The organism is Pseudochrobactrum sp. XF203 (assembly GCF_020341615.1).
GTDB classification, from domain to species: domain Bacteria; phylum Pseudomonadota; class Alphaproteobacteria; order Rhizobiales; family Rhizobiaceae; genus Pseudochrobactrum; species Pseudochrobactrum saccharolyticum.
The window spans coordinates 2,532,672-2,648,014 of the sequence record NZ_CP084392.1; the positions used below are offsets into that span (position 1 = coordinate 2,532,672).

The window sequence follows — 115,343 nt, forward strand, 5'->3', positions numbered from 1 at the left end:
CCGTGACAGTGCCACCGGCTGGGGGCAGACCAATGAAAGTCTGAAAGTTCTCCGTGACGGCATGTTGCCTGAAGACCGTGAGTTTATGAAAGACCGCGGCGGCGTTTTCGACAATGGCGATCTGCACCATCCGCATCTTTCCTTTACCGACGGCACCTATGACGGCCGCTATCTCTATGCCAATGACAAGGCCAATACCCGCGTCTGCCGTATCCGTCTTGATGTGATGAAATGCGACAAGATCATTCAGCTGCCGAACCAGCACACGGTTCATGGCCTGCGCGTGCAGAAATATCCGAAGACCGGCTATGTCTTCTGTAATGGTGAAGACCGCGTGCCGATCCCGAATGACGGTAAAAATCTGACAGATACCAAAAACTATCATGCGATTTTCACCGCAGTAGACGGCGAAAGCATGAAGGTAGCATGGCAGGTCATGGTCAGCGGCAATCTCGATAATGTGGACTGTGACTATCAGGGCAAATATGCTTTTGCCACTTGCTACAATTCCGAAGAGGGCGTGACACTGGCCGAAATGATGGGCAGTGAGCAGGACTGGATTGTTATCTTCAACCTGAAACGCATTGAAGAAGCGGTTGCCAAAGGCGAGTTCAAGGAAATCAACGGCGTGCCGGTGATTGACGGACGCAAAGGCTCTAAATTCACCCGCTATATTCCGGTACCGAACAGCCCGCATGGTATGAATACCGCGCCGGATGGCATCCATATTGTGGCCAATGGTAAATTGTCGCCGACCGTCACCGTTTTCGATGTGCGCAAATTTGACGACCTGTTTGATGACAAAATCAATCCGCGTGATGCCGTTGTGGCAGAGCCGGAACTCGGTCTCGGGCCTTTGCACACGGCCTATGACGGCAAGGGCAATGCCTATACGACACTGTTTATCGACAGTCAGGTCTGCAAGTGGAACATTGAGGATGCCAAACGTGCCTTTAAGGGCGAAAAGGTTGATCCGATCCGCCAGAAACTTGATGTGCATTATCAGCCGGGCCACAACCACACCTCGATGGGACAGACCAAAGAGGCTGACGGTAAATGGCTGATCTCCCTCAATAAATTCTCCAAAGACCGCTATCTCAATGTGGGTCCTCTCAAACCGGAAAATGACCAGCTCATTGATATTTCCGGAGATAAAATGGTGATTGTCCATGACGGACCAAGCTTTGCCGAACCGCATGACGCAACAATCGTACATCGCTCCAAGATCAATCCGGTCAATGCCTGGAATCGTGAAGATCCGTTCTTTGCCGATGCTGTTGCACAGGCAAAGGCCGATGGCGTCGATCTGATGGAGGCTGCTGAGGTCATCCGCGACGGTAATAAAGTCCGCGTCTATATGACCTCTGCCGCACCGGCCTTCAGCCTTGAGGAATTCACCGTCAAACAGGGCGATGAAGTCACTGTCTATGTAACCAATATTGATGAAATCGAAGACCTAACCCATGGTTTCTCGATCATCAATTACGGGATCAATATGGAAGTGGCACCGCAGGCCACCGCCTCGGTCACCTTCATCGCCAATAAGCCGGGCGTGTGGTGGTACTACTGCTCGTGGTTCTGCCATGCCATGCATATGGAAATGAAAGGCCGTATGCTTGTTGAGCCGAAAGGCGCTTAAGCATCATGCAGCATCAGCGCCATAAGGAAAAACGCAATTCCGCAGCTTTACCGGAGCACAGAGCGCCCGCAATGAAGCACTATGCTTTGGCCACGGCTTTGTGTTTTTCCGGCCTGCTGCCCGCACTGATTTCTCCGGCACTGGCCGGAGAGATCACCGTATCTGCCGGACAAAATCTGCAATCCGTCCTTGATCAGGCACCGGCGGGGGAAACGATCCGCCTGCTCAAAGGGCGGCATGACGGGTCAGTCGTCATTGACAAGACAGTCATGCTGGAGGGGGAAGCCGGAGCCGTGCTTTACGGCTCCGGTACCGGCAATACGATTACCGTCAATGCACCGGAAACCATCATTCGCGGGTTGGAAATCCGTGGTTCCGGCGACAATCTCTTTGATCTCAATTCCGGTATTTTCATCGCCAAAACCGCCACCGGCGCACGCGCAGAGAATAACCGGCTGATTGATAATCTCTATGGTATCTATCTGCATGGCGCCAAGGATTCCGTGGCCGAAGGCAATGAGATTATTGGCAAGCGCGGTGTGCGTATGGCGCAAACCGGCAGCGGTGTTTCCATCTGGAATGCACCGGGTGCCAAAGTGCTGAATAATATCATCCGCTATGGCCGTGACGGCATTTATACCAATGCCAGCCGCAAGAATATCTTCCGTGGCAATCTCATGGAAAATGTGCGCTTTGCTGTCCATTATATGTACACCAATGACAGCGAAGTCAGCGATAATATCTCGCGCAATAATTCTGTCGGCTTTGCCATTATGTATACCAGCCGGCTCAAAATTACCGGCAATCTTTCGGAGGGTGACCGCGATCACGGGTTGCTGCTAAACTATGCCAACAGTTCCGTCATCACCGGCAATCGGGTGATCGGCAAAATGCAATCGGCTGACCGCTGGATGGATGCCGGTGTACAAAGCGCCGAGCACGGCATGCCAGCACCGGAAACTGACCCGTCTGCAGAGACTGGCAACCTGCGGCTGGGGCCTGAGAAATGCGTTTTCATCTACAACGCCAATAAGAACAAATTCACCGGCAATCAGTTTGAAAATTGCAGCATCGGCATTCATTTTACTGCCGGTTCCGAAGGCAATGTGATGAGCGGCAATGCCTTCATCAACAGCCGCAATCAGGTCAAATATGTCGGCACCCGTAATCTCGACTGGTCGGCCAAAGGCCGCGGCAATTTCTGGAGCGACAATCCCGCCTTTGACCTCAATGGCGACGGCATTGCTGACAGCCCCTACCGGCCGAATGATCTGATCGACAAAGTGCTGTGGACAGCTCCGCAGGCCAAAATTCTTATCAACAGTCCGGCGATCCAGACAATCCGCTGGGCGCAGACGCAATTTCCCGCATTGATGCCCGGTGGTGTCATTGACAGCTATCCGCTGATGAAACCGCCTGCGATGCCGGTCAAATCCGGAGGCGAAAATAAATCATGACTGAAACTGTAAAGCTTGCCGGTGTTACCAAAACCTATGGCACATTCAATGCCATCAGCGATGCGTCCTATGTGCTGAATGCCGGTGAAAATATTGCCTTGGTCGGCCATAATGGTGCAGGCAAAACCACAATGATCAAGCTGATGTTGGGACTGATCCGCCCGACACATGGCAAAGTGCTGGTGCTGGGTGAAGATCCCGCAGCCGGACAATTTGCGGCACGGCGCAAGCTTGGCTATCTGCCCGAGCATGTCTCTTTCAATATGGCGCTGACCGGACGGGAAACTCTGTCCTTTTACGCCAAGCTCAAATCCGTTCCCGTGAAGGAAACCGCAGCACTGCTCGATCATGTCGGCCTGTCCCATGCGGCAGACCGCCGTGTCGGCACCTATTCCAAAGGCATGCGCCAGCGGCTTGGTCTGGCGCAGGCTTTGCTCGGCAAACCCGCTGTGCTGCTGCTGGATGAACCGACAACCGGCCTTGATCCGGCCTTGCGTAAAAACTTTTACGATCTGCTGGAGGTTATGCGTGCGGAAGGTACCACTATTCTGATGTCCTCTCATGCGCTCACTGAACTGGAAAATCGTGTCGGACGGGTGATTATCGCCAATCGCGGCAAGGTCATCGCAGACGGTTCACTGGATGATCTGCGCCATATTGCGCGTCTGCCGGTGCGTATCCGTGTCAGCTTAGCCGAAGGTGAAACCGCACCGCACAGCGCCGGACAATCCCTGCGGATTGGCTGGCGGAAAACCGGCTTTGCAAGTTTTGAGGCGGATGTTTCCGCAGAAGATAAAATGCAGGTTCTGAACTCCGTTATCGCTCAGAACCATAACATCACGGATATTGATGTCATGGCACCTACTCTGGATGAGCTTTACGCCCATTTCCTCACAGTTAAAGAGGCCGCGGAATGAAAAATCTCATTCATATTGCCGGTAAGGAAATTCAGGAAGGGTTGCGCAACCGCTGGGTGCTGGCAACCACGCTGCTGCTGGCTGCGCTGGCGCTCAGCATGAGCTTCCTCGGCAATGCACCGACCGGCAGCACCATCGGCTCCAACCGGCTGGATGTGGTGATTGTCAGTCTCTCCAGCCTCACCATTTTTCTGATCCCGCTGATTGCACTGCTGATCTCTCATGATGCTGTTGTCGGCGAGATGGAACGCGGCACCATGCTGTTACTGCTGAGTTACCCGATCGGGCGCAAACAGGTCATTCTTGGCAAGTTTCTCGGACAGCTCACTATTCTCGCTTTCGCGACCCTGTTCGGCTATGGCAGCACCGCCATAGTGCTTGCACTGACAGGCGGCGGCATTGATGCGGCAAGCTGGCTGGCTTTACTGTCACTGATCGGCAGTTCCATCTTGCTCGGCGCGGTATTCATCGCCATCGGTTTTTTCGCCAGCACAATCGTGCGTGAGCGCAGCACTGCTGCGGGTATTGCCATCGGTATCTGGCTGCTCTTTGTGCTGATCTATGACATGGCGCTGCTTGGCCTGCTGGTTTTTGATCAGGGGCAGATGATCGGCACTGCTTTGCTCAATATTTTGCTGCTTATCAACCCGACAGATGCCTATCGCCTGCTCAATTTCGGCACAGGCGGTGCCGGTGCCCTCACCGGCATGGGCGGCGTTGCTGGCACCACAACTCTGAGCGCAGGTGTCCTCACTCTGGCGCTGGGATTATGGACTGCCATTCCGCTCGGCCTTTCCATACTCATCTTTTCAAGGAAAGAACTATGAGACTGATCTCCCTTTTCATCCCTGTCATTGCCGCTCTTACCCTGTCCGCCTGTTCGCCTGAAAAACAGGCTGAGACACCGGCACCTTTCGCGCTGACGGAAGCTGCCATGGGGCGCTATTGCGGCATGAATGTTCTGGAACATAGCGGCCCGAAAGGTCAGATCATTCTGCATCCGGCAAGTGAAGCCATCTGGTTCTCCTCTGCCCGTGACACGCTGGCTTTTACCATGTTGCCGGAAGAGCCGAAAAATATCGCGGCAATCTATGTCTCCGATATGGCCAAAGCCCCAAGCTGGGAGCAACCGGGCGCACAAAACTGGGTTGATGCGAAAAAGGCTTTTTTCGTCATCAACAGCAATGCTACCGGCGGCATGGGGGCTAAAGAAACCGTGCCCTTCTCTACCCGTGAAGCGGCAGAGCAATTTGCCAAAGATAAAGGCGGCGACATCGTTACCTTTGCCGACATTCCGCAGGACTATGTTCTCGGCACCTCAGACGCGCCAACTGAAGCACCAATGAGCACACATCACTAATCTCATGAATATTTGCACGGAGGCTGCCATGACAAACCGTATCAATCGCAGACGTTTTATCGGTATCAGCTGTGCTGCTGCGGGTCTGAGCCTCCTGCCGTTTCATGCCGGTGCATCTGCACATAATAATGCTGTGACCTGGCAGGGCTTTGCCCTTGGCGCACCGGCAAAAATCATTCTGCATCATCCCGACAAGAGGGCCGCAGAAGCCCTCCTCCGGCAGGTTCGTGCGGAAATCGCACGTCTGGAAGGTATTTTCAGCCTTTACCGGCCAGACTCTGAACTTGCCTCGCTCAACCGCTCCGGTGCTCTGGCGATACCATCGCCGGAGCTGGTTGAGTTGCTGGAAAAATGCCGTGGTTTTTGGGAGAAAAGCGGCGGTCTGTTTGACCCGACCATTCAGCCGCTTTGGGCATGTCTTGCGCGGCATTTCTCCGCAGAACATGCCGCTGCCTCCGGCCCCTCCGCACAGGAATTGCAGCAGGCGCAGTCTTTAACCGGCTTTGATGCCGTGCGCTTCAGTAAAGACCGGATTGTTTTTGACCGCCCGCATATGGCCATGACCCTCAATGGTGTGGCACAAGGCTATATCACTGATCTGATTACGCAATTACTGGCAGACCACGGCGTGACCAATACGCTGATAAATCTGGGTGAATATCGTAGTCTGGATAATCAGCCCGATGGTACGCCCTGGCAGATCGGTATTGCCGATCTTGAAACCGATCCGCAGCCCGATGCGATGCTGCAACTCTCCGGCAATGCACTGGCCACATCCGGCGGTGCCGGTTTCCGGTTTGATCCGGACGGGCATTTCAACCATCTGCTCAATCCGAAAGCTGTGAACAGTCATGAACTGTCTTCGTCCCATTATCAGCGACTGACAGTTATCGCGCCTGACGCCACTTCTGCCGATGCATGGGCGACAGCCTTCAGCCTGATGGAGCAGGCAGAAATCCGTGCAATCCTGCAAAATATGTCCGCAACTTCTGTCTATATAAAAACTGAAAAAGATGGTTTTCAGCGGTTAAAAGTCTGAAAATGATAGCAATATATTGAATTGCGCCACGCTTCACAAAGCTTTACTACTCATCCCACATTGATGAACACAGGGTCGGTCACGGCGACGGCTCTATAGCGTATCATGACTGCAAAGGGATGAGTATGATTGACCGGACGCTTGTCAGCGCATTGCCGATCTTTGCAGGCATGGAAGAAAGCGCTCTGGACAAACTGCTCTCCAATGCGGCTCAGCGCCCTGTTGCCAAAGGCGCTAAAGTCTTCGAGCAAGGTCAAAAAGCAACCTCATTCTATCTGCTTCTGCAAGGCCGGTTGAAAGTCATGCAGGTTACCGCCGGTGGTCAGCAGCTGATTGTGCGCGTCGTCCATCCCGGTGATTTATTCGGATTTGCTCTGGCAATCGGGCGCACAGAATATCCGGGCACACCGATTGCTGTCGCCGACAGTATTGTACTCGCATGGCCGATGAACATGATGAACAGCTTTCTGGAGCGCAATCCCACGCTGGCAATTAACGCCATGCAGATGATCGGCCAGCGGCTGGATCAGGCGCATAACCGTATCCGTGAAATGTCCACGCAGGAAGTGGAGCGCCGCATCGCGCATACGGTTATCCGGTTAGCACAGGAAGCGGGCATTCATGAAGGTGCTGATATCCGCATTGATTTTCCGATTTCGCGGCAGGATATTGCCGAAATGACCGGCACCACATTGCATACGGTTTCACGCATACTCAGCAACTGGGAAACCAGAGGACTGGTCAAAGGCGGACGGCAATTGCTTCTGGTTTCCAATCTGTCCGGCCTTAAAAGACTGGCCGAGCACGAAGACTAAAATACTCCACCATTTTTGTCCGGTTTTTCAGCCTCTTTGCGCCCCGACAAAGAGGTATGTTTCAATCTGTCCTAAGAAACGGGCAGCCGCTGAAGCGGTTACCTTTTTTCGGAGACTGACATGAAACTTACCGCAACAAAACTGGCTCTGACAGCAGGCGTTTTCGCCCTCTTCACCCTGCCGTCTCTGGCTGCCGATATTGAAGTACACATGCTTAATAAAGGCGCAGAAGGCGCAATGGTCTTTGAGCCCGCCTATATCAAAGCCAATCCCGGCGACAACATCATTTTCATCCCGACGGATAAAGGTCACAATGTCGAGTCGGTCAAAGATATGATCCCTGAAGGCGTTGAAAAGTTCAAAAGCAAAATCAATGAGAACTACACGCTGACTGTCCAGCAGGACGGTGCTTATCTGGTTAAATGCACACCGCATTATTCCATGGGCATGGTCGCTCTGATCGTTGTCGGTGACAATCCGGCTAATCTCGATGCCATTGTGGCCGCGAAAAAGCCAAAGCCGGTGCAGCAGCGCCTCGAAAAAGCAATTGCCAGCGCACAAAAATAACAGCCCTGCCTGATGCAGGTTTGCATACCGGCCCGCATGTTGAGATGAGGACACCGCTGTGAACGCCCCTGATACCGCTGACCATCTGAAAAACGAAAACACCAAAACCAGAAAACCGGTGCCGCGCGGGTTAAAAATGACCGGCCCTGTGCTTTTCAGCTATGGTTTCAGGCCGTTTTTCCTCGGTGCCGGTATCTGGGCTGTGCTTGCCATGCTGTTGTGGATTTTATCCCTCACACTCGGCATGCCGCTGGGCGGTTCTTATGATGCACTCAACTGGCATGCCCATGAAATGCTGTTCGGTTTCGGTTCTGCGGTTCTGGCAGGGTTTCTGCTGACCGCTGTACCGAACTGGACCGGCAGCCTGCCGGTCTCCGGCACACCGCTGATCATTCTTGCCGGTTTCTGGCTGGCGGGACGTCTGGCCTTTCTCTATCCCGATCTCATCCATTTCTATGCGGCAATCGCATTGGAAAGCCTGTTTCTGCCATTGTTGCTGGTCATTTGCGCAAGAGAAATCATTGCCGGCAAACAATGGAAAAATCTGAAAGTGCTGATCGGTGTCACACTTCTCACCATCGCCAATCTGATCTTCCATTATACTGTGATAACCGATGGTGATATTGCTTTTGCCAGCCGTATCGCTGTCAGTGCCTATGTGCTGCTGATTATGATTATCGGCGGCCGTATCGTGCCGAGCTTCACCCGCAACTGGCTCAACCGCAATCAGAAAAAACGTTTTCCTGTACCGTTTAACCGCTATGATGCGCTTTGCATCATCACAGGCGCATTAACGCTTCTAAGCTGGATAGTTGCGCCGGAAACGCCGGTCACACTCGTGCTCGCCAGTCTGGCTGCGATCTTGCATATTGCGAGACTGGTACGCTGGCGCGGCTGGGAAACCGCACCGGAAAAACTCCTGCTCATCCTGCATATTGCCTATGCTTTCATTCCCGCAGGTTTTATAGCGATCGCTTTGTCTGCCGCTGATATACTCAATGCCTATTCAACATTGCATATTCTGACAGTCGGCGCTGTCGCGACCATGATGCTGGCAGTGATGGGACGTGCCACACGCGGACACACCGGCAATATGCTCAGCGCATCTCCGCTCACCATTCTGTCTTATGTCTGTCTGATTGCCTCAGCACTCCTCAGACCATTTGCGGAAATTATTCTGAATTATTTCCATACAATTCTGGCAGTGTCGGCGCTGTTATGGATTGCGGCTTTCGCCCTTTATGTCATCGAATATGCACCGATGCTGCTGCAGGATCGCCGCCAGCGGGCAGAATAAGAACAAATCAATGAGCGCCGGAGCGTATCATCATCCGGTATGCTTCGCCGCTGGCATCAAAATTTCCGACCCATTGATGACCTGCATTTTCCAGCTCCGGCAGCAAGAAATGCGGTTCAGCTGAGAACAGTGCGAAGATCACAGCGCCTTCTTCAATTCTGCCAAGCAGGCGCAGGATTTCTTCCGTAACAGTCTTCTGATCCGGCAATGAATAATCCAGATAATGCATCGGATCCGGCCAGATTTCCGGCACTACGGTTCGGGCAGACAGGCTGACAGGCTTTATCTCTTCTGCGGATTCTTCTGAAATTGCCGGAGAGAAAATGACCTCCCAGTCACCACCGGTAATTTCACGGGCAGCACAGGAAAAACCTTTCCGCTCCATGACCTGAAACAACGGCACCGGACGGAAAGTTGCAAGCAATCTGAGGGATTGCCCTTCCTGCAAGCCGGAAACAGTCTGCATAATCAGCGGAAACGGCTCACCGCCCTCACGCAGCACCGGCCGTACATCCAGCTCAACTATTTGCATGTAAATCCCCCGTCATAGACAGAATCTTGATTCCGGTGCGTTTTCAGGAGGTCAGTTTAAACCGGAAGTCTTCAGAGAATAAACAAACCATGCGTGAATTATAATCATGGTTTGAGGACAGGATTTTGTTCTGTCGCAAATTGCTCGAAATAAGAATTAGCTTTTAAAAATTACGCTAAAATACAAACCGGCAGAAGCACGGGCATATCGGCGACCGCGCGTAAAAGCGTGTGGTTTACACTCATTAAGAGCGTAAACCACAAAAGTGATTAACCGGCGGCCATCACTGAATGCGCCTGTCCGGTTTTGTTCAAATCCGGAATAACGACGATATCACTGCCGTCACGCACATTATCATACAGATGCATCACATCCTGATTGACCATGCGGATACAGCCGGAAGAAACGGATTTACCAATGGTCCAATATTCAGGTGAGCCGTGAATACGGTAAATCGTGTCACGTCCGTCTTTATGAATATAATGGGCACGAGAACCAAGAGGATTTTGCAAGCCCGGCCCCATGCCGCCATTGGCGATGCTGTAAGGTTCAAGCGCCGGATTACGGGCTACCATTTCATCCGGTGGTGTCCAGCGCGGCCACTTACGCTTATAGGCAATTTTCGCACGGCCGGACCATGCATAACCGTCTTTACCGACGCCGATACCGTAGCGGGTTGCACGGCCACCGGATTTAATGTGGTAGAGATATTTATTCGGGGTATCGACGATAACCGTGCCCGGCTTTTCATCCGTGATATAATCAACTTCCGTACGCCAGAATTTCTCCGGAATTTTCGACACATCGACTTCAGGAACCTGATAGCCTTCATCCCACACTGCATAATACATTGGCGGAGTGACAGGCTTGATTTTGTTGGCTGCAAGATCAGCCGAAGGGCGCTTGGTTTCACCGGTGGAAACGCAACCCGTCAAAGCAAGAGCACTGGCTCCAAGCAAGAAATGACGACGGGAGAATGCAAATTCAGACATTTATAGCTCAATCTTCATTGGAATTGACCCCGAACTATCATGTCTGTCCTTAAGTCAGGCTTAAGAACAGTCACGGGATCTTTCACTTCATTCATTTATCTTTTCTGATTTACTGAACGCGGGAGGCTGCGTTTTTCATTCAGCAAGTCTGAAACCTGAGAAACCACATCTATGACAACAACATGGTAAAAACAGAATTAACGTATGAAATAATAAGTTTTCTGGATGACCTGTGGCATTTATAACAAAGCCCTCTGCGTTTCAGGCAAAGGGCTTTGTTCATTTCGTACTTATGTCAAAGTTCAGTTCTTGCCGTAGCCGCCACCGGTCGGGGTAATGATGGTGAAAGCCTCACCGGCTTTCAGAACCACCTGATCGCAGCCTTTCAGCACTTCGACAGCACCGTCCTGACGGCGGACTTCATTGCGTCCCAGCTGGCCGTCCTCACCGCCTTCAAGGCCAAACGGCCGTACGCGGCGATGGCCGGAGAGAATCGCAAACTCCAGTTCTTCCAGAGCGCGGATTGTACGATGCGTACCATTACCCGCTGTCCACTTGCCGCGGCCGCCGGAATTTTCACGGATATGGAAATCTTCCAACATCACAGGGAATCGGGTTTCCAGAATTTCCGGATCGGTCAGACGCGAGTTCGTCATATGGGTATGAACCGCATCGGCACCGTTGAAACCAGGGCCTGCCGGCGCACCGGAGCAGATGGTTTCATAATACTGATATTCGTTATTACCGAAGGTCAGATTGTTCATCGTACCCTGTGCCGCAGCCATGGCCTTGGTCGCACCAAACAGACAGTTGGTCACAGCCTGACTGACTTCCACATTGCCCGCCACAACAGCAGCCGGATAATGCGGTGACAGCATCGAGCCTTCCGGCACGATGATTTTGATCGGGCGCAAACAACCGGCATTCATCGGAATATCACCGTCGACAAGTACGCGGAAAACATAAAGCACGGCGGCACGGGTAACCGGCTGCGGCGCATTGAAATTATCAGGACGCTGTTCAGACGTACCGGTGAAATCAACCGTCGCTTCACGCTTCACACGGTCAATCGTTACCTTCACTTCAATCTTGCTGCCCTGATCCAATTCATAGGTGAACTGACCATCCGGCAATTGATCCAGCACACGGCGCACGCTTTCGGCAGCATTATCCTGCACATGCCCCATATAGGCTTTCACAACATCCTCACCGAAATGCACAATCATCTTGCGCAATTCAGCCACGCCTTTTTCATTGGCAGCAATCTGAGCTTTCAGATCATTGACGTTCTGGGTGAGATTACGCACCGGATATTTGGCACCATTGAGCAGATCACCCAGTGCTTCTTCGCGGAACTGCCCCTGATCGACCAGTTTGAAATTGTCGATATAGACACCTTCCTGCTCAATATTCACCGCCAGCGGCGACATCGAACCCGGTGCAATACCGCCGATATCGGCATGGTGACCACGGCTGGCAACCCAGAAACGGATTTCTGTCTGCTCATCATCGAAGACCGGCGTACACACGGTCAGATCGGGCAAATGCGTGCCGCCATTATAAGGCGCGTTAATCAGGAAAACATCGCCCGGTTTAATCACCGGATTCTCACGGATAGCTGTGGCAACAGACGCATCCATCGAGCCCAGATGCACAGGCATATGCGGCGCATTGGCAACCAGATTGCCTGTCGCATCAAAGACCGCGCAGGAGAAATCGAGGCGCTCTTTAATATTCACCGAATAGGCAGTGTTCTGCAGAGTCACGCCCATCTGCTCAGCAATCGACATGAACAGATTGTTGAAAATCTCCAGCATGACCGGATCAGCTTCGGTACCGATGGCAACGCGTTTCGACAGCGCCTTAATGCGGGTCAGCACCACATGATCATGCTCGGTCAGGCGTGCCTGCCAGCCATCTTCAATGATAATAGTCTGGTTTTTCTCAATAATGATTGCAGGACCGGTAACAGTCTGGCCGCGCTGCATATTCTCACGCACCACAACAGCTGCATCATGGAACGCACCTTGTGAATAGAAGCGTGTCTGACGGTCAGCCTGCGCTTCAGTTGCCTCACCAATATTGCCTGCTGCCTCGCCCTCACCGGCACCACCGCCGACAGTTTCGAGTTCAACAGCATCAATGACCAGCGCTTTATTTTCCGCAATGAAACCAAAACGACGCTTATGCGCTGCTTCAAATTCAGCCCGCAGGCGCGAAGCCGCATCAACTGCCGGATAAGTTGCCTCAACGGAAAGCACGGTATCTGTGCCCGCATAACGAATATGGGCACGCAGATGCTTGGTAATAACCTGCTCTTCCACGCCCTGTGCAGTAAGTTCAGCCACACACTCAGTGGCCAGTTCGGCACCAAGGCGCTGCAATTCGGCAGGCGCATCCGCATTAAGATCAACACCCAGTGCTTTTTGACGGGTGGCACGGATATCAGCCAAGCCCATACCATAGGCCGACAGCAGACCGGACATCGGATGCAGCAGAATATTCTTCATGCCCAGAGCATCGGCTACCAGACAGGCGTGCTGACCACCGGCACCACCAAAGCAGCTCAAGGCGTAGCGGGTCACATCATAACCGCGCTGTACGGAAATCTTCTTGATCGCTTCAACCATGTTCGCAACGGCAATACGGATGAAACCGTCTGCCACGCTTTCTGGTGAGCGATCATCGCCGATTTCATCAGCCATCTGCGTGAATAATGCGCGAACACGCTCAACATCCAGCGGTTTGTCTTGATCAGGACCAAAGATCGACGGGAAATAATCCGGAATCAATTTACCGAGCATCACATTGGCATCGGTTACAGCCAGCGGACCGCCATTGCGGTAGCAGGCTGGTCCCGGATTTGCGCCGGCAGAATCAGGGCCAACGCGGAAACGACCGGCATCAAAATGCAGGATAGAGCCACCACCAGCAGCAACCGTGTGGATCAGCATCATCGGTGCGCGCACGCGCACACCGGCCACTTCGGTTTCAAAAGCGCGTTCATATTCGCCGTCAAAATGCGCCACATCCGTTGATGTACCACCCATATCAAAGCCGATAACCTGACCAAAACCGGCGGTTTCACCGGTACGGGCAAGTCCGACCACCCCGCCGGCAGGGCCGGAGAGAATCGCGTCTTTACCCTGAAACATATCCGCAGCCGTCAGACCACCGGAGGACATCATGAACATCACGCGCGCACCGGTGCGTTCTACGTCGAGTTCGCGGGAAACCTGTGCCACATAACGGCGCAAAACCGGCGACAAATAAGCATCAACAACAGTCGTATCACCACGGCCGACCAGCTTAATCAGCGGCGACACTTCATGGCTGACAGAAACCTGTTCAATGCCAATATCGCGGGCGATTTTAGCAACAGCAGCTTCATGGGCAGGGAATTTATAGGCATGCATGAAGACGATTGCGACGGCATTATAGCCTTCAGCTTTCAGGGCACGCAGCGCAGCTTCTGCCTGAGCCAGATCAAGCGGCAATTCAGTGCTGCCATCGGCCAGCACGCGCTCATCAATCTCGACAACGCGGTCGTAAAGTGCTTCCGGCTTGATGATTTCCGTTGCGAAAATATTCTTGCGTTCCTGATAGCCAATGCGCAGCGCATCACGGAAACCTTTGGTGGTCACCAGCGCCAGCTTTTCGCCCTTGCGCTCCAGCAGTGCATTAGTGGCAACGGTTGTGCCCATGCGTACTTCACCGATTGCACCGGTCGGTACCGGCTCACCGGCTTTCAGCCCCAGATGCAGACGGATACCCTGAACAGCCGCATCCTTATAGGCAGAAGGATTCTCTGACAGCACTTTGCGGGCGTGGAGCACACCCTGCGGGTCACGACCGATAACATCCGTAAATGTGCCGCCACGATCAATCCAGAAGTCCCAAGCCCCTGAAATCTCTTGTGTCGCTGCGCTCATTATCGGCTCCCTCACAAAATTATGCCGTTACGCTGAATGTTTATTGGAAAACATAGTTTCATTTTATTGACAAAATGTCGATAAGATGGTGACATAAAATACACAGGATTGGGAGACTGGCAATATGAGCAGGAAAAAATCGCCGCCACCGGCGGATCATAATGACGAGTCATTTATGGCCGAGGTCAGCCTGCCTAAGCATTTGCGCCCTGTCCCTTCCATCGGCCCTATTGTCTCTTCCGCCCATCTGGCAGAAGGCGGTTCCACCGCTTTATCCGAAGTGGAATATGGTTTGATTCTCGCGTCCCATGCATTCTCCCGCTGGATGGTACGCTGCATGGCTGCTGCAGGTTTGCCGGGCCTCTCCCCGATCGAAATTCTGATTCTACACTCGATCCGTCATCGCGGACGTGAAAAGAAACTTGCCGATATCTGTCTGGTTCTGGATATTGAAGACACGCATATTGCGACCTATGCCCTGCGCAAGCTGGAAAATGCCGGCTTGCTGACCACCGGCAAGGCCGCAAAAGAAAAGACCGTCCGTATTACCGATAAAGGCGCTGAAGCCTGTGCGCGTTATGCGCAAATCCGCGAGCGCCTGCTCGTCGATTCCACGGCCAATGCCCGCCCTTCGGAAGAAACCCTGTCGGAAGTTGCAGCTCTGCTGCGCTTTATGTCGGGTGCATTTAATCAGGCAGCCCGTTCTGCCATTACACTATAAGGATGACCGGAGTGAACGACGCACAGCTTCGCCAAACAGCTGAAACCCAGCCTTTGCTGGAAGTCAAAGATCTCTCGGTAGAGTTCGGCACCGCCCGCGTGGTGGACGGATTGAGCTTTTCCGTTCGTTCCGGCCGCACGACAGCGATTGTCGGCGAGTCCGGCTCCGGTAAATCCATAACATCCCTGTCGGTGATGCGTCTGGCAGATATGCTGGGTGCAAAATTCCCTGAGGGCAAAATCCTGTTCACCGGCTCACAGGGACAGATGAACCTGCTCGAAGCCGAACAGAAGACGATGCGCGGTATTCGCGGCAAAGAAATTGCCATGATCTTTCAGGAGCCGATGACCTCGCTCAATCCGGTTTTCACTATTGGTGACCAGATTGCCGAAGTGCTGATGCTTCATGAAAAAATGAGCAAGAAAGCCGCCCTGAAAGAAGGCCAGCGTCTGCTGGAAATGGTACGCCTGCCGGATGCGCAGGGCATGCTCAGCCGTTTCCCGCACCAACTTTCCGGTGGTATGCGCCAGCGCGTGATGATTGCGATGGCACTGGCCTGCCGTCCGAAACTGCTGATTGCCGATGAGCCTACCACCGCCCTCGACGTGACCATTCAGGCGCAGATTCTGCACATCATCCGCGATCTCCAGAAAGAGCTGGAAATGGCTGTGATCTTCATCACCCATGATATGGGCGTTGTCGCGGAAATGGCCGATGATGTGGTGGTGATGTGGAAGGGTAAAAAGGTTGAGGAAGGCGCGGTCAGCAATATTTTCGCCAATCCGCAGCATCCTTATACCAAAGTGCTGCTGTCAGCCGTGCCGAAACTCGGCAGCATGGCCGGCGAAGATTTCCCGAAACGCATGCCGGTCACAATTCTGGAAGATAACAAACCGGTTCTGGTCGGTGAAACCCGCATTCAGGACACTGCCCGTCTTGATGAAGCGCCGCTCTTGTCGGTGCGCGATCTGTCTGTGCGCTTTAATATCAAGAAGAACCTGTTCGGCCGCACAACCCATGTGTGCAATGCAGTATCGCAGGTCAGTTTTGATATTCATCCGGGCGAAACACTGGCTCTGGTTGGTGAATCCGGTTCCGGCAAGTCCACCATCGGCCGCACAATCCAGCAATTGCAGAACCCGCTTTCCGGCGATATGCGTTTTAACGGCAAAGCCTTCTCAGAAATGAGTTCGGCAGAGCGCTTCCGCATGCGTCAGGAAGTGCAGTATATTTTTCAGGATCCGTTTGCCTCGCTCGATCCGCGCAAAACTATCCGCTTCTCGATTGCCGAGCCGATCCGCACACACGGTCTCATCCTTGATGAAGCTGCAATCACCAAGCGTGTTGACGAATTGCTGGAACGGGTAGGCCTGAGTTCAGCCGTTGCCGGACGTTATCCGCACGAATTTTCCGGCGGTCAGCGCCAGCGTGTTTGTATCGCCCGCGCGCTTGCTTCCAATCCGAAGCTGATTATCGCCGATGAAGCCCTGTCCGCGCTCGACGTTTCTATTCAGGCGCAGATCATCAATCTGTTTATGGATCTGCAGAAAGAGCACGGTCTCGCTTATCTCTTCATCAGCCATGACATGGCTGTGGTGGAGAAGATGAGCCACCGCGTGGCCGTGCTTTATCTCGGTCAGATCATGGAACTCGGCTCACGCCGTCAGGTGTTTGAAACACCGTCCCATGATTATACCCGCCGTCTGCTCTCTGCCGTTCCTGTCGCCGATCCGCTGGCGCGCACCAACCGCGCAATGCTGGAAGGCGAAATTCCGAGCACAACACGCCGGATAGAGGACAAACCGCAGATCTGGCAGCATGAGGAAATCGCTAAAGGGCATTTCATTGCCCGCAGTGCATAAAATCTAACATCTGTTTCATTGTTTACAAAAGGGGAGTCGAGATTATGAAGCTTAAAGCATTACTCACAGCGCTGACTGTCGGCACAGCATTGTCTGCTGTTGCCCTGTCATCCGCACCGGCATTCGCTGCCGGTAAAATGACCGTATCCTCACCGCAGGATCCGGGCAGCTGGGATCCGATTGACACATTTCTGGTCAACTGGGCATCTGTTGCCACCAATATTTATGACGGTCTGGTCTATCGCGGCCCTGATCTGAAAATCGTACCGGCCCTCGCCACATCTTGGGAAGAGCTGGACGAAGGCAAGCGTATCCGTTTCAACCTGCGTGAGAATGTAAAATTCCACAATGGCGAGCCTTTCAATGCAGAAGCTGTCAAATTCACCTTTGAGCGTCTGCTCGGTGATGAAGGTGCCAAAGGCCCGCAGCGCTCTAACTATGTTGCGATTGAAAAAATCGAAGTCATCGACGACAAGACTGTCGATTTTCACCTGAAAGCGACCGATCCGGTTCTGATGACCAAGCTCGCCGGTTACGGCGCGATGATCGTGCCGCCAAAATATATTCAGGAAAAAGGCGATGATTTCTTCAACGCCAATCCTGTCGGCACCGGCCCGTTCAAAGTCACCAGCTACAAGCCAAAAGTCGGCATTCAGATGGAAGCTTTTGCTGACCATTGGGGCGGCGCACCAAAGCTCTCGGAACTTGAATACCGCTTCATCACCGAACCATCAACAGCCGTTGCCGAATTGCAGGCAGGCCGCGTTGATCTGGTGATCCCGCCGACAATTCCTATCGGCATGATCCCGACCATTGAAGCTGATCCTAATCTGGCGATTGTCACCACTGCCGGTCCAACCGTTTATTCGCTGCGTTATAATACCCGCGACGGTATTACCGCTGATGAACGTGTGCGTAAGGCGCTGATCCTCGGTGTTGATCGCGACACCATCATCAAGTCCATTCTCGGTGGTCAGGCTGAACCGATTGCCAGCCTTCAGGGGGCGCTTTCCTTCGGTTATGACGCGGATATGAAGCCGCTGCCATATGATCCGGAAGGCGCGAAGAAGCTTCTGGCAGAAGCCGGTGTTAAGCCGGGTGCAGCCGTGCAGATCGACATTCGCGGTAATGATGCGACATTCAACGAAGTTGTGCAGGCTGTTTCCAGCTATCTGCAGATCATCGGTATCAATGCGACCATCAAGCCATATGAAACCAACGTATTGCTGAATGACATCATCCCGCAGGGTAAAACCGGCGCGATGTTCCAGCAGTCATGGGGCGGCTGGACATTCGATTACGATAACACCGCTTATTCCATGTATCACGCCGGTGAAAAATGGAACCCGTATGACAATGATGCGAAAATGAATGAGCTGCTGGAATCCCAGCGCGCAATTACCGATCGTGCCAAGCGTGAAGAAATCCTCAAGGAAATCGCGAAATACGCCGCCGACCGCGCATTGGAAATGCCGCTTTACAATCTCAAAGCGATTTACGGCATCAACAAGCGCGTGAAAGATTTCGTACCGGCACCGGACAGCCGTCTGCGCCTCACCGAAGTCAGCGTTGACTAATAAACAGACTAAACCGCGCCGGTCTTTTTGCCGGCGCGGTATTTCCTTGATCTTATAAAGGATAAGAATTTTGGCCGGGTTTCTGATCAAACGAATTTTACAGGCGATCTTTGTCGTCATTGTCGTGACTTTGACTGTCGCTTTCGCAATCCGTATGACCGGTGATCCGGCGCTGATGCTCACTCAAGGTGCGGGCAGCGTAACCGAAGCCGATCTGGAGCGCATCCGTGAAGGTCTGGGGCTGAACCAGCCCTTCATCGTACAATATATGAATTTCATCAAAGGCTTGTTCACTCTGGATTTCGGGCGCAGCTTCCTTGGCGGCACACCGGTTTCCCTGCTGATTAAAGATGCCCTGCCTGCCACTTTGCTGCTGGCTTTTGCATCCATGGCCGTTTCGATCATTATTTCGATCCCGCTCGGCATTAAAGCAGCGGTATCGCGCGGCAAATGGGCAGATCAGCTGATCCGTATCCTGTCGCTCGTCGGCCTGTCTTTCCCGAACTTCTGGCTCGCAACCATGCTGGTGCTGCTGTTTGCTGTCGGTCTGCAATGGCTGCCGCCAAGTGGCATGGATGGTTTTGCTAGCTTCATTATGCCTGCGGTGACAATGGGGATTATCCTCACTGCTACCAATGTGCGTCTGGTGCGCACCTCCATGTTAGAGACCCTGCAGTCCCAGTATATTATGGTGGCACGCGCCAAGGGCCTGAGCGAAAACAAGGTGCTGTACAAACATGCACTGCGCAATTGCGCCATTCCGCTGATTACCTATTTCGGCCTGCAATTCGGCGGGTTGCTCGGCGGTATTGTGGTGGTTGAGCGCGTGTTCAACTGGCCCGGCATGGGCACACTGGCTTTCGATGCGGTTTCCGGTCGTGACTATCCGGTTCTGCAGGCAAGCATCACCGTGCTGTCGCTTATGATTATCGGTGTCAATCTTCTGGTCGATATTGCCTATGGTCTTGTCGATCCGCGTATCCGGACGGAGTAGAAAATGGCCGCGAAAACTTCCTCTTCCCTGCTGTTCTCCCGCCTGTTCAGCCTCGAATTCATTCTCGGTGTCGGCCTGACAGCTATTATCTGTCTTGCCGTGCTGTTCTCCGGCCTGTTGTTTCCCGGCGGTGCGGACAAGATCGATCTGATGGCGCGTCTTACGCCGCCATTCACCAATATGTCCCATATTTTCGGCACCGATCCGCTCGGCCGCGATGTGCTGGCACGCGTTGTTACCGGCGGTAAAATCTCGCTGCTGGTCGGCTTTGTCTCAGTTGCCGGTGCCGTGGTTGTCGGCGTTATCATGGGTCTGATTGCCGGTTACTATCGCGGTTTCTGGGATATGGTGGTGATGCGCTTTGCCGATGTGCAGCTCGCATTGCCATTCATCCTGCTGGCCATTACCTTTATCGCCATTGTCGGTGGCGGCCTGATGAACACCATCATCCTGCTGATCGTTTCCCAATGGGTACAATATGCCCGTCTGGTGCGCGGTTCGGTACTGGCGCTGCGTGAGCGTGAATTCATCCTCTCCGCCCGTGCAATCGGTGTCAAAGACTGGCGCATTATTTTCCAGCATCTGCTGCCGAACCTGCTTGGTCCGGTGATCGTGCTGATGACACTGAATGTTGCCAATAATATTCTGCTGGAATCCAGCCTGACGTTCTTGGGGCTTGGTGTTGATCCGACCATTCCGAGCTGGGGCGGTATGTTGGCCGATGGCCGTACTTACCTGCAAACCGCATGGTGGGTCAGTGTTTTCCCAGGTTTGGCAATTTTGCTGACAGTGCTTGGTCTTAATCTTCTGGGCGACTGGCTGCGTGACAGCCTTGATCCGACAGGGAGAACATCACGATGAGCATGATCTTTGAAAAAAGCTTTGAGCGCAGCCTCGACAAGCTGGTTGCCCGCTTTTCCGATCCGTCGATGAAAGGCGCAACGGTTGAGGCTTGGCTGTTCGATGATTGCCCAAGCCGCAAAACTGCAGAAGCAAAGTTGCAGGCACTTGGTGTTAAAGCCAAGCTGCATAGTGCCTATAAGCCACTGGTGCATTGCTTTCTTGAAGATGTGGATTGCAGCAATCTCAAGCAGATCAGCATTGCCTATCCTGCCCATGATGCCTGTGCGCCAAACCGCTTTTTGCTGGAAACCTATCCGCTGAGCAAACTGACCGGCGATGCAGAGGTGGATTTCAAACCCTCCGGCAAACAGGATTTCATCTATCAGGTGACCCTGACAGACGAAAACGGCACCGTCACGCAACACGCGGTTTTCGCACCAAACCGCATCCATCAGGATGCGGTTGGCGAAACCTTATTGTCGCCTACCGGCTGGCTGAAAATCACCCATCAGGACACGACCACATCCGAGCGTTTTGAGACAGATTTTGAACAACTGTTTCACGCCGGTATTGCAGCAATAGCTAATCATACATGGGGCGATACAGAGCCTTATTTTGAAGAGCTGAATATTGCTGTCTCGCTACCAATCACAGATCAGAAGCTAACTCACGCGGAAGAAGCAATCAGCCTGACAGAAGCACTGCACGAAGATTTTTACTTTGCACTATTAGAAGTGTTTCAGAAAAAATCCGGCCGCCCGCTCGGTGACCGTGGTTTGCAGCCGGGACAGATCGTGCCGGAAATTACTTACGCAGATGCAGCGCCTTCTATCCGCATCGCTGCCCGCGCTTTGTCCACGCAGGACTGCACCGGCGAAAGCCAGACGCTTGCCACAGCACAGGCACCGCTATTTGCAGCACAGATCGCACAGGAGCTGGAACTTATTGGTGGTGAGGCATTCAGCGCCCAATCCCGTTCCGGCCGCAGCGTTCTTGGCCGCTATATCAAAGGCACAGATGAGCCGATGATTATCAGCGGCGGTCAGCATGCCAATGAAACCACCGGTGTGGTCGGTGCATTGCGGGCAGCCCATGAGCTGAAATCCCGTAAAGGGGCGCATTTCACCATCTCCCCGCAGGAAAATCCTGACGGCTATGAGCTGCATCGTCGTCTCTGCGCTGATAATCCGAAACATATGCACCATGCGGCACGTTACACCGCAATGGGCGATGATCTGGAATATCGCACCAAGGACAAGAATGGCGAAAAGCTCTGGGAAAAAGCCATCCGCACGCAGGCTGAAGCGCTGACCGGTGCCAAGCTTCACGTGAATCTGCACGGCTATCCGTCTCATGAATGGACACGCCCGCTCTCCGGCTATATTCCGCGCGGTTTTGGCATGTGGACACTGCCGAAAGGCTTTTTCCTCATCGTCCGCCATCACTCTGACTGGGCACAGCAGTCCGAAGAGCTGGTTGATCATGTCACCCGTCATCTCTCGGCCATTGATGGTCTGGTGGAATACAATAATGCGCAGATCGCCTTGTTTGAAAAACACGCAGGCGAAACCGGCTTCCGCATCATCAACGGCTTCCCTTGCCTGATCGGTGTTGATGACCGTCATACGGTACCGCTGACGCTGATCACCGAATATCCGGACGAAACCATTTACGGCGAAGATTTCATTCGCGGCCATACGGCGCAAATGGAAACAGTGCTCTCAGCCTATGAGGCACTGCAAACATTATCCGCCAAATGGTACATTGCATGAATAAAAATCCCGCCGCCTCAACAAAAGCGGCGGGATTTTTTTTAATTTATTATACCAACAGGTAAAAATGCCTCATGGCACCCCGCTTTACTTCACCCTGCTGACAAAATAGGCTTTCCTTGCTTCTGATATTTCAGCATCGGCCATCAAACCAATATCTGAATAAAACCAGAGACATATAAAAAATAATCCGGCCTTTTGCTTTCCTTATCAGATGCACAAGACAATCGCAGTTCCGGCTCAAAACAGTCCGGAAATGGTGTGTGTAAAGAGGAAAGACCATGCCTGAGACTCTGATTTCCGTTGATCTTTCACAGTCCGCTTATGACAATGAGAACCTGCATAATCGCTGGCATCCGGATATTCCGATCAATGTCTGGGTTGATCCCGGCGATGACTTCCTCGTCGAGACTGTCGACTGGACCGGCGGTGCGATCAAGAACAATGATTCCGCTGAAGATATCCGCGATGTCGATCTGACAACGGTGCATTTTCTCTCCGGCCCTATCGGTATCAAAGGTGCCAAACCCGGCGATCTTCTCGTGGTCGATATTCTTGATGCCGGAACACTCAAAGGCCATGAATGGGGTTTTAACGGCTTCTTCTCCAAGACCAATGGCGGTGGTTTCCTGACCGACCATTTCCCGAGCGCCCAGAAATCCATCTGGCATTATGAGGGCATGTTTACCCGCTCCCGTCACGTTCCGGGTGTCAGCTTTGCCGGTATGATCCATCCGGGTCTGATCGGCACACTGCCTGACCGCAAAATGCTGGAAATGTGGAACACCCGTGAACTTGGCCTGATTGCAACAGAACCAAATCGTGTGCCACCACTGGCCAATCCACCGCATGCCCGCACTGCCCATCTAGGTTCGATCAAGAAGGGTGAAACCTTCGACAAGATCGCAGCGGAAGGCGCACGCACTGTTCCGCCACGCGAACATGGCGGCAATTGCGATATTAAAGACCTGTCGCGCGGTTCAAAAATCTATTTCCCTGTCTATGTTGACGGTGCCGGTCTCTCTATGGGTGACCTACACTTCAGTCAGGGCGACGGCGAAATCACCTTCTGCGGTGCCATCGAAATGGCCGGCGGCTGGCTGCATATCAAAGTCGATCTGATCAAAGACGGTATGGCAAAATACGGCATTCGCAATCCGGTCTTCAAACCATCGCCGATGGTGCCGAATTATAAAGACTATCTGATCTTTCAGGGTATCTCCGTGGATGAACAGGGTCATCAGCATTATCTTGATGCCAATGTCGCCTATCGTCAGGCCTGCCTCAATGCCATCGAATATCTGAAGAAATTCGGTTATTCCGGTGCGCAGGCCTACTCGATCCTCGGTTCTGCTCCGGTGCAGGGACATTTCTCCGGCGTGGTGGATATTCCGAACTCCTGCGCAACTTTGTGGTTGCCGACCGAAATCTTCGATTTCGATATCAGCCCGTCGGCGGCAGGACCGAAGAAGTTCCTCGACGGCTCCGTTGATATGCCGATTGCCTATGATCTTTGAGGTGAAACATGCCGGTTTATGAATATGCCTGCGAAGAATGCGGGCCATTCACAGCTCTGCGCCCGATGTCGGAATATGATCAGCCCTGCGCTTGTCCGGACTGTGAGACGTCCGCCAAACGCGTCATGCTGACAGCGCCTAATCTTGCATCCATGAATGCAAATAAGCGTAATGCCATTGCGGTGAATGAACGCAGTTCCCATGAACCGATCAGCTCAAAGTCATTAGGACACGGGCCGAATTGCGGTTGCTGCGGATCAAAATCCAAGAAATCCAAAGCAAAAATCTCGGCAAACGGCGCGAAGAGTTTTCCTTCCGCCCGCCCGTGGATGATCAGTCATTAAATCTGCAAACAAAAAAGGCGGGTCTTCCCGCCTTTTTTACAAATTAACACCGCGATTGAATTTTGTTTCCATCACAATATTCGATGTAGTGCGGACAATACCCATCATTTCATTGATCTTGTTGATCTCGGCATTGAGCTTTTCCAGCGTATCCGTGCAGATATGAATAATCAGATCCCAGTCACCGGAGATCGAATGTACAGCCTGCACCGCTGTCAGAGTTTTCAGCTGTTTGATAACATCAGGAAAATTCTTGTTGTTCAGTGCCGCAAAGGTAAAGCACTGGATCGGTGAGCGGTTCACATTCGAACCGAGACGCACCGAATAACCGTCAATAATCCCGTTGGTTTCCAGCCGCTGGATACGCTCCTGCAAAGCCGTGCGGGATACGCCAAGCTGGCGCGCCAGAGACGCCACAGATTCACGGGCGTTTTTCTGCATCAATGCCAGTAACTGCTTATCCTTATCGGTCATTTGCATAGTCGTCATTCCGTGTCTTAACGATGCGCGCCCTTATAGCGACCTTCCTGAAAGTAATCCATCAGGCGCAGATAATAGTAGACGCTTTCAGCGGCCAGCGGGCCGAAAATACCACCATTCCATGTCAGACCATAAGGTTTGAACAGACGGATACGGTCGCTTTCGCCACTCACAGCTTCAGCCACAACACGTCCGCCGATAGCAGTCGTATTCATACCGTGACCGCCGAAAGAGCTGCATGCCCATACACCGTCTTCAACTTTAGCAATGTGAGGCATTTTATGGCGCGAATAGCCCATCAGACCAGACCATGCCTTTTCGATTTTCACATCTTTCAGACCGGCAAACACATCGCACATATCCTTGCGCAGAATTGCAGCGAGACGTGTCTCATCCTGCTCATTCTTGGTGGTAATGCGCCCGCCCCAGAGAATGCGGTCACCTTCCACCACACGATAATAATCGGATGAGCGACGGTCATCACCAACCGCATCAGTGGTGCGGATGAAATCCTGTAAACGGCTGCCCAGCTTTTCAGTCAGTACAACATAAGTGGCGATCGGCAGGAATGAACGGCGCAACTTGCCGAACTGGGAACCCCCATAACCACCACAGCACAACACCACATCATCGCATTGCACAGAACCCTGTGCGGTTTTCACCGTATAACGTCCTGTGGCACCGGCCTGTGGGTTACGCGTGAAAGACTGCATAGCGCTGTCTTCAAAAATCCGGCCGCCTTTGGCGCGGATCAGATCAGCCAGACCCAATGCATAATTCAGCGGATGAAAATGGAAGCCGGTACTGTCACGCAGTGCCTGCTTATAGATCGGCGTATTCAGCTTCTGACGAACGGCAGCAGTGTCCAGATATTCATATTCATAATTGAAATGCTGCGCCATGCGATCACGGTAGCGCTGCATCTGGTCCGCAGCCTCATAGCGCACAACGCTGAGCTTGCCTTTGACAATATTGCAATCGGGCAGATTATTCTGCTCAATATTTTCACGAACAATTTCCACGCCTTCAACCGACATGGCAAACAGCTTTTTTGCATCCTCAAAGCCGCTGCGTTTTTCAATCGCGCCCAAGCCTTCAGCCCAGCCGTTCAGACAGAAGCCGCCATTGCGCCCCGACGCACCCCAGCTCACTTTATTCGCTTCAATCACGATCACGGATTTATTGCGTTTCAGCAATTCCCATGCGGTTGTCAGACCGGCAAGTCCGCCGCCGACAATACAAACATCGGCCTGCAAATTTTGCTGCAAGCTTTCATAGGCAGAAGATGAAGCAACGCGTGTGGCGCTGTAATAGGTAGCCGGATATGAACTCATAATGATACTGCTTCTTACAGAAAATGCGTTTCAGTTTGTAAAAGACAATACCGGTTTCTGACTACGGGGGAAGTCCAGAAACCGGCATGCATAAACAGACTGATTATTTAAGCTTGGTATAATCCACGCCGTACCATTTTACGGACAAATCAGACATTGTGCCGTCTGTTTTCAGCTGTTCAAAGATCTCTTTAACCTTAGCTGAAAATTCAGGATCACCCTTGTCAACGGCAACAGCCAGCGGCTCGTAGAATGCCGGCTCATCTGCCAGTGCGCGGATCGGATAACCGCGCTTCACCGCATTTTCCACGGTTGGCATAGCGGAGACTGTTGCATCAAGACGGGTGCCGTCACCAAGACGCAGATCATCCAGCGGACCTACGCTGTCGCCATAGGTTTTAATATCGCCCGGTTTCACGTCATATTTGAATTCCGGCACACCAACGGCATCAATCTTCAGGCTGCCATTGATATAATCTTCGGTGGTTGTGCCGCCTTCAACACCAATAGTCTTGCCGTTCAGGTCCGCACGCTTTTCAGCCTTGGAATCTTTGTGCACGGTGAAAACATAAGGCGTGTAATAATAAACAATCGGGAAATCGAGCACGCGGGCGCGGCCTGATGTCGGGGTCATGGAACCTACAGAAATATCCCAGCGGCCATTCCAGTGACCGGCAGTGATGATGCCCCATTCCGGTGTCACAAAACGGGCAGTCGCACCCAGACGTTTGGCAACTTCGGTTGCAACATCAATGTCAAAACCCACCAGCTTGTCGTCTTTCATGAAAGACTGCGGCGGCCAGTTCGCGGCAGTTGCCACAACCAGTTCTTTTTTGCTGGTCACGCGATCCAGCGTTTCACCGGCAAAAGCAGGCAGGCTGACAGTCAGTGCCAGTGCTGCAACGGCAGCAGATAAAATTGCATTCTTCATATGGTTTCCTCCCCAGAGCATAGCGCTAATCAAATGACCTCACCGGAATAAACGCTATGCGAACAACAATAGATAGTTGTGGTCAGAACGGCTGACCGTCCGTATTCATCAGCGCTCCTGACGCTTCATGCGATTTTCCAGCACGGCCTGACAGCGTTCGAGAATGATCGACAAAATCCAGTACAGCAGTGCAGCAGTGATCAGCATTTCCAGATGGCGGAATTCTTCACGACCCTGCGTACGGGCAAGGAACATCAGCTCCCAGACACCAATCACCGAGACAAGTGATGAGTCTTTCAGCATCGCAATGAACTGGTTTCCTGTCGGCGGGATGATCAGTTTCATCGCCTGCGGCATGATTACTTTGCGCAGAGTGGTGAACGGACGCAGACCAAGGGCACGGGCAGCTTCCCACTGACCACGCGGAATGGACATGATCCCGCCGCGAAAAATTTCGGTCATATAAGCGCCGTAGCAGAGCGACAGGGCAAGCACACCGGCAGGAACCGCATCAATCACATAGCCAAGCTGCGGAATACCCAGATAAATCAGATAGATCTGGATCAGCAGCGGCACGCCGCGGAAAAATGACGTGTAAAATGAGGCGATAGCAACCGCAAAACCGTTCTGTGAAAGTTTGGCAACCGCACCAACAATCGCCAATACAAAAGCAATCGCAATGGAAATCGCCGAGATATAAACGGTCGTGAATACGCCCTGCGTAATCAGGAATGGCAGCTTCGACAGGATAAAAGTGTAAGACAGATCAAAGCTGTAGAAGAAATACAGAGAAGCAGAGAGCAATGCCAGCCAGACAACAATCGTCTGTATCTGCATCGGCAACTTACCGACAAGATTGATAATCAGCGTCAGAACCAGCGAAGTGACGGCTGCAACCGCAATTATGCCACCCGATGTCTGCAATAATCCGGCCAAACCCGTAGCGGCAGCATCGGCTGCGCCTGTCAGATGCCAGTTCTTCCAGACCATAAAAATGAAGGTAACAAGGGCGAATGCGCCCAAAAACCACGGTTTTTGCGTGATTTTATTTTTTTGTACTTTATCGTAATACATGCTGCTCTGCTCCCTGCCTCTATGTCTCCGCCAAAAAAGCGCAGGCTTCCACCCGAACATTTGCCGGAAATGACACAAAAGGCAGTCAAAATCACTGAAATAACAGTCATAATGCGATTCAAAGCAGCAGATTTAACTGCATAAGCGCATGATGAAGTCTCTTAAAAGTGATTTCGCAGGTGACAAAAGACTGAAACACAGGTCAATGACCGTCATTTTCACATTATTTTTCGCCGCACATATCGCAAGATATTAAACAGTGTTTTCAGGACACAGCGTTGCCGGTTATGCGACTTGATTTATCCCTGCCCGCACCATAAATTCGGCTCATGCAGCAAGAACCGGAACTGTCCGGCGCTTTGCTCATAATAATTTTAATCGTTCTCAGGGCGGGGTGTAATTCCCCACCGGCGGTAACAGGCGGAAGTCTGAAGCCCGCGAGCGCTTAATCGAATGATGCCGGCATGATCTATATCATCATCTTGCAGGCTCAGATTTTGGTTATGGCGTGCTGAAAATGGTGTTTTTCGAGAACCGGAGCGGAGTGTACTTTGAGTATATGAGCACCGGAAAGCGTAGAAAAACGACATTTGCAAGCCGTCAGAGACAAAATATGTCGGTTAAGGTCAGCAGATTCGGTGTGAATCCGAAGCCGACGGTCATAGTCCGGATGAGAGAGAGCGGGGCTGAAATGGCATCATGCGCGGCGTTTTTTGCCGCCATTATGCAATTTTCTTCCCGTAGCATTTCCCAATCCCTGGGGTAACGGCTTACGAGACAGGAAGAAAAACGTTGAGCCCAATTGCCTCTGTTCAAACATTAAAACCAACCGTCCGCGGTGCAGCACTCATGCTGGCAGCCGGAGCGGCTTATGCGGGCGTCAATGTCGCCACCCAATGGGCGGGCACACGCACCGGTATCCCTTCGGTTATTATTGCTTTCTGGCAATATGTCATCGCCCTTGTACTGACCTTACCGCTGCTGATCCGCGAAGGCGCACAGGCACTGCGCACCAATCATCTCGGGCTGCATATTATTCGCGTGGCGCTGGCTGCCGCCGGTGTGCAGGTGTGGATTTTTGCCCTCACCCATGTGCCGATCTGGCAGGTGATTGCACTGTCCATGACCTCGCCGTTTTTTGTTATTCTCTGTGCAAGATTGTTCCTGCGCGAGGCTGTAACACAGACACGCCTGCTCACAACTCTCGCAGGTTTCATCGGCGCATTGATTATCATTGCTCCGTGGTCAGACACCTATACAGTCTATTCCCTGCTGCCAATTCTTGCTGCGGCGCTTTGGGCAGGCTATTCGGTGATGACCAAATATCTGACCCGTTTTGAAACGACAGCCAGTATCTCCATGTATATGCTGATCCTGCTCACACCGATTAACGCGGCACTCTGGGCTGCATCAGGTGTCGGTTTTCCGGAAATTGCATCGCCATCTATGGAAATCTGGTCAATCCTGCTCACCATCGGTGTACTGACTGCCATGGCGCAATATTTCCAGATCGCCGCCTATTCCGTGGCAGATGCTGTCTATCTGCAGCCTTTTGACGATCTGAAACTGCCGCTGAATGTTATTCTCGGCTGGATCGTTTTTGCGGCCACCCCAAGCATCAATTTCTGGCCGGGTGCCCTGCTGATTGTCGGCGCATCACTCTATCTGATGCGTCAGGACAGCGGGCGGTCATCCCCGAAAATACAAGCGGCAGAATAATCAAAAAAACGGCGGGAAATCCCGCCGTTTTTATTTGAACTGATACGCTTTAATGACCTGCCGCGTCTTTCGGCACATCACCGGGCTTCTTCATCATAGTGGCAAAAAACGCCAGTGAGACAAACAACACGGTCAGGATCATAAACACGTCGATGAAAGACATCAGCGTTGCCTGCTGGCGCACCATGCCGGAGAGTTTCATCAATGCAATATTGGCACCATCCATACCCGCTGCATTAAATTTAGCAGTCAGATTGGCCAGCATTTCCTGTGCTTCGCGATTGCCCCAATTCAGATGTTCCGACAATTGCGCATAATGCAGATCACCGCGCCGCATCAGCATCGTATTAATCACCGCCAGACCAATCGCACCACCCAGATTACGCATCAGATTAAACAGGCCGGAAGCGTTTTTAATATGGGATGGATGCAATGTCCCAAGCGCCAGATTGTTGATCGGCACCATACACAGCATCATCGAACAGCCACGCAGAATCTGCGGCAATAACAGCTCGTAGAAGTCCCAGTCCGCTGTCAGCCCCGTCATCAGATAGGTACCGGCGGCAAAGCCGATAAAACCGATCATCATCATCAGACGCGGATCCATTCGCGTTGACAGAAAACCTGCCAGTGGCGCTGTCATAAACATCGCCAGACCACTGACAAACAGCGCCTCACCGATCATCAGCGCATCATAACCGCGGATACTGCCGAGATAGAGCGGATAAAGATAAGTCAGCCCGTAAAGCCCTACCCCCATGATGAATGAGAAGCTGGAGCCAAGCGCAAAATTCATATTCCTGAAGGCCGAGAGATCAACAATCGGCTCTTCCGCCGTGAATGCCCTGTAAAAGAACATCAGCGCACCGGCCACGAGCACAATGGTCATAATCACAATATGGCTGTCCTGAAACCAGTCATTGCGCGGCCCTTCTTCCAGCACATATTCCAGCGAGCCGAGAAACGCCGCCATACCGGCCAGACCCCACCAGTCGAATTTGGCCAGCAGGGATTTATCGCCCTTATCAAAATCAATCAGATTCCACGCGGCAATCGCCACCAGAATGCCGGGGCCGACATTGACCAGAAACAGCCAGTGCCATGAAAAGGCGTGCGAAAGATAACCGCCGATTGTCGGCCCTACAGTCGGCGCCAGTGTTGCCACCAGCCCGACAATCGGAGAGACGATTGAACGCTTGGACGGCGGGAAAATTGTAAAAGCCGCCGCGAACACACTCGGGATCATACCGCCGCCGATAAAACCCTGAATGGCACGGTAGACGATCATCTGTTCAATATTGGTCGCGGTCGCACAGAGTACGCTGGCAGCGGTAAAACCCGCTGCCGAAACAGTGAACAGCACACGGGTCGACAGCAGACGACCAAGAAAACCGGAAAGCGGGATCATCACCACTTCGGCAATCAGATAGGAGGTCTGCACCCATGAAATCTCGTCGGAACTGGCACCCAGTCCCGCCTGAATTTCAGCCAGCGAGGCCGACACAATCTGGATATCCAGAATGGCCATAAACATACCGAAGACCATGGCCAGAAAGGCAAAGGCTTTTTTCGGATCAATTTTTTCTTCAGCGGCAGGCACTGCCTGCATGGTGGTTGATACAGCCATGGCTGAATACTTTTATTGTGCAGCCGGAGTGTTTTGCGGTGCTGTGCGGGTATCCACATCCACAACAACACTCAGACCTGCGCGTAACTTACCGGTCGCCAGAGCCGCTTCAGGGATGGCAATACGCACCGGCACACGCTGCACAACCTTGGTGAAGTTGCCTGTGGCATTTTCCGGCGGCAGCAGGGAGAACACAGAGCCGGAAGCCGGTGAAAGCGATGCGACTTTGCCTTCAAATGTCTCTCCGCCCAGTGCATCAACGGTGAAATGCACTGTCTCGCCGCCATGCAGATTTTTCAGCTGGGTTTCTTTAAAATTCGCGTCAATATAGAGCGCATTCACCGGCACCAGCGCGGCAATACGCTGCCCTGCACTGACCAGATCACCTTTTTTACCGGTCAGATTGCCGACAACACCATCAAAAGGCGCACGCAATGTAGTGAAGGACAAATCACGCTGTGCTTTGTCGCGCGCCAGCTCAAGGCTGCGGGTCTGGCTCTCAGCTTCCTGATATTGTGCTTTCAAAACACCGATATTGGCCTGAGCCGCTGCAATCTGCGCCTGTGCATTGGCATCCGCCGCCTGTGCCTGCGCCAGAGCCGTTGTTGCGCGGTCAAGCTCCGACTGCGAAACAAAACGCGTATCATGCAGCTTGGTGATCCGCTCCATGGTTGCCTGCGCATTGGTCAGACCGGCTGCCGAAGATTGCTGAGAGGCACGCGCCTGTGTGAGACTGGCTTCTGCCGCAACAGTCTGTGCCTCAATCCGTGCCAGTGTTTTCTGCTGGCTGGCCAATGCCGCGATTTTCTCGTTCAAAGCAATCTGGTAATCACCCTGATCGAGCTGGAAAATAGCATCACCGGCTTTAACATGGCTGTTGGCGCTCACCAGCACATCATCAATATAGCCGGTCACTTTCGGCGACATCGCCATAATATCCCCGTGAATATAGGCATCATCGGTCGAGACCATAAAGCGCCCTGTCGTCCACCAGTCATAGCCATACCATGCGCCACCGGCCAATGCCGCGAGCAGCAGAACACTCAGGATTTTACGCTTGCGCGATGGTTTACCCGATGCAGGCTTTGATGTTTCCGGCGCTGTCGTCTGTTCGATGAAGGGCTGGGACTGCTCGGCGCGCAGCGGATCATCCGGCATTCTGTTGTCATCATTCTGCGCCGCTCGCTTGAAATCAACCGGAGCAACACTCTGGGTGTTGTCCTGATCGGGCGAGGAATGATTCGACTGAACTGGTTTCGCAACGGGCTTGAGAGCGGACATAGCGGGGGCAACTTTCTGAGTAAAACAGGCCGTACTGCCAATAAACTTTATTGAATTTAGAGCATTTCCATTTTTGACTGGGTCAGAGGAAATGCTCTATCTATTTGTTTTTACGCATTTCCTGACGCAAAACCGTTATCCACTTTTGCTGGAATGCTTATTATTCCGGTAAGAAGAATTTCAAAAAGAACCGAAACCGGACTGAAAAATATCCCTGCATCTGTCTTCGTGACAGGCGATGTACAACTCTTCAAACCGATCGGTTCGATGTTGACATAAAGCAAGAGAGACGGCATATCAATTGAAATCGCACTGATCGGTTCGAATTGATGATTTTTATCATCGGCACATAAGCGGAAACACACAGACATGACAGACACCAAACAGGCACAGAATGGCCGTCACGGCGCCGGACAAGATCCGGCAAAGCGTCAGAAAATTCTGGACGGTGCGCAAAATGTATTTCTGCGCATGGGGTTTGATGCTGCGAGTATGAATGACATCACCCGTGAAGCCGGTGTGTCCAAAAGCACGATCTATGTTTATTTCGAGAGCAAAGACGAATTGTTTGAAACGCTTTGCGAGCAACATCGCAGCGTTTTATTTTCGCAGATCGGTGCAATTAACGGCGATACCCTATCCAGCAAAGAGAGCCTGATTGCCTATGGTGTGGCGCTCGTGACGCTTGTCACATCGGATATGGTTATCAGCGCCCAGCGCACTATTCTCGGCGTTACAGAGCGGAAACCGGAAATGGGCGTGCGCTTCTATGAGCGCGGCCCGCGGCGCGGCTTGATGGTGCTGAAGGCCTATATTGAAAAGCTGGCCGAGCAAGACATTATCCGTGTGCCGGACGTGCAGCATGCCGCCTATCAGCTGGCAGAACTGTTTCTCGCAGGCATATATCGCCAGCGGCTGTTCGCTTACATGGAAGAGGCACCGACAGCAGAGCAAATCCGCTATAATGTGGAATCCGCAGTGAATATGTTTTTCGCAGCCTATGGCACACAACCGGACGCGCCCGAAGCCCGATAACACCGCCCCCTCCTCTCAACATCACAATGCCATAACTGTAATTGTGATTGCAGCAATGCAGATTTGCGCTACTCTGCCTCAAACAACAGTTTACGTTCAGGTCAATTAGAGCGCCGTGTGCCGGATTTGGCACACAAAGGTCGCTCTAACACTTTAAAATTAGAGCATAATTTTACCTTCAACTGATCCAGGGTTAAGGAATTATGCTCTGAACAGGCTGTGTAAAGGGGGAGACAATGCATGGCGGTCGGAAACACATCACAGACAATCAATAATCATCATACTGCAACAGTGATCTATATTTTACTCGCTACAGCAGCAATTGCGGGCGCATTACTTGGCAGCTCACTCAGCCCTGAATGGCGCTGGCTGCATTATCTGACCAAGCCGACGGCTACGGCTTTCCTGCTGTTTCTGACTTTGCAGATTAAGCATCCTGCATCCCGCCATTATCGCAATGCTATTGCGCTCGGGCTGGCCTTTGCCATTGGCGGTGATTTCTTCCTCATGCTGCCGCAGGATTATTTTATGGCCGGGCTGATCTGCTTTCTGCTCACCCATTGCGCCTATATTTATGCATTACTGTCCGATCATGCTGCGTTCAAACCCGCTGTCTTTATCGGCTTTGCAGCCATTGCATTATTGATTATTTCCGGTCTGTGGAACAGCCTGCCTGATGGCATGCATATTCCGGTCGCTATTTATGCGGTGGCACTGGCGCTGATGGCTGCACTGGCACTCAACCGCGCTATCAACATGACGATCGCCGACCGAAGCACAAAACAGGCAGCCAAGATTGCGGCTTTTGGCGGCATCTTCTTTGTTATCAGTGATAGTATTCTGGCTTACGGGCGTTTTCGTTTTGATATTCCGCTGAATCCGGTCTGGGTACTTGGCACCTATTACGCAGCGCAATGGTGCTTTGCCCGTTCTGTTTTAAGGGACACAAATGACTGAGCAACTGAGCACGAATTTCACGATTTTGCGCGAAGCATGGCTAAAAAACCGCCCTGATGAGCGGCAGCGCCGTGAAGATTTGTTGCGGTTGCGCACAGCCTTCAAAGCCAGCCTGCCGCAGATGGCCGAAGCAATATCGCGCGATTTCGTGCATCGCTCTACCCATGAAAGCATGATGGCCGAAGCCGTGATTGTGCTCAAGGAAATCGACTTCTGTCTGCGCCATCTCAGAAAATGGATGAAGCCGCAAAGGCGTAAAGCCGGATGGCAGTTCTGGCCGGCGAAAGCAGAAATACGACATGTGCCGCTGGGCGTGGTCGGCATCATGGCGCCATGGAACTATCCGGTAAACCTCTCCCTGACACCGCTGGTTTCTGCACTTGCGGCGGGTAATCATATCTATCTGAAACCTTCAGAACATACCCCGCATACCAATGCCTATCTCAGCCGCCTGTTGCAGGAAATTTTCCCGCCAGAGCGTGTGTGCATCGCTCAGGGTGGTGCGGACATTGCCGCAGCATTTTCTGCTCTGCCCTTTGACCACTTGTTTTTCACCGGTTCCGGCGCGGTCGGTAAAAAAGTCATGGCCGCAGCTGCCCGAAATCTCACACCGGTCACTCTGGAACTTGGCGGTAAATCGCCTGCATTGATCGCCCCCGATGCCGATCTTGTTAAAAGTGTCAGCCGCATCCTGACGGGCAAACTCTTCAATGCCGGACAAACCTGCATCGCGCCGGATTATGTGCTGCTGCCGGAGAATATGCTGGACGCTTTTATCGCAGAATGCAAAAGCCAGACCGCCCGTCGCTATACGGGGCTCGACCGGCAACCGGATTACACAGCCATTATCAATGAAGGTCAGTATAAACGCCTCACCCATTTGCTGGATGATGCCAGTATCCGTGGTCATAAGACCATTCCGCTTCTGACATTGAGCGATATACAGAGAGCCGGAGAATATCATATTCTGCCACCGATGCTGATTATCAATCCGGATGATAACAGCACCATTATGCAGGAAGAGATATTCGGCCCGTTACTGCCGGTGAAAACCTACCGCACTTATGATGAGGCCATTGGTTTTATCACCAGCCGCGACCGGCCGCTGGCATTCTATTGTTTCAGCAACAGTAATGAGACCATTGAGGCTGCGCTTACACATATTGTGGCAGGCAGTGTGTGTATTAATGATACGCTCTATCAGTTTGCCTGTGCAGATCTGCCATTCGGCGGCGTGGGCATGAGCGGCATGGGGCATTATCACGGTGAGGAAGGTTTCAAAACTTTCTCCAAAGCCATGCCGGTGCTGCGAAAATATAATCCCGCGGCGACTGATTATCTGCACCCGCCCTATAGTCGCTTTGCCAATTTCATCATCCGTTTTCTGACACGATAAAAAACAAAAAGCCCCGCCTGAAACAATCAGGCGGGGCTTTTTCATTACTCTGTTACCGCTGCTTAATTGGCAGGCTGCACCTGCATCATAGCGGCTGCACCGCGGGCAAAATATTGCGGACGATACATATCTTCCACAAACGGTGCCGGATGCGCATAGTTACCCGGTGTTACCGCCCGCACAATATAAGCGACCGTATATTCACGGGCATTGCCGCCGCTGCTGTTGAATGCCGCAACAAAACGGTCACTGCGGAATTCGCTATGAGCAACGGTCGTGTCACCGAGCCAGCTGAAATTGCTCAGATCCGCACTGTTCACAACGCGTGGATTATCAATTTCAAATCCGGCAGGCAGCAAATCCGTTATCAGCACACGGGAAGCCCAGTTATTCGATTCAGCTACTTTCAGAACAACCACATAGCGCTCATTCTGTTTCGCTTCAGAAACACTGATCTCTTCACCGTCGAGCGTGTAATAGCTGCGGCCAATGCTGAAACCGTCACCGCCTGCCGGTGGTGCTTCCACCGGTGCTGCAACAGTCGTAATCACCGCAGTCACCGGTCTGTCACCGGTATTGCCCACAGTCACCGGCGCGGCTTCAAGCTGTTCGCCTGTCAGACGCTCAGACAATGCACCCTGACGGGCCTCACCATTGAGCAGCAAGGTCAGATTGGCATCTTCATCTTTCAGCCCCTTGGCAGCCAGCAACAACCATGCCTGTTCTTGCGTGCTGGTATAACGTGTTTCATTGCTCAGACCGCCAACCACTTTTACCAGTTCCGGTACAATGCTTGGTACCGGACGGCTTTCTGCGGCAAGAGCCAGAATGGCCGCGCCGTCACGCAGGTTTGAACCGTAATCCGAACGCGCCCAGGAAATATTGCCTTTATTGGCAAGACGGAAAGCCGAAGCAAAAGCCTTCTCGGAGCGTGCACCATCACCATAAAGGGCAAGACTTGCACCGAGCTGAGCGCGCGCCAGCGGCGTTTCAAACTCATCCAGACGGGTATCCGCGTAGTAGCGCAGATCGGCAATGGATGCACGACGGTTACGCGACAATACATAGAAAGCATAGGCTATCGAATTGCCGTTATCCTTGATCGAAACATCGTAAGACAGTGCATTTTGCAGATTATCCAGTGCCGAAATCATCGGCTGCTGCGGCACATCAAATTTCTGCTCGCGGGCGCGGGTCAGGAAATCTGTCACATAGGCATCGAGCCACAGATCACCGCTATCCGGCGACCAGAGACCAAAACTGCCGGAAGAGGACTGATTATTCAGAACCTTGTAAATGGCTTCCTGAATACGCTTGTGCAGTTCTTCTTCACTGTCCTGCATCGGCATACCGGCCTGCTTGGCCAGTTCACTCATATAGAGCAATGGCAAGGCACGGCTGGTTGTCTGTTCGGTACAGCCGTAAGGATAACGGTCAAGCGATGTCAGCAAGCCCGGAATATCAAAGCCGGATGCATTGGAAACATTGATGCTGACTGAAGCGCCGTCCATACGCTGACCCGCAAGCAGTTCTTTATTGATAACAAGAGAACCGTTAACCGCAGCCAGCGTTACTTCCTTGCGGGTCGTTTCCGGCAAAGACGATGCACGCACCGGCAGGATCAGATCCTGCGAAATGCTCAGACCGCTTTCATGGGTCAGCTGTACCGTCAGCTCTTCAGTTCCTGCGCGCTCAGCTTTCAGCGGCAGTGTCAGATATTTCTTTTCGCCCTGTGCCAGTGTCACAGATGCCGGTGCCTGTTCCTGCGGCACAGAAACCAGACCGGAACTGGCCACACTCACAGTGTAATTTCCGGCAGGGCCATCCGTATTGGCAATATCAAGACGCAACTGTGCCTGATCGTCCGGTGCCATGAATTTTGGCAGGGCGGCGGTGATAACCACCGGATCACGGATGATAACATCCGACTGCGCATTACCGACAGCCGTCTTTGTCCAGGCTACTGCGCTGATCCGCGCAGTACCGTTAAACTGCGGAATATCAAAGCTGACATTGGCTTTACCATCAGCACCAACCTCAACAGGACCGGCAAAGAATGCCACCAGTTTTTCGGTTGGCGGCGAGCCTTCAGCGGCCATTTGCGCGCCGTCACCACCGGTGCGCAGACGACCCATCGTGCCGAGCGAACCGTCAATCAGACGACCGTAAAGATCGCGGATTTCGAGACCGAGCTGACGCTGACCGAAATACCAGCCAGCCGGATCGGCCGGTTTGTGATTGGTGAGGTTGAGGATACCCACATCCACAGCCGAGATCATGACATAAGCCTGATCGCCGGATTTCAGACCGCCGATTGAAACCGGTATAGTCAGTGCCTGACGCGGTTCGGTTTTCTCCGGTGCTTCAATCCGCACTGAAAGCTTGCGCTCTGCCGGATCAACAGCCAGCCAGCGGATACCGATGGCACGTGCAGGCATACGGGTTTCCTGAGCTTCGCCCGGACGATAAAGGCTTGCGGTAATATAAGCACCGGCACCCCACTCACCGCTGACCGGAATTTCAACTTCCGTACCCTCAGCAGGAACCGAAACGGTTTTGGTCATCAGCAAACTGTCAGCACCGACAGTAACCAGCAGCTCACCGGCAAAACGCGGAGAGACTTTCAGCTTTGCGGTTTCGCCGTCTTTATAAATATCTTTATCAAGCGCAACTTCCAGACCATCCGGTGTTTCAGTCGAGCGTGCTTCAACATACCAGCCGGCATCAAATTCAATGCTGGTCTGCGGGCCGTCAGGGTCAGAGGTCGCGATCTCAAGACGATAACGTCCCCATTCCACAGGCACCTGAATGCTGCCTGCAGTCTGCTCATCGGCAGAAACAGTACCGTCGGCAACTTTCTTCGTATAGCTCACCGGCTCATAGTTCCATGAGCTGCCGCTGCGATACCACTGATACTGGCGCTCGACTTTAACCAGCGTCCATTCCAGCCCTTCTTCGGCTACGCGCTTGCCATCAGCATCGCTGACAATCACCGAGAACTGCGCATTGCTGTTTTCAGGCAGGCTGTCGCCGTCAAATTCCGGCTTGATACCAATCATGGCGCTGTCGGATGCAACCGGCAAAATCAGCTTACGCTCAACCGCACGGCCGCCACCTTCACGCATACGCACAACAATATCCGCGTTCAGACGCTGTGTTGTCGCGGGCAGATCATTCAGCAGTACCGGAATTTCGGCCTTGCCCTGTTCATCCAGTTCCGGCAGATCATCCAGCGTAATACGTGTATCTTCCGGCTGATCCTCATCGGCCAGACCGAAAACATATTTCGGGAACAGATCCCATGTCCGTGTCGGGCGAATATTGACTTCGCCTTCCAGTGTCAGACCGGCCGCTGGTGCACCATAAAGATAACGGCCGTCCACTTTAACCACAGCCGCATCACCGGCTTGAATTTCCTTCACATCTGAAGTCAGGTCAAATTCCGTGCGATCAGGCACAAAATCCTCAACCAGAAACTGCTTTTCTGACAGCGGGGTGGCTTTCGGATCACTTAAAATACGCAAAGTCCATGTACCGCGCATGGCGTTGTCTGCCAGCGGCAAGTCCACAGCATGACCACCGGCTGCCTGTGAGGTGCTGACAATCGCACGGTCTTCCACACCATCAGGACGCAGGAAGGAGAAAGTCAGCGGCAGATTTTCAACAGCTTTTGCAGCACCGTCACGTACCAGCGCGGCGGCATGAACGGTTTCACCGGTGCGATAAATACCGCGCTCGGTCCAGCCGTAAACATCCAGCGCCCCCGGTGCAGGACGACCGGTTACACCACGGTCGGAGAGGTCAAAACCGGCACGTTTCATATCGAGGAAAACATAATCTTCCTCATCGCCATTGCCCTTGGAGCGTGCGGTCAGAATGGCAGGCGCCATCGCTGCTGTGCCGCGCATCAGACCGGCAGTGAAGGTTGCGCGACCATCACCATCCGTAGTTGCAGTCCCCAGAACTTCATTATTCGCCGCCAGCAATTGCAGTTCCACGCCGCTCAGCGGCTTGGCTGTTGCAAGGGAACGGGCAAAAACATTCAGACCATCTTCACCGGCAAAAGTTGCAAGACCGGTATCCGACACCAGAAACCACTGTGTCGCCTGCGATGACCAATATTCCGAACGGTCACCTTCAGCCTTGGCTGTCATAATATAGATGCCGGGCTTACGCTTCGGCAGCGCTTCATCCACGGGGAAGGATGAGACGATTTCTTTGTTCAGCTCACTCTCAACATCCAGTTTGCCGGTATAAACTTTTTCACCCAGCGAGCTGACAATCTGCGATGTGGCATAGCCGTCAAGCTGACCGAAGAAGCTGATACCATCCATTGACTGGGTCAGAGCACGTTCACCCACACGATAAACTTCCAGATCAATGGTTTTGACATTGATGCTGACAACAGGAATACCGCGACGCATGGTGCTTGGCAGCACAAAAGCATCGCCGTTAAAACGTACTGTCGGTGCACGATCACGCACATAGATATTAAGCGCAACCGGTGTTTCAATCATTTCACCGATCGCGGCAGGCAGACCGGAGCGGATACCGATGCGGTAATTTTTACCGTGCTGCAAACCTTCAATACAGATTTGCTTTTCTTTGGCTTCCAGACCTTTCGGGCTTGCATCATCAACCGTTACGAAAGAAGCGTAATCAATGCCGCTTTTCATCAGCGTTTCTGAAAGCTGGATACAAACACGCGGATTGGCGCTGTCGCTGTCCACCGTATGATCGACCACGCGGAAACCTTTACGCATACGCAGGTCTTCATAAGCGGCACTGACCGCAGCCGAATTTTGCAGCGCGAGGCTGGCTTTATAGCTGTCGATAGCAGGACGGAAATTATCACGCAATTCCAGCGCCTTGGCCAGATTGCTCAAAGCTTCAGCACGGTCGGAAACCGTACGGCTGAGCTGATAGGCAATAATAGCCGACGATGTGGCAGCGCGTTTGATCTGCCAATTGGCATCATTGCTTTGTGCAGAACCAAGCGTCGCGCGGCTCAATCCCATCCAGACAGCACTGTTTTCTTTTGCAGCAGGCACAATACTGGCAAAATCAATCACGGATGAAGAAACACTGCCGGATTCGTAATTTCTTTGGGCAGCGCGCAGCAATTTGCTGACATCACCGGCAGGCTTTTCACCACTGTTCAGCTTATTGCGATAGGTGCGCGCCTCATCCAGAACACTGGCCGGAACAAAGGTAATCGGTGCAGGTGCGGGCAATTCCGCTTCCGCAGCGGCAGCATCCAGCACTTTACCCGCTACTGCGCCTTCAAAAGCATTGAGCTGATTATAATCGGATTTCAGGAAACACCATTTTGCTTTCACATTATAGGTGAAAGCACGGCATTCCTCATCTTTCAGACAAATATTCTCACACTGGTCAAGGCCGACATCCTTCACTGTGCGCAGATCAAAACCGGGATAATCACCGTTTTGCGTTGTTTCAATCGTCCTTGTTCCGTTTTGAGCAGTCTGTGCCGTAGTAGTTTGGGCCATAGAAGTTTGCACAGACAGTGAAAGCGCAGCAGACAATATCAGGCCTGCAAAGACAGTACGCATCGACATCGGGATTCTCCGGTCAATTAAATTTGATTCAGCCATGAAACTTGTCCGGAGACTCTTGTCAAGTCAGACGCGCAGTCAGGACAACAGAAGCAAAAGCATTTTACAGATCAGATATGACAATACATGCTGTATCACTAATTCAGTATCATAAATTTTGGATGACCATGACCGGTTTTTATTCTAAAGAGGAAACAAGTCTTTAAGACGTTTGAAGTGCCGGAGCATGTTGTATTTGATTGCAGCCACCGCAAGCGCTCTGGATTTTTTAGTTTATCGCATGTGCGCGGGCGTTAAATGACAGCATTTAACTGCGGCATGCTTAGTGCGGAATGCTTCTATGGAATTGAAGTGGCTCGAAGATTTTCTCTGCCTGTCACAACATTTAAATTTCTCCCGCGCGGCTAATGAGCGGCATGTTACTCAATCCGCGCTGTCACGCCGGATCAGGCAGCTTGAAGCCTGGGTCGGCGTACCGCTGATCGATCGTTCCACCTATCCTATTCGTCTGACCCTTGCCGGACAAAGTTTTCTGCTCCGAGCGCATGATGCGGTCGGTCTCCTCACTCATGCCAGAGATGAACTGAGCGCCCGCTATACGCCGATGATGGAAGTGCTGTCTTTTGCGACACTCAACACCCTGTCGCTCACCTTTTTTCCGGCGCTGATGGCACGGATTGAAAGCAACGGCGATAATTTCCGCACCCGTTTCTCCGATCCGCATCCCTCATTTCTCGGCAATGTCTCAACCCTTCTCAACGGAAATTGCGATTTTCTGCTGACCTATGCTCATCCCTTGGTCAGCCAGATGGAGGATCTGAGAAATTTTCCTTATTTGTCTCTCGGGCATGAAAAGGTAATACCTGTGTCAGCGGCGGATGCCGCCGGCGAACCTCTGCACCGGCTGGGCAACCACACATTGCCGACAGAATATCTGCGCTACCGCGACACAACATTTTTTGCACAGGTTCTCGATCCGCTTGTGGAGCGTCGCGGCCTCAATCTGAATATGGTCTATGAAAACGGCATGGCCGTCGGGCTGAAAGCCATGGCGGTGTCCGGTCAGGGCGTGGCATGGATTCCGCAAAGCCTGATGCCGGATGAATGGAAACGCGGCATTCTGGTGCGTGCAGGCGTTCAGGACTATGATCTGGATGTGGAAATCCGCGTCTACCGCTCGCAGCGTTTTCGCACGGATTATGCCGAGCGTTTCTGGCGGCGTGCATCAGCACTCGCCGCCAAAGACATTAACTGGTGGCAGAACTGAATAAGAGTTTCAGTGCTTTCAGATCTTTTGCATCATCCAGCGCCAGAAGCTCTTCATAAACACCGGCAGCACTATCCGATGCCCCGCAGCAATCCATGAATTTACCGAGGCGGTCAGCATCGGTGAAAGGCTCCTGTAAGCCACCGACAGCATAGTTGCGCGATGCTGTGAGCACGCGCCCGTCATGCAATTTCACGGTCACAACATGCGGGAGTTTGTCCTGTGCAATCCGCTCTTCATCCGCGCTGTAGCTCAGCATTGTCACATGGTTCAGCAAGGCATCACTTGCATAGTGCTGCACAGCTTGCGGCGTAAAATCAGCAAGACTTAAATGTCCCTGCCGCAATGCTCTCGCCACGCAATATTGCATGGAAAAACGCGCCTGCATTTCATCGACTGGCTGCGGATAGGTCAGATTACGGTAATTGGCGATACCAACCAATGCCTCGATACTGTCCACATCCTCTGCCGTGAAATCGTGCTCATGCATCAGATCCAGCAAACCGTCAACGATCAGATGGGTTGAACCGCAACACGGATGTTTCTTCGGCATCACCCCAGCGGTCTCAATAATATGCTCTGCGTCAGCGATTATCGCTTCCGTTTTCCAGCCGCGGCGCTGATCTCCGGCAAACAGGCTATGAAAACCCTGCGCACCTTCCAGAATATCAGGCCGTGCCTGCATCCCCGCTTTGGCCAGCAATGCGGCCTCCACAGCATTGCGTGCAGCCATGCCCGCATGAAACGGCTTAATCAGCGTGCCGAATTGGCCTTTGGTGCCGGAAGCATAGCTCACCGCAATGGTGATTGCCCGCGCTGTTGCCTCTTCATCCAGCCCGAGCAGATGCGCCACTGCTGCGGCAGTGCCGATGCTGCCAATGGTTGAGGTGCCATGCCAGCCTGCCGTATAATGCGCCTGCCCGACACCAGCGCCAATCAGTGCCTGCGCCTGAAGCCCCGCCAGATAAGCATCAATCAGTTGCGCACCGGATGTTTTTTCAAAATCCGCAACAGCCAGCAGAGCCGGAACGATAACCGCTGAAGCATGGCTCATGCCGGGCAGAAAATTATCGTCATAATCCAGCGCATGAGCAGCAGTACCATTCACCAGCGCTGCCACAATCGGACTCGATTTTGCACCGGTCACCAGTAACGCCTCTCCCGCGCTGCCGGTCCGGGCAAAAGCCTCAAACACTGTTTTGGTGCTTGCATCTTCACGCCCTGCAACCATACAGGCCAGCGTGTCGATAATCGCATCACGCGCCAGCAGACGCGCCTTTGCACTGGTTACCGGCTTTGCACAAACTTGCGCAATCGCTCCGGCAACCGTCATTTTCGCCTCCCGCATTTCCCTCACCCCTGAAATGCGTCGAAGATCAGTTTTAGCAGACGGCCGAATTTGTGCCGGTTGAGCTGGCGACCGGCAATATCGGTATCCACCCGATGCACAATCACCATGTCCAGCGCCGGAATGGTAATGCAGAAATGTCCGCCTGCGCCAAAGCCTGCATAGCTGCCTTTAGGGGTTACAACACCGGGGAAGAACACACCGTCCCGCTCCAGCCACCACATATAGCCATAGGCACCGCGCGCACCGGCATCGGAATAAGGCATCACGCATTCCTGCGCCCAGCCTTTTGGCAGCACATCTTCACCATTCCAGCGGCCATGACGTAAGTATAGCTGGCTGAAACGCGCCAGATCGCGGGTAGACAGGCGGAACGGATAAGCCGCATGACGGCTCTCGGTGAAACGGTCATGCCAGCCATCCGGCTTATCGCCAGCGAGTGAAAAATCTTCGAACTGCAGCGGCTTGGCAATGCGCTCTTCAAAAGCCTGATGCACGGTCTTGCCGGTCAGCTGTTCAAAGATTGTACCCAGTGCATTGAAATCCCAGTTATTATAGCACCAGAAGGTGCCCGGTGCATGGGAGTGGCGCTTCTCTTTAATCATGCGCATCCACGGTGTTTCGTAGCCCGCTGCATGATAAATACCGGAACGTGCGGTCAAAAGATCATAGACCGTTGCCTGTTTTTCAACTTCGCTCAGACCATCATTGTCATCGATGCCAAGTTGCTCAAGCGTCAGGCTCAAATCAATCGTACCATCCGCCACATCCTGCCCCATCAGCGCGGCCAGAATGCTTTTACGGATCGAATGGCAGAGATATTTATGGGTAACATCACCATAGGTGTAGATGATCTTACCACTCTGCACGATCATCAGAGCATCGGTCTCTTGCCCTTCAGCACAGGCTTCAACCGCCTGCAGACCCGCTTCAGACCAACCGGACTGGGCAGGATTTTGCACCCGCTCCCACTCAGCCGCCGGATTGGCCGCATGCTGATAACTCATGATTATATTCCCCAGTTCTAACCCTGATTTAATTATGCGCCACGGCCTCAACACTGGCCTGCAAAAATTCCTGCGTGTAAGGCGCGCTGGCACGAGACTGGCGCAGATCATCTGCCGTCAGTTCTTCCAGAATAATACCTTTATGCATCACGCCGACGCGCTCGCAGATATGCGCAACCACCGCCAGATCATGACTGACCATCAGATAAGTTAGTCCACGTTCACGGCGCAGGGTTTTGAGCAGATTGAGAATTTCCGCCTGAACTGAAACGTCCAGCGCCGAGGTCGGCTCGTCCAGCAGCAGCACGTCCGGCTCGATAATCAGGGCACGGGCAATTGCTACGCGCTGACGCTGACCGCCCGACAATTCATGCGGATAGCGATACATAAAGCTCGGCCCCAGACCGACAGCCGTCAACACATCGCGGATACGCTCTTCCTTGCGATCCATACCGTGAATGGTCAGGGATTCCGCCAGCACTTTATGCACCATCTTGCGCGGATGCAGCGAAGCATAAGGATCCTGAAACACCATCTGCACACGGCGGAAAAACGACTTGTCCCGCTCACCGGACAGCAATGTACCGTCAAAATTAAAATTACCGGTATAATGCGGGATCAGACCAGCCAGCGCACGCAGGATTGTGGATTTGCCGCAACCGGATTCCCCGATCAGACCATAGGCCTCACCACGGGCAATATGAAAACGGGCTTTCTTGACCACTGTCGAGCGCTTGCGCCCCTTGCCGAAGCTGACAGACAGATCAGACACATCAACCAGCGGCTTTGTATTCTCACTCATAATATCCGCCATTATTTCTGACCTCCGCTGAGGGTTGCACCTGAAAGCCAGCTCGGATCACGCTCCGGCACTTGCAGCATATCCACCGGATGGTCGAGACGCGGCAGGCTGGCAAGCAGAGCCTGCGTATAAGGATGCTGTGCTTTGTGCAGTTCTTTGGCAGGCAGGTCTTCCATAATGCGACCGGCATACATCACCAGCACACGGTCGCAGAAATCCGCCACCAGATTGAGATCGTGGCTGATAAACATCAGGCCGGTACCGGAGCGGCTCACCAGCTCGTCCAGCACGGTCAGCACCTGTCGGCGCACTGTGACGTCCAGCGCCGAGGTCGGCTCATCGGCAATAATCATATCCGGCTCAGGGATCAGCATCATCGCGATCATCACGCGCTGTCCCATACCGCCGGAAATCTCATGCGGGAACAGGTTCATCACCCGCTCCGCATCGCGGATATGCACGGCTTCCAGCATGGTCAGTGTACGCTGACGGGCTTCCTGCTTATTCACCCGATGATGCAGCCGGTAGGCTTCCATAATCTGATCGCCGATACGGATCAGCGGATTGAGTGAATATTTCGGATCCTGCAAAATCATCGAGATTTTATTGCCGCGTACCGAGCGCATCTGGCGCTCACTGGCACCCAGCAAGTCAACATCACCGAATTGCAGTTTCTTGGCTTTAATCTGTGCGGCTTTCGGGGTCAGTTTGAGGATCGAACGGCCGGTCATGGATTTACCTGAACCGCTCTCCCCTACAATACCGACTTTCTCGCGCCCGATGGAAAAGCTGATGCCACGCACCACATCGATTGAGCGGTCAACACCCGGAAAAGACACCCACAGATCCTCAACTTCTAACAGAGGTTTGGTCATTTGATTTATCCGTTCCTCTTATCCGTTACGCGGGTCAAGCACGTCGCGCAGACCGTCACCAAACAGGTTGAAGGCAAGGCTGGCGAGCAGAATGGCACAACCGGGCATGGCTGCGAGCCACCACGAGGTCATCATGAATTCACGTCCGCTGGAGAGCATCGCACCCCATTCAGGGCTTGGCGGTTGCGCACCGAGACCAAGGAAGCCAAGGCCTGCGGCTGTAAGAATGATTGATGACATATTCAGCGTGATACGGATCACCACAGACGGGATACACATCGGCACAACGTGATGCCAGATCACACGCATGGTGGAAGCACCCTGCAAGCGGATTGCTGCCACATAGTCGGACGAGCGGATGGTCAGGGTTTCCGCACGTGCCAAACGGGCAATCGGCGGCCATGCAGCCAGCGAGATCGCAATCACCGCATTCTCAATGCCGGGTCCGAGCGCCGCAGCAAAAGACAGCGCCAGAACAAGACTTGGAAATGCGAGGAAAATATCAACAATACGCATCAGCGCTGTATCAACCCAGCCGCCCATATAACCGGCAGTGGTGCCGACAATCAGGCCGATTGGTGCAGCGATAATGGCCGTCAGCGTCACGATATACAGCGTGATGCGCGAACCATAGACCAGACGGCTGAAAATATCGCGGCCCAGCTCATCGGTGCCGAAATAATGCGTCCATGACGGCGGCTGCAAACGGTTGGCCAGATTATTCGCACCGATATCATAAGGCGCGATATAAGGCGCAAAGATCGCCACAGCCACCAGCAACAGAATAACGAACAGGCCGAAGACTGCGGATGTGTTGGTCAGAAGCTTCAGCCATGAGCGGCGTAATTGCTGCACATTGGCCTGAAGGGCGGAAGAAGGCACCGGCGCACGCAGCCATTCACGGAATGACGAAGTGTTAGGTGCGGAATTGGAAGTATCAGTCATAAGAGCACCTATCGTGTACGCGGATCAAAGACGCGGTAAAGCAGATCGCTGATCAGATTGATGACAACGAAGAGAATACCCACGATCAGCGTACAGCCGACCACAGCATTCATATCACCGGCCATCAGAGCATTGGTGAGATAACGGCCAAAACCCGGCCATGCGAACACGGTTTCTGTCAGCACGGCACCTTCGAGCAGGAACGCATAGGACAGCGCAACAACCGTCACTACCTGCACGGCGACATTGCGAAATGCATGTCCCCAGACGGTGCGCGACCATGACAGGCCTTTCACGCGGGCGGTGATGATATATTCCTGATTGAGCTGCTCGATCATAAAGCCACGGGTCATACGGCTGATATAGGCCATAGAACCGAAAGCCAGAATGAGCGCAGGCATGATGATATGGCTGAAGGCATTGCCGAATGCTTCCCACTGTCCCTGCATCGCACTATCGAGCAGCAGGAAACCGGTTGTCGGCTCGACTGAAAACTCATGAATGAAATCAATACGACCCGGACCACCGATCCAGCCAAGACCGGCATAGAATACCAGCAGCGCCATCAGACCGAGCCAGAAGTTCGGTGTAGAGTAACCGAGCAGGCTGAGCATACGCACCAGATGATCCAGCGGCGAATTGCGGTACATTGCCGAGAACACGCCGAGCGGAATACCAAAACCGGTACCGATGATAATCGCAACGGTTGCAAGCTCAATGGTGGCAGGGAATACGCGGCCGATATCTTCCAGCACAGGACGGCCGGAGGTCAGCGCATTGCCGAAATCAAACATCACGGCATTTTTAATATAAAGCCCATATTGCACGATCAACGGCTGATCGAGACCAAGCTTGCGATACATCGTATCATAGGCTTCCTGAGAGATATTATCTCCCAGCATCGCGATCACCGGATCAAGCGGCAAAAGACGGCTGATGAAAAAAGTCAGCGTGACCAGACCAAGCAGCGTAATCGCCACGGAAATGATCAGGCGTGCGGCGGCGGCGAGAAAGAGAAGAACGGGATGAGGTTCATGATAGACCTCATTGTCAAACTCCGTATCTTGCAAAGTTTCGGGCGTCGTCATGGCAATGTTTCCGTCAATATCGGGAAAAGGAGAATTTGCAGCACAGGGCTTTCAGCACCGCAAAGGTGCCGGTAAAATAAAGAAAATGTGCTGCAAACCTGACTGAATGCCGGAATATCAATTCCGGAAATTACCTGCCGCCGTAATGCAAGCGACAGGTCTTTCGCGGTCAGTTATTTAGCGGCTGTATCATAATAAGTGCGGAAACCGTTCCACTCCCAATTCGTGATACCCTTGTTAATACCCGCAACATTATAAATCTGGAACATATAGGCCTGCGGGCCTTTTTCCATCATCTCTTTCTGCAGGGCATGATAAAGCTCGGCACGCTTGGCTTCATCTTTTTCAAACAGGGCAGCATCAACTTCCTTGTTCACAGCTTCATCGAAATAGCTCGCGCGCCAGCTCGGATACATGGTCTGCTTGGCTTCCGCACGGTTATCCGGATTGAAAATCTGGCGTGAAGCATTGCCATGCGCATCCGGTACGCCGGTCGCCCAGCCCATCAGCGAGGTCTGGAATTCACGGCCACGGATACGGCTGAACAGCTGGGCATTAGCCATGCGTTCGATTTTGATTTTCACACCGGCTTTGGCCGCGGCATCCTGAATACTCTGGGCAATCGGGGCTGCATAAGGTGCGGTACCGATAAACATGGTGGTTTCAAAACCATCCGGATGACCGGCTTCAGCCAGAAGTGCTTTGGCTTTTTCCACATCCAGAGTGAATGGCTGGCCTTCTTTTTCATCCAGCGCACCAAAAGCACCAAGCTGCACAAAGCTTGCACGCGGCACGCCGACATTGTGCATCACAGTCTTTGCCAGACCATCATAATCAATGAGATAGCGCATAGCGAGACGCACTTTTTCATTGTTGAAAATCGGATCAGCATTGTTGAAGTTCCAATAGAACAAGGTCGGTTTCAAAGCGCGTGAAACCGCCACTTTATCCTGTGCTTCCAGATCTTTCAGATCTTCCGGTGTCAGATCACGGGCAATATCAATATCGCCTTTTTCCAGCAGCAGGCGCTGGGTACCGGCTTCCGATACGTGACGGATCAGAACCTGTTTCAGCTTTGGTGCTTCACCCCAGTAATTATCACTCGCTTGCAGCAACACAACTTCTGCAGGGTTCCAGCGCATCAGCTTATAAGGGCCTACACATTCTGTGCGGGTCGCCAGATATTTATTGCCCATATCGCCTTCGACCTGATTGGCCATCAGCACTTTCTGGTTGAGCAGAATTGAAACGCGGTTTGCTGCAATAGCTGACAAGATGAGATTGACCGGATATGGCTTATCGAGCTTGAAGACGAGCGTCTGATCATCCGGCGCTGTAATCGCAGTATCAACATTGTCTTTGACGAAACCATATTCCGTCAGTGTTGCAGCATTACCAAAACCGAGTTTAACAACGCGTTGCATCGACCATGCCAGATCACCGGCAGTTGCCTTGTCACCATTGTCAAATTTCAGGTCATCGCGCAGGTGGAAAGTAATCTGCAAACCATCTTCCGAAACATCCCAGCTTTTAGCCATGCGCGGCAGAATTTTGGTTTCATCTTTCGGATCAAAATCAACCAGCGGATCGCAGGTATTTTGAATAATTTCATTGCTCACCACTTCGCCGATCTGAGCCGGATCGAATGTGCTGATCGCATCAATATTCCATGCCATCACCAGCGCATTTGGCGGCGAGGCAGCTTCCGATGCAAATGTTGCACCGGCGAGAGCAGCAGTACCGGCAATCATTGCCAAAGCGGAACTGCGGTTCAAATATTTATTGGTCTTCATCTTTATCCCCTGTTTATGATTTTTCAGTCTTGATAAAGGGCATGGCGGCAATGTACCGCCATGCCAATTCATTTATTCCGCCACCTTACTCGGCAGGGCGCGGCTGCAGTGGCGGGTTCACCTCCGGCGGGATCGGGCAGGTATAAGGTGTTTTCGCCATACGTGCCTGATGATCGGCCTTGGCAGCATTGAGAATGCTCTCATCCTGCATCACATCCAGCGCGGTTCCGGCCATAACTTTAGCCGCATAGACCATGCCTTTATGCGCAGCAGGCATTTTGCCCTGCGCAGTGATCTGCCATGAGTGACCAGGTGAGCCGATCGCATGGGTGGCAACGCGTGCCTGCACGGTCGGCACTGCCCAGCTGACATCGCCAAGATCGGTAGAACCGATCATCGGCGCGCCGGTCTGTTCGCGCGGCAGCACATAATCACAAAGCGGTGCATTTTCAGCGAAAGGCTGACCAACGCGCAGGTAATCGGTTTCGATATCTTCTGCAGACAAAGTTGTCTGAATTTTTGCAGCAAAAGCACGGTCAGCATCATCAAACGGCACGCCGCCGAGACGCTCCATATTGGAATGCATAGCGATTTCCAGCGGCGTATTACCGAGCAAGTTAGACACCGCACTCATTATCGAAATATCGACTGTGGTTTCAGTCATCATTGCAGCGCCCTGCGCCACTTTTTTCACGCGTTCATTGAGCGAGAACATGCCCGGCAGATCGGTTGCGCGGATCGCATAGCGCACTTTAGCTTTGGCCTGCACCACATTCGGCGCAATACCACCGGCATTGAGATAGGCATAATGCAGACGGCAATCAGCCGGAATATGCTCGCGCAGATAATTGCAGCCAACGCTCATCAGCTCAACCGCATCGAGAGCAGAACGGCCGAGATGCGGTGCAGCAGCGGCGTGTGATGCACGGCCGGTAAATTCAAAATCCATACGGGTGTTGGCCAGCGACTGGGCATCATCCACTTGCGTGAACGAAGCCGGATGCCATGAAATAGCAATATCCACATCGTCAAAAGCACCGGCGCGCACCATGAACGCTTTGGCAGCACCGCCCTCTTCCGCCGGACAACCATAATAACGCACACGGCCTTTTTTACCGTTCTGTTCCAGCCAGTCTTTCACAGCCGTTGCTGCGAGAAGCGCTGCGGAACCCAGCATATTATGACCGCAGCCATGACCATGGCCTGTGCCCGGAATCGGACGAGGTTCGGCAATACCGGCCTCCTGTGACAGACCCGGCAATGCATCATATTCACCGAGGATCGCGATAACAGGCCCGCCTTCACCGGCTTCACCGATTACAGCAGTCGGAATACCGGCCACATTTTCCGTAATCTTAAAGCCCTGATCGCGCAGCATCTGAGTATGCTCGGCGCAGGATTTATATTCCGTATAGGCAATTTCCGGCATACCCCAGACGCGGTCGCTGAGCTCTTCGAACTCACGCTTTTTCGCATCAACCAGATCCCAGATCACCTCACCATTCTTCATGGTGTTCCTCCCGATTATCATGTCATTTGAATACAGTTTCAGGAGCGAGCCTCCACCCGCGCCTGAAACCGTGTTGTCTTTACAGGTTTTCGTCGATGAAGCGTCCCAGCGCGTCAAACACTGTGTGGCGGTTTTCAATCCGTGCAAAACCATGGCCTTCATGGGGAATGCGCAGAATTTCCACCGGCTTGCCCAAGCCACGCAGGCAGGAATAAACCATCTCGCTCTCGCAAGGCGTTACGCGCGGATCTTCCAACCCGTGCACCACCATCAGCGGTGCCTGTACTGCTGCCATTTTATGAATTGGCGAGAAGCGCTCAAGCGCATCTTTCATCGTCGCCACATCACCATATTCCACTTCGCGCAGAACTTTGCGCCACGGGCCGGTGGTCTCCATCAAAGTCAGGAAATTGGCGATGCCGTAATATTCCACGCCGAGTTTCCACAAATCCGGATACTCAGTGAGTGCAGCCAGCACCATGAAACCGCCATAGGAACGGCCAAACACGCCGATACGGCTGTCATCAACATCCGCACGATTGCCGACAGCCAGACGCACGGCTTTGAGATCAGCCACGCTGTCCATGCGCAATTCGCGGTCATCCAGATGCTGATAAGGACGGCCATAGCCGGTGCTGCCGCGAATATTCGGTGCAACCACCATGATGCCACGTGCCAGCATATATTGAATGTCAGCGCGGAAATCAGGCTTCCACTGGGCTTCAGGGCCACCATGGACAATGATCATCACCGGATAGCCGCTCGCAGGCGCAGCAACAGTTGGCTGATAGACGAAATAAGGAACATCCAATCCGTCAAAGCTCGCAACACTGGTTACAGTCGGCTCAATAAAGTCCGGCAGAGCGGTTTTTGCCTTTGGCGCATCGGTCAGACGACTATAGGTGCCTGTTGCCACTTCACAGCGCCAGATATCACCGGAGGTTGCCGCACCTTCCGCAGGCATCACCAGTGCCGCACCGTCCTGTGTCCATGCCACAGACGCAATCACACAAGGCATCGGGGTTGGCAGAGATTTCTGCACTTTGCCCTGACGATCAATGATAACAATCTCGCTCCAGCCCTGACGGTTCAGCACCAGCGCCACGCTCTGCTGATCCGGCGCAATGGCCAGAGCTTCAACGTCCTGCTTGTCAAAACCGGCAATTTCAACAAGTTCATTGCTGTCGTGGGCTTTGAACATCACACTGGAATAATCACGTCCCTGATCGGAAATCAGCAGAATACCGGAATCATCCTTGAGAAATTTCGCAGCCTGATAGGAAGCGCGTCCCTGATGCGGCAGCATATCTTCATAAGCACCGCTTGCCAGATCAAGGCGGCAGAAATTCTGATCCGTCATAGCGCGGGTACAGTCATTGACCAGCAGCGCTGCACCATCCGGCGTGAAAGCTGCCGGTGTGCGCCAGCCGGTGCCCTGATAGACACATTTGGCTTCACCTGTTGCGACCGTCATCACATAGAGATCCATGTGCGTGCGGTCACGGTAATTGGCGGAATAGGCAATCTGCGTGCCGTCCGGCGACCAGCAACCCCAGCCATGCACCACAGTTGCTTCAGTGGTCAGCTTACGCGGCTCGCCTTCAGCATTTTCAATCAGCCAAAACTGATGACGCTCATCACCACCCCAGTCGGTACTGATCAGCAGATCGCGGCTTTTCGGGTTAAAAGACAGTGTGCCGACAGGTTCCGGCAGATTGGTCAGCTGCTTCGCTTCACCACCGGCCAGCGGCTTGATCCAGACCTGTGCGGTGCCGCTTGCATCACTCAAAAATGCCAGCAATTCGCCATCCGGTGAGATGGCCGGTTTTACGGCTTTGCGGATCTCCGTATAGGAGGACATTGCAACGGCGGAAGGATCGGATTTCAGTGTATCAAACATGAAGCTGCCCGTTATTTTAAAAGAAGTTATGCGTGAACCGGTGCTTTGACGGCCTTAGCCAGACGCTCGGAAGCATCGGCAAGAGCGCCAGCCATAGGGCCGGTTGTAGACTGGTGATTAGACAGAGTAACAATGGTGAAATTGGCTTCCGGCCATGCGGTTTTCAGCTTCCACGCTGTCACCATCGGGGTCACCGTATCATAACGCCCCTGCACAATTTCTGCAGGCAGATGGCGGATACGGTCGAGATTATCCAGCAATGCATTGGCAGGCATGAAGGCACCGTTCATGCAATAATGCGTGAAAATACGAGAAACAGCTAAAGCCGCATCACTCTGCAACAATGTCGAGACATGCTCGGCGCTTGGTTCCAAAGTCTGAGTGCGCGCAGAGAAACCGCGCAGGCTCTGCGCCGCAGCATGTTCCACCACCGGATCACCGCAGGTCAGACGCTTGTAATAGGCGCTCAAGAGATCGCCGCGTTCATCCTCCGGCACAAATTCTGCAAATTCCTGCCAGTAGTCAGGAAAAATCGTTCGTGAGCCGTGGAACCACCAGTCGCTGTCTTCGCGATCACCAAGGAAAATCCCGTGAATGCGGAAGCCAAGGCAGCGTTCAGGATGTGCCTGCCCATAGGCCAGTGACAGGCAAGAGCCCCACGAACCGCCGGCAACCAGCCAGCGCTCAATGCCAAAATGCTCGCGAATGCGTTCAATATCTTCAATCAGATGCTGCGTGGTATTTTCGCGCAATTCTGCAACAGGGGTCGATTGTCCGGCACCGCGCTGATCAAGTGTAATCACGCGATAGGTATCGAGATCAAAGCTGGCAATCTGCTTGGCCGATACACCGGCGCCCGGCCCGCCATGCAAAAATATCGCCGGAATGCCATCCGGATTGCCGTAATCATAAACCGCAATTTCATGAATATCGCTGACTTTCAGACGAAAGCTGTCACGCGCCTGACGCAATTCTGCCACGGCCCATCCTCCTGCTGCTGTTTATTGAAACAGCACTCCGTTCACCACTCTTGCGTCTGAATTGATTTGCCTCTTTGCGGCATTTATTTTTTAATTTCAGACGTGAAATTTATAGGCAGTGAACAGCTTTCAAGGCCAATGCAATTTCCGACTACCTATACCAAAACGGAATAGTTTTGTTCAACATTGCATAAAAATCCTCAAAACCACTCTTTTCGATAGCTATTCATTCGAAGAAAGCTATTGAAATTTATGGGGAAATAAAAACTCCGGCATTGCTGCCGGAGTTCTCAATCAACCTGAAGTCTCAGATTTAGCGGAACAGGATCAGAGATTTCTCAAAAGTTGTCCACACACCCCAGAGTATCGGGATACCCACAGCAGCCCATGCAAGAGCAGCTTTGGCATCCAGCCCGCCTGTGCCGATGCCGTAGGAACCGCTCGGCCCTGTCGCTTCCGCTTTTGTGGCTGCTTGCAGTTTGGCAACTTCCGCATCCGACATGAACCATTTATCGCCCAGCGGTCTGATGAAGAAATTTGCAATCAGACCAAGCGCCAGCATACCGGCCAGAATATACATCGTATAATCATAGACCTGCGCACGCGGCACACCGGCAGCAATCTGGAACTCACGAATATAATTCACCACGACCGGCCCGACGATACCCGCCGTTGCCCATGCAGTCAGCAAACGTCCGTGGATTGCACCCACAAATTGCGTGCCGAAAATATCCGCCAGATAGGCAGGCACAGTCGCAAAACCACCGCCATACATCGACAGGATGATACAGACCATCACCACAAACAGCGTGACCGAGCCCATATGCGCGGCTGTCGGCAGCAATGTATAAAGTGCAATGCCAAGTGCGAAGAATGTAAAGTAAGTGGCTTTACGACCAAGACGGTCAGACAGGGAAGCCCAGAAAAAACGGCCACCAATATTAAACAGCGAGATCAGACCGGTAAAACCGGCTGCAATTGCAGCAATTGCAGCTTTCTGCTCTGTGCTCAATTCAGTAAATGTCAGCCCTGCCTCACCGATCAGTTTGCCGCCGAAAATCTCCTGCAACATTGGTGAAGCCATGCCGATCACACCAATACCGGCAGACACATTCAGGCACAGCACTGCCCAGATCAGCCAGAATTGCGGGGTCTTATGCGCATCACGCAAATGGACGTGACGAGTGGTGATCATAGCCTTTTTGGTCTGCGGTGCGACCCAGCCTTCCGGCTTCCAGCCCGCAGGCGGAATACGGTAGCCAAAGGCACCGCCCATCATGAATACGAAATAGCCTGCTGCCATCACCAAAAATGTCTGCCAGACACCAATGGAATCCGGTGTTTTGAAATGTTCCATCAGCAGATCAGCCAGCGGTGCACCAATCATAGCACCACCGCCAAAACCCATAATCGCCATACCGGTCGCCATGCCGCGACGATCAGGGAACCATTTAATCAGCGTGGAAACCGGTGAAATATAACCAAGGCCAAGGCCGATACCGCCGATAAAACCGGCACCAACCCACATCAGCCAGAGCTGGTGGGTCATCACGCCGGAAGCGGCAATCACCATACCGCCGCACCAGCACAGCGCGGAAACAAAACCGGCTTTGCGCGGGCCAACCCGCTCCAGCCAGCCGCCCCAGATCGCAGCGGAACAGCCGAGCAGAACAAAGAACAGCGTATAAATCCAGCCGAGATCAGCCACGCGCCAGTCGCAACTGGTGGTAAACAAGGCAGTTAAAAGGCTCATATCCGCACAGGCAGCGGCGGTTTCACCACCCAAAGCACGGCTCAGCGGCAGCCAGAACACGCTGAAACCATAGGCCATACCGATACACAGATGGATTGCCAAAGCAGCCGGCGGCACCAGCCAGCGGTTAAATCCGGGTTTGGCGATAATCCGCTCGCGGTCGAGAATCCCCGGCCCGCTCAAACCTCCCAGGGTTTGATCTGTTGCACTCATGTCAAAATCCTCCCTTCTGCGAACGCGCCGCAGCCTGCCCATCTCCCGTGAGCATCCCTTAATTGTCAGAATGAAATTATTTAAATGCTGAATCATTTCAGCCGGATACTGGACTGTATCCGGCTGAAATTGCGTATTATGAGACCGGACGTTTAATCAGTGGCGCGGCCTCAAGCACCAGAGGATGCAGCCCCTCTCCGCCTGCATCAATCAGATTAAATAATTGCGTACGCATACGTGGTTCCCAGAACATATTGATATGTTTGGCGACACCCGCCGCCTGATCGATCTGCGTCTGCGAACTGAAAAATGTAGCAATCTGTGATGCCATCATCGGAATACGGCTGTGATAAGTATGTTCACTCATAGCTTAGCTCACCGTATCCAAAGCTGTTTCAATATGGCGGCTGGCATCGGAATGTTCACGATATTCCTGCTGCCATTGTGTCGGGCCGTTGGATGCGCTGATCTGCACCGCAGTTACCTTATATTCCGGACAGTTGGTCGCCCAGTCCGAGAAATCCGTGGTCACCACATTGGCCTGTGTGGTCGGATGGTGGAAGGTCGTGTAGACTACACCCGGTGTCACACGGTCTGTGACCAGCGCCCGCAAAGTGGTTTCACCGGAACGGCTGGCAATTTTCACCCAGTCACCATCGCGCAAACCACGTACTTCCGCATCATGCGGATGGATTTCCAGACGGTCTTCCGCATGCCATGCCACATTTTCGGTACGGCGGGTCTGTGCACCCACATTATATTGCGAGAGAATACGCCCTGTGGTGAGCAGCAGCGGGAAACGCGGGCCCGAGCGCTCATCGGTTGCCACATATTCCGTGCGCATGAATTTGCCTTTGCCGCGCACGAAATGGTCAATATGCATCACCGGAGTACCGAGCGGTGCTTTAGCATTACATGGCCACTGCACCGAACCTTCACGTTCCAGCAATTCATAGGACACATTGGCAAATGTCGGCGTGGTCATGGCAATTTCGTCCATGATCTGCGACGGATGCGTATAGTTCCAGTTCAGTCCCATTGCACGGGCAAGGTTTTGCGTCACTTCCCAGTCAGCATAGCCGTTGGTTGGTGTCATCACCTTGCGCACACGGTTGATACGGCGTTCCGCATTGGTGAATGTGCCGTCCTTTTCAAGGAAGGTCGAACCCGGCAGGAAAACATGGGCGAAATTGGCGGTCTCATTGAGGAACAGATCCTGCACCACCACACATTCCATAGCCTCCAGTCCGGCGGCCACATGGCGGGTATCCGGATCGGACTGAAGAATGTCCTCACCCTGAATATAGATGCCCTTGAAAGTGCCTTCCACCGCCGCATCCAGCATATTCGGAATACGCAGACCCGGCTCATCCTGCAGGATCACGCCCCAGATATTTTCATAAATCTCACGGGTTGCAGGATCAGAGATATGACGATAGCCCGGCAATTCATGCGGGAATGAGCCCATATCGCAAGAGCCCTGCACATTGTTCTGACCGCGCAGCGGGTTCACACCCACGCCTTTGCGGCCGATATTACCGGTGACCATCGCAAGATTGGCAATCGCCATCACAGTAGTGGAACCCTGACTATGCTCGGTTACACCAAGACCATAATAGATTGCACCATTGCCGCCGGTCGCAAACAGACGGGCTGCGCCGCGCACTTCTTGCGCCGGAACACCGGTCAGCAGCTCCACAGCCTCTGGGCTGTATTGCGGCTGGGAAACAAATTCCACCCAATCGCGGAACTCTTCATTCTCGCAACGCTCGCGGATGAAGGCATCATCCTGCAGACCTTCCGTTACAATCACATGCGCCAGCGCCGTCATGATCGCCACATTGGTACCCGGACGCAGTGCCAGATGATATGCCGCCTCAATATGCGGCGAACGCACCAGATCAATACGACGCGGATCAATCACGATCAGCTTGGCACCTTGGCGCAAACGCTTACGCAAACGCGAGCCAAATACCGGATGGCCGTCGGTCGGGTTGGCACCGATCACCATCACCACATCAGTATGTTCAACACTGTCAAAATCCTGCGTCCCCGCAGAGGTACCAAAAGTCTGGTTCAGACCATAGCCGGTCGGCGAGTGACAAACACGCGCACAGGTATCGACATTGTTATTACCGAAACCGGCACGGATCAGTTTCTGCACAAGAAAGGTTTCTTCATTGGTGCAGCGTGACGAGGTAATACCCCCGATGGAATTGCGTCCGTACTGGGTCTGCAAGCGTTTAAACTCGCTGGCCACACGGCCATAGGCTTCTTCCCATGACACTTCGCGCCAAGGATCGGTGATCTTTTCACGGATCATCGGTTTGAGAATACGGTCTTTGTGATGGGCGTAACCGTAAGCAAAGCGGCCTTTAACACAGGAATGGCCGCGATTGGCCTTACCGTCTTTATACGGCACCATACGCACCAGTTCTTCGCCGCGCATTTCCGCTTTAAAGGAGCAACCGACACCGCAATAAGCACAGGTCGTGACTTTGGAATGTTCCGGCTGACCGATTTCGATCACCGATTTTTCTGTCAGCGTTGCCGTCGGACAAGCCTGTACACAGGCACCGCAAGACACACATTCCGAGCCTAAGAAGCTCTCATGCATGCCCGGTGAAACGCGGGAGTTGAAACCACGCCCCTCAATGGTCAGCGCGAAAGTTCCCTGCACTTCCTCACAGGCACGCACGCAGCGTGAGCAGACAATACATTTGGACGGATCATAGGTGAAATACGGATTGCTCTCGTCTTTCGGCATCCATTTTGCATTCAGCGCACCGTCATTGCGGCCTTGTTTGAAAACATGGTTCGCGCCGTCCTGACCGTAGCGCACATCACGCAAGCCCACAGCACCGGCCATATCCTGCAATTCGCAATCGCCATTGGCAGCGCAGGTCAGACAGTCCAGCGGATGATCGGAGATATAAAGCTCCATCACGCCTTTGCGCAAAGATTTCAGACGGCCGGTCTGGGTATGAACCACCTGCCCTTCCATCACCGGCGTGGTACAGGAAGACGGCGTGCCGTTACGGCCTTCAATTTCTACGAGGCACAGACGGCAGGAACCAAACGCATCCACCATATCGGTGGCGCAAAGCTTCGGAATGGCAATGCCGGCTTCCATCGAAGCCCGCATGATCGAGGTGCCTTCCGGCACAGTCACCTGATTACCGTCGATGGTCAGGGTCACCATTTTTTCCGAGCGTGAAACAGGTGTGCCGTAATCGATTTCTTTAATTAAGCTCATCTTCTGTCACTCCTATTCCGCTGCCTGCACGAAAGTCTGGCTTTCAGGGCGCGGGCGAAAATCCTCTTCAAAATGCGTCAGGGCACTCATCACCGGATAAGGGGCAAAGCCGCCAAGCGCACAAAGGGAGCCGAATTTCATTGTCTGGCAAAGATCTGTCAGAATTTCGATCTGCGTATCGGGTTCTGAACCGGCTGCAATTCTGTCGATCACTTCAACACCGCGTGTCGAGCCGATGCGGCATGGGGTGCATTTCCCGCAGGATTCAATGGCACAGAATTCCATCGCAAACCGCGCCTGTTTCAGCATATCTGCCCGATCATCAAAGACCACCAGACCGGCATGACCGATCAGCCCGTCTTTGGCAGCAAAGGCTTCATAATCAAACGGTGTATCGAACAATGCACGCGGGAAGTAAGCACCCAGCGGTCCGCCGACCTGAACCGCCTTAACCGGACGACCACTTGCGGTACCGCCGCCGATCTCATCGACAATCTCGCCCAGTGTCAGGCCGAAAGCGGTTTCAAACAGCCCGCCATATTTAACATTACCGGCAATCTGCAACGGAATTGTACCACGGGAGCGTCCCATACCAAAATCACGGTAATAGGCAGAACCCTTGTCCATAATCACCGGAACGGAGGCCAGTGAGATCACATTATTGATGACTGTCGGTTTGCCGAACAGGCCTTTATGGGCAGGCAATGGCGGCTTGGCACGTACCAGTCCGCGCTTACCTTCAAGGCTTTCCAGCAGAGCGGTTTCTTCACCGCAGACATAAGCACCGGCACCGGTGCGCACTTCCATATCAAAGGCGAAACGCGAGCCCATCACTGATGCGCCGAGCACACCGGCTTTGCGGGCAATCTCGACGGCCTTTTCCATCATCGCAATCGCATGCGGATATTCGGAACGCGTATAGAGATAGCCTTTGGTCGCACCCACTGCGATACCGGCAATCGCCATACCCTCAATGAGAACGAAAGGATCACCTTCCATAATCATACGGTCGGCAAAAGTACCGCTGTCACCCTCGTCAGCATTGCAGACAATATATTTACGCGCACCTTGCGCATCGTGAACGGTTTTCCACTTGATACCGGTCGGGAAACCGGCACCGCCACGGCCGCGCAAGCCGGAATCCGTGACCTGCGCCACAATATCCGCAGGCTGCATGGCAATCGCGTTTTGCAGCCCCTTAAGCCCGTCATGAGCGCGATAATCATCCAGCGACAAAGGATCGGTCAACCCGCAACGGGCGAAAGTCAGACGGGTTTGTTTTTTGAGAAACGGGATTTCTTCGGTCAGTCCCAGCGACAGTGGGTGGTCTTTGCCCTCAAGCAAACCGCTGTCAAAGAGGGAAGCCACATCGGATACATCCACAGGACCATAGGCCATACGGCCTTTATCGGTCGCCACTTCCACCAGCGGTTCCAGCCAGACCATACCACGGGAACCGTTGCGCACCAGTTTGATATCCAGACCGCGCTTGACAGCTTCACCGGCAATGGCATACGCCACTTCATCGGCACCAAGCGCCAAAGCGGCAGCATCACATGGCACATAAATTGTTACACTCATGCCCGTGCCTCCGCGATCATTCGTTCTGCCTTGCCTTCATTCAGGCGACCGATCAGCCGGTCATCCACTTGCGCCGCAGGCGCACAGGCACACAGACCAAGACAATAAACCGCCTCAAGCGTGATTTTACCGTCGCCGGTTGTTTCACCCCAGCCGATACCGAGCAATTTCTGCACGGCCTCCGCCACACGGTCGCCGTCCATAGACTGGCAAGCCTCAGCGCGGCACAGCCGGATCACATGGCGACCGGTCGGCGATGCGCGAAAATCGTGATAAAAAGTCATAACGCCGTGCACTTCTGCGCGCGACAGGTTCAGTGCCTCGGCAATCAGTGTCAGTGTTTCCGCCGGTACATAGCCGAATTCTTCCTGTATGGCGTGCAAGACAGGAAGCAGCGGGCCCTCAATGGCTTTATACTCATTGATAACATCTATCGTGCGCCCGGCGACATCAGACTTTTGAGATGACGTGCCTGCGCTTCTGGTAAAAACTGAATCCGAGCCTGACATTGACGTCAAAGCCTCCCGCAAATTTATATTTCTGTTCCCTATCTTAGAACAGATCAAAACTGCGCCCCTGATTCAATAGGGCAAAACCGTCAGTCAATAGAAAAAATCTATCAAGTGAGCGGCATCATAATGCGCGACAATGCTCTTGCTTCATGCAGCAAAGCCGCAATCAGCGGCGTGTGCGGTTCACGCTGCGCGGCAATCAGCCCGACACTATGGCTGGCCTGCGGCTCAACAATCGGAATAGAGCGGATCGGCTCGCTAAAGCCCAGAATCTGGGAAAGATTGAGCGGCATAATGCTCGCCCATTTGCCGGTACGGATGTGAGAAAACAGCACAATCATGGAATTGGATTCCAGCGTCGGCTGCACGGTTACTCCCGCCTGCGCCAGATGCTGATTGATAATCCGGCGGTTCTGCATATCGCTTGTCAGCAGACAGAGCGGTAAACTGCCGACTTCCGCCCATGTGACATTTTCACGCTCCGAAAACCGGCTGCCGACCGAGGTAATCAGCTGATAGCTCTCGCGATAAATCGGCACCGCTGTCACTTTTCCCAGCGGTTCATTGTCCAGATAGCTGATTCCGGCATCAATATCGAAATTGTCCAGCGCCGCCAGCACTTCAACAGAGGTGCGGGAAATGATCGTAAAAGTCACATCGGGATGCTTCTCGCGGAACGGTGTTGTCAATTGCGAGACCATAGCCAGCGCGGTGGGAATTGCCGCTATCCGGATATGACCGCCAAGGCCGAAACGCGCTGCCCGCATCTCTTCTTTCATCGTCCGTGCATCACCGACAATGCGCCTTGCCCATTCCAGCACACGCTGCCCTTCCGGTGTCAGCCCCTGAAAGCGCGACCCGCGCTGCACCAGCATCACCCCCAGCATATCTTCAAGCTGGCGGATACCGGCGGACAATGTCGGCTGGGTAATGCCGCAATCTTCTGCCGCTTTGCCGAAGTGTTTTTCCCGCGCAAGCGCAATGAAATATTCCAGCTTGTCGATCATGGTGTTCCCCGTTATTTTCTGCCCTGTTATATGCAATAATATAAGAGCGGTACAATCAACCGCTCAGAATTATGCCTGCGGATACAGGCGGAGACAGCTTTTGGCCGAGACCCAGCCCCTTAAAAAACCGCGCCTGCATAAGAAGCTCATGGTCTTGAGCGGTACTGCAATCGCTCTGGCTGTGACATGGGCCAGTCTGGAAATTCTCGACAAGGCTTTTCCGCCACCGCTGGAAGTGGTCAGCCAGACATCCAAAGAAGTGATGGATCGCGACGGTAATCTGCTGCGTGCCTTTGCTATTCCTTCCGGTCACTGGCGGCTCGCGACCACCCATAAAGATGTCGATCCGCAATTTATTGACATGCTGATTGCCTATGAGGATCAGCGTTTTCGCGACCATGGCGGTATTGATCCGCGTGCCATAGGGCGTGCAGCCATACAGCTTGCCAGCCACGGGCGCATTATCTCCGGCGGCTCCACTCTGTCGATGCAGGTTGCGCGCCTGATTGAACCGCGCACGGAGCGTTCCTTTATTGCCAAATTTCGCCAGATGCTGCGCGCCGTGCAAATCGAGCGCCGCCTGTCGAAAGAAGAAATCCTTGATGCTTATCTGACGCTTGCGCCTTTTGGCGGCAATCTTGAAGGCATCCGTGCTGCGAGCCTTGCCTATTTCGGCAAGGAACCACGCAGGCTCACAACCTCGGAAGCCGCTTTGCTGATTGCTCTGCCGCAATTGCCCGAACGCCGTCGTCCCGACCGTTACCCTGATAATGCGCGTGCCGCCCGTGACCGTGTGCTGAACCGCTTGGCGGTAGTGTCGCTGATCGGCAATGACGAGGCCGACCGCGCCGCACATCTGGCCATACCAAAACGCCGCTTGGCCATGCCTGCCCTTGCCCCGCATGTCAGTGAAACCGCGCTGCGCAAAGATAGCCAAGCCAATGTGCATCATGTGACGCTCAAGCGCTCGGTGCAGCAAGCGCTGGAAACCGTGGCAATGGATTCCGCCAAGCGCCTCGGCCCTAAAATCTCCGTCGCCATGGTCATGGCCGATGCTGTGACCGGTGAGATTATCGGTGAAGTCGGTTCCTCGGATTATTTCGACTCCAGCCGCTCAGGCTGGATTGATATGACCAATGTGCAGCGTTCCCCCGGCTCCGCGCTGAAACCCTTCATCTTCGGGCTGGCTTTTGAAGACGGTCTGGTGATGCAGGAAACCATTATTGAAGACCGGCCGACCAATTTTTCCGGCTATCGTCCGCGAAACTTCGATATGAGCTATCAGGGCGATGTGACGGTACGTGAGGCGCTGCAACTCTCGCTCAATGTGCCGTCCGTGCGCCTGCTCGACAGTGTCGGTGCCACACGCCTCATGGTGCGGATGCGCCGCGCCGACATTAAAACCACATTGCCACCGGGGGAAACACCGGGTCTGGCTATTGGTCTTGGCGGGCTTGGCATCAGCCTTAAAGATCTGGTGCAGCTTTACACCGGCCTTTCCAATCGCGGCAAAACCGCCGTTATTTCCAATGGCGTGGATGACCGGATAAAAGATGACAAGAGCGCAACCTCCGGTGAGCCGCTGCTGCAACCCGCAGCCGCATGGCAGGTGGCTGATGTACTTGCGGGTGTTAAACCGCCGCTGGGGTCACTCCAGCGCGGCCTCGCCTATAAAACCGGCACCAGCTACGGCTATCGTGATGCATGGTCAGTTGGCTTTGATGGCCGCTATGTGCTGGGTGTCTGGGTTGGTCGTGCCGATAATGGCGCCGTGCCGGGTTTGAGCGGTTATGGCTCCGCCGCACCGATCCTGTTTGAAGCCTTTTCCAAATCCGGTGTCGGCTTTACCCCGCTTGCAGCCCCACCGGTCGGTACAATGCGGCTGCGCCAATCCGAGCTGCCGGTATCGTTGCGGCGCTTTACACCCTATCTTAGTCCCCTAGTCAGTGCGTCCGTGCGGGAATCCGCACCGCAAATCCTGTTTCCGCCGGAAGGTGCGCGGGTTGAGCTGACCAACCAGCCTGACGGCACCACCGCACCGCTGGCATTGAAAATGCAGGGCGGCCGTGCACCGTTCATCTGGCTGGCCAATGGCAAGCCGCTGGATAAAGCCTCCCGCAAGCGCTCCGGCCTCTGGCAGCCGGATGGTGCAGGCTATTCCACACTGACCGTGATTGACGCGGTTGGCCGTGCCGCCAGCGTACGCGTCTTCATCGATTAAAACTAAGCCATATCCGCATATCACGCCCGTAATGCACTTCGCATTGCGGGCGTTTTTATGTGATGAATTTCGATTCCGCACAGCTGCAACTTATTACCAAACGCACAATGCTAAATATAAACATATATTTATCTGCGATAGTTTTATTCGTGATTTAGCAAAATTACGCAAAAATATTCTAATAAAACTTAATTCGTAGACGAAACTTCCTTGTTATCGCGTACCATTCTGTGAAGAATATACTCACACAATCCGCCTGCCTCCGTTTGAGAGAAAACAGGTATGAGATTTGTGAGGCAAAACCGTTAAGCGAGACACCGCTTAATGACCAAAATTATAAGGAAAACAGCAATGTCGTTGTCAGATATCGCCCGCGTCAAAACCTTAATTTCGCGCCGCACCGGCATGAAAATGATGCTGCTTTCCGCTGTTGCCATGAGCGTTGCATTTGCTGCACCTCTGTCGGTTCAGGCACAGGATACAACCATTAAAGTCGGCATCATGGGTGGTGAAGACGAAGATGTGTGGAAAGTTGTTGCTGAACAGGCTGCAAAAGAAGGCCTCAAAATCGAAACCGTCATTTTCAACGATTACACCCAGCCGAATGAAGCGCTGGAGCGTAAAGAGATTAATGCCAATGCGTTTCAGCATGAGCCATATCTGAATGAGCAGATCAAACAGCACGGTTACAAAATCTCCGTTGCCGGTTACACTGCCCTCTGGCCAATTGGTATTTATTCCCGCAAAGTTGAAAAGCTGGAAGATCTGAAAGAAGGCGCAATCGTCGGCGTTCCGAATGATCCGACCAATGAAGGCCGTGCCCTGCGCGTTCTCGAAAGCAAAGGTCTGATCAAACTCAATCCGGATGCAGGCATTCTTGCAACTCCGATTGATATTGTTGAGAACCCGAAGAAGCTTGAAATCAAAGAACTGGATGCCGGTGTTGTCGGTCTTTCCATTGATGATCTCGATGCAGCCATCGTCAACAATAACTGGGCAGCCAAATCCGGTCTGGATCCTGTGAAGGATGCTATCGGCTGGGAAGCAAAGGAAAACAATCCTTACCGCAACTTCATTGCCATCCGCACTGAAGACAAGGATGCAGCATGGGTGAAACCGCTTGTTGCAGCTTTCCAGAACGAGCCGGTGAAAGCAGAACTCGACCGTGCGTATAAGAGCACAGGTATTCCTGCCTGGGAATAAGAGCTGTCAAACCAAGCTTAAACCGCGCATAGTAACGGTCCGGATTTATCCGGACCGTTTTGCACTCTGAGCATTGCCATTTTGCTCCGTTATTATTGCCTCAATTTAAAGAAAGAGCTCGAGGATTTTCATTTTAAATTAACTCTTTGAAAATGCTCTATCTACTTGTTTTTACGCGCATCTTTTCCGAAAACCGCTTCGCATTTTTCGGGATGCGCTCCAGAGGATAAAGTGAATACTTCAGTTCCAACAAAGAATATGCAGCAAAAGCTGCCTTCCGCATCCGGTCAGCCTCCCGTGACCGGTGACGAAGTTGTCAAACTTTCCAATATTAAACGTATGTTCGGCACTACACCTGCCGTGGATGATATTTCTCTCTCGGTTCAGCGCGGTGAAATTCTCGGTATTATCGGCCGCAGCGGCGCGGGCAAATCGACACTGATCCGCTGCCTCAATGGTCTGGAACGGCCGGATAGCGGCTCGGTCATTATTGAAGGTCAGGAAATCACCGGTCTCACTGAAAGCCAGTTGCAGCCGGTGCGCCGCCGTATCGGCATGATTTTCCAGCATTTCAATCTGATGTCGGCCAAAACCGTGGCGCAGAATATTGCCCTGCCGCTCAAAATTGCCGGCATTGCCAAGCCGGAACGCCAGAAAATCGTTGCTGAGCTGCTGGAACTGGTCGGCCTGTCAGAGCGTGCACAGCATTATCCGGCACAGCTTTCCGGTGGTCAGAAGCAGCGTGTCGGCATTGCCCGTGCACTTGCAGCCAAACCGAGCCTGCTTTTGTCGGATGAGGCAACCTCCGCGCTTGATCCGGAAACCACCCAGTCCATTCTGGCACTGCTGAAAGACATCAATCAGAAACTCGGCCTGACCATTCTGCTGATCACCCATGAAATGGATGTCATCCGCAAAATTGCAGACCGTGTGATTGTACTGGATCACGGGCATATTGCCGAAGAAGGTCCTGTCTGGGAAGTGTTTGCACGCCCGAAAGCCGATACGACCAAAAGCCTGCTGAAAATGCTGACCCCTGCCCTGCCTGAAAGCATTGCCGCACAGCTGACGCAGAACCCGCAATCAGCTTCAGAAGCGATTGTCCGTCTGCGCATCTCCGGTGAATCTGCACGCAGACCGCTGATCAATGATATTGCCGCCGCTTCCGGTCTCAATGCACGCCTCGTTCATGGCGGCATTGATACGATTCAGGGAGAACCGGTCGGCACATTATTCCTTGGCCTCCCCGCCCATGACCAGACAGCTTTGCAAAAGGCTGTGGGTTTTCTGAAGACAATTTGTGATGAAACGGAGGTTGCCGGATATGTTTCAGTTCCTGACACCCGCAATGCTTGATCTGCTCTGGCGCTCGTTAGGCGAAACTCTGATTATGACGGGTTTCTCCAGCTTCTTCACATTGCTCTTCGGCCTGCCGCTTGGTCTGCTGCTGATCCTGACAGACCGTAACGGCCTGCTTCAGAATATTCCGGTCAACCGCGTTATCGGCGCGATCGTCAATGCGTTCCGCTCGGTACCATTCATTATTCTGCTGGTTGCCCTCATCCCGTTCACACGCCTGATTATGGGCACTGCACTGGGCACATGGGCATCCATCGTGCCGCTGTCGATTGCCGCCATCCCTTATTATGCCCGTATGGCTGAAGTATCACTGCGTGAAGTTGACCACGGCCTGATTGAAGCTGCCCGCTCCATGGGTGCAAGCCGCTGGACGATCATTAAAGAAGTGCTGATACCGGAATCCATGCCGGGTTTGATCGCAGGCTTTACAGTTACCATCGTCACGCTGATCGGTGCATCCGCAATGGCCGGTGCGATTGGCGCAGGCGGCCTCGGCGACCTTGCTATCCGCTATGGCTATCAGCGTTTCAACTATCCGATCATGGCCGCTGTTGTTGCCGTTCTGATCGTGTTTGTCTGCCTGATCCAGTGGATCGGTGACAGGCTGGTACAAAAAGTCGATAAACGCGTTGTTAAACGCTAGAGCATTTCCAGCAAAAGTGCGCAGCGCCTTCGCAGGGAAATCAGTTCACTGGACTGATTTCCTTTCCTGCTTCGATGCGTAGGATAATGCGAGAAAATAAAATTTAGAGCGGCTCCGTTCTAAATAAAAAAGGCCGGTGAAAACCGGCCTTTTCTTTATCTCTTTGTCAAGTCAGCCGTGTTTCTCATGAACACCGACTTCAACCGTATTACCGTCCGGATCAAAAACCAGAGCCGCGAAATAACCCATCTCCTTCGGCCCCTGATAGGACGGTGCACTGCTTTCCCGTCCGCCGGATCTGAGTGCAGCCTGATGAAAAGCCTCAACCTGCTCATGACTTTTGGCGCTGAATTTAATGTGTAAATGCTGACCCGGCTGTGATGCAGAATCTGCACCATTTGCAGATTTTGCCGCAACAATCCGCAAGAACGGCAGAGGACTGCGGGCATTTCCGCTGACAAAAAACAAATTATCCGCCGTCTGCAACACCCTAAGCTCCAGTGCAGCCATGCTGCCGGAGTAAAACTGATAGGATGCCGGAATATCCCGGCTCTCAAAGCCGATATGGTCGAATAAAGACATAGGCAATAATATAGAGAGCTTCAGAAATAAGAAAAGAGCCGCCGGATACTGAATCCTGCGGCTCTTTAACTTGCTATGCTCTGTCTATTTAGGACTGATCAATTACCGTGTGCGGCTCAGGCCATCCTTGGCAGGCTTATATTGCGGATCAAGCTGCACCGCGCGGGCATAGGAAGCCGCTGCACGTTTCTTGTCACCGCGATGCTCATAGACCAGCGCCTGATTGGCCCAGCTTTCCGCAATCTTGTCATCCAGCCCGATAGCCGTATTGAAATCATCAAAGGCATTGTCATAATCGCCGAGCGCTGCATAGGAAATACCGCGGCCATTATAAGGCTCCGGCGCATTCGACTGCAGGGAAGCCGCAGCAGAGAAATCCTCAATCGCCTGTTTGTGCTGACCGCGCGCCTGATAGATCAGACCACGATTGTGGTAAGCGCGGCCATCGGTGGTATCCAGCTGGATTGCGCGGTTGAAATCCGTCATCGCTTCGTCCAGACGTCCTGCCTGACGATAGACATTACCACGGCCGATATAGGCTGCATCATATTGCGGATTGATCTGAATGGCGCGACCATAATCCTGCACAGCCGCCGCATCATTTTTCAGATAACGCTGGATCAGCGCGCGATTGGCATAGGCCTGATAATAATTCGGATCGAGCTGGATCGCCGTATCAAAATCCTTCATCGCCTCGCGATAGCGCCCTGCTTTACCATAGGCTGAGCCGCGCACGTTGTAACTTTCAGGATTACGCGGATTGCTCTGAATGACGGTTGTCAGCGAACCGATATTCTCGCTGGAACCCTGCGCAAGATCAACCGGCGTAAGCATGGAATTGGAAGTACTCTGACAGCCCGCCAAAGCCAGAACTGCGCAGGATGCCGCAACCAGCAAACCTTTATTCAAAGAAAGGCGCTGTTCACGCAAAGTCAATTTCACACTTGCCAAAGATCCCATTCGCGCACTCCTCAAAAGCAGTCTTGTGGCCTGAGATTCCGGCCTGTGCTCTGCACAGTATCTGACGGAAAATGGTAAGACTGCATATATTTTATGACATGCCAATGCACTCAGCCCATACAGAAAAAGGCGGAAGTGAATACTCACCCCACCTTAAAGCTGTTTTCCAGCGATGCAAACATATCTGTATGGTCAACTTTTACAATAAAGCTTCATATTACATCAGTTCTCAAAAACCGGCATAATAAGCCTGAAAAGCTGGCCTGAACGCAAAGCAAAACGCATGACCCTGAGATCATGCGCTGCTTAATCAGTATATCTGATCAGAAACGACGCAGCCTGTAGCCACGCGTTCAGTCTGATTAACCGGTCGCCAAGCGACCCGTTAATTAGCGGGCCGCTACGCGACTTGTTACTTAACGAGCCGCTACGCGGCCGCCGCCTACCAGACCTTCACGCTGTGCGCGCTTACGAGCCAGCTTGCGTGCACGGCGAACGGCTTCAGCCTTTTCGCGGGCGCGCTTTTCAGATGGCTTTTCATAATGACCGCGCATTTTCATTTCGCGGAAAATACCTTCACGCTGCATCTTTTTCTTAAGAGCGCGGAGAGCCTGATCAACATTATTATCGCGTACGAGTACCTGCACGTGTAATCCCGTTCCGTTTCGGTTAGATTTTTCAGTTTAGCCTGAAGGCACCGGTGAGCCCCGAAGAAAAAACAGTCTGGCAGTTCCGGTAAAGGAGCCGTCTTATGGCTGAGAAATCTTAAGACTTCGCAACGGCCTTCCGATGCAAATTCGAGTGCCGTTTAACAGTATCCGGCGCGATTGTCCACACAGAATCCGTAACACAGCGCCCGATCAGGCCTTATCAACCTCATTATTACAGTTTTAACCGTAAAAATCACGTTTTATTTGCATTTTTCTTTGCGGAGATTGCATTGGTTTTAATCTGCAAATGCAAAATTTACCCCGTATTTCACAGAGATTCTCTGTCGCTTTTTCCGCTAATTTTCATGCGGAATGAAGTGAGTCCTTCGCACTGACATCCCGCAGCGATGCGAGAGCTTTTCAGCAAACAAAAACCGCATGATACGCCAAAACCCGTCGCAAAATGGCAAAGTCAGTGTCGGCATATGGTTTAACTTTAAACCAACAGGCGGAAAAAATCTTCCGCGCCCAGATAAGGGGACATTATGCGTAAGTTTTCAGTATTTGCAGTTGCCCGAGAAGCACTGCGCGGAAATAAAGGCTGGGAGCCGCAATGGGCTTCACCGGAACCGCGCTCTCACTATGATGTGATTATTGTCGGCGGCGGCGGGCACGGTCTGGGTGCCGCCTATTATCTGGCCAAAGAACACGGCATCACCAATATTGCAGTGCTGGAAAAAGGCTGGATCGGCGGCGGCAATACCGGCCGTAACACCACTATCATCCGCTCCAACTATCTCTATGAAGAGAGCATGAATATTTATGAGCATTCGCTCAAGATGTGGGAGAACCTGTCACAGGATCTCAACTACAACGTGATGTTCTCGCCGCGTGGCGTGCTGATGCTGTCGCATAATATCCATGACAAGCAATCCTTCAGCCGTCACATCAATGCCAACCGCCTCTATGGCATCGACAATGAATGGCTGACACCGGAACAGGCCAAAGCCTATTGTCCGCCGCTGAATATTTCGCAAAATTCCCGCTATCCGATCAATGGCGCAGCCTTGCAACGCCGCGGCGGCGTTGCCCGTCACGATGCAGTGGCATGGGGCTATGCCCGCGCAGCTTCTGATCGCGGTGTGCATATTATCCAGAATTGCGAAGTGCTCGGCATTCGCCGTAATGCGGACGGCAGTGTCAGCGGTGTTGAGACCAATCGCGGCTTTATCGGCGCCAAGAAAATCGGTGTTTCCGCTTCCGGTCACTCCTCGGTCATCATGAATATGGCTGATGTGCGCGTACCGTTGCAAAGCTCCCCGTTGCAGGCACTGGTTTCTGAACCGATGAAGCCGATTGTGCCATGCGTGGTCATGTCCAATGCGGTTCATGCCTATATTTCTCAGTCGGATAAGGGCGAGTTTGTTATCGGCGCCGGTACCGACCAGTATAATTCCTATTCGCAGACAGGCGGCTTGCAGATCATCACCCATACACTGGATGCGATCTGTGAATTGTTCCCGATGTTCCGTCGCGTAAAAATGATGCGTCAATGGGGCGGTGTGACTGACAACACCGTCGATCGCGCACCGATCCAGAGCAAAACCCCTGTACCGAACTTGTTCGTCAATGCAGGCTGGGGCACCGGCGGCTTCAAGGCAACGCCGGGTTCCGCCCATTTGTTCGCCCATCTGATCGCCCGTGGCGAACCGCACCCGCTGGCCGCAGGCTTTACGCTTGATCGTTTCCGCACCGGTCGTCTGATCGACGAAGCTGCAGCTGCAGCCGTAGCCCACTAAGGATAATTATCATGCTTTTGATCCATTGCCCTTATTGCGGCGAAGACCGCTCGGAGCTGGAATTCCGCAGCGCTCATGATGCTCATATTGCCCGCCCGACCAATATAACCGAACTTTCGGACGAGGAATTCGTTGAGTTTCTCTATTGGCGCGACAATCCCAAAGGCGTAATTTTTGAACGCTGGCGGCATATTCACGGCTGCGGCCGCTTCTTCAACGCGGCACGCGATACGGTGAGCGACAAGTTCCTGCTCACCTATAAAGCCGGAGAGCCGAAACCGGATCTGAGCCAAATCGTACAGACGAACAGTGTTGCGGCCAAGGAGAGTGGTAAATGAGCGGCTCAAAACGCATACCTGGCAAAGGCCGTCTGACACCGGCGAAAACTGCCCGTTTCACCTTTGACGGCAAGACCTATACGGCATTGGCAGGCGATACCGTCGCCTCGGCACTGCTTGCCCATGATATTCACCTGATCGGGCGCTCATTCAAATATCATCGTCCGCGCGGTTTTCTGTCCGCAGGGCCGGAAGAGCCGAATGCTCTGCTGGATATTTCCCGCGACAAAGCCCATCGCCAGCCGAATGTGCGTGCAACCGTGCAGGAAGTTTTCGACGGCATGCACTCAGAATCGCAGAACCGCTGGCCGTCTTTGTCTTTCGACATCGGCGCAGTGAATGATCTGTTTTCACCTTTCTTTGGCGCAGGCTTCTATTACAAGACTTTCATGTGGCCGAGAAAGGCATGGGAGAAGGTCTACGAGCCGATCATCCGTCGTGCCGCCGGTCTGGGCGTCACACCAACAGAACCTGACCCTGACCGTTATGCAGGCCGCTACGAGCATTGTGACGTGCTGGTTGTCGGCGCAGGCGTGGCGGGTTTAAGTGCTGCGCTGGCTGCGGCGCGCACCGGTGCCAAAGTCATTCTCTGCGATGAACAGCCTGAAGTCGGCGGTGCCCTGCACCACGAGAACGGCACCAAGATCGACGGTCAGGATGGCTTTGCATGGGCGCAGATCACTGCGGCCGAGTTGAATGCCATGCCGAATGTACGTGTTCTCACCCGCACCACGGCTTTCGGTTACTATAACCATAATTTCGTTGCTCTGGCCGAGCGCGTTACCGACCACGTTGCACTGCCGGAGAAGAACACCGCGCGTGAGCGTCTGTGGCAGGTGCGTGCCAAGCGCGTCATTCTCGCCAACGGCTCTATTGAACGGCATATGGTCTTTGCCAATAATGACCGTCCGGGTGTGATGCTGGCTTCGGCTGCCCGCACCTATCTCAATCATTTCGGTGTGGCTGTCGGCTCACATGTCGGTGTTTTCACTGCTCATGACAGCGCCTATGAAGCCGCCTTTGATCTGAAAAATGCAGGCATTGATATTCCGGTGATTGTCGATGCCCGCGCCCATCCGGGTGAAGCTGTGCTTACCGAGGCCCGCCGGTTGAATATTCCGGTGCTGACCAATCATTGTGTGCTGAGTGTTGGCGGCAAGCTGCGGGTCAAATCCATGACTGTTGCCACCAATGGCGCGAAATCAGGCCGCAAATACACCATTGATGCGCTGATCACCTCCTCCGGCTGGACACCGTCAGTGCATCTGTTCTCGCAATCGCGCGGCAAGCTGCGTTTTGATGATACCAAACAGCGCTTTCTGCCGTATGTCTACGCACAGGATTGCATCTGCGTCGGCACCTGTAACGGCACCGACGACCTGCAGGCAGCCATTGATGAAGCCGTTGCAGCAGGCACATCTGCCGGTGTTGCAACCGGCGGCAAGGCATCAGCAACCACCACTGTCAGCGCAACAACAGCCTATAGCTGGAGCGGCGGCATGGTCGGCACCACAGCCGGTGCAGGCCCTGACAGCAATGTGAAGGCGTTTATCGACTTCCAGCATGATGTTTGCGCCAAGGATATCCGCAATGCCGTGCGCGAAGGTATGCATTCTATCGAGCATATCAAACGCTTCACCACCAACGGCATGGCATCCGATCAGGGTAAAATGTCCAATATGCACGGGCTGGCGATTGCCTCGGAAGCGCTCAACAAACCGATCCCGCAGGTCGGTCTCACCACCTTCCGCCAGCCTTATACACCGGTGACGTTCGGCACACTCATCAACTCGTCCCGCGATCATCTGTTTGATCCGGCGCGCCAGACTGCGCTGCATCATTTTGAAGTGAAAAACGGTGCGGTTTATGAGGATGTCGGCAACTGGAAACGCGCATGGTATTATCCGCAGGCCGGTGAAACCATGCATGATGCGGTTGCCCGCGAATGTAAAACCGTGCGCGAAGTGGCCGGTATCTTTGATGCTTCCACCTTGGGTAAAATTGAAGTTGTCGGCCCTGATGCCGCTGAATTCCTCAATCTGATGTATACCAATGCATGGGATACGCTCAAACCGGGTCGCTGCCGCTATGGTATCATGACCGGTGAAGACGGTTTTGTGATGGATGACGGTGTCGTCGGCCGCATGGCACATGACCGCTTCCACGTCACCACAACAACCGGCGGTGCACCGCGTGTCCTCAACCATATGGAAGATTATCTCCAGACCGAGTTCCCGCATCTCAATGTCTGGCTGACCTCCACAACGGAACAATGGGCGGTGATTGCCGTTCAGGGGCCGAAAGCCCGTGAGATTATCGCGCCATTTGTTGAAGGCATTGATATTTCCAATGAGGCCTTCCCGCATATGAGTGTGGCGGAAGGTAAATTCTGCGGTGTACCGACCCGTCTGTTCCGTATGTCCTTTACCGGTGAGTTGGGCTTTGAAATCAACGTCCCTGCCGATTACGGTCAGTCTGTGCTGGAAGCCGTCTGGGAGCGTGCGAAAGCCATAGGCGCCTGCCTCTACGGCACGGAAACTATGCATGTTCTGCGTGCAGAAAAAGGCTATATCATTGTCGGTCAGGATACAGACGGCACTCTGACCCCGCATGATGCAGCGGTCGGCTGGGCTGTTTCCAAGAAGAAAACCGACTTTGTCGGTATCCGTGGTATGCGCCGTCCCGATCTGGTGGCGGAAGGCCGCAAACAACTGGTCGGCCTGCTGACCAAAAATCCGAATACAGTGCTGGAAGAAGGTGCGCAGATCGTTGCCGATCCGAACCAGCCGAAACCGATGAAAATGCTCGGTCACGTCACCTCTTCCTACTGGTCGTCCAATCTCGGCCGTTCCATTGCCATGGCTGTGGTGCATGACGGATTTAATCTGCACGGCAAGACCCTGTTCGTGCCGATGCTGGATCGTGTGATTGAAGTTGAAGTAACCGGCCCGGTCTTTATTGACGAAAAGGGAGAGCGCCTGCATGTCTAACTCCGAAGCAAGCGCACAGCGCATCACAGTTCTGGGCAACAACCGCGCCGGAAACGGTTCGGTACAGATCATTCCGGCAGAACCGGCGGAGCGTATTTCACTCCGCGCCCGCGCTAATGATGTTACAGCGCTGTCCAAAACCCTTGGCGTCACTCTGCCGCAAAAGCCAAAGCACAGCGCCACCAAGGGCAAACGCTCGGCATTGTGGCTCGGGCCTGATGAATGGCTGGTGATTGACACCGGCGGGCAGTCCCCCTTTGCGGATTTGCAAGGTGTTGAAACACTGCATGCCGCAACGGATGTATCCCACCGCAATATCGGCATTCTCATTTCCGGCGAAGGCGCAGAAGCAACTATCAATGCCGGTTGCCCGCAGGATTTATCACTGTCGGTTTTTCCGGTTGGCGCAGCAACACGCACGATTTTCGGCAAGGCCGAGATTGTGCTGTGGCGTTTGTCTGAAACCGAATTCCGGCTGGAATGCTGGCGCTCTTTTGGCACCTATGTTTTCGGACTGCTGAGTGAAGGCGCACTGGACGCAGCCGTCTGACGATACTCTCAACGTCCTGAAACTGTCATAATTACACTTTAAGCACCGCGTCTTCCAAAAGGCGCGGTACTTTTATTTTGAGCAAGCATAATAGCTTTAATGTGATTGTTCATTTACAGCAGACCGCACTAAAGCATCTTCTGCGCCGTATTGCCCTCTTCTGTTTTAACAAGCACCCTGTTCATGACCATTAAAAAACGTCTCATCATTAATTTCACAGGTTATGAAGGGCTGCACCCTAAGGCAGTGCGCGTGCGTCATCGCAAAATTATGAGCGATTTTGACAAGCTGTGGGGCACAAAAACCAGCCTGTCCCCGATGGCCGATGCAGATCACGGCAGCGGCACCATGCAGGTGACAGCCAAAGGCGAGAACTGGGAAACACAAAGCGAATTCTGCCAGTTCGGTACCGCAGATATTTTTGATGAATATGCAGCGCGCTCCCTGCCACACCGTCTGTTCACCGGCAGCCGCGCTTTTCTGAATATTCTCTTCACCGGCACCTTATGGCGTTATGGCCGCACCAGTTGGCGGTTTGTCATGTTTTTCATGTGGCCGTTTCTGATGGTGCTGGCCATGCTGGCCTTAACGCTCGGCATCACAGCAGCACCAGTACTGGCCGGTTTCTCACCACTGCATATGCTCTGGTCGCTGCCGCTGGCTCTCGGTATTTGCTACGGACTGATACGGGCGCTGGATGAAAAACTTTTCATCTCCTATCTGCTCGACGACTGGTCAGCCGCCTATGACCGGATTTATGACAAGAGTTCCAGTCTGCGCCAGCGCAAACAGGTTTTTGCAAAAATGCTGGCAGAAAAGCTGCGCAGCAGTGAGGCTGATGAAGTCATCATTATGGGGCACAGTCTCGGCACTGTACCGGCAATAGAAGCGCTGGCTGAAGTCTGGCGCACCGAGCCGGAACTCCTGCGTAAACAGCCCGTATCACTCCTCGCTGCCGGTTCCTGCCTGCTGATGATTGCTCTGCATCCACGCGCTAAAGCCTTGCGCGAAGATGTACGTGTATTACTGAACGACAGTCCGGTTTTCTGGGCGGAATTTCAGGCGCTGACGGATATCATCCATTTTTATAATTCAGAACCTGCCAAGGCGCTGAAAATTCGGACTAACAATCCGCCGCTGATCCAGCATATCCGGTTCAAACACATTCACTCCCCTGTCCGTTACAAACAAGCCAAGGGCAATTTCTTCAAAATGCATTTGCTGTTCATCTCCGGCAGCCAGAAGAAAAACGCCTATGATATCGGCATGTTCCTGCACGGGCCTTTTGCGCTCAAAACCCTGCTGACCGATTACCCCGATCAGCCTGCACCGCTGGATACATTACACTAAAACGGCACTACCTCGTTTCTGATCAGCACGAGGCGAAAATGGTGTTCTTCGAGAACCGAAACGGAGCGTACTAAAGTACGTGAGTATCGGAAGCGCAGAAAAACGCCATTTGCAGCCCGTTCTGGCCTGAAACTTCACTCCGCAGGTGGGACGACAGCGATGGTCAGCCACCGCGCAGTCAAAGCCGGTTTGACCATACCTTCCACTTCCAGTGTCACGTCATAATGATTGACCACGCGGCCGGAAGGACGGATATCCGCATCAGCCAGTTTGAAACGGGCACGGACACGCGTACCGGTTTTCACCGGCGACATAAAACGCACACTGTCAAAACCGTAATTGATGCCCATGGTTGCGCCCTGCAGCATCGGCAGTGCTTCAAAAGCCAAAGTCGAGAGCAAAGAAAGCGTCAGGAAACCATGGGCGATTGTACCGCCGAATGGTGTTTCTGCCGCGCGCACCGGATCCACATGGATATATTGATGATCATCCGTTGCATCGGCAAACTGGTTGATCATTTCCTGTGTCACCACACGCCACTCGGAGCAGCCGATTTCTGTGCCGATCGCTTCACGCAGCTGATCCAGAGTGATCGCATCTTTCATTGCTATAGACCTTTATGATGGATTCGCACTTTCAGAGAATGTTATTCTCTATCTCTTTCCAGCTGCTATAAACCGCTTTTGCACCTTTTTCCAAAAGCTTTTCCGTGTGTCCGGCATAAGTATGTCCGCCGCCGGTATAACCGATTGCTGTCATGCCTGCGGCAACCGCTCCTTCCACACCAAATGGTGAATCCTCAAACACCACACAACGTGCCGGATCAGCACCGAATTTCTCTGCGGCGAACAGGAACAGGTCCGGTGCTGGTTTACCGCGTTTAACCATTGTTGATGAATACAGAGCGCCATCAAAAGCATTAATCAAACCGGTTTTTTCCAGACTGAAAGCAATACGCTGCGGTGAGGAAGACGAGGCCACACAACTGCGGGTCTTCAGGCGTTCCAGCACACCGGCAATGCCGTCACAAGGTTGCAAGGCTTCAGAAAACACGCGATGTGTTTCAGGCCAGATATCATCCTGCGCTGCATCCGGCAGATAATGGCCGGTCAGATCGCCGATCAGGCGAATAATATCCGCCTGTTTCATTCCCACGCCTTTGGCTACCGTACCGTCAGGAATCGGCATATTATGGCGGGCATAAACATTATGAAAAGCCAGCGCAGCCAGCGGTTCGCTGTCGACCAGCACACCGTCACAGTCAAAAATCACGAGATCCCAGTTATTATTGGTTACGCTGTCCAGCACTTTGAACTCCTGCTCTGTCATGCCGCACGGATGCAGCCCCTTAGTAATTGATATTTAATCTAGTCTTTTATAACTGTCATTATCAGGCGGGTTATTCTCCCGCAAAACACTATCTCCGGAGAACAAACATGGCCACCAATGTCGCACTCACCGGCTTAGCTCGTGATATGAAAGCCCGCGCCGATACCGGTAAACCCATCCGCATCGGCCTGATCGGCTGCGGAGAAATGGGCACCGATATTGTGACCCGTGTCGCCCATATGCCCGGCATTGAAATCGGCGCGATTTCGGAAACCAATCCGCAACGCGCCCTCAAAGCTGCCGAGATCGCCTATGGTGAACAAGGCCATGCCCGCGAGGTTGGCACCGGCTCTGATCTGAGCCTCGCGCTCGAAGCCCATAAAATTGCTGTTACCGATAATGCAGACCTCATTCTCAATAATGACCTGATTGATGTGGTGATTGATGCAACCGGCATTCCTGCTGTTGGTGCAGAAATCGGCCTGCGTGCCATGGAGCACGGCAAACATCTCGTAATGATGAATGTTGAAGCTGATGTGACAATCGGCGCTTATCTGAAAAGCGAAGCCGACCGTCTTGGCGTTGTCTATTCGCTCGGTGCCGGTGACGAACCATCATCCTGCATGGAACTGATCGAATTTGTCACCGCCATGGGACATCCGATTGTTGCCGCCGGTAAGGGTAAGAACAATCCGCTCAATATTGATGCGATCCCTGATAATTATATCGAGGAAGCCACGCGCCGGAATATGAATGTGCGCCTGCTGGTGGAATTTGTGGACGGTTCCAAAACCATGGTGGAAATGGCGGCTATCGCTAATGCCACCGGTCTGGTACCGGATAAAGCCGGTATGCACGGCCCTGCGGCCACGCTCGACCAGCTCTCCTCAACGCTCATCCCTGAAAAAGACGGCGGCGTGCTCTCCCGTGTGGGCGTGGTTGATTATACCATCGGCAAGGGCGTAGCTCCGGGTGTATTCGTGGTTGCGGACATGTCCCATCCGCGTATTTCAGAGCGCATGGAAGATCTGAAAATGGGTAAAGGCCCGTATTTCACCTTCCATCGTCCGTACCACCTGACCTCGCTGGAAGTGCCGCTGACCTGCGCCCGTGCAGTGCTCTATGGCAAAGCCGACATGGTACCGCTGAGCAAACCGACCGCGGAAGTTGCAGCCGTCGCCAAAAAGGATATGGCGGTGGGTGAAACGCTCGATGCAATCGGTGAATATTGCTACCGTGCATGGATCATGACCGCTGGTGAAGCCCGCGCAGCCAAAGCCATTCCATGCGGAATGCTGACCGGCGCCAAAGTACTGAAGCCGATCAAAAAAGGTGAGCTCATCACCTATGACAATGCGGCTCTGCCTGCCGGTTCTCGCCTTGCAGAACTACGCGCTCGTCAGGACAAGCTGGTTTACGGACAATAAGCCAAGGGCAACGGAATCTCTTATGCAGCAAAGCGCGCTAACCTGCTGACAGGCAGTATTTTTACCCGAAAAGGCGTAAGAAAGTCAGCATTAAACATTGCTCAAATCACGATAAAAAAGGCGGCTCAAAAGCCGCCTTTTCTTTTATCTGCCGAATTGCGCCGGTTTAATCCAGCGCTTTGACGATATTTTCGACCATCTTCTTTGCATCAGCAAACAGCATCATGGTGTTGTCACGGAAGAACAATTCATTCTCCACGCCCGCATAGCCGGACCCCATGCCGCGCTTGATGAACAGCACCGTTCCGGCCTTATCCACATCAAGAATAGGCATACCGAAAATCGGAGACTGCGGGTCTGTTTTCGCTGCCGGATTGGTCACGTCATTCGCACCGATCACGAAAGCCACATCGGCCTGCGCAAATTCGGAGTTGATATCTTCCAGCTCGAAGACTTCATCATAAGGCACATTGGCTTCCGCCAACAGCACGTTCATATGCCCAGGCATACGACCCGCCACCGGATGAATGGCATATTTAACTTCTACGCCCTCTTCCTTCAGCTTATCGGCCATTTCACGCAGCGCATGCTGTGCCTGTGCCACCGCCATACCATAACCCGGTACGATGATGACTTTGGCGGCATTCTTCATGATGAAAGCCGCATCATCTGCCGAGCCCTGTTTGACTGGACGCTGCTCAACTTCGCCAGCCGCACCGCCAGCAGATGTGTCGCCGCCGAAACCACCAAGGATCACAGAAATGAACGAGCGGTTCATGCCCTTACACATGATATAGGACAGGATCGCACCGGAAGAACCAACCAGCGCACCGGTGATAATCAGTGCCAGATTGCCCAGCGTAAAGCCGATACCTGCCGCTGCCCAGCCGGAATAGGAATTGAGCATTGACACAACCACCGGCATATCCGCGCCGCCGATCGGGATAATGATCAGCACACCGAACAGCAGGGACAACAGCACAATCGCCCAGAACACCAGATGGCTTTCGGTAATCGCCAGCACGATCACCAGAACGACGATGCCGATAAACAGTGCCGCATTGATGATATGACGTGACGGCAGCATGATTGGCTTGCCGGACATACGCCCGTCCAGTTTGAGATAGGCAATGATCGAACCGGTAAAGGTGATCGCACCAATGGCCACGCCAAGCGACATTTCCACCAATGCTTGTGCGTGGATTGACCCCACCTCACCGATGCCAAAAGAATGCGGTGAGTAGAGAGCCGCAGCGGCCACCATCACGGCCGCAAGACCAACCAGCGAGTGGAAAAATGCCACCAGCTGCGGCATTGCCGTCATGGCAATACGCTTGGCCACAACGGCACCGATACCGCCACCGATTGCCAGCCCCAGCACAATCAGCGCCAGTCCGCCAAAAGACGGTTGCGCCAATATCAGCGTGGTGACAATGGCGATGCCCATACCGAGCATACCGTAAAAATTACCCTGACGACTGGTTGTCGGATGAGAAAGACCGCGCAGTGCCAGAATGAATAACACGCCGGAAACGAGATAAAGAAAGGCTGCCAGATTAACGCTCATGTTTCAGCCCTCACTTGTCTTTTTTCTTATACATGGCGAGCATGCGCTGGGTGACGAGAAAGCCCCCGAAAATATTCACACTTGCCAGCACCAAAGCGATAAAGCCGAAACCTGTTGCCCAGCCGGAAAGGGAAAGACCGACGGCCAGCAATGCACCGACGACAATCACCGAGGAAATCGCATTGGTCACCGCCATCAAAGGCGTATGCAAGGCAGGCGTTACCGACCAGACAACGTAATAGCCGACAAAAATCGACAGAACGAAAATCGCCAGCTGGAATACAAAAGGATCAATCACACCGCCGCTCGCGGCATGCACAGCATTACTGATCGAGTCTGAGCTCCCCAGACCTTCCGCAGCCTGACGCAGGTTTTCAACCGCCTTGTCGAGACCACCCAGTGCCTCTTTCAAAGAATCCGCACTCATGCCTCATCCCCCTTATTTCCGGCTTCACTTACGGTTTTCTTGCCTGCACCCGTTTTGTTTGCCGGTTTTGCAGCAGCCGGTTTTTTCAGAGTAGCTTTTTTGACCGGAGCCTTCTTCACGGCAGGCTTAGGTGCGGCTTCAGCCTTATTATCAGCAGCAACCGGCGCTGCTTTCGCATCAGCAAATGCCGGATGCACGATGGCGCCCTGATGGGTCAGCACCGTTGCTTTCACCAATTCATCATCAAGATTGATTGCAAGCTGTTTGGTGTCTTTGTCGACCAGCGTTTCAAGGAAAGCGAACAGGTTGCGCGCATAGAGCTGTGATGCAGAGGCAGCGATGCGGCCGGCCGTATTCATATGACCGATAATTTTCACGCCGTCTTTTTCAACAATTTGTCCCGCTACCGCACCTTCAACATTGCCGCCACGCTCAACAGCCAGATCAATCAGCACCGAGCCAGGTTTCATGCTGGCAACCATCGCCGCACTCACCAGACGCGGCGCAGCACGCCCAGGAATAAGCGCTGTAGTAATCACAATATCCTGCTTGGCAATATGGTCAGCAACCAGCGCTGCCTGCTTTGCCTGATAGTCTTTCGACATTTCTTTGGCATAGCCACCGGCAGTCTCGGCCGCTTTGAACTCTTCGTCCTCAACGGCCACAAACTTAGCACCGAGCGATGCCACCTGCTCTTTGGCTGCAGGACGCACATCAGTCGCCGTCACCACAGCACCAAGACGGCGTGCAGTCGCAATGGCCTGAAGACCGGCAACCCCTGCCCCCATTACAAAAACTTTGGCCGCTGGCACTGTACCGGCAGCGGTCATCATCATCGGCATAGCACGGCCATATTCCGCCGCCGCATCAATCACCGCCTGATAGCCTGCAAGATTGGCCTGCGATGACAGCACATCCATCACCTGCGCACGGGTAATGCGCGGCATAAATTCCATGGTGAATGCAGTCAGCCCTGCCTGCGCAATGGCCGCCACACTGTCCTCATGGCCATAAGGGTCAAGCATAGCGATCAGCACGGCACCGGTTTTGTAATTTTTCAGTTCAGCGGATGAAGGACGGCGAAGTTTAAGAATAATATCCGCGGTTTTAATATCGGCAGTCTTACCGATCTGCGCACCGGCATCGGCAAAAGCCTGATCCGTAATACGCGACGCAATACCTGCACCGCTTTCCACGATTATCTTAAATCCGTAACCGATCAGCTTTTTCACGGTTTCCGGCGTTGCCGCCACCCGTGTTTCACTCGGATCAGTTTCAACGGGAATGAATATTACCTGAGACAAAACTGCCCTCACTTTCCCTATCCCCAAAACTCACAAAATCCGCACCGGTCTCCTCCGGAACAACATTTTGGACGGGCGCAGTAAATCACGGAAAAAGCAGGCTGCAATACTCTTTATGCAAAAAATTTCTTATGTGATCGAAAATACGCAATTATGAAGAGATTTTTGCTCTGAACAGGGCGCAAAAAATTATACCGCCAAACTGGCGGTATAATTTATGGATTCCATGCCGTTCTGAAATGAAATTTTTCAGTCTGCTTCTGACAGGTCTCAGGCAAAGAAAACTGCCGCTGCCATAATCAGCGCGAACAGAATAACACCCGAGAACCAGCCGGCAGCAAAAAATGCAAATGCCATCGCGATCATCAAAGCGGAAAGCACAATCGTTCCCCATTTTACCAAAAAGGTAAAACCATGATAGGTGCGCTCATGCTCAGGATAATCCATCTCTGCGCCAAGCTCTGCAGGACCGTGCTGAATTTCTGCCATTTCTTTCTCCCTCCCCAAAGATATCTTCCTTTGCGGCCGTCTTCCGGTTCAGAAATCTTATCTGGCCACAGTTGACACAGTTCTTAAGCAATAGGCAAGCTTCACTTCACCGCCAATGTTGCGACAATCTGCTGCAAGCCGATGCCATTTGCAGCCAAGTCGGGCGATTTTTAGATCAGATACTCAGATACTTAGATCCCCAGTCCGGTATATTTAGCCGTCGGTAGAATGGTCAGCGGAACATTGCCTGCACGAACATCGGCAAACATATTGCGCCGCTCATGAGCCTGAGATTTAAAAAACGGAAAGCGTACGGCAACCGCATCGCGGATTGAACTGACCGCCGCAGCGCCTAAGCCCACCTGAATACCATAGCCTTCATGATCGCGCGGGTCTGCCAGCATTTGCGAGCCAAAGATGCGCTTATAGAAAGCCATATGCTCCGGCTTGACTGCGGCAAGGCAAAAACTTGCATTGAAATATTCTGATGCCATCGCGGCGATACGCAATGTCAGATAGGGAATGGCGGGAAATTCAGCGAGATAAGAAGGATCTGCAGCGAAACGTGTGGGATCGACAAAACTCATATTATTATCGAGCATCGGCCCCAGAATATCGGGAAATAATTTGGCGCTGGTACCGATGCGATGCTCTGCCGTAATGTGATGAACACGGAGTGTACTGACCAGAATACCGTCTATATAGACACCGTACACATAGGCCTGATGATCACGGTCGACTTCATCAATAATGGTGCCAAGAAAATTGTCGTCCATGACATTGCGCGTCATATAGGAACGATAACGCAGCCGGCCGACCTCTTCCAGATCTTCCGCGTGTATAACCCGCCGGTATTCCACTCGATCCAGAAACTCCAGCATGTGCCGGGCAAAGTTCGAAAGGACTGGTGCTTTCGCAACCGGTTGAGAGACCGTCATCTATAATGTCCGCCACCAATAAACTAAAGCTCTGGTGCAGCCGTTTCATGAATATGCCACGCTTCATATTCCGTAAAATATACAGGAATACACATCCTATTTTAAACCCGCCCCCTATAAGCACAATCTAAAATAAAGCGTAATTTCAAAGCACTAACCATTCCGGCAGATGTCTTATGTCCGGAACAAAATATATTCAGGAAACAGCAATAGCCCTCACGGGCATCACCTTGCATATCTGCCCGCTGATTTGAGGAAACAAATATGCTGGTAACCATTTCTCTTTATGTGTGACAAAAAGCAAGGGTCCAGACCGGCACAATTAATCTTTTTTATATTTGCCGCGAAATGAATGCATCGCCGGAGACAAATATCACCGGCATATTCTCAGAAAGAACCGCTGATCAGGAAGGAAGTTCGTCCGCCTGCGCGGCCTCCGCATGATTATTCGACATCACGGAGAGCGAGCGCCCGAGCTGCGCACTGATCTCGTCGGCACTCAGTGGTGCACCGAGCAAAAAGCCCTGTACCAGATCTGCACCACCGGTTCCGCGAATCAGTTTCAGCTGCTCCTCAGTTTCCACGCCCTCAATAGTAACGCCGAAACCAAGCTCATGAGACAGCTGTGTCACACCGCGCAAAAGCATAAAGGCCCGTCTGTCCGTCACGATATCGCGGACGAAAGAACGGTCAACTTTGACCTTTGTCAGCGGCAATGTGTTCAGATAGCTGAGACTGGAATAACCGGTACCGAAGTCATCAAGAGCAATGTTAATGCCTGAATTTTTCAGCCGCTGCAGCATTTCGCAGGTTTTGACGCGGTCGCTGATAATTGCACTTTCCGTCACTTCAACTTCAAGCAGGTAAGACGGCAATTGCGCTTTCTGCAAAGCATCAACAACCATATCGACAATGCCGGAATTTTTCAGATCAATGGCCGAGAGATTGACCGACACGCCGATCTTATGCCCCCAGCCCGCACAATCCTGACAGGCACGGTTCAGCATGAACTGCGTGAGTTCCGTAATAATCCCCATCTCTTCGGCAAGCGGAATATAGTCCGCAGGACCGATAGGCCCGAATTTCGGATGATGCCAGCGGGACAGCGCCTCAACCGCCACAATACGCAGAGAATTCAGGCTGACAATCGGCTGATAGACAACTGTCAGACTGCCTGCATTGATTGCCTCTCGCAGATCATTTTTAAGCTTCTGCCGTGAGCGATATTTTGTATCCATCGCTTCCACGAAAGCAACCCAGCGGTCATGTTCGCTGCTTTTGGCCTCATAAAGCGCCAGATCGGCATTCACATGCAGGCCACGAAGATCGACATTCTTCATAATATCAACCGCCACACCGGCGCTGATATCCAGATAGATCTGCTGGGACGCAAATTCATAAACACCGCTCAGATAGGCCGTGACCTCATTCATAACAGTATTAATATGCGAGCGGTCTTTAATGCCCTGAATGAACAGAACAAATTCATCGCCGCCAAAGCGTGATGCCACAAAACGCTCGGCATCAAGCTGGCCGAGACGCTCCGCAAACTGCCGTAACAGCTCATCACCGGTGTGATGACCATATGAATCATTCACATGCTTGAAGTGATTAAGATCAATAACGGCAAGCGCAACGAGGTCGTCAGGCTTATTGCCTGCGGTCAGTGCGCGAACCAGTGTTTCAAAATAGAAACGGTTCGGCAATCCTGTCAGCCCGTCATAGCGTGCCATATGCTGGATCTGCGCTTCGGCCTCAATACGTCCTGTCACATCATCAAAAATCAGCACCGCTCCCTCTTCGCGACGCTGATTACACATCACCTCAATGTAGCGATTATTGCCGAAATGAAACACATCGCGCTGACGGCGGCCTTCCAGCAACTCGTCAATCCGCATACGCACATTGTCCAGCTCATCACGCGGAAACAATCCGTGCTTGCTGCAATAGCGCAGAACAACTTCAAACGGGCGGTTCAGAAGACTGATATTTTGCGAGATATTCAGCATATCCCGCACCTGCTTATTGACCACAGCAATTGATGCACGGCCATCCAGCATCACCAGACCCTGAGGCATATTATTCAATGCCGTATCAAAACGACTGACAACTGTGCTGAGGCGGCGCTCATTCATTACGGCCGCAAACAAGGACTGTCGCAGACCATTCGCCATCTGAATATTGCTGAGAAAATACGGCACCAGCAATGCACCGATAATCACATGATAAATACTGTCGACCAGAATAAATCCGAACAGAACCGGCACCAGAGCGCATACCGACATCATGACAACGGCATTACGCGACGCATAATTACGGCCGACAATCGAAACAACGGAGGCAAGAAGAATAGACAGGCTGGCCAGTTCGGCAAACGGATCATCGATCACATAGGTGCTGTAGAAACAAAGCAGCCCGAGGATCAGGCAGATTGCACAGGCACCCAAAAGATAGTGCATTTCCCAGCGATTGATTTTGTCGTGAGTGAGTCTGCTGAAATCTGCCCTGTCAAACACATGCATATCATACATGCGGATACTGGTAGTCAGCGCGAACAGGCCGGAGAAGATAACAAAGACAATGTCGCCGGTTTTAAAATAAATAACCATGCAGGCCAGCATATGTGCGGCCAGTCCGAACCAAAGTGTTTCCCGGTTGCCATAAAGCGCTCTGACAAATGACAGGCGAACGTCCACCGGAATGTTGGTCTTAAATAACCATGTCATTTGTCACTGCTCCCCCTCGCCGGGGAAGAATGACAAAAATACTTTAAAAATAAGTTTCAAATTTTTCTACTTCTGAGTGTTTTTACATTAAAATCAATGCCATAGGTTGCTACCCCCTTTGATAGGATTATTATCGCCGGGAACTATAAAAATATATTTAAAAATTATGATATTCGTAAGTTCTACAATAAAGATATATCCCGCAAACACAGCGCTTTCAGCCCGCGCGATCAGACTGTCCGCTGATCCCGCCTGAAAATCAATCCGCCAACAGTCGCAGATTTCACCCCTGCAGGCTGTGTCCGCCATCAACCGTGATGGTTGTACCCGTCATATAACCGCCCGCATTGGAGGCAAGCAGCAACAATGCGCCTTCCAGATCACCATTTTCTCCAAGCCGGCGCATCGGGTTCTTCGCTTTAAGATAATTACTTGCCGGTCCTGTCATAAGCTCCTGATTAATCCCTGTCGGAAACCAGCCCGGAGCAATGGCATTCACGCGAATATTATGTGCTGCCCATTCAAGTGCCAGAGCCCGCGTCATCTGCGCCAAGGCTGCCTTAGACATAGAATAAGCAACAGCGCCTTTCTGCGGCATGTTTTTCAGAATACTGGTAGTGTTGATGATCGCACCGGCAATTTTGGCCTCAATCATCCGTCGTGCAGCTTCCTGCGCGACATTGAACGCCCCGACAACATTAACCGCGAAAACCTGCTCCATCATCTCGGCGGTTGTTTTCAAAGCACTCGCTTTGCAGGCAATACCGGCATTGTTAAACACCACACTGACCGTACCGAAGTGCTTCTCCGCTTCGTCAAAGGCGGCAGCAATATCCGCACTGTCGGCAACATCGGCACAAATGTGTAAAATATCCGGCTTTACAGTCTCGCAATCAGCACAGGAGGTCACAGGATGGCTGCGCGCGATGGACACAACTTTTGCACCATGTGCAGCAAGTGTGTGCACCATATGATGCCCCAGCCCTGACGAACCGCCTGTCACCGCAATAACTTTATCTTTGACAGAAAATATATTCGGATGATTTGCGGACATCGCCCTCTCAATCAATTATTTTGCCGTCATACACAGCACAAAATTTTACAATAATTATTCCCAATCACGCCGCTTTACAGTAGACCAATTCAGGCCGCTGAAAACTGACAATCCGGACGGTATTCCCGCTCCTGTTTTGCATTTTTCCGGCTCTTACAGAAACGCTGCCTCACTGCATAATCGTAAAACTAACCAACTGCCTGCGACTGCGCAACCACGACAAGGCCTGTTTATCATGCAAAAATCCCGCCCTCTGATTGCTGTCACCTCTGACATTCGTGATATTGACGGCAATAACTGGCACGCAACACCTTCGGAATATATTACAGCGCTTGCTGAAGTCGCTCAGGTCACACCGCTTCTGGTGCCGAATATCCGTGACAAGGTTGACCACGACGCCCTGTTCGCGGCGGTGCACGGCCTGCTCATCACCGGTTCCCGTTCCAATGTGCATCCGGAGCATTACGGACAGGAAGCCACAGAGCAGCACGACCCGTTTGATCCGGACCGCGATGCGACCACTCTGCCTTTGATCCGTGCTGCACTGGAACGGGGCATTCCCGTGCTCGGCATCTGCCGCGGCTTGCAGGAAATGAATGTCGCGCTTGGCGGCTCGCTGGCCAATGATATTCAGGAACTCAACGGCAAGAACGATCACCGCGCGCCGGTTTCCACAATTCGTGATGAGCGCTATGCGATTTCGCATCCGCTGGAGATTGCTGAAAACTCATGCCTTGCTGCGATTCTGGAAAGCACTGCAGTTAACACCAATTCTGTGCACCGGCAGGCGATTGACCGCCTTTCCGACAAGCTTGAGCCGCAAGCCGTAGCCGAAGACGGTACGATTGAAGCAGTTGTTGTGAAGGACGCACAGGATTTTGCGCTCGCAGTGCAATGGCATCCTGAATATTGGGTGCGCTCCGATGCGCCTTCAGCCAAAATCTTTCAGGCATTTGGTGATGCCGTGCGCAAACATGCCGGCAAAGCAGAGTAAAAAATATACAGTGTCACAGATCGCGGTTCTGAAAGCCGCGATCTGTATTTCAGAACCGGTACTTCAATCCGCCGCTTAAAGAAAAAGACTGGAATTTCATTCCAGCTCCGTCCGGAAAATATTCCACGACCTCTCCGCTGGTCAGATTATACATTGTTGTATCAGCAGTTTTGTTGAAATAACGCTCATAATTACCGGCGAGGAAAAATGATGTCTGCGCAGTATAGGCATATTCTGTACGCGCACCGACGGACATGAATGCCAGGCTATCATATTTCTCAGTAAAACGCAGGTTCCGCCGCCAATGATGATCTTCATCTCTGGATTTAAAGGCCAAACCACCCCTTGCCTGCACTGAGAATGTCCACTGTTCAAAGCTCTTACTTGCTTCCAGCCCTAAAAATGCTGTCGGATAACTTTGTTCATAGCTGATAGTATGTTCACCATCAGGAATATCACCGACATCATCACGAAATTCATTCCGGCTATAAATATAGCTGCCGCCATAGGCATCCCATTTCACATTGGTATATTTAAAGCCGCCATGCAGATTAATCAGCGCTGTTTCATTGAGGCGGAAATCATGCCCCAGCGCCAGATCAGCCGTTATATAGCGGTTAAGCTGTGTATCGGGATGGATTGAGCGATGTGACCACGCATCGGAGCCATAACCGGCTGGCGGATCCATCAGCCAGTCATAATCTTTCATCCGGTTATTGCCGCTGAAACCGACCATCACATTGCCTGCCAGCGTCCAGTCATTATCAAATACGGCTTTGGCAGTTGCGGTCAGAACCGGAGCATCCGTCTTCCAGATCAGATGACTGATCTTCTTACCGGTATTATTATAAACCAGCTCATCCCCTTGCAGATGGATGTAACCAATTCCGCCCAGAAAAGAAAAATCGGGGTTGCTGATCCGTATATCTGTGACTTGCGTGGGATTTAAATCTGCGGCACCGGCCGGCAAAACTGCAATTAACAAAAACTGACTGCAAATAACTGCTGATACAGACTTCACAACACGCCCCCGCCTATGAATACAGGGCGTATTTAGAATATAATTTTACAAAATTTCAAATACTAAAATACTGAAACCTGCCTGTTTATGCGTATCAGACAGGTTTACTTGTCGACTGGCGGATATGTAATTCCGGTTTAATCAGCGGCTGATCGCTATGCATTTCAATACCATTGAGCTGATCCAGCAGCGCACGCGCTGCCTGACGACCGACTTCACGCTGGCCATTCCAGACGGTTGTCAGTGCCGGTGTAGCAATTGCCGCCTCTTCCAGATCATCATAACCGGTCACAGAAATATCTTCACCCGGCACCAGACCGGCACGGGCAATACCATTCATCAAACCAATAGCGACCAGATCGTTCCAACACACTGCTGCCGTCGGCTTGTCTTTCAGTGATAAAAATTGCGGAGCCACTTCAAAACCACCCTGCTTGGTGCGCGGCCCCGGAATACGCCATTCCGGCTTCACAGTCAGACCGGCTTTTTCCATCGCATTGACATAACCCTGATAGCGGTCGCGACCTGTAGAGGTCTGATCCGTACCGCCGATCATCGCAATACGAGTATGTCCGAGTGAAATCAGATGATTGGTCGCAAGACTGATGCCATAGGCATCATCGCCGCGAAACACCGGCACATCCGCACCTTCCACATTACGAGCGATCAGCACCACCGGCAGACCGTTATTTTCTGCCAGTTCAATATCTTCCGCAGGCGTACCGATAGCCGGAGACATGATTACGCCGTCTGCGCCGAGCTGCAAAAGCGTATCCACAAATGTGCGCTGCTTTTCCAGCTGATCATAATGATTGCTGAGAATGAAAGTCTGGCGGGAGCGATCCAGCTCCGTTTCAATAGAGCGCAGAATTTCCGCAAAAAACGGGTTCATAATATCATGAACCACAACACCGATAATGCCGGAGCGCGATGTGCGCAGCGATGCGGCACGACGGTTATAAATATAACCGATGGCGCGGGCATGTTCCTTGATACGGTCGCGGGTCTGATCCGCCACCAGAGGACTGTCACGCAAAGCCAGAGAAACCGTGGCCGTTGACACGCCAAGCGCATCAGCAATGGTTGAAAGTTTGATCTTCTGGGCCAAAAGCCGTCCGCCCCTTATTCAACAATCATATTCACCGGAACCGGCAGTTCTGCGGTATAGTTATCTTCAGTAATCTTAGTTAATCAATATCTAGAATATAGTTTAACAAATAGCGAGACAGTTTTTAGCAACTTATCTGGCAAATTATTCAATACGGAACACAGAGCCACCCTCACCTGCATTGTTCCGTTTTAATCGGCATCATCATCAGCCAGATCATCCGCCGTATCGGCCTCATCACTGGCAGCAGTGCGCAACGGGCGACCGGCAGCAACAGCATTCAGATTATTTTCCATCCGCGACAGCAATTTCAGCAGAACTTTACGCTCTTTCTTTTCAAAACCGCGCAGGCAGTCTTTTTCAGTTTTGCGTACCAGCTTTTCAATCACACGGATAACATCATGCCCCTGATCGGTCAGAAACACATGAGTCTGGCGCTGATCGCTTTCCGATGCCTGTTTGGTGACAAAACCCTGTGCCTGCAAACGGCTGATCGTTTTTGTCACTGTCGGGGGACGCACGCCCAGACGCTGCGCCAGAATACCGGGCGGCAGGCCGTCTTCTTCGGCAAGTTTCAGCAAAACCGCATCCTGCCCAGCATATAATCCGTGTTCCAGCAGCCGTGTGGCTAATATCGTGCGCATCATCCGCGCATTGTGCTGTAACGGCTGAAGAATAGCAGTTTTGCCTGACTTGCTCATATGCACCCTACCTGTCCGTTTATCATTTCATAAACAACCTAATTGAAGGTGTTATGACTGACAAGCAGCAGTCTGGCCGCAGCTGCAAGTCAGGACAACGGGCATAAAGGCGTATTTAGAATAGCCGCGGCCACACTCAGCCGTTATGATGCCTCTCACTTGCACATATCAGAGGAGAAATATTTTGCCGGAGATCACCCAGCACGCCAGTTCCGCCCTTTCTGACAGAGTGCCGCAAACCAGCGAGGCTCTCGTAACTGAGCCGCTGCAGGATACTATTCCTGAAAATCTCATTGCCGTCTTACCGCTGGGTGCCCATGAGCAACACGGCCCGCATTTACCCTTTGAGACGGACACAATCATCGCCGAAGGCATAGCTGCCCGTCTGGCAGAAAATCTGCCGGAGCATATTACCGCGCGCTTTCTGACAACTGAGCCGGTTGGCTATTCTGTTGAACATATGGATGTGGAAGGCAGCCGTACGCTGGCTTTTTCTGAAGCAGTGAACCGCTGGATCGGCATCGGCGAAAACCTCTGTGCCGCCAATATCCGCAAGCTGGTTATCCTCAATGCCCATGGCGGCAACTCTCCTTTGGCAACCATAGTCGCTACAGAACTGCGCGCGCGTCTGGGGATGCTGGCCGTGGCAACCCACTGGACAAGGTTCGGCATACCGGAAGATCTCATCAGTGCGGAACAAAAGCACCTTGATATCCATGCAGGCTATATCGAAACCTCTGTCATGCTGGCCTTGGCACCGGAGCTTGTGCAGATGGATAAGGCGCAGAATTACATCAATGAACAGGCAAAATTCATTGAAGAATTTCAGTATTTGCGTGCCTATGGCCCGCACGCTTTTGGCTGGATGATGAGCGATCTGAACAAGCAGGGTGCCGCCGGCAATGCTTTACGTGCCAATGCGCAAGATGGTGAGAAAATCATCGCCCATGCAGTGAGCGGCCTGACCGGCCTGATGGATGATGTCCACCGGTTTGATATCTCGGTCTTCGGGCAAACACCCTCACTTTGAAAACTGTCAGCAAAGCTTCAGAAGAGATTGCTCTATATAGCTAGTCTGTTCTATAGAATTACGGTTTCGCAATTCTTATATGCACAGAGATTTCAACATATAAACCGGCTCTGGCTCAACACCAGTTACCCGATCCGGTAAAAATTCTGACAATGAAGAGGCACTCTACCCATGAGCGATAGCCCTGTAGCAGATCAGGTTGCGACTGGCGCAACCACACTCCCTAAAATTCCGGTTACCGTGCTGACCGGCTATCTCGGCTCCGGCAAGACCACCCTGCTCAACCGTATTCTCAGCGAAAACCACGGCAAACGCTATGCTGTCATCGTTAATGAGTTCGGTGAAATCGGCATTGATAATGATCTCATCGTCGAGTCCGACGAAGAAATCTATGAAATGAACAATGGCTGCATTTGCTGCACAGTGCGCGGCGACCTGATCCGCGTGGTTGAAGGTCTGATGCGCCGTCCGGGTCGTTTTGATGCGATCATTGTGGAAACCACCGGCCTTGCCGATCCGGTACCGGTTGCCCAGACATTCTTCATGGATGATGATGTGCGTGCCAAAACCCAGCTTGATGCTGTGGTCGCCCTTGTTGATGCCAAACATCTGCCGCTACGCCTGAAAGACAGTAAAGAAGCCGAAGACCAGATCGCTTTTGCCGATGTGGTTCTGCTCAACAAGACCGATCTGGTTAATGCGCAGGAGCTTAGCCATGTCGAAGCGACTATTCGCGCCATCAATCCGCATGCGATTATTCACCGTACCCAGCGCGCAGAAATTGATCTGACGAAAGTTCTCGATCGCGGTGCTTTTGATCTCCAGCGTGCGCTGGAAAATGATCCGCATTTCCTCGATCATGATCATCCGGATCATGTTTGCGGCCCTGACTGCGATCACGACCACGGGCATGGGCATGGGCATGGGCATGGGCATCATCACCATGACCACGGACACGACCATCATGGTCATCACCACCATCATGATCACGACCATAGCTGCGGCCCAGATTGTAATCATGACCATGGGCATGACCACGGCCATGCTTCAGCGATCCACGACGTAACGGTTATGTCCGTATCCTTGCGCACCGGCGAGCTGGATGCCGCGAAATTCTTCCCGTGGATTCAGAATGTAACGCAGGTTCAGGGGCCGGATATTCTGCGCCTCAAAGGTATCATCGCTTTTGCCGGTGACGATGACCGCTATGTGGTACAGGGCGTGCATATGATTATCGAAGGCGATCACCAGCGTCCTTGGAAACCGGACGAAAAGCGCGAAAGCCGTCTGGTCTTTATCGGTCGTAATCTGAATGAGCAGGCACTGCGTTCCGGCTTCGAGAAATGCAAATAACCATGCCGACGATTGCCCCTATTGATCTGGGAAGCCACTGCCTGAAAGCCGGATTCCTCAATGATAATGCCTATTATGCACTGGCCGATGGTACACTCCATTGGCTGGATGAAGCGCATAAAACCGTAACCATGCATGATGGTTTGCTCTGCGTTGCACCAACGGCTGACAATAAAGCCCTGATCACCGGCGGTGAAGACGGACGCATCTGTCAGACTGACGAAAAAGGTAATGTGCAGGAACTGGCGGTTCTGCCGCGCAAATGGATCACTGCGGTTGCCAGCGGCCCTCATGGTGCAGTGGCCTATGCTTCCGGCCGTACCGCATGGGTGCGTGAAGCCAATGGCAAAACCACCGAATTTGCCCATGAGCGCAGTGTTGAAGGCGTTGCCTTCGCACCCAAAGGTCTTCGCCTCGCCATTGCCCGTTATAATGGTGCGACATTGCATTGGGCAGGCACTGCCGGCAAACCGGTTGATCTGGAATGGAAAGGCGCTCATACCGGCGTGATCTTTTCGCCGGACGGTCGTTTTCTGATCACCACTATGCAGGAAAATGCGTTGCATGGCTGGCGCTTGGAAGATAACCGCAATATGCGCATGACCGGTTATCCGGCCAAGGTCAAAGACTGGTCATGGAGCCCTAAGGGCAAATGGCTGGCCACTTCCGGCGCTCCTGCGGCAATCATCTGGCCATTCGCAGGCAAAGACGGCCCGATGGGCAAAGCGCCGCTGGAACTTGGCCTGCGCGGTGACACAATGGTTACAGCCGTTGCCTGTCATCCGGTCGAAGATATTGTCGCTGTCGGCTATCAGGACGGAATGGTACTGCTGTGCCGTTTTGCAGATCAGAAAGAAGTGCTGCTGCGTCGTCCGGGCAAAGGCGCCATCAGCTCAATGGGCTGGGATAAAAACGGTACACGCCTCGCCTATGGTGCGGAAACCGGTGATTGCGGTCTGATTAATATTCAGTGGTAACAAAGAAAAAAGCGGCTTCAGAGCATTTCCAGCAAAAGTGCGAAGCGCCTCCGCAGGGAAATCAGTTCACCGGACTGATTTCTTTTCCTGCTACGATGCGTTGGATAATGCGTAAAATAAAAAGAAAGAGCCGTTCCAGCAACTCGTTTAAACTGGAACGGCTCTAAGCCGCTTTTTTCATTACTTCTTCGATTGTTCCAGTGCCTGCTCGCTCTGAGTGGCCGGTTCCTGTGCTTCCGGCAGGGCTTTCAATTTATCCGTTTTGTCTTTGACCTTTGCCGTTACAGCCTGCGACATTGCTGGTGCGCCATCCGGTCCCTGCCCCGAGAGCCAGGCAGTCACCAGCGACACATCTTTCGCACCAATCATATGACCGGCCTTCACCACGCGTGCATCCACTTTGGCACCGCTGGTACGCAGCAAATCCGAGAGTGCAGGCGCAAAAGGCGCATACATCTTGTCATCGGCGCCGGTCACAACCAGCACCTTAGCTTTACTCAGATTGGCCGCAGGTGTCTGATCCAGCACCGGCATAGAGCGCATCAGAACAGCTTTTTTCACCAGATCAGGATGCAATATCATCGTAGCGGCCAGCAGATTAGCACCATTGGAATAGCCGACAAAAGTGGTGCGGCTCAGATCAATCTGATCGTCTTCAGAGAGCTTGGTCAGGAAACTGACAAAAGCATCCGCTTCATTACGCACATCTTTCTGGTCGAATTTTACCGGCGTAATGCGGGCATACCAGCGTGTGCGGCCTTCCTGCAAAACCCGTCCGCGGATACCGAGCAGCGTGGCACGCGGCCAGACTTCCTGCGCAAACGGCACAAGACTGGTTTCATTACCGCCGGAGCCATGCAACAGGACAATCGTTTCACCGCTGCCGTTTTCCGGCTTGGTAAAGTGATAAACAAATTTCTGACTGCGGGAAATTGCCTCTTTTACCACCTTGCTCACATCTTTCGCTGCTTCAGCAGCATCCGCTTTAGGATTACGCATGGTCAGCCCCGCGCCTGTGGCCGGTGTCATTATATCTGATTTCTTCATAAATGCCGCATTACCGGAAGCTGTTTCAGCACGGGACGGCGTCTCCTGCGCAAGCACAGCCTGCGGCAGAAACGAGATCAGCATAGCTGCCACAGTGGCAGAAGCGGAAAAAGAGAATAATTTGTTTACCATAGGAGAAGTTTTGCCGGACAAATATTAAAATAATCTAACAAGTCGGTAAATTGATGCATTGCATGCCTGTAAAGGCGCATTTTACGGAGAGTTGCAATTCTGGCAAGCTCAAAACAGGCCACTCTCTAAATCTCAATCGCGGCGAAAACATGCCATCAATAATTATTTTAACTTCATGCCGCATAATAAATATCTTCAACAGATATCCCGCCTCATCAGCAATACCGGAACCAAATGACATATAAACCAGCTATGGTCTTCTTAGCACTTCTGGCTCAGGCTTTTTTCAGTCTGGTTCTGATTATCATCACCGTCTGGGGCAGTCTTGCACTCCATTATCAGCTGACAGAATCGCGCCTGCTCACTTATGCTGCAATCGGCATATGGGTGCTGGTTGCGTTGGCTGCACTCAGCACACTCTGGTTCACCGACTTGCAACATTATCGCAGAGCCGCATTTATCAGTTTTGCAATCCTGTTCGCAATTTTGCTGATCTGGTGGCACGGCATCAAGCCATCGCTGAACCGCGACTGGGCACCGGAAGTCGCACAAACCGTCACGGCCGAATATAATGGCGATGTGGTGCGGCTCGATCATATCCGTGATTTTGACTGGCGTACGGAAAAGGATTTTACCGTTAACTGGAAAAGTGCCGATTATGATCTGAGCCAGATTAAAAGCGTTGACCTGTTCTTGTCCTATTGGGCGGGGCCAGCGATTGCCCACACATTGGTCAGTTTCGGATTTGAAGACGGGAGACAGGTCGTTTTCTCCGCAGAAATCCGTAAAAAACGCGGACAAGCCTTCTCTGAAATCGGCGGGTTCTTCAAAGATTTTGAACTGGCAATGATCGCGGCAGAAGAAAGCGACATTATCTATCTGCGCACCAATGTGCGTGGTGAGCATGTCTATCGCTATCACGTGGATATTGAACCGGAACAGGCACGGCAGCTTTTCAGACTATATACTGATACAGCCAACCGCCTGAGCAAAGAAGCCGGTTTCTATAACACACTGACAGCCAATTGCACGACCGTTGTCTTCGACATGGCACGAATTCTCGACCCGTCGATCGCACTTGATTATCGCGTGCTGCTCTCCGGTTATCTGCCTGAATATATGTTTGAAAAACAACTGATTGTAACGGCTGAGACCAATACGCAATCGATGCGTCTCAATGCGGACATCAGTGAGCAGGCAAAAGGCAGCCGCGAAGGTTATTCGCAGCGTATCCGTAACCCTGCTATGCCGCAGCCAGCGGTCGCACAATAAAATATCCGGTGCCGCATCATTATAATGCGGCACCGAGAAAAAATTAGTCTAGAGCAGCAGTTACGATGAACTCTACTTTGTAGCCCGGAGTTGCCAGATGGGCAGAACCGGTTGCGCGTGCCGGTGTGTTTGCAGGATCAACCCATGCTTCCCAAACCGCGTTCATTTCTGCGAAATCTTTCATGTCATCCAGCCAGATAATGGTCTGGAGGATTTTGGATTTGTCGGTACCGGCAACAGCCAGCAGACGATCAACTTCAGCCAGTGCGGTTTTGCACTGTTCAGTCACGCTTGCATTTTCTGTACCAACCTGACCGGCCAGATAAACAGTGTTGCCATGGACAACCGCACCGCTCATACGCTTGCCGGATTCGAAACGCTTAACAGACATAGTTCTTCCTCTCATTGTAAATTCGATAAAGCCTTATAAGCATCAAAGCGCGCCAAGACTATTTGTCAGGGTCAAGAAAACGGAAAACAGCACATATTTTTTCGGAATAATGTGAGCAATCCTTATGCTGACCGAATATTCCGCTCCATTCTTGACTCAAAACCTGCCTGCATCTATAAGCCGCCCCACGTTCAGATATTTTTTGCAAGGTCGTTCATCGACCGCGTCTGAACCAGCTCCTGTTAAAAAACAGATTTAAGAAGGGCCGCACACCGCGGTATTAAACAAATGAAGCGCACATATCAGCCATCTAAACTCGTCCGCAAGCGTCGTCACGGTTTCCGTTCGCGCATGGCTACTCCAGGCGGTCGTAAAGTTATTGCAGCCCGCCGCGCACGCGGTCGCGGCAAGCTTTCTGCATAATTGTTGCTCCGCGTAGAGCGGTGACACAACAAGCAAATAAGCAGACCAAAACACTCCGCCTTCGCAAGAGAGCGGAGTTTTTGGCTGTTCGCAGCGGGGAAAAGCGTCGCGGCAAATATTTCCTTTTGGAAGTAAAACAACGCGATGAGGCAACCAGCAAACAGGCAAAAACCGGTGAAAGCCCGCGTGTCGGCTTCACCGTTACCAAGAAAAACGGCAATGCGGTTATCCGCAACAGAATCCGCCGCCGCCTGAAAGCCGCCGCTGCACTCAGCGAAGCCGCAATGGCTCCGCAAACTGATTATGTTATTGTTGCACGCAGGGAAGCGTTAAACGCCCCCTTCAGCGCACTGACCAGAGAGCTCTCAAAGCGGTTTAAATGACCGTTTCTCAAAATAGGCCTGAATTATATTGTCTCAGCGTTCGCTTTTCTGAATGGCTCGTATTATAAGGCAGGCACTTAACTCTGACAGGTATGGGGCATATTCTGCACAGCGCTCTGTCAGCCAGCATATTATACGCTAGGACAGCGCAGCGATTTTGCGCACTTAGCTGTAATGAACTGACAGGAACCAGGACCCGTCAATGGAAAAAAATCGTAACTTCTTTCTCACCATTGGCCTGTCGATTCTGATTCTCACGCTCTGGCAGGTATTCTATCTGGGGCCAAAGACTGAGGCTCAGAGAGAACAGGCACGGATTGAAGCGCAGAATACTCAGAATGCGCAGGCAACATCCGCCAATGGTGCAACATCTGCCAATATCCCGCAGGGCAATGCGCCTCAGGCTGGTATTCCGGGTCAGACAGCAGAGGCTCAGGGAGCAAAACCTGTTACCCGTGAAGCAGCGCTGACTCAGAGCAAGCGTATCAGCATTGATACACCGCGCGTCAGCGGCTCGATCAATACTGTCGGCGCCCGTCTCGATGATCTTTTCCTGAAGGATTATCGCGAAACCGTTGATCCGAAATCCCCTGAAATTGAACTGCTTGCACCATCAGGCGTGAAAAAGGGCTATTTCGCTGAACTCGGCTTCTCCGGCAATGATGCAATCGGTACTGTTCCGGGTCCTGCAACCGAGTGGAATATTGAAGGCAATGACAAGCTCACCCCTTCAACACCGGTAACCCTGACCTATGCCAACGAAAAAGGCATCCAGTTTAAGCGCGTGATCTCCGTTGACGAGAACTATATGTTCGCCGTTGAGGATACGATCACCAACCCGACTGATGCTGCCGTTTCACTCAGCTCCTATGGCCGCGTAACCCGTTTTGAAAAGCCTGAACATGCCAGCGGTACTTATGTATTGCATGAAGGTCTGATCGGCGTTGTCGGCGATCAGGGTCTGCAGGAAATTTCCTATTCCAAGATCGAAGACAACAAGAACATGCCGCTTGCCAAAGCAACAGGCGGCTGGCTTGGCATTACCGACAAATATTGGGCTGCGACACTGATTCCGCCGCAGAACGAAAGCTTTGAAGCACGCTTCTCTTACTTCACTGACGGCACACCGCGTTATCAGGCTGACTTCCTCAGCGCGCCTGTAACCATTGCTGCCGGTCAGAACACCGTCATCAAGAACCATGTTTTTGCCGGTGCAAAAGAAGTTGCCAAGATCAAAGAGTATGAAGAAAAACTGGGCATCAAGCAGTTCGAACTGCTGATCGACTGGGGCTGGTTCTACTTCATCACCAAGCCGATGTTCTATCTCATCGACTGGATCTATAAATTCTCCGGCAATTTCGGTGTTGCTATTCTGGTGGTTACCGTTCTGCTGAAAGCCCTGTTCTTCCCGCTGGCCAACAAGTCCTACAAGTCGATGGCCCGCATGAAGATGATGCAGCCTGCGATGCTGGAAATCCGTGAGAAATATGCGGATGACAAAGTTAAGCAGCAGCAGGAAATGATGCAGCTTTACAAGCGCGAGAAGATCAACCCGCTGGCCGGTTGCTGGCCGGTGCTGGTGCAGATCCCTGTATTCTTTGCGCTCTATAAGGTTCTCTATGTCACCATCGAAATGCGTCATGCGCCGTTCTTTGGCTGGATTCATGACCTTGCTGCGCCGGATCCGACATCGCTGTTCAACCTGTTTGGTCTGCTGCCTTGGGATGTTCCTGCATTCCTGATGATCGGTGTATGGCCGTTGATTATGGGTGTCACCATGTTCCTGCAGATGCGCATGAACCCGACCCCGCCGGATCCGACACAGGCTGCGATCTTCACATGGATGCCGATTATCTTCACATTCATGCTGGCTGCATTCCCTGCAGGTCTGGTTATCTACTGGGCATGGAACAACACATTGTCCATTCTCCAGCAGGGCATGATCATGAAACGTCAGGGTGCCAAGATCGAACTTTTTGACAACCTGAAAGGCATGTTCAAAAAGAAAGAACCTGCGGCACCGGCGAAAACCGATAAGCCTGCCAAGAAATAAAACAAACAGAAAAGCCCCCTTTACGGGGGCTTTTTTATATCTGAAGCGCATTGACGGTTGACAAAAGCCACTGAAAGCTCAATGCCATAAAGAACAGTGTTATGTTGCAATGACACGGATATAAGCCACAGGAAGAATTGAGTGACCGAAGCAGAACTGGCCGTCGCAAAAGAAGCAGAGAAATATGCAGCACTTGTTGCCGAGGGCAAGGCTCTCTTCAACAAGCGATGGATTTTTATCCGCGGCGTGCCGTCCATGAAATTTCTGCCGCCGGAAGGCCCTGTTGAAATCGCTTTCGCCGGTCGCTCCAATGTCGGCAAATCCTCGCTGATTAATGCGATTGTCGGCCAGAACGGCTTGGCACGCACATCCAACACGCCGGGTCGTACGCAGGAACTCAACTATTTCGTACCGGATGGTTATTCCGGTGAGAATGGTGACCTGCCGCCATTGGCACTCGTGGATATGCCGGGCTATGGTTTTGCGGAAGCGCCGAAATCCATGGTTGATGCGTGGACACGTCTGGTTTTTGATTATTTGCGCGGCCGCACCACGCTGAAGCGTGTTTATGTGCTGATTGATGCCCGTCACGGCATTAAAAAGAACGATGCGGATGTGCTGGATCTATTGGATAAAGCCGCCGTCTCCTATCAGATCATTCTCACCAAGATCGACAAGATCAAGGAAGCAGGCGTGCCGCGCCTGATGGCGGAAACTCAGAAAGCGATTGCACGCCGTCCGGCCGCTTTCCCGCAGATTCTCGCCACATCCTCCGAAAAAGCCATCGGCTTTGATGCAGTGCGCGCTGCGATTGCCCTGCTGACCAAGGAATAGGAACCACGCCAGGTGGTTTCTTTATCACTCACATAACCCTTCATGCCGTGGAGTGCTCCATGACCGCGACAAGCCCTGAAATCCAAGCACAACTCCTCTCAGCCGCCCTGCCCTTCATGCAGCGCTATGAGAATAAAACTGTCGTCGTTAAATATGGCGGTCATGCCATGGGCGATGCGGCATTGGGCAAGGCCTTTGCCCGCGATATCGCGCTGCTCAAACAATCCGGCATCAACCCGATTGTTGTTCATGGCGGCGGCCCGCAGATTGCTGCAATGCTTGGCAAGCTTGGCATTGAATCCCGTTTCGAAGGCGGCCTGCGCGTTACCGATGAAAAAACGGTTGAAGTGGTTGAGATGGTTCTCGCCGGTTCAATCAACAAAGAAATCGTGGCGATGATTAATGCCGAAGGCGAATGGGCAATCGGCCTGTGCGGCAAAGACGGCAATATGGTTTTCGCTGAAAAAGCGCACAAGACTTATCGTGATCCGGATTCCAATATTGAGCGCGTGCTTGATCTGGGCTTTGTCGGCGAGCCGGTTGAGGTTGATCGCACCCTGCTCGACCTTCTGGCACGCTCCGCCGTTATTCCGGTGATTGCGCCGGTTGCACCGGGTCGTGATGGCAATACTTACAATATCAATGCAGACACCTTTGCCGGCGCAATTGCCGGTGCGCTGAGCGCAACACGTCTGCTGTTTCTCACCGATGTACCGGGCGTTCTGGATAAGAACAAAAACCTGATCAAGGAATTGTCGGTTGCAGATGCACTGGCACTGATTGAAGACGGCACCATTTCCGGCGGCATGATCCCGAAAGTGGAAACCTGTATTGATGCAATCCGCCGTGGTGTGGAAGGTGTGGTTATCCTCAATGGCAAAACCCCGCATTCCGTATTGCTGGAATTGTTTACGGAGCATGGTGCCGGCACACTTATTGTGCCGTAACTAACAATGCACACTTATTGTGCCATGAACTAAAGAGCACGCTTATCGTGCCGTAACGACAAGACCCTATAAAAAATCCCGCAATTTGCGGGATTTTTCTTTGAGCATTTCCAGCAAAAGTGGGAACCGGTTTTGCGTAGGATAATGCGTGAAAAAATGTCTTATTGCCATAATAATAAGAACAGAATGCCGGTAACAATCAGGATACATCCGGCCACTTCCATCCGGTTGATCCGCTCTTTAAAAATGAACACTGCCGAGATGAAAGTAAAAATCAGTTCGATCTGCCCGAGCGCACGCACATAGGCCACCTGCTGCAAGGCCATGGCTGTAAACCAGCCCATTGATCCCAGTACGCTGGACAGGCCAACCAGCGATGATGAGCGCCATGATTTCAGCACCAGAACAATCTCATTCTTGTCCTTAATCAGCATCCAGACCAACATGAAAACCGTCTGGAATGTCGTCACACAAGCCAAAGTTACCGCTGCCTGCATGATCGGGTTCGGGCCATCCAGCGACAGTGCTGCGGAGCGATAGGCCACAGCAGAAATACCGAACACACCGCCCGAAGCAATACCGATCAAAGCTGTACGGCTGACCAGCGCTTTAAACAAATTGCCCCAGCTCAGCGGCATACGTGCGACTGAAATCAGCATCACACCCAGTACACCAACAATAATTGCCAGAACGGCACCGGTCGTCAGGCGTTCTCCCAGCAGGATCAGCCCAAAGATGGCCGCCTGCACGGGCTCGGTTTTGGAATAGGCCGTGCCCACTGCAAAGTTGCGCAGGGTAAACAAATAAACCAGCATGATAGTGGCGAAGATCTGCGCCAGCCCGCCGACAACACTCCAGAACAGGAATGCACCGTTAAGCTGCGGCAAAGCAAAGCCCGCAAAGAAATGCAGACCCAGCACATAAAGAATGGCGACAGGAAAACCATAACCAAAACGCACAAAGCTTGCGCCTCTGGTGCCGAGCTTGCCTTGCAGTTTCTTTTGCAGTGTCGTGCGCACATTCTGCATAAAGGCAGCGGCAATTGTAATCGGTATCCAGAGTTCCATGATTATGCAGTGCTTTTCTGTTTTGTAGAAATATATCAGGCTCTGTTTGCCCTGCCCCGCCGCTAAATACAAGCCACTCGCTTCAGCGCTTAAGTGTCACGATAAATAAAGGCTGATCTTTACAAAACTTCGTGGCATAACACCTGCATGACCAATTTACCTGAACCGCGCCACTTCGCCCATGTCACTGACTGGGTGTTTGATATGGATAATACACTCTATCCGCACGACACTAATCTGTTCTCGCAGATTGATGTGCGGATGACATCTTATGTCTCAGAACTGCTGCAGCTGCCACGCGATGAGGCGCGCAAGGTTCAGAAGCGGTTCTATCAGGAATATGGCACCACCCTGAAAGGGCTGATGGAATGTCACAAGATTGACCCTGACGACTTTCTCGCCAAAGTGCATGACATTGACTATACGTGGCTGAAACCCGATCCGCTTCTGGGTGAAGCCATTGCCCGCCTGCCCGGCCGCAAATTCATCTATACCAATGGCGATCGCAAACATGCGGAAAATGCGGCAGCACAGCTTGGCATTCTCGACCGTTTCGATGATATTTTCGATATTGTTGCCGCACAGCTGGTGCCAAAACCGGAGCGTGCACCTTATGAGCTGTTTTACAAACAATGCGGAATCAACCCGCAAAAAGCAGCCATGTTTGAAGATCTGGCACGCAATCTCACAGTGCCAAAATCCACCGGCATGCGCACAGTTCTGATTGTGCCGAATAATTTTGAACCGGATTTCAGTGAGATTTGGGAAAGTGATCCCGCCTTTACTGACAGCGTGGATTTTGTCACGGATAATCTGACAGAGTTTCTGACTGCGCTACACCCGTAAATGCATCAACCCGTGCACAGCAAACGCCGTTTCACTTCACTGGAAGCGATGATCGATGCAACCGCGCACCGGCTGCTCGATCAGTTACCACAGCATGGCCTCTCCGGCGCACTGGTTGAGTTTCTGGTTTTCGGGCTGAAACAGGCATGGGCATGCCTGTTCGGCGGCGTCATGCTCGGGCTGATCATTCTCAGCAAATATCTGTGGGCGGACGGCTCTGCCCTGCCGCAACTGATCACACGCTATGATTTCCTGTTTCTGTCAGCCATCACCATTCAGCTGCTGATGCTTTTATGCCGCTTGGAAACCTTACGTGAAGCCAAGGTCATTCTGATTTTCCATATTGTCGGCACGGCAATGGAAATCTTCAAAACCCATATGGGGTCGTGGATTTATCCGGAGGAAAATCTGTTCCGTATCGGCGGCGTGCCGCTGTTTTCCGGCTTTATGTATGCGGCAGTCGGCTCCTATATGGCGCGGATCAACCGGATTTTTGACATCAGACTGGCAAACTATCCGCCATTACCGCTGACTTTTGCACTCGCCACCGGCATTTATATTAATTTCTTCAGCCATCATTATTTACCAGATATGCGCTGGCTGCTTTTTGCAGTCACCGCACTGATGTTCTGGCGCACCAGCATGCATTACCGCGTGTTCCGTTTTCGCCACCGTATGCCACTGCTGCTGGCGTTCTTCCTGACTTCCCTGTTTATCTGGATTGCCGAAAATATCGGCACATGGTCACGCGTCTGGCTCTATCCCGGTCAGCATGACCAATGGGTGCCGGTCTCGCTGTCCAAGCTCGGCGCATGGTATCTGCTGATGATTATCTCTGTTGTGCTGGTGACCGTTATTCATCCACCGAAACAGCCGGACGACAGGCAATAAAAAACGCCGGTGCGTTTACACACCGGCGTTTTAAATTCTCGCGATCAGCACTTACAGATCATAGTGATCTTTCACGACATTCCATGCCTCATCGGCCGTATCCACATAATGGAACAGCTCCAGATCTTCCGGCGAAATTGTGCCCTGCTCGGAGAGATACGGAATATTGATCGCCTTCGTCCAGAACTCTTTGCCGAACAGCACCAGCGGCACACGCTCCATACGGCCGGTCTGCATCAGGGTCAGCGTCTCAAACAGCTCATCCATGGTACCAAAACCACCCGGAAAGACGGCAAAAGCCTTGGCACGGAACAGGAAATGCATCTTGCGCAATGCGAAATAGTGGAAGTTGAAGCACAATTCCGGCGTGACATAGGCGTTCGGCGCCTGCTCATGCGGGAGCACAATGTTCAAACCGATAGACGGCGCACCAATGTCGGCCGCGCCACGATTGCCCGCTTCCATCACACCCGGCCCACCACCGGTGACGACGACGAATTCACGGTAATAGGTTGAAGCCGAATATTCCGAACAACGGCGGGCAAATTCCCGCGCTTCTTCGTAATAGACGGAATTAGCTTCAAGGTTCTTTTTCTGAACTTCATTTTTCGCAGCCCATGCCTCGCCGCCCGGCTCAGGGATACGCGCGCCACCGAACAGTACGACAGTCGACTTGATGCCGCGCTCTTCCATAATCATTTCCGGCTTCAGCAGCTCAAGCTGCAGGCGGATCGGGCGCAGTTCCCGCTTGGTCATAAATTCCGCATCACTGAATGCCAGCTTATAGGCCGGCGCACGGGTTTGCGGTGTATCCGGCACCGCAGCGACGCGCTTAACAGTTTCACCGGAATTGCTGAAAGGTGTCCAGCCATCTTTCTCAAGCGGATTCATGCAATATCATCCTGTTGTGGCAGCGACATCAATTATAAAAAAGCAAGCCACTGTTCGTGTTTCCATATTGAGTGTCTGAATCAAAAATCGTCAGGCCGAGACGAAAAGGGGGATTTCGAGAACCGGAACGGAGCGTACCTATTGTACGTGAGTACCGGAAGCCCAGAAATTGCCCTTTGCAGGCCGGCATGGCGACTTTTAGATCAGATACTGAGGCATATAGTGCAAAAGCGGCAATGCCAAGATTGACCATGCTTTGAGCATAGCCTAATCATTTGCCGAAAATATTCCGTAATCTGTATATTTCGTCAGGCATTTCGTCTGAATGACGAAATAAATGCGATTTAATTCCGTTTCAACACCTCAGGAGCAGTAATATGTCCCAGCCTGATCTGTCAGCTCTCGAAAAAATTATCACAAAAGCTTTTGATGAGCGTGACACAGTCTCGGTATCTACCACCGGAGAAATCCGTGATGCCGTCGCACAATCCCTCTTGCTGCTCGATCAGGGTAAAGTACGTGTTGCCGAAAAACAGGCAGACGGTAACTGGACAGTCAATCAGTGGCTGAAAAAAGCAGTTCTGCTTTCCTTCCGTCTTAACCCGATGGAAATCATCAAAGGCGGCCCGGGTGAATCCGTCTGGTGGGACAAAGTCGCTTCCAAGTTTGACGGCTGGGGTGCAGATGAGTTTACACAGGCCGGTTTCCGCGCTGTGCCAAACTGCGTTGTACGTCATTCCGCTTATATTGCACCAAATGCCATTCTGATGCCGTCTTTTGTCAATCTCGGCGCTTATGTCGGTGAAGGCACTATGGTTGATACATGGGCAACAGTCGGCTCCTGCGCTCAGATCGGCAAGAATGTGCATTTGTCCGGTGGCGTCGGCATCGGTGGTGTGCTTGAGCCGCTGCAGGCCGAACCAACCATCATCGAAGACAATTGCTTTATCGGCGCCCGCTCGGAAGTTGTGGAAGGTTGCATCATCCGCGAAGGTTCGGTGCTTGGTATGGGTGTCTATATCGGCAAATCCACCAAAATCGTCGACCGCGCAACCGGCGAAGTCTTCTACGGCGAAGTACCACCTTACTCAGTTGTTGTTGCCGGTACTATGCCGGGTAAACCACTGCCAAATGGTGAAGCAGGCCCGAGCCTTTATTGTGCCGTTATCGTTAAGCGTGTTGATGAGAAAACCCGCTCGAAAACTTCAATCAATGATCTGCTGCGTGATTAAAAGCAGCTTTTCACAAACAATAAAAGCGGCGGGCCTCAAGCCCGCCGCTTTTTGTTTGCACTACCGTCAATTAACGACGGGTGCTTGCAGGCGAATGATCGTCAAAGCCGTTAGCGGAACCGTCACTATAGGTTTCAGCCTGCGTGCTGGTTACAGTCGCATTAGCAGTCACAAATGTCTGGTCAGCTCCGTACAGATTGTCTGGAATACCGGCATTTGGATTTTCAGCAAAAGCAGCACCGGCAGTCAGAGCAAGGGCGGCAACAGTCAAAGCAATCTTTTTCATTTTCATATTCCTTTTATAGGCCGGTCATTTTCAACGGATCAGTTGGGAGGTCTGTTCATCAGACGTTGAAATCCGGCTGTCATTCATAATGTTAATGTTATGCGGAGGAGGTGCCGGCTAAATTAGCCGTTATAGCTGGATGGTGAATTATCACCGAAACCGTGAGCCGAACCGTCTGTAAAGGTTTCAGCCTGCGTGCTTTTCACGGTTGAAGTGGTAATCACAGGTGTCTTGTCATTGCTGTACAGATCATCAGGAATGCCAACATTTGGATTTTCAGCAAAAGCGGCACCGGCAGTCAGAGCAAGGGCGGCAACAGTCAAAGCAATCTTTTTCATTTTCATATTCCTTTTATAGGCCGGTTATTTTCAACGGATCAGTTGGGAGGTCTGTTCATCAGACGTTGAAATTCGGCTGTCATTCATAGTGTTGATATTATGCGGAGGATGTACCGGCTAAATTAGCCGTTATAGCTGGATGGTGCATTATCACCGAAACCGTGTGCGGAACCGTCTGTAAAGGTTTCAGCCTGTGTGCTTTTCACAGTTGAAGTGGTGATCACAGGTGTCTTGTCATTGCTGTACAAATCATCAGGAATACCCGCATTTGGGTTTTCAGCAAAAGCTGCTCCGGCAGAAAGAGCAAGTGCAGCAACAGTCAAAGCAATCTTTTTCATTTTCATATTCCTTGTTCAATTTATGTGAACGTGCTTGGGAGAAGCGCCGTTCCGATGACCCTGAGATAGGAGCCATTGTTTAGGATTTCAACTCACATAAATTTTACGAATAAATAAAAATTCTGACACAATCTTTCCTTGAAAAAACAACGAACACATATCAATTCAATAAAATCAATAGCTTAATAGCTTAAAAATTCGACAGATATTTCAATATTCGCTGTATCATTCTCTAAATAGAGACATTCCGTTCGTTGTATCGTTCCTAATTAATGAACAATAACAGTTTTATCACAATATTATTACCGGCTGTTACAGTGCTGTTTTTGGAATTAGATACCGGCAAATCACAGTGTGACTCATCAAAGATAGATTCCAGATGCGCCAGCTTGCGGCATCTGCTAAGCCTTGTGCATGATGACCACATTTGATCCCGCCGAAAATCTCGCTGCTCTTATCCGCTGCCCGTCAGTTACACCGGCAGAAGGCGGAGCTCTCACAACGCTGCAGGCAATGCTGGAACCGCTCGGCTTCAAAATCGAGCGTCCTGTCTTCACCGAAGAAGGCACGCCGGACATAGAAAATCTCTATGCACGCCTCAAAGGCACAGGCCCGCATCTGATGTTTGCTGGCCATACCGATGTCGTGCCGACCGGTGATCTCTCGCTCTGGAAGCACCCGCCTTTTGCAGCCGTTATTGAGAATGGTGAACTCTATGGCCGTGGTGCAGTTGATATGAAAGGTGGCATTGCCTGTTTTGTTGCCGCAACCGCCCGCTATCTGAAAAAATTTCCGGATCGCAAGCCGAATATTTCTTTCCTGATTACCGGCGACGAAGAAGGCCCTGCAATCAACGGCACAGATAAATTACTGCATTGGGCAAAAGCTAAAGGCGAAAGCTGGGATGCTTCCCTTGTCGGCGAGCCAACCAATCCTGACCGTCTGGGTGAAACAATTAAAATCGGCCGCCGTGGCTCTGTCACCGGCACGGTAACAGTTCATGGCACACAGGGGCACGTGGCTTATCCGCATAATGCGGATAATCCGGTGCGCGGTATTATGGCTCTGCTGAACAGCCTGCTGATACCGGCCTATGATCAGGGTACAGAGAATTTTCAGGCGACCAATCTGGAAATCACTTCGATTGATGTCGGCAATCCGGCAACCAATGTCATTCCGGCAAAAGCAATCGCCTCATTCAACATCCGCTTCAATGACACATGGACAGCCGATACTCTGCAAAAAGAAGTTACACGTCGTCTGAGCGATGCTGCACAGGACAATCCGTTCCGGCAGGATAAATCGGTGCCACTTCACTATGAGTTACAGTGGAGCGAACGCCCGAGCCATGTATTTCTGACCCGCAATGACAAGCTGATTGACTCTCTGAACGATGCGATCAAAGCGGTGATCGGCAAACAGGCCACACTTTCCACATCCGGCGGCACATCTGATGCCCGTTTCATTAAAGATTATTGTCCTGTGGTGGAATTCGGCCTTGTCGGCCAGACCATGCATATGGCCAATGAGCGGACGTCACTGCAAGACCTTGAAAATCTCACCGCAATTTACGAAAAATTCCTTGAGGGCTTTTTCGCCTGAGTCATTTTACTTCGGGTGCCTGTCGTGAAAACACAGGCACCTCTTTCGTCGTCACTTATACAGGTTGCCCATGCCCAGTTTTGAAGAGATTCAGTATTATTTCTCCGCAGTCTGGCGCACCATGACCGGCCATCCGGAAGCATTGAATGATCTGAATACGGATGCAGACGGTTTCTGGCGATCTTTTTATGCAATCCTGATTTCTCTGCCGCCAATGCTGATCGGTTGGGTCGAAATCGCAGCCCGCCTTACCGAAGGAACAGAAGGCGGCGATGCAACAGCATTGCGCCTTATCAATACGGTCAAGCTCGGCGCTATTGATATGATTGTCTGGCTGTTACCGCTGCTCATCATCGGCTTCCTGAGCCGCAGCCTTGGCCTTGAACGCCGTTTTTCCACCTATGTAGTCGCTACCAACTGGACCACGGCTTTATTTGCGTGGATTTATGCCCCGCTCTCATTCCTCAATCTGCTGCTGCCGGATTTGTCTCCGGTCTTCGCAGGTATCGGTTTCGGGCTGTTTCTGGCGACATTGGTGCTGAGCTACAGGCTCACCCGTGCAGCATTGCAACGGCCACATAGTTTCGCCGCGCCATTTTTCATTTCTATAGTGTTGGGCAGTATTATGCTGACAATCATACTGCAAAATCTGGCAGGTTTTATGCCTGCTCTATAAAATCAGCGGATAATCCGCACCAATCATATAGAGGCCATGGGCAGGTGCCACGACACCGCAGGCTTTACGGTCACGCGCTTCCAGTGCCGCCACCAGATCGTCATTGGTCCAGCGGCCTGTACCCACTTCGCTGATGCTGCCAACCAGTGACCGCACCTGATTATGCAGGAAAGACCGTGCAGATGCCCGCACCTCAATCAACTCGCCATGGCGCTGCACATTCAAGAGATCAAGCGTTTTAACAGGGCTTTTGGACTGACATTGTGTTGAGCGGAATGTCGTAAAATCATGCAGACCGACAAGCAATTGTGCGGCCTCGTGCATGGCATCCGTATCCAGCTTTTTCGCCACCCACCAGGCACGGCTGGCTTCCAGCGCCAAAGGTGTGCGACGGTTGATTATGCGGTAAATATAATGTCGTCCCAGCGCACTGAAACGCGCATCAAAATGATCCGGCACTTTCTCGACATTAATCAGAAAGACGCTCTCTTTATCCAGTGCCAGATAGGCATTGACCGCATCGCGCACTTTGGATGCGCCCCAATCCTTGGTCAGATCAACATGGGCGGTTTGTTGAAAAGCATGAACGCCGGCATCGGTACGCCCTGCAGCACCAATTGAATTACTGTCACCGCAAAATTTGAAAATCGCGGCTTCAATAGCCCCCTGCACCGTCGGCGCATTATCCTGCCGCTGCCATCCGGCATAGGGCGAACCATCATATTCAACTGTCAGGCGATAACGCGGCACTCAACTCTCTCCGAATGCAGAAGCATAAATCAATTTACCTTGCAAAGGCGCAAGAGTGGCTGTGTCCGTGAGGTGCTTTGCCTGCAAATATTTAGCCGGATAAACACTCTCAAGTCCGGCAGCATCGGCAACACTGTAACCGAAGCGTCCGTAATAGGCCGGATCGCCTAAGACAATGCTCAGAACCTCACCTTGCTGAACCAGCAGCTTGTGTGCGGCCTCAACCAGAGTACTACCCAGTCCCGTCCGCTGCATTTCCGGTGACACAGCAAGCGGCGCCAAAGCAACAGCAGCCAGACGATTGCCGGACTGTTCGACCCATAATCTGGAAAACAGAATATGTCCGGCAATTTGACCGGCAATTTCCGCAACCAGCTCCAGCACAATGTCACCATCAGCGGCCAGCTTGCGTACCAATGCAACCTCATCAGCCCCGTCAAAAGCAGCGGCAATCACACCATCAATCGTTGAGCGATCCTGCTCTCTGACGGGGCGTATATCCGGCTGCTTGACAGGAGAATGACTCATGACAGAATTGTACCGGTTGCGAGCTTAACGCCATTGCAAAATTCGGTACTACTCACCGGCTTACCACCCGCTTTTTGTACCAGCGTCAGCGCAACCGCGCCCTCACCACAGGCAATCACCAGCTGACCTTCCAGCACCTCACCGGCTTTGCCAGCGCCATCAGCGATCACCGAACGCAGCACTTTCACGCGTTCAAGCTGACCATTGATTTCCATTTCGCACCATGCCCCCGGAAACGGGCTCAGCCCACGGATACGGTCATGCACGGCCTGTGCAGGTTGCGACCAGTCGATGCGCGCTTCGGATTTTTCAATCTTGGAGGCATAGGTCACGCCATCTTCTGACTGCGGGTTGAGCTTCAGACTGTCACGCTCCAGTGCAGCCATAGCACGCACCATCAGATCGGCACCCGTAATACTCAAACGATCATGCAACTCGCCGCAAGTCATATTCGGGGTAATGGTGATTTTCTCGACCATGGCGACAGGGCCGGTATCCAGCCCCTCATCCATTTTCATAATCATCATGCCAGTCTCGGCATCACCAGCCATAATCGCACGCTGAATTGGCGCCGCACCACGCCAGCGCGGCAACAGAGACGCATGACCATTATAACAACCAAGTGCAGGTGCTTCGAGAATAGCCTTTGGCAGCAACATGCCATAGGCAACAACCACAGCGACATCCGCATTGAGATCGCGGAAAATCTGCTGTTCTTCTTCACTTTTCAGGCTTTTCGGGGTGAAAACAGGAATACCGAATTCTTCCGCTTTTTCATGCACCGGCGATTTCGTCAGTTCCAGACCACGACGACCGGCCGGACGCGGCGGCTGACTGTAAACAGCCACAATTTCATAGCCCTGTCCGATCAGCGCTGTCATCACCGGAACAGAAAATTCCGGCGTGCCCATAAACACAATACGTAACGACATAGACTATCCTACCTACACTCTCTGACCTGACCGTAATTCAGCCTGTATTTCAGATTTTTTTACCTGAAGCCGGCACATGGGTCTTGGCCAGTTTTTTGAATTTCTTGATCACCATATCCCGCTTGAGCTTGGAAATATGGTCGATAAAAAGCACGCCATCCAGATGGTCAATCTCATGCTGCAGACAGGTCGCCATCAGGCCCTCAGCTTTGATTTCCTGCGGTTTACCGTCCAGATCCTGATAGGTCACGCGCACAGTCGCAGGGCGTTCCACTTCCGCATAATAATCAGGGATCGAGAGGCAACCTTCTTCATAGCTGCTCGGCTCATCCGAGCGCTCGACAATCACCGGATTGATAAAGACATGTGGCGCAGGGGCATCGCCCTCTTTCGCCAGATCAATCACCACCATACGGATCGGCTCAGCCACCTGAATTGCAGCCAGACCAATACCCGGCGCATCATACATCGTGGCAAACATATCGTCAGAAAATTTACGCAAATCCGCATCGAAACGCTCAACGGGTTTGGAAACCTGACGCAAGACCGGATCAGGAATAAAAATAATCGGCTTAATGGTCATCACAGTGATCCGGTGTTGCAAATGATTGAAAATATCTGACACCCGCGCAGGCAGGCACAATCGGAATGATGTCCGATCTAATCTCTCAGCACTCCGCCGTCAATAAATTACATGAGATGAACAAAAATTTGTTCACGTTTTATTCTTATATTTACCGCGAATCGTGTAATCTTTATCTATGGAAACATTATCTGCTTCAGAAATACCGGCATCCTTTGCGGGCGCTCTCGGCCTCAGCCCCGCTCAGTTCTTACTGGCGGCGGGCGGTTTTGTACTGCTCATCATCCTTCTGCTGTTCTGGCTGTCCGGCCGTAACAGCAGAACGATGTTGCATGCACAATTCCAGTCGGAAGAGCGAGCGCGCGAGGCAGAAATGCAAATGCAGTC

The 115,343-nt window shown here is 52.5% G+C and carries 98 protein-coding genes, 2 pseudogenes and 1 riboswitch (2 of these 101 cut by a window edge); of the genes and pseudogenes, 48 read left to right on the forward strand and 52 right to left on the reverse strand.

What is annotated here, in order from left to right:
- The 9 genes from nosZ to LDL70_RS11570 all read left to right on the forward strand — a co-directional run.
- On the forward strand, positions 1-1,639 hold the 3' portion of the coding sequence (gene nosZ / locus LDL70_RS11530; protein ID WP_151160064.1) for a TAT-dependent nitrous-oxide reductase. 278 nt of this gene lie to the left of the window's left edge; the window shows 1,639 of its 1,917 coding nt (coding positions 279-1,917); the start codon falls outside the window, past its left edge; its stop codon occupies positions 1,637-1,639.
- Between the two features lie 71 nt (positions 1,640-1,710).
- Positions 1,711-3,096, forward strand: coding sequence for a nitrous oxide reductase family maturation protein NosD (locus LDL70_RS11535; RefSeq protein ID WP_225685105.1), 1,386 nt, complete (start codon positions 1,711-1,713; stop codon positions 3,094-3,096).
- On the forward strand, positions 3,093-4,013 hold the full coding sequence (locus LDL70_RS11540) for an ABC transporter ATP-binding protein (protein WP_225685106.1): 921 nt from the start codon (positions 3,093-3,095) through the stop codon (positions 4,011-4,013). Before LDL70_RS11535 ends, LDL70_RS11540 begins: the two co-directional genes overlap by 4 nt.
- Positions 4,010-4,840: an ABC transporter permease subunit gene (locus LDL70_RS11545; RefSeq protein WP_225685107.1), complete on the forward strand. Its 831-nt coding sequence runs from the start codon at positions 4,010-4,012 to the stop codon at positions 4,838-4,840. Before LDL70_RS11540 ends, LDL70_RS11545 begins: the two co-directional genes overlap by 4 nt.
- Positions 4,837-5,373 (forward strand): nitrous oxide reductase accessory protein NosL, encoded by a 537-nt coding sequence (locus LDL70_RS11550; RefSeq protein WP_075656996.1) that lies wholly within the window; start codon positions 4,837-4,839, stop codon positions 5,371-5,373. The genes LDL70_RS11545 and LDL70_RS11550 overlap by 4 nt, the downstream gene beginning before the upstream one ends.
- A gap of 28 nt (positions 5,374-5,401) precedes the next feature.
- Positions 5,402-6,412, forward strand: coding sequence for an FAD:protein FMN transferase (locus tag LDL70_RS11555; RefSeq protein ID WP_225685108.1), 1,011 nt, complete (start codon positions 5,402-5,404; stop codon positions 6,410-6,412).
- A 119-nt stretch (positions 6,413-6,531) separates the two neighbouring features.
- Positions 6,532-7,227 carry a Crp/Fnr family transcriptional regulator gene (locus LDL70_RS11560; RefSeq protein WP_225685109.1) on the forward strand — a complete coding sequence of 232 codons (696 nt, stop codon included), beginning with the start codon at positions 6,532-6,534 and terminating at the stop codon, positions 7,225-7,227.
- Positions 7,228-7,347: 120 nt separating this feature from the next.
- A complete protein-coding gene (locus tag LDL70_RS11565) occupies positions 7,348-7,794 on the forward strand; it encodes a pseudoazurin (RefSeq protein ID WP_022712562.1) in 447 nt (148 codons plus the stop codon).
- A 136-nt stretch (positions 7,795-7,930) separates the two neighbouring features.
- Positions 7,931-9,091: an NnrS family protein gene (locus tag LDL70_RS11570; RefSeq protein WP_225688527.1), complete on the forward strand. Its 1,161-nt coding sequence runs from the start codon at positions 7,931-7,933 to the stop codon at positions 9,089-9,091.
- 7 nt (positions 9,092-9,098) lie between these two features.
- Here the strand turns inward: LDL70_RS11570 and LDL70_RS11575 are convergent, their stop codons facing one another.
- The 3 genes from LDL70_RS11575 to LDL70_RS11585 form a co-directional block, all read right to left on the reverse strand.
- Positions 9,099-9,623: a DUF2249 domain-containing protein gene (locus LDL70_RS11575; protein WP_225685110.1), complete on the reverse strand. Its 525-nt coding sequence runs from the start codon at positions 9,621-9,623 to the stop codon at positions 9,099-9,101.
- Positions 9,624-9,892: 269 nt separating this feature from the next.
- Entirely contained in the window at positions 9,893-10,615 is a 723-nt protein-coding gene (locus LDL70_RS11580) for a L,D-transpeptidase (RefSeq protein ID WP_022712560.1), read from the reverse strand.
- Between the two features lie 302 nt (positions 10,616-10,917).
- The gene (locus tag LDL70_RS11585) at positions 10,918-14,547 is read right to left on the reverse strand and encodes a hydantoinase B/oxoprolinase family protein (RefSeq protein WP_225685111.1); all 3,630 of its coding nucleotides are present in this window, start codon (positions 14,545-14,547) and stop codon (positions 10,918-10,920) included.
- Between the two features lie 124 nt (positions 14,548-14,671).
- Here LDL70_RS11585 and LDL70_RS11590 point away from each other — a divergent pair, with 124 nt between their 5' ends.
- The 8 genes from LDL70_RS11590 to LDL70_RS11625 all read left to right on the forward strand — a co-directional run bounded on the left by LDL70_RS11590 (position 14,672) and on the right by LDL70_RS11625 (position 24,177).
- On the forward strand, positions 14,672-15,268 hold the full coding sequence (locus LDL70_RS11590; protein WP_022712558.1) for a winged helix DNA-binding protein: 597 nt from the start codon (positions 14,672-14,674) through the stop codon (positions 15,266-15,268).
- 11 nt (positions 15,269-15,279) lie between these two features.
- The gene (locus LDL70_RS11595) at positions 15,280-17,130 is read left to right on the forward strand and encodes an ABC transporter ATP-binding protein (RefSeq protein WP_225685112.1); all 1,851 of its coding nucleotides are present in this window, start codon (positions 15,280-15,282) and stop codon (positions 17,128-17,130) included.
- Between the two features lie 44 nt (positions 17,131-17,174).
- Positions 17,175-18,707: an ABC transporter substrate-binding protein gene (locus tag LDL70_RS11600; RefSeq protein WP_225685113.1), complete on the forward strand. Its 1,533-nt coding sequence runs from the start codon at positions 17,175-17,177 to the stop codon at positions 18,705-18,707.
- Positions 18,708-18,777: 70 nt separating this feature from the next.
- Positions 18,778-19,701 carry an ABC transporter permease gene (locus LDL70_RS11605; RefSeq protein WP_075657004.1) on the forward strand — a complete coding sequence of 308 codons (924 nt, stop codon included), beginning with the start codon at positions 18,778-18,780 and terminating at the stop codon, positions 19,699-19,701.
- A gap of 3 nt (positions 19,702-19,704) precedes the next feature.
- Positions 19,705-20,562, forward strand: coding sequence for an ABC transporter permease (locus LDL70_RS11610; protein WP_022712554.1), 858 nt, complete (start codon positions 19,705-19,707; stop codon positions 20,560-20,562).
- A complete protein-coding gene (locus tag LDL70_RS11615; RefSeq protein ID WP_225685114.1) occupies positions 20,559-22,316 on the forward strand; it encodes a M14 family metallopeptidase in 1,758 nt (585 codons plus the stop codon). The genes LDL70_RS11610 and LDL70_RS11615 overlap by 4 nt, the downstream gene beginning before the upstream one ends.
- Positions 22,317-22,597: 281 nt before the next feature.
- Positions 22,598-23,833: a formamidase gene (gene fmdA / locus LDL70_RS11620; RefSeq protein ID WP_225685115.1), complete on the forward strand. Its 1,236-nt coding sequence runs from the start codon at positions 22,598-22,600 to the stop codon at positions 23,831-23,833.
- An 8-nt stretch (positions 23,834-23,841) separates the two neighbouring features.
- Positions 23,842-24,177: a zinc ribbon domain-containing protein gene (locus LDL70_RS11625; RefSeq protein WP_225685116.1), complete on the forward strand. Its 336-nt coding sequence runs from the start codon at positions 23,842-23,844 to the stop codon at positions 24,175-24,177.
- 36 nt (positions 24,178-24,213) lie between these two features.
- On the opposite strand, the gene LDL70_RS11630 is transcribed toward LDL70_RS11625, so the two are convergent.
- The 4 genes from LDL70_RS11630 to LDL70_RS11645 all read right to left on the reverse strand — a co-directional run bounded on the left by LDL70_RS11630 (position 24,214) and on the right by LDL70_RS11645 (position 27,996).
- A complete protein-coding gene (locus LDL70_RS11630; protein ID WP_022712550.1) occupies positions 24,214-24,657 on the reverse strand; it encodes an Lrp/AsnC family transcriptional regulator in 444 nt (147 codons plus the stop codon).
- A 17-nt stretch (positions 24,658-24,674) separates the two neighbouring features.
- On the reverse strand, positions 24,675-25,991 hold the full coding sequence (locus LDL70_RS11635; RefSeq protein ID WP_151160073.1) for an FAD-binding oxidoreductase: 1,317 nt from the start codon (positions 25,989-25,991) through the stop codon (positions 24,675-24,677).
- A 103-nt stretch (positions 25,992-26,094) separates the two neighbouring features.
- Positions 26,095-26,922: a transporter substrate-binding domain-containing protein gene (locus LDL70_RS11640; protein WP_022712548.1), complete on the reverse strand. Its 828-nt coding sequence runs from the start codon at positions 26,920-26,922 to the stop codon at positions 26,095-26,097.
- 108 nt (positions 26,923-27,030) lie between these two features.
- Positions 27,031-27,996 (reverse strand): amino acid ABC transporter permease, encoded by a 966-nt coding sequence (locus LDL70_RS11645; RefSeq protein WP_225685117.1) that lies wholly within the window; start codon positions 27,994-27,996, stop codon positions 27,031-27,033.
- Between the two features lie 376 nt (positions 27,997-28,372).
- Positions 28,373-28,682, forward strand: a riboswitch (FMN riboswitch).
- Positions 28,683-28,845: 163 nt separating this feature from the next.
- Here LDL70_RS11645 and LDL70_RS11650 point away from each other — a divergent pair.
- The gene (locus LDL70_RS11650) at positions 28,846-29,715 is read left to right on the forward strand and encodes a DMT family transporter (protein ID WP_075657154.1); all 870 of its coding nucleotides are present in this window, start codon (positions 28,846-28,848) and stop codon (positions 29,713-29,715) included.
- Between the two features lie 49 nt (positions 29,716-29,764).
- Here the strand turns inward: LDL70_RS11650 and LDL70_RS11655 are convergent, their stop codons facing one another.
- Positions 29,765-31,342 (reverse strand): DHA2 family efflux MFS transporter permease subunit, encoded by a 1,578-nt coding sequence (locus LDL70_RS11655; RefSeq protein WP_225685118.1) that lies wholly within the window; start codon positions 31,340-31,342, stop codon positions 29,765-29,767.
- Positions 31,343-31,354: 12 nt separating this feature from the next.
- Positions 31,355-32,500: an HlyD family secretion protein gene (locus LDL70_RS11660; protein WP_370637832.1), complete on the reverse strand. Its 1,146-nt coding sequence runs from the start codon at positions 32,498-32,500 to the stop codon at positions 31,355-31,357.
- A gap of 492 nt (positions 32,501-32,992) precedes the next feature.
- On the opposite strand from LDL70_RS11660, the gene LDL70_RS11665 reads away from it, so the two are divergent.
- The 3 genes from LDL70_RS11665 (at position 32,993) to LDL70_RS11675 (ending at position 36,011) form a co-directional block, all read left to right on the forward strand.
- Positions 32,993-33,658: a TetR/AcrR family transcriptional regulator gene (locus LDL70_RS11665; RefSeq protein WP_225685120.1), complete on the forward strand. Its 666-nt coding sequence runs from the start codon at positions 32,993-32,995 to the stop codon at positions 33,656-33,658.
- Positions 33,659-33,898: 240 nt separating this feature from the next.
- The gene (locus LDL70_RS11670) at positions 33,899-34,615 is read left to right on the forward strand and encodes a lysoplasmalogenase (protein WP_225685121.1); all 717 of its coding nucleotides are present in this window, start codon (positions 33,899-33,901) and stop codon (positions 34,613-34,615) included.
- A complete protein-coding gene (locus tag LDL70_RS11675) occupies positions 34,608-36,011 on the forward strand; it encodes a coniferyl aldehyde dehydrogenase (RefSeq protein ID WP_225685122.1) in 1,404 nt (467 codons plus the stop codon). The genes LDL70_RS11670 and LDL70_RS11675 overlap by 8 nt, the downstream gene beginning before the upstream one ends.
- Before the next feature lie 62 nt (positions 36,012-36,073).
- Here LDL70_RS11675 and LDL70_RS11680 read toward each other — a convergent pair whose 3' ends face one another.
- Complete coding sequence (locus LDL70_RS11680) at positions 36,074-41,590, reverse strand: alpha-2-macroglobulin family protein (protein ID WP_370637668.1); 5,517 nt, start codon at positions 41,588-41,590, stop codon at positions 36,074-36,076.
- Positions 41,591-41,927: 337 nt separating this feature from the next.
- Between LDL70_RS11680 and LDL70_RS11685 the strand changes: the two genes are divergently transcribed.
- Positions 41,928-42,854, forward strand: coding sequence for a LysR family transcriptional regulator (locus LDL70_RS11685; protein WP_116088843.1), 927 nt, complete (start codon positions 41,928-41,930; stop codon positions 42,852-42,854).
- Here the strand turns inward: LDL70_RS11685 and LDL70_RS11690 are convergent.
- The 16 genes from LDL70_RS11690 to LDL70_RS11765 form a co-directional block, all read right to left on the reverse strand.
- Positions 42,835-44,187, reverse strand: a complete 1,353-nt coding sequence (locus tag LDL70_RS11690) for an MmgE/PrpD family protein (RefSeq protein WP_225685123.1) — start codon at positions 44,185-44,187, stop codon at positions 42,835-42,837. The two genes, LDL70_RS11685 and LDL70_RS11690, sit on opposite strands and share 20 nt — an antisense overlap.
- Positions 44,188-44,207: 20 nt before the next feature.
- Complete coding sequence (locus tag LDL70_RS11695; RefSeq protein WP_225685124.1) at positions 44,208-45,209, reverse strand: serine hydrolase; 1,002 nt, start codon at positions 45,207-45,209, stop codon at positions 44,208-44,210.
- Between the two features lie 28 nt (positions 45,210-45,237).
- Positions 45,238-46,011, reverse strand: a complete 774-nt coding sequence (locus LDL70_RS11700) for an ABC transporter ATP-binding protein (RefSeq protein ID WP_225685125.1) — start codon at positions 46,009-46,011, stop codon at positions 45,238-45,240.
- Between the two features lie 11 nt (positions 46,012-46,022).
- Positions 46,023-46,886: an ABC transporter ATP-binding protein gene (locus tag LDL70_RS11705; protein WP_075657017.1), complete on the reverse strand. Its 864-nt coding sequence runs from the start codon at positions 46,884-46,886 to the stop codon at positions 46,023-46,025.
- Between the two features lie 18 nt (positions 46,887-46,904).
- The gene (nikC, locus tag LDL70_RS11710) at positions 46,905-47,831 is read right to left on the reverse strand and encodes a nickel transporter permease (protein ID WP_075657018.1); all 927 of its coding nucleotides are present in this window, start codon (positions 47,829-47,831) and stop codon (positions 46,905-46,907) included.
- Positions 47,832-47,839: 8 nt separating this feature from the next.
- A complete protein-coding gene (locus LDL70_RS11715) occupies positions 47,840-48,919 on the reverse strand; it encodes an ABC transporter permease (protein WP_116088846.1) in 1,080 nt (359 codons plus the stop codon).
- Positions 48,920-49,092: 173 nt separating this feature from the next.
- On the reverse strand, positions 49,093-50,712 hold the full coding sequence (locus LDL70_RS11720; protein ID WP_225685126.1) for an ABC transporter substrate-binding protein: 1,620 nt from the start codon (positions 50,710-50,712) through the stop codon (positions 49,093-49,095).
- Between the two features lie 85 nt (positions 50,713-50,797).
- The gene (locus LDL70_RS11725; protein WP_121993013.1) at positions 50,798-52,222 is read right to left on the reverse strand and encodes a M20 family metallopeptidase; all 1,425 of its coding nucleotides are present in this window, start codon (positions 52,220-52,222) and stop codon (positions 50,798-50,800) included.
- 79 nt (positions 52,223-52,301) lie between these two features.
- Entirely contained in the window at positions 52,302-54,122 is a 1,821-nt protein-coding gene (locus LDL70_RS11730; RefSeq protein WP_225685127.1) for a S9 family peptidase, read from the reverse strand.
- A gap of 26 nt (positions 54,123-54,148) precedes the next feature.
- Positions 54,149-55,102 (reverse strand): prolyl aminopeptidase, encoded by a 954-nt coding sequence (gene pip, locus LDL70_RS11735; protein ID WP_151160085.1) that lies wholly within the window; start codon positions 55,100-55,102, stop codon positions 54,149-54,151.
- Between the two features lie 313 nt (positions 55,103-55,415).
- The gene (locus LDL70_RS11740) at positions 55,416-57,068 is read right to left on the reverse strand and encodes an OFA family MFS transporter (protein WP_225685128.1); all 1,653 of its coding nucleotides are present in this window, start codon (positions 57,066-57,068) and stop codon (positions 55,416-55,418) included.
- A 136-nt stretch (positions 57,069-57,204) separates the two neighbouring features.
- Complete coding sequence (locus LDL70_RS11745) at positions 57,205-57,435, reverse strand: formate dehydrogenase subunit delta (RefSeq protein WP_022712526.1); 231 nt, start codon at positions 57,433-57,435, stop codon at positions 57,205-57,207.
- A 3-nt stretch (positions 57,436-57,438) separates the two neighbouring features.
- Entirely contained in the window at positions 57,439-60,324 is a 2,886-nt protein-coding gene (gene fdhF, locus LDL70_RS11750) for a formate dehydrogenase subunit alpha (protein ID WP_225685129.1), read from the reverse strand.
- A gap of 12 nt (positions 60,325-60,336) precedes the next feature.
- A complete protein-coding gene (locus tag LDL70_RS11755) occupies positions 60,337-61,905 on the reverse strand; it encodes an NADH-quinone oxidoreductase subunit NuoF (RefSeq protein ID WP_225685130.1) in 1,569 nt (522 codons plus the stop codon).
- On the reverse strand, positions 61,902-62,414 hold the full coding sequence (locus LDL70_RS11760; protein WP_221720002.1) for a formate dehydrogenase subunit gamma: 513 nt from the start codon (positions 62,412-62,414) through the stop codon (positions 61,902-61,904). Before LDL70_RS11760 ends, LDL70_RS11755 begins: the two co-directional genes overlap by 4 nt.
- Before the next feature lie 110 nt (positions 62,415-62,524).
- Positions 62,525-63,424: a LysR family transcriptional regulator gene (locus tag LDL70_RS11765; protein ID WP_075657026.1), complete on the reverse strand. Its 900-nt coding sequence runs from the start codon at positions 63,422-63,424 to the stop codon at positions 62,525-62,527.
- Positions 63,425-63,572: 148 nt separating this feature from the next.
- Here LDL70_RS11765 and pbpC point away from each other — a divergent pair, with 148 nt between their 5' ends.
- The 4 genes from pbpC to LDL70_RS11785 all read left to right on the forward strand — a co-directional run bounded on the left by pbpC (position 63,573) and on the right by LDL70_RS11785 (position 68,850).
- Positions 63,573-65,645 (forward strand): penicillin-binding protein 1C, encoded by a 2,073-nt coding sequence (pbpC, locus tag LDL70_RS11770; RefSeq protein ID WP_225688531.1) that lies wholly within the window; start codon positions 63,573-63,575, stop codon positions 65,643-65,645.
- Between the two features lie 351 nt (positions 65,646-65,996).
- Positions 65,997-66,848, forward strand: a complete 852-nt coding sequence (locus LDL70_RS11775; RefSeq protein WP_116088857.1) for a MetQ/NlpA family ABC transporter substrate-binding protein — start codon at positions 65,997-65,999, stop codon at positions 66,846-66,848.
- A 258-nt stretch (positions 66,849-67,106) separates the two neighbouring features.
- Positions 67,107-68,204: a methionine ABC transporter ATP-binding protein gene (locus LDL70_RS11780; protein WP_225688533.1), complete on the forward strand. Its 1,098-nt coding sequence runs from the start codon at positions 67,107-67,109 to the stop codon at positions 68,202-68,204.
- The gene (locus LDL70_RS11785) at positions 68,185-68,850 is read left to right on the forward strand and encodes a methionine ABC transporter permease (protein ID WP_028234010.1); all 666 of its coding nucleotides are present in this window, start codon (positions 68,185-68,187) and stop codon (positions 68,848-68,850) included. Before LDL70_RS11780 ends, LDL70_RS11785 begins: the two co-directional genes overlap by 20 nt.
- Before the next feature lie 171 nt (positions 68,851-69,021).
- On the opposite strand, the gene LDL70_RS11790 is transcribed toward LDL70_RS11785, so the two are convergent.
- The 3 genes and pseudogenes from LDL70_RS11790 to rpsU all read right to left on the reverse strand — a co-directional run bounded on the left by LDL70_RS11790 (position 69,022) and on the right by rpsU (position 71,039).
- The gene (locus LDL70_RS11790) at positions 69,022-69,432 is read right to left on the reverse strand and encodes a VOC family protein (protein WP_225688535.1); all 411 of its coding nucleotides are present in this window, start codon (positions 69,430-69,432) and stop codon (positions 69,022-69,024) included.
- A 102-nt stretch (positions 69,433-69,534) separates the two neighbouring features.
- A pseudogene (locus LDL70_RS11795) lies at positions 69,535-70,332 on the reverse strand (tetratricopeptide repeat protein); the annotation flags it as partial.
- A 476-nt stretch (positions 70,333-70,808) separates the two neighbouring features.
- Positions 70,809-71,039 carry a 30S ribosomal protein S21 gene (gene rpsU / locus LDL70_RS11800; protein WP_022712514.1) on the reverse strand — a complete coding sequence of 77 codons (231 nt, stop codon included), beginning with the start codon at positions 71,037-71,039 and terminating at the stop codon, positions 70,809-70,811.
- A 548-nt stretch (positions 71,040-71,587) separates the two neighbouring features.
- Between rpsU and LDL70_RS11805 the strand changes: the two genes are divergently transcribed.
- From LDL70_RS11805 to LDL70_RS11825, 5 genes are all read left to right on the forward strand, one after another.
- A complete protein-coding gene (locus LDL70_RS11805) occupies positions 71,588-72,841 on the forward strand; it encodes a sarcosine oxidase subunit beta family protein (RefSeq protein WP_225685131.1) in 1,254 nt (417 codons plus the stop codon).
- Positions 72,842-72,852: 11 nt separating this feature from the next.
- Positions 72,853-73,179 (forward strand): sarcosine oxidase subunit delta, encoded by a 327-nt coding sequence (locus LDL70_RS11810; RefSeq protein WP_225685132.1) that lies wholly within the window; start codon positions 72,853-72,855, stop codon positions 73,177-73,179.
- Positions 73,176-76,169, forward strand: coding sequence for a sarcosine oxidase subunit alpha (locus LDL70_RS11815; protein WP_225685133.1), 2,994 nt, complete (start codon positions 73,176-73,178; stop codon positions 76,167-76,169). Before LDL70_RS11810 ends, LDL70_RS11815 begins: the two co-directional genes overlap by 4 nt.
- Positions 76,162-76,719 (forward strand): sarcosine oxidase subunit gamma, encoded by a 558-nt coding sequence (locus LDL70_RS11820; protein WP_225685134.1) that lies wholly within the window; start codon positions 76,162-76,164, stop codon positions 76,717-76,719. The genes LDL70_RS11815 and LDL70_RS11820 overlap by 8 nt, the downstream gene beginning before the upstream one ends.
- Positions 76,720-76,902: 183 nt before the next feature.
- Positions 76,903-78,069: an alpha/beta hydrolase gene (locus LDL70_RS11825; RefSeq protein ID WP_225685135.1), complete on the forward strand. Its 1,167-nt coding sequence runs from the start codon at positions 76,903-76,905 to the stop codon at positions 78,067-78,069.
- Positions 78,070-78,203: 134 nt separating this feature from the next.
- Here LDL70_RS11825 and LDL70_RS11830 read toward each other — a convergent pair whose 3' ends face one another.
- Both LDL70_RS11830 and LDL70_RS11835 read right to left on the reverse strand, forming a co-directional pair.
- Positions 78,204-78,674, reverse strand: coding sequence for a MaoC family dehydratase (locus tag LDL70_RS11830; RefSeq protein WP_022712508.1), 471 nt, complete (start codon positions 78,672-78,674; stop codon positions 78,204-78,206).
- Positions 78,675-78,705: 31 nt separating this feature from the next.
- Positions 78,706-79,374: an HAD family phosphatase gene (locus LDL70_RS11835; protein WP_028234005.1), complete on the reverse strand. Its 669-nt coding sequence runs from the start codon at positions 79,372-79,374 to the stop codon at positions 78,706-78,708.
- A 131-nt stretch (positions 79,375-79,505) separates the two neighbouring features.
- Between LDL70_RS11835 and LDL70_RS11840 the strand changes: the two genes are divergently transcribed.
- On the forward strand, positions 79,506-80,825 hold the full coding sequence (locus LDL70_RS11840) for an NAD(P)H-dependent oxidoreductase (RefSeq protein ID WP_022712506.1): 1,320 nt from the start codon (positions 79,506-79,508) through the stop codon (positions 80,823-80,825).
- Positions 80,826-80,991: 166 nt separating this feature from the next.
- Here LDL70_RS11840 and LDL70_RS11845 read toward each other — a convergent pair whose 3' ends face one another.
- From LDL70_RS11845 to LDL70_RS11875, 7 genes are all read right to left on the reverse strand, one after another.
- Positions 80,992-82,392: an NAD(P)(+) transhydrogenase (Re/Si-specific) subunit beta gene (locus tag LDL70_RS11845; RefSeq protein WP_151160098.1), complete on the reverse strand. Its 1,401-nt coding sequence runs from the start codon at positions 82,390-82,392 to the stop codon at positions 80,992-80,994.
- 10 nt (positions 82,393-82,402) lie between these two features.
- On the reverse strand, positions 82,403-82,819 hold the full coding sequence (locus tag LDL70_RS11850) for an NAD(P) transhydrogenase subunit alpha (RefSeq protein ID WP_116088865.1): 417 nt from the start codon (positions 82,817-82,819) through the stop codon (positions 82,403-82,405).
- Complete coding sequence (locus LDL70_RS11855) at positions 82,816-84,123, reverse strand: Re/Si-specific NAD(P)(+) transhydrogenase subunit alpha (protein WP_225685136.1); 1,308 nt, start codon at positions 84,121-84,123, stop codon at positions 82,816-82,818. The genes LDL70_RS11850 and LDL70_RS11855 overlap by 4 nt, the downstream gene beginning before the upstream one ends.
- Before the next feature lie 270 nt (positions 84,124-84,393).
- Positions 84,394-84,612, reverse strand: a complete 219-nt coding sequence (locus LDL70_RS11860; protein WP_022712501.1) for an aa3-type cytochrome c oxidase subunit IV — start codon at positions 84,610-84,612, stop codon at positions 84,394-84,396.
- Between the two features lie 191 nt (positions 84,613-84,803).
- Positions 84,804-85,550 (reverse strand): acetyltransferase, encoded by a 747-nt coding sequence (locus LDL70_RS11865; protein WP_225685137.1) that lies wholly within the window; start codon positions 85,548-85,550, stop codon positions 84,804-84,806.
- A gap of 404 nt (positions 85,551-85,954) precedes the next feature.
- Positions 85,955-88,276 carry a bifunctional diguanylate cyclase/phosphodiesterase gene (locus LDL70_RS11870; protein ID WP_225685138.1) on the reverse strand — a complete coding sequence of 774 codons (2,322 nt, stop codon included), beginning with the start codon at positions 88,274-88,276 and terminating at the stop codon, positions 85,955-85,957.
- A gap of 283 nt (positions 88,277-88,559) precedes the next feature.
- Positions 88,560-89,330: an SDR family NAD(P)-dependent oxidoreductase gene (locus LDL70_RS11875; protein WP_116088869.1), complete on the reverse strand. Its 771-nt coding sequence runs from the start codon at positions 89,328-89,330 to the stop codon at positions 88,560-88,562.
- A 235-nt stretch (positions 89,331-89,565) separates the two neighbouring features.
- Between LDL70_RS11875 and LDL70_RS11880 the strand changes: the two genes are divergently transcribed.
- Positions 89,566-90,324, forward strand: a complete 759-nt coding sequence (locus LDL70_RS11880) for a gamma-glutamyl-gamma-aminobutyrate hydrolase family protein (RefSeq protein ID WP_225685139.1) — start codon at positions 89,566-89,568, stop codon at positions 90,322-90,324.
- Between the two features lie 49 nt (positions 90,325-90,373).
- Here the strand turns inward: LDL70_RS11880 and LDL70_RS11885 are convergent, their stop codons facing one another.
- The 3 genes from LDL70_RS11885 to LDL70_RS11895 form a co-directional block, all read right to left on the reverse strand.
- Positions 90,374-91,309, reverse strand: a complete 936-nt coding sequence (locus LDL70_RS11885) for an omptin family outer membrane protease (protein WP_225685140.1) — start codon at positions 91,307-91,309, stop codon at positions 90,374-90,376.
- 130 nt (positions 91,310-91,439) lie between these two features.
- A complete protein-coding gene (locus LDL70_RS11890; protein ID WP_225685141.1) occupies positions 91,440-92,453 on the reverse strand; it encodes a LacI family DNA-binding transcriptional regulator in 1,014 nt (337 codons plus the stop codon).
- A 191-nt stretch (positions 92,454-92,644) separates the two neighbouring features.
- Positions 92,645-93,154 (reverse strand): MarR family winged helix-turn-helix transcriptional regulator, encoded by a 510-nt coding sequence (locus LDL70_RS11895; protein WP_075657041.1) that lies wholly within the window; start codon positions 93,152-93,154, stop codon positions 92,645-92,647.
- 265 nt (positions 93,155-93,419) lie between these two features.
- On the opposite strand from LDL70_RS11895, the gene LDL70_RS11900 reads away from it, so the two are divergent.
- From LDL70_RS11900 to LDL70_RS11910, 3 genes are all read left to right on the forward strand, one after another.
- Complete coding sequence (locus LDL70_RS11900; protein WP_225688537.1) at positions 93,420-94,184, forward strand: creatininase family protein; 765 nt, start codon at positions 93,420-93,422, stop codon at positions 94,182-94,184.
- Positions 94,185-94,355: 171 nt separating this feature from the next.
- Positions 94,356-95,537 carry a GTP-binding protein gene (locus tag LDL70_RS11905; RefSeq protein ID WP_225685142.1) on the forward strand — a complete coding sequence of 394 codons (1,182 nt, stop codon included), beginning with the start codon at positions 94,356-94,358 and terminating at the stop codon, positions 95,535-95,537.
- 2 nt (positions 95,538-95,539) lie between these two features.
- Positions 95,540-96,514 carry a WD40 repeat domain-containing protein gene (locus tag LDL70_RS11910; RefSeq protein ID WP_220160191.1) on the forward strand — a complete coding sequence of 325 codons (975 nt, stop codon included), beginning with the start codon at positions 95,540-95,542 and terminating at the stop codon, positions 96,512-96,514.
- Positions 96,515-96,805: 291 nt separating this feature from the next.
- On the opposite strand, the pseudogene LDL70_RS11915 reads toward LDL70_RS11910, so the two are convergent.
- Positions 96,806-97,693, reverse strand: a pseudogene (locus LDL70_RS11915) (alpha/beta hydrolase); the annotation flags it as partial.
- A 234-nt stretch (positions 97,694-97,927) separates the two neighbouring features.
- On the opposite strand from LDL70_RS11915, the gene LDL70_RS11920 reads away from it, so the two are divergent.
- On the forward strand, positions 97,928-98,965 hold the full coding sequence (locus LDL70_RS11920; RefSeq protein WP_225685143.1) for a DUF4105 domain-containing protein: 1,038 nt from the start codon (positions 97,928-97,930) through the stop codon (positions 98,963-98,965).
- A 43-nt stretch (positions 98,966-99,008) separates the two neighbouring features.
- Here LDL70_RS11920 and LDL70_RS11925 read toward each other — a convergent pair whose 3' ends face one another.
- A complete protein-coding gene (locus LDL70_RS11925; protein WP_075657046.1) occupies positions 99,009-99,356 on the reverse strand; it encodes a RidA family protein in 348 nt (115 codons plus the stop codon).
- A 288-nt stretch (positions 99,357-99,644) separates the two neighbouring features.
- On the opposite strand from LDL70_RS11925, the gene rpmH reads away from it, so the two are divergent.
- From rpmH to argB, 5 genes are all read left to right on the forward strand, one after another.
- Positions 99,645-99,779: a 50S ribosomal protein L34 gene (gene rpmH, locus LDL70_RS11930; protein WP_022712486.1), complete on the forward strand. Its 135-nt coding sequence runs from the start codon at positions 99,645-99,647 to the stop codon at positions 99,777-99,779.
- Positions 99,780-99,859: 80 nt separating this feature from the next.
- Positions 99,860-100,162 carry a ribonuclease P protein component gene (gene rnpA, locus LDL70_RS11935; RefSeq protein ID WP_255618272.1) on the forward strand — a complete coding sequence of 101 codons (303 nt, stop codon included), beginning with the start codon at positions 99,860-99,862 and terminating at the stop codon, positions 100,160-100,162.
- A 202-nt stretch (positions 100,163-100,364) separates the two neighbouring features.
- A complete protein-coding gene (yidC, locus tag LDL70_RS11940) occupies positions 100,365-102,215 on the forward strand; it encodes a membrane protein insertase YidC (RefSeq protein ID WP_213598882.1) in 1,851 nt (616 codons plus the stop codon).
- Between the two features lie 141 nt (positions 102,216-102,356).
- The gene (gene yihA, locus LDL70_RS11945; protein WP_022712484.1) at positions 102,357-103,049 is read left to right on the forward strand and encodes a ribosome biogenesis GTP-binding protein YihA/YsxC; all 693 of its coding nucleotides are present in this window, start codon (positions 102,357-102,359) and stop codon (positions 103,047-103,049) included.
- Positions 103,050-103,108: 59 nt separating this feature from the next.
- Positions 103,109-103,996: an acetylglutamate kinase gene (gene argB, locus LDL70_RS11950; protein ID WP_022712483.1), complete on the forward strand. Its 888-nt coding sequence runs from the start codon at positions 103,109-103,111 to the stop codon at positions 103,994-103,996.
- 161 nt (positions 103,997-104,157) lie between these two features.
- Here the strand turns inward: argB and LDL70_RS11955 are convergent, their stop codons facing one another.
- On the reverse strand, positions 104,158-105,063 hold the full coding sequence (locus tag LDL70_RS11955; RefSeq protein WP_220160195.1) for a DMT family transporter: 906 nt from the start codon (positions 105,061-105,063) through the stop codon (positions 104,158-104,160).
- A gap of 147 nt (positions 105,064-105,210) precedes the next feature.
- Between LDL70_RS11955 and LDL70_RS11960 the strand changes: the two genes are divergently transcribed.
- On the forward strand, positions 105,211-105,909 hold the full coding sequence (locus tag LDL70_RS11960) for a pyrimidine 5'-nucleotidase (RefSeq protein ID WP_022712481.1): 699 nt from the start codon (positions 105,211-105,213) through the stop codon (positions 105,907-105,909).
- A 12-nt stretch (positions 105,910-105,921) separates the two neighbouring features.
- Positions 105,922-106,800, forward strand: coding sequence for a DUF817 domain-containing protein (locus tag LDL70_RS11965; RefSeq protein WP_225685145.1), 879 nt, complete (start codon positions 105,922-105,924; stop codon positions 106,798-106,800).
- 51 nt (positions 106,801-106,851) lie between these two features.
- Here LDL70_RS11965 and LDL70_RS11970 read toward each other — a convergent pair whose 3' ends face one another.
- The gene (locus LDL70_RS11970; RefSeq protein WP_022712479.1) at positions 106,852-107,691 is read right to left on the reverse strand and encodes an LOG family protein; all 840 of its coding nucleotides are present in this window, start codon (positions 107,689-107,691) and stop codon (positions 106,852-106,854) included.
- A 377-nt stretch (positions 107,692-108,068) separates the two neighbouring features.
- Here LDL70_RS11970 and dapD point away from each other — a divergent pair, with 377 nt between their 5' ends.
- The gene (gene dapD, locus LDL70_RS11975) at positions 108,069-108,923 is read left to right on the forward strand and encodes a 2,3,4,5-tetrahydropyridine-2,6-dicarboxylate N-succinyltransferase (RefSeq protein WP_220160197.1); all 855 of its coding nucleotides are present in this window, start codon (positions 108,069-108,071) and stop codon (positions 108,921-108,923) included.
- A 70-nt stretch (positions 108,924-108,993) separates the two neighbouring features.
- Here dapD and LDL70_RS11980 read toward each other — a convergent pair whose 3' ends face one another.
- The 3 genes from LDL70_RS11980 to LDL70_RS11990 form a co-directional block, all read right to left on the reverse strand.
- Positions 108,994-109,209, reverse strand: coding sequence for a hypothetical protein (locus LDL70_RS11980; protein WP_225685146.1), 216 nt, complete (start codon positions 109,207-109,209; stop codon positions 108,994-108,996).
- Between the two features lie 122 nt (positions 109,210-109,331).
- Positions 109,332-109,547 (reverse strand): hypothetical protein, encoded by a 216-nt coding sequence (locus tag LDL70_RS11985; RefSeq protein ID WP_022712476.1) that lies wholly within the window; start codon positions 109,545-109,547, stop codon positions 109,332-109,334.
- A 122-nt stretch (positions 109,548-109,669) separates the two neighbouring features.
- Entirely contained in the window at positions 109,670-109,885 is a 216-nt protein-coding gene (locus tag LDL70_RS11990) for a hypothetical protein (RefSeq protein WP_022712475.1), read from the reverse strand.
- A 414-nt stretch (positions 109,886-110,299) separates the two neighbouring features.
- Between LDL70_RS11990 and dapE the strand changes: the two genes are divergently transcribed.
- Positions 110,300-111,487: a succinyl-diaminopimelate desuccinylase gene (gene dapE / locus LDL70_RS11995; RefSeq protein WP_370637670.1), complete on the forward strand. Its 1,188-nt coding sequence runs from the start codon at positions 110,300-110,302 to the stop codon at positions 111,485-111,487.
- 70 nt (positions 111,488-111,557) lie between these two features.
- The gene (locus tag LDL70_RS12000; RefSeq protein WP_225685147.1) at positions 111,558-112,163 is read left to right on the forward strand and encodes a hypothetical protein; all 606 of its coding nucleotides are present in this window, start codon (positions 111,558-111,560) and stop codon (positions 112,161-112,163) included.
- On the opposite strand, the gene truA is transcribed toward LDL70_RS12000, so the two are convergent.
- The 4 genes from truA to def are packed head-to-tail and all read right to left on the reverse strand — an operon-like array spanning position 112,158 to position 114,956.
- Positions 112,158-112,913: a tRNA pseudouridine(38-40) synthase TruA gene (gene truA / locus LDL70_RS12005; RefSeq protein ID WP_151160114.1), complete on the reverse strand. Its 756-nt coding sequence runs from the start codon at positions 112,911-112,913 to the stop codon at positions 112,158-112,160. The genes LDL70_RS12000 and truA overlap by 6 nt on opposite strands.
- A complete protein-coding gene (locus LDL70_RS12010) occupies positions 112,914-113,441 on the reverse strand; it encodes a GNAT family N-acetyltransferase (RefSeq protein WP_225685148.1) in 528 nt (175 codons plus the stop codon).
- Positions 113,438-114,373 (reverse strand): methionyl-tRNA formyltransferase, encoded by a 936-nt coding sequence (fmt, locus tag LDL70_RS12015; RefSeq protein ID WP_225685149.1) that lies wholly within the window; start codon positions 114,371-114,373, stop codon positions 113,438-113,440. Before fmt ends, LDL70_RS12010 begins: the two co-directional genes overlap by 4 nt.
- Before the next feature lie 49 nt (positions 114,374-114,422).
- Positions 114,423-114,956 (reverse strand): peptide deformylase, encoded by a 534-nt coding sequence (gene def / locus LDL70_RS12020; RefSeq protein WP_122092461.1) that lies wholly within the window; start codon positions 114,954-114,956, stop codon positions 114,423-114,425.
- A 178-nt stretch (positions 114,957-115,134) separates the two neighbouring features.
- Here def and LDL70_RS12025 point away from each other — a divergent pair, with 178 nt between their 5' ends.
- On the forward strand, positions 115,135-115,343 hold the 5' end (the start) of the coding sequence (locus LDL70_RS12025; protein ID WP_370637671.1) for a DNA recombination protein RmuC. It continues 979 nt past the right edge of the window; the window shows 209 of its 1,188 coding nt (coding positions 1-209); it begins with the start codon at positions 115,135-115,137; its stop codon lies beyond the right edge, outside the window.

Excerpts from the sequence above, each read along its gene's own strand:
- LDL70_RS11535 (WP_225685105.1), top strand. The coding sequence starts at position 1,711 with ATGAAGCACTATGCTTTGGCCACGGCTTTGTGTTTTTCCGGCCTGCTG.
- LDL70_RS11540 (WP_225685106.1), top strand. The coding sequence starts at position 3,093 with ATGACTGAAACTGTAAAGCTTGCCGGTGTTACCAAAACCTATGGCACA.
- LDL70_RS11545 (WP_225685107.1), top strand. The coding sequence starts at position 4,010 with ATGAAAAATCTCATTCATATTGCCGGTAAGGAAATTCAGGAAGGGTTG.
- LDL70_RS11550 (WP_075656996.1), top strand. The coding sequence starts at position 4,837 with ATGAGACTGATCTCCCTTTTCATCCCTGTCATTGCCGCTCTTACCCTG.
- LDL70_RS11555 (WP_225685108.1), top strand. The coding sequence starts at position 5,402 with ATGACAAACCGTATCAATCGCAGACGTTTTATCGGTATCAGCTGTGCT.
- LDL70_RS11560 (WP_225685109.1), top strand. The coding sequence starts at position 6,532 with ATGAGTATGATTGACCGGACGCTTGTCAGCGCATTGCCGATCTTTGCA.
- LDL70_RS11565 (WP_022712562.1), top strand. The coding sequence starts at position 7,348 with ATGAAACTTACCGCAACAAAACTGGCTCTGACAGCAGGCGTTTTCGCC.
- LDL70_RS11570 (WP_225688527.1), top strand. The coding sequence starts at position 7,931 with ATGACCGGCCCTGTGCTTTTCAGCTATGGTTTCAGGCCGTTTTTCCTC.
- LDL70_RS11575 (WP_225685110.1), bottom strand. The coding sequence starts at position 9,623 with ATGCAAATAGTTGAGCTGGATGTACGGCCGGTGCTGCGTGAGGGCGGT.
- LDL70_RS11580 (WP_022712560.1), bottom strand. The coding sequence starts at position 10,615 with ATGTCTGAATTTGCATTCTCCCGTCGTCATTTCTTGCTTGGAGCCAGT.
- LDL70_RS11585 (WP_225685111.1), bottom strand. The coding sequence starts at position 14,547 with ATGAGCGCAGCGACACAAGAGATTTCAGGGGCTTGGGACTTCTGGATT.
- LDL70_RS11590 (WP_022712558.1), top strand. The coding sequence starts at position 14,672 with ATGAGCAGGAAAAAATCGCCGCCACCGGCGGATCATAATGACGAGTCA.
- LDL70_RS11600 (WP_225685113.1), top strand. The coding sequence starts at position 17,175 with ATGAAGCTTAAAGCATTACTCACAGCGCTGACTGTCGGCACAGCATTG.
- LDL70_RS11610 (WP_022712554.1), top strand. The coding sequence starts at position 19,705 with ATGGCCGCGAAAACTTCCTCTTCCCTGCTGTTCTCCCGCCTGTTCAGC.
- LDL70_RS11615 (WP_225685114.1), top strand. The coding sequence starts at position 20,559 with ATGAGCATGATCTTTGAAAAAAGCTTTGAGCGCAGCCTCGACAAGCTG.
- fmdA (WP_225685115.1), top strand. The coding sequence starts at position 22,598 with ATGCCTGAGACTCTGATTTCCGTTGATCTTTCACAGTCCGCTTATGAC.
- LDL70_RS11625 (WP_225685116.1), top strand. The coding sequence starts at position 23,842 with ATGCCGGTTTATGAATATGCCTGCGAAGAATGCGGGCCATTCACAGCT.
- LDL70_RS11630 (WP_022712550.1), bottom strand. The coding sequence starts at position 24,657 with ATGCAAATGACCGATAAGGATAAGCAGTTACTGGCATTGATGCAGAAA.
- LDL70_RS11635 (WP_151160073.1), bottom strand. The coding sequence starts at position 25,991 with ATGAGTTCATATCCGGCTACCTATTACAGCGCCACACGCGTTGCTTCA.
- LDL70_RS11640 (WP_022712548.1), bottom strand. The coding sequence starts at position 26,922 with ATGAAGAATGCAATTTTATCTGCTGCCGTTGCAGCACTGGCACTGACT.
- LDL70_RS11645 (WP_225685117.1), bottom strand. The coding sequence starts at position 27,996 with ATGTATTACGATAAAGTACAAAAAAATAAAATCACGCAAAAACCGTGG.
- LDL70_RS11650 (WP_075657154.1), top strand. The coding sequence starts at position 28,846 with ATGCTGGCAGCCGGAGCGGCTTATGCGGGCGTCAATGTCGCCACCCAA.
- LDL70_RS11655 (WP_225685118.1), bottom strand. The coding sequence starts at position 31,342 with ATGGCTGTATCAACCACCATGCAGGCAGTGCCTGCCGCTGAAGAAAAA.
- LDL70_RS11660 (WP_370637832.1), bottom strand. The coding sequence starts at position 32,500 with ATGCCGGATGATCCGCTGCGCGCCGAGCAGTCCCAGCCCTTCATCGAA.
- LDL70_RS11665 (WP_225685120.1), top strand. The coding sequence starts at position 32,993 with ATGACAGACACCAAACAGGCACAGAATGGCCGTCACGGCGCCGGACAA.
- LDL70_RS11670 (WP_225685121.1), top strand. The coding sequence starts at position 33,899 with ATGGCGGTCGGAAACACATCACAGACAATCAATAATCATCATACTGCA.
- LDL70_RS11675 (WP_225685122.1), top strand. The coding sequence starts at position 34,608 with ATGACTGAGCAACTGAGCACGAATTTCACGATTTTGCGCGAAGCATGG.
- LDL70_RS11680 (WP_370637668.1), bottom strand. The coding sequence starts at position 41,590 with ATGTCGATGCGTACTGTCTTTGCAGGCCTGATATTGTCTGCTGCGCTT.
- LDL70_RS11685 (WP_116088843.1), top strand. The coding sequence starts at position 41,928 with ATGGAATTGAAGTGGCTCGAAGATTTTCTCTGCCTGTCACAACATTTA.
- LDL70_RS11690 (WP_225685123.1), bottom strand. The coding sequence starts at position 44,187 with ATGACGGTTGCCGGAGCGATTGCGCAAGTTTGTGCAAAGCCGGTAACC.
- LDL70_RS11695 (WP_225685124.1), bottom strand. The coding sequence starts at position 45,209 with ATGAGTTATCAGCATGCGGCCAATCCGGCGGCTGAGTGGGAGCGGGTG.
- LDL70_RS11700 (WP_225685125.1), bottom strand. The coding sequence starts at position 46,011 with ATGAGTGAGAATACAAAGCCGCTGGTTGATGTGTCTGATCTGTCTGTC.
- LDL70_RS11705 (WP_075657017.1), bottom strand. The coding sequence starts at position 46,886 with ATGACCAAACCTCTGTTAGAAGTTGAGGATCTGTGGGTGTCTTTTCCG.
- nikC (WP_075657018.1), bottom strand. The coding sequence starts at position 47,831 with ATGACTGATACTTCCAATTCCGCACCTAACACTTCGTCATTCCGTGAA.
- LDL70_RS11715 (WP_116088846.1), bottom strand. The coding sequence starts at position 48,919 with ATGACGACGCCCGAAACTTTGCAAGATACGGAGTTTGACAATGAGGTC.
- LDL70_RS11720 (WP_225685126.1), bottom strand. The coding sequence starts at position 50,712 with ATGAAGACCAATAAATATTTGAACCGCAGTTCCGCTTTGGCAATGATT.
- LDL70_RS11725 (WP_121993013.1), bottom strand. The coding sequence starts at position 52,222 with ATGAAGAATGGTGAGGTGATCTGGGATCTGGTTGATGCGAAAAAGCGT.
- LDL70_RS11730 (WP_225685127.1), bottom strand. The coding sequence starts at position 54,122 with ATGTTTGATACACTGAAATCCGATCCTTCCGCCGTTGCAATGTCCTCC.
- LDL70_RS11740 (WP_225685128.1), bottom strand. The coding sequence starts at position 57,068 with ATGAGTGCAACAGATCAAACCCTGGGAGGTTTGAGCGGGCCGGGGATT.
- LDL70_RS11745 (WP_022712526.1), bottom strand. The coding sequence starts at position 57,435 with ATGAGTGAACATACTTATCACAGCCGTATTCCGATGATGGCATCACAG.
- fdhF (WP_225685129.1), bottom strand. The coding sequence starts at position 60,324 with ATGAGCTTAATTAAAGAAATCGATTACGGCACACCTGTTTCACGCTCG.
- LDL70_RS11755 (WP_225685130.1), bottom strand. The coding sequence starts at position 61,905 with ATGAGTGTAACAATTTATGTGCCATGTGATGCTGCCGCTTTGGCGCTT.
- LDL70_RS11760 (WP_221720002.1), bottom strand. The coding sequence starts at position 62,414 with ATGTCAGGCTCGGATTCAGTTTTTACCAGAAGCGCAGGCACGTCATCT.
- LDL70_RS11765 (WP_075657026.1), bottom strand. The coding sequence starts at position 63,424 with ATGATCGACAAGCTGGAATATTTCATTGCGCTTGCGCGGGAAAAACAC.
- pbpC (WP_225688531.1), top strand. The coding sequence starts at position 63,573 with ATGGTCTTGAGCGGTACTGCAATCGCTCTGGCTGTGACATGGGCCAGT.
- LDL70_RS11775 (WP_116088857.1), top strand. The coding sequence starts at position 65,997 with ATGTCGTTGTCAGATATCGCCCGCGTCAAAACCTTAATTTCGCGCCGC.
- LDL70_RS11780 (WP_225688533.1), top strand. The coding sequence starts at position 67,107 with ATGCAGCAAAAGCTGCCTTCCGCATCCGGTCAGCCTCCCGTGACCGGT.
- LDL70_RS11790 (WP_225688535.1), bottom strand. The coding sequence starts at position 69,432 with ATGTCTTTATTCGACCATATCGGCTTTGAGAGCCGGGATATTCCGGCA.
- LDL70_RS11805 (WP_225685131.1), top strand. The coding sequence starts at position 71,588 with ATGCGTAAGTTTTCAGTATTTGCAGTTGCCCGAGAAGCACTGCGCGGA.
- LDL70_RS11810 (WP_225685132.1), top strand. The coding sequence starts at position 72,853 with ATGCTTTTGATCCATTGCCCTTATTGCGGCGAAGACCGCTCGGAGCTG.
- LDL70_RS11815 (WP_225685133.1), top strand. The coding sequence starts at position 73,176 with ATGAGCGGCTCAAAACGCATACCTGGCAAAGGCCGTCTGACACCGGCG.
- LDL70_RS11820 (WP_225685134.1), top strand. The coding sequence starts at position 76,162 with ATGTCTAACTCCGAAGCAAGCGCACAGCGCATCACAGTTCTGGGCAAC.
- LDL70_RS11825 (WP_225685135.1), top strand. The coding sequence starts at position 76,903 with ATGACCATTAAAAAACGTCTCATCATTAATTTCACAGGTTATGAAGGG.
- LDL70_RS11830 (WP_022712508.1), bottom strand. The coding sequence starts at position 78,674 with ATGAAAGATGCGATCACTCTGGATCAGCTGCGTGAAGCGATCGGCACA.
- LDL70_RS11840 (WP_022712506.1), top strand. The coding sequence starts at position 79,506 with ATGGCCACCAATGTCGCACTCACCGGCTTAGCTCGTGATATGAAAGCC.
- LDL70_RS11845 (WP_151160098.1), bottom strand. The coding sequence starts at position 82,392 with ATGAGCGTTAATCTGGCAGCCTTTCTTTATCTCGTTTCCGGCGTGTTA.
- LDL70_RS11850 (WP_116088865.1), bottom strand. The coding sequence starts at position 82,819 with ATGAGTGCGGATTCTTTGAAAGAGGCACTGGGTGGTCTCGACAAGGCG.
- LDL70_RS11860 (WP_022712501.1), bottom strand. The coding sequence starts at position 84,612 with ATGGCAGAAATTCAGCACGGTCCTGCAGAGCTTGGCGCAGAGATGGAT.
- LDL70_RS11865 (WP_225685137.1), bottom strand. The coding sequence starts at position 85,550 with ATGACGGTCTCTCAACCGGTTGCGAAAGCACCAGTCCTTTCGAACTTT.
- LDL70_RS11870 (WP_225685138.1), bottom strand. The coding sequence starts at position 88,276 with ATGACATGGTTATTTAAGACCAACATTCCGGTGGACGTTCGCCTGTCA.
- LDL70_RS11875 (WP_116088869.1), bottom strand. The coding sequence starts at position 89,330 with ATGTCCGCAAATCATCCGAATATATTTTCTGTCAAAGATAAAGTTATT.
- LDL70_RS11880 (WP_225685139.1), top strand. The coding sequence starts at position 89,566 with ATGCAAAAATCCCGCCCTCTGATTGCTGTCACCTCTGACATTCGTGAT.
- LDL70_RS11895 (WP_075657041.1), bottom strand. The coding sequence starts at position 93,154 with ATGAGCAAGTCAGGCAAAACTGCTATTCTTCAGCCGTTACAGCACAAT.
- LDL70_RS11905 (WP_225685142.1), top strand. The coding sequence starts at position 94,356 with ATGAGCGATAGCCCTGTAGCAGATCAGGTTGCGACTGGCGCAACCACA.
- LDL70_RS11910 (WP_220160191.1), top strand. The coding sequence starts at position 95,540 with ATGCCGACGATTGCCCCTATTGATCTGGGAAGCCACTGCCTGAAAGCC.
- LDL70_RS11920 (WP_225685143.1), top strand. The coding sequence starts at position 97,928 with ATGACATATAAACCAGCTATGGTCTTCTTAGCACTTCTGGCTCAGGCT.
- LDL70_RS11925 (WP_075657046.1), bottom strand. The coding sequence starts at position 99,356 with ATGTCTGTTAAGCGTTTCGAATCCGGCAAGCGTATGAGCGGTGCGGTT.
- rpmH (WP_022712486.1), top strand. The coding sequence starts at position 99,645 with ATGAAGCGCACATATCAGCCATCTAAACTCGTCCGCAAGCGTCGTCAC.
- yidC (WP_213598882.1), top strand. The coding sequence starts at position 100,365 with ATGGAAAAAAATCGTAACTTCTTTCTCACCATTGGCCTGTCGATTCTG.
- argB (WP_022712483.1), top strand. The coding sequence starts at position 103,109 with ATGACCGCGACAAGCCCTGAAATCCAAGCACAACTCCTCTCAGCCGCC.
- LDL70_RS11955 (WP_220160195.1), bottom strand. The coding sequence starts at position 105,063 with ATGGAACTCTGGATACCGATTACAATTGCCGCTGCCTTTATGCAGAAT.
- LDL70_RS11960 (WP_022712481.1), top strand. The coding sequence starts at position 105,211 with ATGACCAATTTACCTGAACCGCGCCACTTCGCCCATGTCACTGACTGG.
- LDL70_RS11970 (WP_022712479.1), bottom strand. The coding sequence starts at position 107,691 with ATGAATCCGCTTGAGAAAGATGGCTGGACACCTTTCAGCAATTCCGGT.
- dapD (WP_220160197.1), top strand. The coding sequence starts at position 108,069 with ATGTCCCAGCCTGATCTGTCAGCTCTCGAAAAAATTATCACAAAAGCT.
- LDL70_RS11980 (WP_225685146.1), bottom strand. The coding sequence starts at position 109,209 with ATGAAAAAGATTGCTTTGACTGTTGCCGCCCTTGCTCTGACTGCCGGT.
- LDL70_RS11985 (WP_022712476.1), bottom strand. The coding sequence starts at position 109,547 with ATGAAAAAGATTGCTTTGACTGTTGCCGCCCTTGCTCTGACTGCCGGT.
- LDL70_RS11990 (WP_022712475.1), bottom strand. The coding sequence starts at position 109,885 with ATGAAAAAGATTGCTTTGACTGTTGCTGCACTTGCTCTTTCTGCCGGA.
- dapE (WP_370637670.1), top strand. The coding sequence starts at position 110,300 with ATGATGACCACATTTGATCCCGCCGAAAATCTCGCTGCTCTTATCCGC.
- LDL70_RS12000 (WP_225685147.1), top strand. The coding sequence starts at position 111,558 with ATGCCCAGTTTTGAAGAGATTCAGTATTATTTCTCCGCAGTCTGGCGC.
- LDL70_RS12010 (WP_225685148.1), bottom strand. The coding sequence starts at position 113,441 with ATGAGTCATTCTCCTGTCAAGCAGCCGGATATACGCCCCGTCAGAGAG.
- fmt (WP_225685149.1), bottom strand. The coding sequence starts at position 114,373 with ATGTCGTTACGTATTGTGTTTATGGGCACGCCGGAATTTTCTGTTCCG.
- def (WP_122092461.1), bottom strand. The coding sequence starts at position 114,956 with ATGACCATTAAGCCGATTATTTTTATTCCTGATCCGGTCTTGCGTCAG.